The organism is Puniceibacterium sediminis (assembly GCF_900188035.1).
GTDB classification, from domain to species: Bacteria; Pseudomonadota; Alphaproteobacteria; order Rhodobacterales; family Rhodobacteraceae; genus Puniceibacterium; species Puniceibacterium sediminis.
The window spans coordinates 1-114843 of record NZ_FZNN01000009.1 but is presented as its reverse complement, the minus strand read 5'-3'; the positions used below and the strand labels follow the sequence as shown (position 1 = coordinate 114843).

114 protein-coding genes, 1 tRNA gene and 4 pseudogenes (1 of these 119 only partly in view) are annotated in these 114843 nt (G+C 60.5%); 37 read left to right on the top strand and 82 right to left on the bottom strand.

Annotated features, from left to right (window positions below; translation table 11 throughout):
- Nucleotides 1-267, top strand: the 3' portion of a protein-coding gene (locus CHB75_RS11550) for a hypothetical protein (RefSeq protein WP_089270702.1). The gene continues 273 nt to the left of window position 1, outside the view; 267 of the gene's 540 nt are visible here — the last part of the coding sequence; the start codon falls outside the window, past its left edge; its stop codon occupies nt 265-267.
- 183 nt (nt 268-450) lie between these two features.
- Here the strand turns inward: CHB75_RS11550 and CHB75_RS11545 are convergent, their stop codons facing one another.
- Together CHB75_RS11545 and CHB75_RS11540 are read right to left on the bottom strand one after the other, a co-directional pair.
- A complete protein-coding gene (locus tag CHB75_RS11545; protein WP_089270701.1) occupies nt 451-2226 on the bottom strand; it encodes an SLC13 family permease in 1776 nt (591 codons plus the stop codon).
- A 241-nt stretch (nt 2227-2467) separates the two neighbouring features.
- On the bottom strand, nt 2468-2998 hold the full coding sequence (locus CHB75_RS11540; protein ID WP_089270744.1) for a flavodoxin domain-containing protein: 531 nt from the start codon (nt 2996-2998) through the stop codon (nt 2468-2470).
- 517 nt (nt 2999-3515) lie between these two features.
- On the opposite strand from CHB75_RS11540, the gene CHB75_RS11535 reads away from it, so the two are divergent.
- Both CHB75_RS11535 and CHB75_RS11530 read left to right on the top strand, forming a co-directional pair.
- On the top strand, nt 3516-4769 hold the full coding sequence (locus CHB75_RS11535) for a PQQ-dependent sugar dehydrogenase (protein WP_089270700.1): 1254 nt from the start codon (nt 3516-3518) through the stop codon (nt 4767-4769).
- On the top strand, nt 4766-5341 hold the full coding sequence (locus tag CHB75_RS11530) for a c-type cytochrome (RefSeq protein WP_089270699.1): 576 nt from the start codon (nt 4766-4768) through the stop codon (nt 5339-5341). The genes CHB75_RS11535 and CHB75_RS11530 overlap by 4 nt, the downstream gene beginning before the upstream one ends.
- A gap of 63 nt (nt 5342-5404) precedes the next feature.
- Here the strand turns inward: CHB75_RS11530 and CHB75_RS21325 are convergent, their stop codons facing one another.
- Nucleotides 5405-5725: a hypothetical protein gene (locus tag CHB75_RS21325; RefSeq protein ID WP_141135102.1), complete on the bottom strand. Its 321-nt coding sequence runs from the start codon at nt 5723-5725 to the stop codon at nt 5405-5407.
- 174 nt (nt 5726-5899) lie between these two features.
- On the opposite strand from CHB75_RS21325, the gene CHB75_RS11525 reads away from it, so the two are divergent.
- The 3 genes from CHB75_RS11525 to CHB75_RS11515 are packed head-to-tail and all read left to right on the top strand — an operon-like array spanning nt 5900 to nt 9770.
- Nucleotides 5900-7642 (top strand): FAD-dependent oxidoreductase, encoded by a 1743-nt coding sequence (locus tag CHB75_RS11525; RefSeq protein WP_089270698.1) that lies wholly within the window; start codon nt 5900-5902, stop codon nt 7640-7642.
- Entirely contained in the window at nt 7615-9390 is a 1776-nt protein-coding gene (locus CHB75_RS11520; RefSeq protein ID WP_089270697.1) for a thiamine pyrophosphate-binding protein, read from the top strand. Before CHB75_RS11525 ends, CHB75_RS11520 begins: the two co-directional genes overlap by 28 nt.
- A 14-nt stretch (nt 9391-9404) precedes the next feature.
- The gene (locus CHB75_RS11515) at nt 9405-9770 is read left to right on the top strand and encodes a cupin domain-containing protein (RefSeq protein ID WP_089270743.1); all 366 of its coding nucleotides are present in this window, start codon (nt 9405-9407) and stop codon (nt 9768-9770) included.
- A gap of 12 nt (nt 9771-9782) precedes the next feature.
- Here CHB75_RS11515 and CHB75_RS11510 read toward each other — a convergent pair whose 3' ends face one another.
- Complete coding sequence (locus CHB75_RS11510; RefSeq protein WP_089270696.1) at nt 9783-10754, bottom strand: LysR substrate-binding domain-containing protein; 972 nt, start codon at nt 10752-10754, stop codon at nt 9783-9785.
- A 140-nt stretch (nt 10755-10894) separates the two neighbouring features.
- Between CHB75_RS11510 and CHB75_RS11505 the strand changes: the two genes are divergently transcribed.
- From CHB75_RS11505 to CHB75_RS11485, 5 genes are read left to right on the top strand one after another with little or no spacing between them, the layout of a single operon-like run.
- Complete coding sequence (locus tag CHB75_RS11505; RefSeq protein ID WP_089270695.1) at nt 10895-12169, top strand: ABC transporter substrate-binding protein; 1275 nt, start codon at nt 10895-10897, stop codon at nt 12167-12169.
- Nucleotides 12170-12227: 58 nt separating this feature from the next.
- The gene (locus CHB75_RS11500) at nt 12228-13106 is read left to right on the top strand and encodes a branched-chain amino acid ABC transporter permease (RefSeq protein ID WP_089270694.1); all 879 of its coding nucleotides are present in this window, start codon (nt 12228-12230) and stop codon (nt 13104-13106) included.
- A gap of 3 nt (nt 13107-13109) precedes the next feature.
- Nucleotides 13110-15632 (top strand): branched-chain amino acid ABC transporter ATP-binding protein/permease, encoded by a 2523-nt coding sequence (locus tag CHB75_RS11495; protein ID WP_089270693.1) that lies wholly within the window; start codon nt 13110-13112, stop codon nt 15630-15632.
- A gap of 13 nt (nt 15633-15645) precedes the next feature.
- Nucleotides 15646-17091, top strand: coding sequence for an aldehyde dehydrogenase family protein (locus CHB75_RS11490; protein ID WP_217898782.1), 1446 nt, complete (start codon nt 15646-15648; stop codon nt 17089-17091).
- A gap of 33 nt (nt 17092-17124) precedes the next feature.
- Entirely contained in the window at nt 17125-17835 is a 711-nt protein-coding gene (locus CHB75_RS11485) for an SDR family oxidoreductase (RefSeq protein ID WP_089270691.1), read from the top strand.
- Between the two features lie 16 nt (nt 17836-17851).
- Here CHB75_RS11485 and CHB75_RS11480 read toward each other — a convergent pair whose 3' ends face one another.
- The 7 genes from CHB75_RS11480 to dctP all read right to left on the bottom strand — a co-directional run bounded on the left by CHB75_RS11480 (nt 17852) and on the right by dctP (nt 27757).
- Nucleotides 17852-19237, bottom strand: coding sequence for a hypothetical protein (locus CHB75_RS11480; RefSeq protein WP_089270690.1), 1386 nt, complete (start codon nt 19235-19237; stop codon nt 17852-17854).
- A complete protein-coding gene (locus CHB75_RS11475) occupies nt 19234-21369 on the bottom strand; it encodes a TRAP transporter permease (protein WP_089270689.1) in 2136 nt (711 codons plus the stop codon). The genes CHB75_RS11480 and CHB75_RS11475 overlap by 4 nt, the downstream gene beginning before the upstream one ends.
- A gap of 19 nt (nt 21370-21388) precedes the next feature.
- Entirely contained in the window at nt 21389-22399 is a 1011-nt protein-coding gene (locus CHB75_RS11470) for a TAXI family TRAP transporter solute-binding subunit (RefSeq protein WP_089270688.1), read from the bottom strand.
- 48 nt (nt 22400-22447) lie between these two features.
- Nucleotides 22448-23341 (bottom strand): sugar ABC transporter substrate-binding protein, encoded by an 894-nt coding sequence (locus CHB75_RS11465; protein WP_176439120.1) that lies wholly within the window; start codon nt 23339-23341, stop codon nt 22448-22450.
- 525 nt (nt 23342-23866) lie between these two features.
- Nucleotides 23867-25222 (bottom strand): TRAP transporter large permease, encoded by a 1356-nt coding sequence (locus CHB75_RS11460; protein ID WP_089270686.1) that lies wholly within the window; start codon nt 25220-25222, stop codon nt 23867-23869.
- 3 nt (nt 25223-25225) lie between these two features.
- Complete coding sequence (locus CHB75_RS11455) at nt 25226-26560, bottom strand: TRAP transporter small permease subunit (protein WP_089270685.1); 1335 nt, start codon at nt 26558-26560, stop codon at nt 25226-25228.
- 96 nt (nt 26561-26656) lie between these two features.
- The gene (gene dctP / locus CHB75_RS11450; RefSeq protein WP_089270684.1) at nt 26657-27757 is read right to left on the bottom strand and encodes a TRAP transporter substrate-binding protein DctP; all 1101 of its coding nucleotides are present in this window, start codon (nt 27755-27757) and stop codon (nt 26657-26659) included.
- 351 nt (nt 27758-28108) lie between these two features.
- Here dctP and CHB75_RS21660 point away from each other — a divergent pair, with 351 nt between their 5' ends.
- Nucleotides 28109-28555 carry a hypothetical protein gene (locus CHB75_RS21660; protein WP_176439119.1) on the top strand — a complete coding sequence of 149 codons (447 nt, stop codon included), beginning with the start codon at nt 28109-28111 and terminating at the stop codon, nt 28553-28555.
- Between the two features lie 159 nt (nt 28556-28714).
- Here the strand turns inward: CHB75_RS21660 and CHB75_RS11445 are convergent, their stop codons facing one another.
- The 3 genes from CHB75_RS11445 to CHB75_RS11435 form a co-directional block, all read right to left on the bottom strand.
- The gene (locus CHB75_RS11445; RefSeq protein WP_089270683.1) at nt 28715-30730 is read right to left on the bottom strand and encodes a hypothetical protein; all 2016 of its coding nucleotides are present in this window, start codon (nt 30728-30730) and stop codon (nt 28715-28717) included.
- A gap of 272 nt (nt 30731-31002) precedes the next feature.
- Nucleotides 31003-31992: a carbon-nitrogen hydrolase family protein gene (locus tag CHB75_RS11440; protein WP_089270682.1), complete on the bottom strand. Its 990-nt coding sequence runs from the start codon at nt 31990-31992 to the stop codon at nt 31003-31005.
- Nucleotides 31993-32001: 9 nt separating this feature from the next.
- On the bottom strand, nt 32002-32424 hold the full coding sequence (locus CHB75_RS11435) for a VOC family protein (protein ID WP_089270681.1): 423 nt from the start codon (nt 32422-32424) through the stop codon (nt 32002-32004).
- Nucleotides 32425-32518: 94 nt separating this feature from the next.
- Here CHB75_RS11435 and CHB75_RS11430 point away from each other — a divergent pair, with 94 nt between their 5' ends.
- Nucleotides 32519-33397: a LysR family transcriptional regulator gene (locus CHB75_RS11430; protein WP_089270680.1), complete on the top strand. Its 879-nt coding sequence runs from the start codon at nt 32519-32521 to the stop codon at nt 33395-33397.
- 198 nt (nt 33398-33595) lie between these two features.
- Here CHB75_RS11430 and CHB75_RS11425 read toward each other — a convergent pair.
- The 4 genes from CHB75_RS11425 to CHB75_RS11410 form a co-directional block, all read right to left on the bottom strand.
- Nucleotides 33596-33672 (bottom strand) — tRNA-Arg (locus tag CHB75_RS11425).
- Nucleotides 33673-33737: 65 nt separating this feature from the next.
- A complete protein-coding gene (locus CHB75_RS11420; protein WP_089270679.1) occupies nt 33738-35120 on the bottom strand; it encodes a sensor histidine kinase in 1383 nt (460 codons plus the stop codon).
- 20 nt (nt 35121-35140) lie between these two features.
- Nucleotides 35141-36559 carry a dihydrolipoyl dehydrogenase family protein gene (locus CHB75_RS11415; RefSeq protein WP_089270678.1) on the bottom strand — a complete coding sequence of 473 codons (1419 nt, stop codon included), beginning with the start codon at nt 36557-36559 and terminating at the stop codon, nt 35141-35143.
- 3 nt (nt 36560-36562) lie between these two features.
- On the bottom strand, nt 36563-37297 hold the full coding sequence (locus CHB75_RS11410) for a TVP38/TMEM64 family protein (RefSeq protein WP_089270677.1): 735 nt from the start codon (nt 37295-37297) through the stop codon (nt 36563-36565).
- A 294-nt stretch (nt 37298-37591) separates the two neighbouring features.
- Between CHB75_RS11410 and rpmH the strand changes: the two genes are divergently transcribed.
- The 12 genes from rpmH to CHB75_RS11350 all read left to right on the top strand — a co-directional run bounded on the left by rpmH (nt 37592) and on the right by CHB75_RS11350 (nt 47359).
- A complete protein-coding gene (rpmH, locus tag CHB75_RS11405; protein WP_089270676.1) occupies nt 37592-37729 on the top strand; it encodes a 50S ribosomal protein L34 in 138 nt (45 codons plus the stop codon).
- Nucleotides 37730-37753: 24 nt separating this feature from the next.
- Nucleotides 37754-38170 (top strand): ribonuclease P protein component, encoded by a 417-nt coding sequence (rnpA, locus tag CHB75_RS11400; protein WP_089270675.1) that lies wholly within the window; start codon nt 37754-37756, stop codon nt 38168-38170.
- The gene (yidD, locus tag CHB75_RS11395) at nt 38167-38388 is read left to right on the top strand and encodes a membrane protein insertion efficiency factor YidD (RefSeq protein ID WP_089270674.1); all 222 of its coding nucleotides are present in this window, start codon (nt 38167-38169) and stop codon (nt 38386-38388) included. Before rnpA ends, yidD begins: the two co-directional genes overlap by 4 nt.
- 329 nt (nt 38389-38717) lie before the next feature.
- Nucleotides 38718-38975 carry a hypothetical protein gene (locus CHB75_RS11390; RefSeq protein ID WP_089270673.1) on the top strand — a complete coding sequence of 86 codons (258 nt, stop codon included), beginning with the start codon at nt 38718-38720 and terminating at the stop codon, nt 38973-38975.
- Between the two features lie 182 nt (nt 38976-39157).
- The gene (gene ttcA, locus CHB75_RS11385) at nt 39158-40012 is read left to right on the top strand and encodes a tRNA 2-thiocytidine(32) synthetase TtcA (protein ID WP_089270672.1); all 855 of its coding nucleotides are present in this window, start codon (nt 39158-39160) and stop codon (nt 40010-40012) included.
- A 397-nt stretch (nt 40013-40409) separates the two neighbouring features.
- On the top strand, nt 40410-41699 hold the full coding sequence (locus tag CHB75_RS11380) for a putative bifunctional diguanylate cyclase/phosphodiesterase (protein ID WP_245840913.1): 1290 nt from the start codon (nt 40410-40412) through the stop codon (nt 41697-41699).
- Between the two features lie 180 nt (nt 41700-41879).
- Nucleotides 41880-43697 (top strand): membrane protein insertase YidC, encoded by a 1818-nt coding sequence (gene yidC, locus CHB75_RS11375; RefSeq protein WP_089270670.1) that lies wholly within the window; start codon nt 41880-41882, stop codon nt 43695-43697.
- Entirely contained in the window at nt 43694-44437 is a 744-nt protein-coding gene (locus CHB75_RS11370; protein WP_089270669.1) for an MOSC domain-containing protein, read from the top strand. The genes yidC and CHB75_RS11370 overlap by 4 nt, the downstream gene beginning before the upstream one ends.
- Complete coding sequence (gene yihA / locus CHB75_RS11365) at nt 44437-45087, top strand: ribosome biogenesis GTP-binding protein YihA/YsxC (protein ID WP_089270668.1); 651 nt, start codon at nt 44437-44439, stop codon at nt 45085-45087. Before CHB75_RS11370 ends, yihA begins: the two co-directional genes overlap by 1 nt.
- Before the next feature lie 192 nt (nt 45088-45279).
- Complete coding sequence (gene argB / locus CHB75_RS11360; protein WP_089270667.1) at nt 45280-46170, top strand: acetylglutamate kinase; 891 nt, start codon at nt 45280-45282, stop codon at nt 46168-46170.
- 107 nt (nt 46171-46277) lie between these two features.
- On the top strand, nt 46278-46823 hold the full coding sequence (locus CHB75_RS11355) for a ferredoxin (protein ID WP_342745306.1): 546 nt from the start codon (nt 46278-46280) through the stop codon (nt 46821-46823).
- A gap of 47 nt (nt 46824-46870) precedes the next feature.
- Nucleotides 46871-47359: a SixA phosphatase family protein gene (locus tag CHB75_RS11350; RefSeq protein ID WP_245840910.1), complete on the top strand. Its 489-nt coding sequence runs from the start codon at nt 46871-46873 to the stop codon at nt 47357-47359.
- 21 nt (nt 47360-47380) lie between these two features.
- Here CHB75_RS11350 and CHB75_RS11345 read toward each other — a convergent pair whose 3' ends face one another.
- The 30 genes from CHB75_RS11345 to CHB75_RS11200 form a co-directional block, all read right to left on the bottom strand.
- Nucleotides 47381-48148: an amino acid ABC transporter ATP-binding protein gene (locus tag CHB75_RS11345; protein WP_089270665.1), complete on the bottom strand. Its 768-nt coding sequence runs from the start codon at nt 48146-48148 to the stop codon at nt 47381-47383.
- 11 nt (nt 48149-48159) lie between these two features.
- A complete protein-coding gene (locus tag CHB75_RS11340) occupies nt 48160-49452 on the bottom strand; it encodes an amino acid ABC transporter permease (RefSeq protein ID WP_089270664.1) in 1293 nt (430 codons plus the stop codon).
- Nucleotide 49453: 1 nt separating this feature from the next.
- A complete protein-coding gene (locus CHB75_RS11335) occupies nt 49454-50668 on the bottom strand; it encodes an amino acid ABC transporter permease (protein ID WP_089270663.1) in 1215 nt (404 codons plus the stop codon).
- A gap of 137 nt (nt 50669-50805) precedes the next feature.
- The gene (locus CHB75_RS11330; RefSeq protein WP_089270662.1) at nt 50806-51822 is read right to left on the bottom strand and encodes an amino acid ABC transporter substrate-binding protein; all 1017 of its coding nucleotides are present in this window, start codon (nt 51820-51822) and stop codon (nt 50806-50808) included.
- Nucleotides 51823-52020: 198 nt separating this feature from the next.
- Nucleotides 52021-52740, bottom strand: coding sequence for an ATP12 family chaperone protein (locus CHB75_RS11325; RefSeq protein ID WP_089270661.1), 720 nt, complete (start codon nt 52738-52740; stop codon nt 52021-52023).
- Nucleotides 52737-53420, bottom strand: a complete 684-nt coding sequence (locus tag CHB75_RS11320; protein ID WP_089270660.1) for an HAD-IA family hydrolase — start codon at nt 53418-53420, stop codon at nt 52737-52739. Before CHB75_RS11320 ends, CHB75_RS11325 begins: the two co-directional genes overlap by 4 nt.
- Nucleotides 53420-54460 (bottom strand): RluA family pseudouridine synthase, encoded by a 1041-nt coding sequence (locus CHB75_RS11315; RefSeq protein ID WP_089270659.1) that lies wholly within the window; start codon nt 54458-54460, stop codon nt 53420-53422. Before CHB75_RS11315 ends, CHB75_RS11320 begins: the two co-directional genes overlap by 1 nt.
- Nucleotides 54457-54834, bottom strand: a complete 378-nt coding sequence (gene crcB / locus CHB75_RS11310) for a fluoride efflux transporter CrcB (RefSeq protein WP_089270741.1) — start codon at nt 54832-54834, stop codon at nt 54457-54459. Before crcB ends, CHB75_RS11315 begins: the two co-directional genes overlap by 4 nt.
- Before the next feature lie 62 nt (nt 54835-54896).
- Complete coding sequence (locus CHB75_RS11305) at nt 54897-56195, bottom strand: replication-associated recombination protein A (RefSeq protein WP_089270658.1); 1299 nt, start codon at nt 56193-56195, stop codon at nt 54897-54899.
- 3 nt (nt 56196-56198) lie between these two features.
- Nucleotides 56199-57578, bottom strand: coding sequence for a trypsin-like peptidase domain-containing protein (locus CHB75_RS11300; protein WP_089270657.1), 1380 nt, complete (start codon nt 57576-57578; stop codon nt 56199-56201).
- Nucleotides 57579-57770: 192 nt separating this feature from the next.
- Entirely contained in the window at nt 57771-58193 is a 423-nt protein-coding gene (gene rplQ / locus CHB75_RS11295) for a 50S ribosomal protein L17 (RefSeq protein ID WP_089270656.1), read from the bottom strand.
- A gap of 191 nt (nt 58194-58384) precedes the next feature.
- Entirely contained in the window at nt 58385-59401 is a 1017-nt protein-coding gene (locus CHB75_RS11290) for a DNA-directed RNA polymerase subunit alpha (RefSeq protein ID WP_089270655.1), read from the bottom strand.
- 113 nt (nt 59402-59514) lie between these two features.
- A complete protein-coding gene (gene rpsK / locus CHB75_RS11285; RefSeq protein WP_089270654.1) occupies nt 59515-59907 on the bottom strand; it encodes a 30S ribosomal protein S11 in 393 nt (130 codons plus the stop codon).
- Nucleotides 59908-59922: 15 nt separating this feature from the next.
- A complete protein-coding gene (rpsM, locus tag CHB75_RS11280; RefSeq protein ID WP_089270653.1) occupies nt 59923-60291 on the bottom strand; it encodes a 30S ribosomal protein S13 in 369 nt (122 codons plus the stop codon).
- Between the two features lie 296 nt (nt 60292-60587).
- Complete coding sequence (locus CHB75_RS11275; RefSeq protein WP_089270652.1) at nt 60588-61232, bottom strand: adenylate kinase; 645 nt, start codon at nt 61230-61232, stop codon at nt 60588-60590.
- Nucleotides 61229-62593, bottom strand: coding sequence for a preprotein translocase subunit SecY (gene secY / locus CHB75_RS11270; RefSeq protein ID WP_089270651.1), 1365 nt, complete (start codon nt 62591-62593; stop codon nt 61229-61231). Before secY ends, CHB75_RS11275 begins: the two co-directional genes overlap by 4 nt.
- Nucleotides 62594-62702: 109 nt before the next feature.
- Complete coding sequence (rplO, locus tag CHB75_RS11265; protein WP_089270650.1) at nt 62703-63185, bottom strand: 50S ribosomal protein L15; 483 nt, start codon at nt 63183-63185, stop codon at nt 62703-62705.
- Nucleotides 63186-63472: 287 nt separating this feature from the next.
- On the bottom strand, nt 63473-63913 hold the full coding sequence (locus tag CHB75_RS11260) for a GFA family protein (RefSeq protein ID WP_089270649.1): 441 nt from the start codon (nt 63911-63913) through the stop codon (nt 63473-63475).
- 254 nt (nt 63914-64167) lie between these two features.
- On the bottom strand, nt 64168-64359 hold the full coding sequence (gene rpmD, locus CHB75_RS11255; RefSeq protein ID WP_089270648.1) for a 50S ribosomal protein L30: 192 nt from the start codon (nt 64357-64359) through the stop codon (nt 64168-64170).
- A gap of 12 nt (nt 64360-64371) precedes the next feature.
- Nucleotides 64372-64956: a 30S ribosomal protein S5 gene (rpsE, locus tag CHB75_RS11250; protein WP_089270647.1), complete on the bottom strand. Its 585-nt coding sequence runs from the start codon at nt 64954-64956 to the stop codon at nt 64372-64374.
- A gap of 126 nt (nt 64957-65082) precedes the next feature.
- The gene (rplR, locus tag CHB75_RS11245; RefSeq protein WP_089270646.1) at nt 65083-65442 is read right to left on the bottom strand and encodes a 50S ribosomal protein L18; all 360 of its coding nucleotides are present in this window, start codon (nt 65440-65442) and stop codon (nt 65083-65085) included.
- Between the two features lie 10 nt (nt 65443-65452).
- The gene (rplF, locus tag CHB75_RS11240) at nt 65453-65986 is read right to left on the bottom strand and encodes a 50S ribosomal protein L6 (protein ID WP_089270645.1); all 534 of its coding nucleotides are present in this window, start codon (nt 65984-65986) and stop codon (nt 65453-65455) included.
- 12 nt (nt 65987-65998) lie between these two features.
- Nucleotides 65999-66391, bottom strand: coding sequence for a 30S ribosomal protein S8 (rpsH, locus tag CHB75_RS11235; RefSeq protein WP_089270644.1), 393 nt, complete (start codon nt 66389-66391; stop codon nt 65999-66001).
- Nucleotides 66392-66403: 12 nt separating this feature from the next.
- Nucleotides 66404-66709, bottom strand: coding sequence for a 30S ribosomal protein S14 (gene rpsN / locus CHB75_RS11230; RefSeq protein WP_089270643.1), 306 nt, complete (start codon nt 66707-66709; stop codon nt 66404-66406).
- 14 nt (nt 66710-66723) lie between these two features.
- Nucleotides 66724-67287, bottom strand: a complete 564-nt coding sequence (gene rplE / locus CHB75_RS11225; protein WP_089270642.1) for a 50S ribosomal protein L5 — start codon at nt 67285-67287, stop codon at nt 66724-66726.
- Nucleotides 67280-67591, bottom strand: a complete 312-nt coding sequence (rplX, locus tag CHB75_RS11220; protein WP_089270641.1) for a 50S ribosomal protein L24 — start codon at nt 67589-67591, stop codon at nt 67280-67282. Before rplX ends, rplE begins: the two co-directional genes overlap by 8 nt.
- Complete coding sequence (gene rplN, locus CHB75_RS11215) at nt 67591-67959, bottom strand: 50S ribosomal protein L14 (protein WP_035248467.1); 369 nt, start codon at nt 67957-67959, stop codon at nt 67591-67593. The genes rplX and rplN overlap by 1 nt, the downstream gene beginning before the upstream one ends.
- 59 nt (nt 67960-68018) lie before the next feature.
- Nucleotides 68019-68264 (bottom strand): 30S ribosomal protein S17, encoded by a 246-nt coding sequence (gene rpsQ, locus CHB75_RS11210; protein WP_089270640.1) that lies wholly within the window; start codon nt 68262-68264, stop codon nt 68019-68021.
- A 13-nt stretch (nt 68265-68277) separates the two neighbouring features.
- Nucleotides 68278-68481, bottom strand: coding sequence for a 50S ribosomal protein L29 (gene rpmC, locus CHB75_RS11205; protein ID WP_089270639.1), 204 nt, complete (start codon nt 68479-68481; stop codon nt 68278-68280).
- 366 nt (nt 68482-68847) lie between these two features.
- Nucleotides 68848-69468: a TIGR02466 family protein gene (locus tag CHB75_RS11200; RefSeq protein WP_089270638.1), complete on the bottom strand. Its 621-nt coding sequence runs from the start codon at nt 69466-69468 to the stop codon at nt 68848-68850.
- Nucleotides 69469-69601: 133 nt separating this feature from the next.
- On the opposite strand from CHB75_RS11200, the gene CHB75_RS11195 reads away from it, so the two are divergent.
- Nucleotides 69602-70330, top strand: coding sequence for a SpoIIAA family protein (locus tag CHB75_RS11195; protein WP_089270637.1), 729 nt, complete (start codon nt 69602-69604; stop codon nt 70328-70330).
- 127 nt (nt 70331-70457) lie between these two features.
- Here the strand turns inward: CHB75_RS11195 and rplP are convergent, their stop codons facing one another.
- Genes rplP through rplB form a run of 5 tightly spaced genes read right to left on the bottom strand, consistent with a single transcriptional unit; the run spans nt 70458 to nt 73105 of the window.
- Complete coding sequence (gene rplP, locus CHB75_RS11190) at nt 70458-70871, bottom strand: 50S ribosomal protein L16 (RefSeq protein WP_089270636.1); 414 nt, start codon at nt 70869-70871, stop codon at nt 70458-70460.
- Nucleotides 70872-70874: 3 nt separating this feature from the next.
- The gene (gene rpsC, locus CHB75_RS11185) at nt 70875-71597 is read right to left on the bottom strand and encodes a 30S ribosomal protein S3 (protein WP_089270635.1); all 723 of its coding nucleotides are present in this window, start codon (nt 71595-71597) and stop codon (nt 70875-70877) included.
- On the bottom strand, nt 71597-71977 hold the full coding sequence (gene rplV / locus CHB75_RS11180) for a 50S ribosomal protein L22 (protein ID WP_089270634.1): 381 nt from the start codon (nt 71975-71977) through the stop codon (nt 71597-71599). The genes rpsC and rplV overlap by 1 nt, the downstream gene beginning before the upstream one ends.
- Nucleotides 71978-71980: 3 nt before the next feature.
- The gene (gene rpsS, locus CHB75_RS11175; RefSeq protein ID WP_089270633.1) at nt 71981-72259 is read right to left on the bottom strand and encodes a 30S ribosomal protein S19; all 279 of its coding nucleotides are present in this window, start codon (nt 72257-72259) and stop codon (nt 71981-71983) included.
- A 3-nt stretch (nt 72260-72262) separates the two neighbouring features.
- A complete protein-coding gene (rplB, locus tag CHB75_RS11170; protein WP_089270632.1) occupies nt 72263-73105 on the bottom strand; it encodes a 50S ribosomal protein L2 in 843 nt (280 codons plus the stop codon).
- 374 nt (nt 73106-73479) lie between these two features.
- On the opposite strand from rplB, the gene CHB75_RS11165 reads away from it, so the two are divergent.
- Together CHB75_RS11165 and CHB75_RS11160 are read left to right on the top strand one after the other, a co-directional pair.
- A complete protein-coding gene (locus CHB75_RS11165; protein ID WP_089270631.1) occupies nt 73480-73821 on the top strand; it encodes a hypothetical protein in 342 nt (113 codons plus the stop codon).
- On the top strand, nt 73818-74420 hold the full coding sequence (locus CHB75_RS11160) for a DedA family protein (protein ID WP_089270630.1): 603 nt from the start codon (nt 73818-73820) through the stop codon (nt 74418-74420). Before CHB75_RS11165 ends, CHB75_RS11160 begins: the two co-directional genes overlap by 4 nt.
- Nucleotides 74421-74898: 478 nt before the next feature.
- On the opposite strand, the gene CHB75_RS11150 is transcribed toward CHB75_RS11160, so the two are convergent.
- Complete coding sequence (locus CHB75_RS11150) at nt 74899-75660, bottom strand: SDR family NAD(P)-dependent oxidoreductase (protein WP_089270629.1); 762 nt, start codon at nt 75658-75660, stop codon at nt 74899-74901.
- The gene (gene hisD, locus CHB75_RS11145; RefSeq protein ID WP_089270628.1) at nt 75657-76967 is read right to left on the bottom strand and encodes a histidinol dehydrogenase; all 1311 of its coding nucleotides are present in this window, start codon (nt 76965-76967) and stop codon (nt 75657-75659) included. The genes CHB75_RS11150 and hisD overlap by 4 nt, the downstream gene beginning before the upstream one ends.
- Before the next feature lie 390 nt (nt 76968-77357).
- On the opposite strand from hisD, the gene CHB75_RS11140 reads away from it, so the two are divergent.
- The 6 genes from CHB75_RS11140 (at nt 77358) to CHB75_RS11115 (ending at nt 83845) form a co-directional block, all read left to right on the top strand.
- Nucleotides 77358-78479 (top strand): sugar ABC transporter substrate-binding protein, encoded by a 1122-nt coding sequence (locus CHB75_RS11140; RefSeq protein WP_089270627.1) that lies wholly within the window; start codon nt 77358-77360, stop codon nt 78477-78479.
- Nucleotides 78480-78504: 25 nt separating this feature from the next.
- A complete protein-coding gene (locus CHB75_RS11135) occupies nt 78505-80061 on the top strand; it encodes a sugar ABC transporter ATP-binding protein (protein ID WP_089270626.1) in 1557 nt (518 codons plus the stop codon).
- A complete protein-coding gene (locus CHB75_RS11130; protein WP_245840908.1) occupies nt 80033-81037 on the top strand; it encodes an ABC transporter permease in 1005 nt (334 codons plus the stop codon). Before CHB75_RS11135 ends, CHB75_RS11130 begins: the two co-directional genes overlap by 29 nt.
- A gap of 7 nt (nt 81038-81044) precedes the next feature.
- Nucleotides 81045-81968: an NAD-dependent epimerase/dehydratase family protein gene (locus CHB75_RS11125; RefSeq protein ID WP_089270624.1), complete on the top strand. Its 924-nt coding sequence runs from the start codon at nt 81045-81047 to the stop codon at nt 81966-81968.
- Nucleotides 81965-82690, top strand: a complete 726-nt coding sequence (locus CHB75_RS11120) for an SDR family NAD(P)-dependent oxidoreductase (protein WP_176439118.1) — start codon at nt 81965-81967, stop codon at nt 82688-82690. The genes CHB75_RS11125 and CHB75_RS11120 overlap by 4 nt, the downstream gene beginning before the upstream one ends.
- A gap of 99 nt (nt 82691-82789) precedes the next feature.
- Nucleotides 82790-83845: a LacI family DNA-binding transcriptional regulator gene (locus CHB75_RS11115; protein ID WP_089270622.1), complete on the top strand. Its 1056-nt coding sequence runs from the start codon at nt 82790-82792 to the stop codon at nt 83843-83845.
- Between the two features lie 73 nt (nt 83846-83918).
- Here CHB75_RS11115 and CHB75_RS11110 read toward each other — a convergent pair whose 3' ends face one another.
- The 14 genes from CHB75_RS11110 to CHB75_RS11045 form a co-directional block, all read right to left on the bottom strand.
- On the bottom strand, nt 83919-85679 hold the full coding sequence (locus CHB75_RS11110) for a hydantoinase B/oxoprolinase family protein (RefSeq protein WP_089270621.1): 1761 nt from the start codon (nt 85677-85679) through the stop codon (nt 83919-83921).
- 1 nt (nt 85680) lies between these two features.
- Complete coding sequence (locus CHB75_RS11105; protein WP_089270620.1) at nt 85681-87738, bottom strand: hydantoinase/oxoprolinase family protein; 2058 nt, start codon at nt 87736-87738, stop codon at nt 85681-85683.
- A gap of 198 nt (nt 87739-87936) precedes the next feature.
- Nucleotides 87937-88869 (bottom strand): 3-hydroxyacyl-CoA dehydrogenase NAD-binding domain-containing protein, encoded by a 933-nt coding sequence (locus tag CHB75_RS11100; protein ID WP_089270619.1) that lies wholly within the window; start codon nt 88867-88869, stop codon nt 87937-87939.
- On the bottom strand, nt 88866-89741 hold the full coding sequence (locus tag CHB75_RS11095) for an isocitrate lyase/PEP mutase family protein (protein WP_089270618.1): 876 nt from the start codon (nt 89739-89741) through the stop codon (nt 88866-88868). Before CHB75_RS11095 ends, CHB75_RS11100 begins: the two co-directional genes overlap by 4 nt.
- Nucleotides 89738-90406, bottom strand: a complete 669-nt coding sequence (locus tag CHB75_RS11090; protein ID WP_245840905.1) for an isochorismatase family protein — start codon at nt 90404-90406, stop codon at nt 89738-89740. Before CHB75_RS11090 ends, CHB75_RS11095 begins: the two co-directional genes overlap by 4 nt.
- Complete coding sequence (gene leuD / locus CHB75_RS11085) at nt 90372-91028, bottom strand: 3-isopropylmalate dehydratase small subunit (protein ID WP_089270616.1); 657 nt, start codon at nt 91026-91028, stop codon at nt 90372-90374. The genes CHB75_RS11090 and leuD overlap by 35 nt, the downstream gene beginning before the upstream one ends.
- On the bottom strand, nt 91025-92455 hold the full coding sequence (gene leuC / locus CHB75_RS11080; protein WP_217898783.1) for a 3-isopropylmalate dehydratase large subunit: 1431 nt from the start codon (nt 92453-92455) through the stop codon (nt 91025-91027). The genes leuD and leuC overlap by 4 nt, the downstream gene beginning before the upstream one ends.
- A gap of 276 nt (nt 92456-92731) precedes the next feature.
- Nucleotides 92732-93784, bottom strand: a complete 1053-nt coding sequence (locus tag CHB75_RS11075; RefSeq protein ID WP_089270614.1) for an LLM class flavin-dependent oxidoreductase — start codon at nt 93782-93784, stop codon at nt 92732-92734.
- Between the two features lie 517 nt (nt 93785-94301).
- On the bottom strand, nt 94302-95237 hold the full coding sequence (locus tag CHB75_RS11070; RefSeq protein WP_089270613.1) for a DUF6963 family protein: 936 nt from the start codon (nt 95235-95237) through the stop codon (nt 94302-94304).
- Entirely contained in the window at nt 95234-96928 is a 1695-nt protein-coding gene (locus tag CHB75_RS11065) for a dipeptide ABC transporter ATP-binding protein (RefSeq protein ID WP_089270612.1), read from the bottom strand. The genes CHB75_RS11070 and CHB75_RS11065 overlap by 4 nt, the downstream gene beginning before the upstream one ends.
- Entirely contained in the window at nt 96925-97791 is an 867-nt protein-coding gene (locus CHB75_RS11060; RefSeq protein ID WP_089270611.1) for an ABC transporter permease, read from the bottom strand. The genes CHB75_RS11065 and CHB75_RS11060 overlap by 4 nt, the downstream gene beginning before the upstream one ends.
- 2 nt (nt 97792-97793) lie before the next feature.
- On the bottom strand, nt 97794-98717 hold the full coding sequence (locus tag CHB75_RS11055; RefSeq protein WP_089270610.1) for an ABC transporter permease: 924 nt from the start codon (nt 98715-98717) through the stop codon (nt 97794-97796).
- Between the two features lie 55 nt (nt 98718-98772).
- Entirely contained in the window at nt 98773-100332 is a 1560-nt protein-coding gene (locus CHB75_RS11050; RefSeq protein ID WP_245840903.1) for an ABC transporter substrate-binding protein, read from the bottom strand.
- A gap of 264 nt (nt 100333-100596) precedes the next feature.
- Nucleotides 100597-101448, bottom strand: coding sequence for a MurR/RpiR family transcriptional regulator (locus CHB75_RS11045; protein WP_089270609.1), 852 nt, complete (start codon nt 101446-101448; stop codon nt 100597-100599).
- 79 nt (nt 101449-101527) lie between these two features.
- On the opposite strand from CHB75_RS11045, the pseudogene CHB75_RS22485 reads away from it, so the two are divergent.
- Nucleotides 101528-102032: pseudogene (locus CHB75_RS22485) on the top strand (DUF1028 domain-containing protein).
- A gap of 75 nt (nt 102033-102107) precedes the next feature.
- Nucleotides 102108-102514, top strand: a pseudogene (locus tag CHB75_RS22040) (transposase); the annotation flags it as partial.
- A 237-nt stretch (nt 102515-102751) separates the two neighbouring features.
- Here the strand turns inward: CHB75_RS22040 and CHB75_RS11030 are convergent.
- The 12 genes and pseudogenes from CHB75_RS11030 to CHB75_RS10975 all read right to left on the bottom strand — a co-directional run.
- Nucleotides 102752-102868 (bottom strand): annotated as a pseudogene (locus CHB75_RS11030) (transposase); the annotation flags it as partial.
- Nucleotides 102869-103078: 210 nt separating this feature from the next.
- On the bottom strand, nt 103079-103420 hold the full coding sequence (locus CHB75_RS11025) for a cupin domain-containing protein (RefSeq protein WP_089270607.1): 342 nt from the start codon (nt 103418-103420) through the stop codon (nt 103079-103081).
- A gap of 1 nt (nt 103421) precedes the next feature.
- Entirely contained in the window at nt 103422-104426 is a 1005-nt protein-coding gene (locus CHB75_RS11020; RefSeq protein ID WP_089270606.1) for a quinone oxidoreductase family protein, read from the bottom strand.
- A gap of 25 nt (nt 104427-104451) precedes the next feature.
- Nucleotides 104452-105330, bottom strand: coding sequence for a beta-keto acid cleavage family enzyme (locus CHB75_RS11015; RefSeq protein ID WP_089270605.1), 879 nt, complete (start codon nt 105328-105330; stop codon nt 104452-104454).
- Nucleotides 105330-106076 carry an SDR family NAD(P)-dependent oxidoreductase gene (locus CHB75_RS11010; RefSeq protein WP_089270604.1) on the bottom strand — a complete coding sequence of 249 codons (747 nt, stop codon included), beginning with the start codon at nt 106074-106076 and terminating at the stop codon, nt 105330-105332. Before CHB75_RS11010 ends, CHB75_RS11015 begins: the two co-directional genes overlap by 1 nt.
- The gene (locus tag CHB75_RS11005) at nt 106069-107025 is read right to left on the bottom strand and encodes a dioxygenase family protein (RefSeq protein ID WP_089270603.1); all 957 of its coding nucleotides are present in this window, start codon (nt 107023-107025) and stop codon (nt 106069-106071) included. The genes CHB75_RS11010 and CHB75_RS11005 overlap by 8 nt, the downstream gene beginning before the upstream one ends.
- Nucleotides 107026-107085: 60 nt before the next feature.
- Nucleotides 107086-107862 carry a glutathione S-transferase family protein gene (locus tag CHB75_RS11000; protein WP_089270602.1) on the bottom strand — a complete coding sequence of 259 codons (777 nt, stop codon included), beginning with the start codon at nt 107860-107862 and terminating at the stop codon, nt 107086-107088.
- A gap of 4 nt (nt 107863-107866) precedes the next feature.
- The gene (locus CHB75_RS10995; protein WP_089270739.1) at nt 107867-108919 is read right to left on the bottom strand and encodes a branched-chain amino acid ABC transporter permease; all 1053 of its coding nucleotides are present in this window, start codon (nt 108917-108919) and stop codon (nt 107867-107869) included.
- Nucleotides 108919-109797, bottom strand: coding sequence for a branched-chain amino acid ABC transporter permease (locus CHB75_RS10990; RefSeq protein ID WP_089270601.1), 879 nt, complete (start codon nt 109795-109797; stop codon nt 108919-108921). Before CHB75_RS10990 ends, CHB75_RS10995 begins: the two co-directional genes overlap by 1 nt.
- 14 nt (nt 109798-109811) lie before the next feature.
- Nucleotides 109812-110540 (bottom strand): ABC transporter ATP-binding protein, encoded by a 729-nt coding sequence (locus CHB75_RS10985; RefSeq protein ID WP_089270600.1) that lies wholly within the window; start codon nt 110538-110540, stop codon nt 109812-109814.
- Nucleotides 110540-111283, bottom strand: a complete 744-nt coding sequence (locus tag CHB75_RS10980; RefSeq protein ID WP_089270599.1) for an ABC transporter ATP-binding protein — start codon at nt 111281-111283, stop codon at nt 110540-110542. Before CHB75_RS10980 ends, CHB75_RS10985 begins: the two co-directional genes overlap by 1 nt.
- 69 nt (nt 111284-111352) lie before the next feature.
- Nucleotides 111353-112633 (bottom strand): amino acid ABC transporter substrate-binding protein, encoded by a 1281-nt coding sequence (locus CHB75_RS10975; RefSeq protein ID WP_089270598.1) that lies wholly within the window; start codon nt 112631-112633, stop codon nt 111353-111355.
- A gap of 322 nt (nt 112634-112955) precedes the next feature.
- Here CHB75_RS10975 and CHB75_RS10970 point away from each other — a divergent pair, with 322 nt between their 5' ends.
- A complete protein-coding gene (locus tag CHB75_RS10970; protein ID WP_089270597.1) occupies nt 112956-113984 on the top strand; it encodes a LacI family DNA-binding transcriptional regulator in 1029 nt (342 codons plus the stop codon).
- A 270-nt stretch (nt 113985-114254) separates the two neighbouring features.
- Here CHB75_RS10970 and CHB75_RS10965 read toward each other — a convergent pair.
- Nucleotides 114255-114843: pseudogene (locus tag CHB75_RS10965) on the bottom strand (DDE-type integrase/transposase/recombinase); the annotation flags it as partial.

Here is a 114843-nt window from a genome sequence, read left to right as displayed (position 1 = left end):
CAAGCCGCCTATATCCGTTTTGACAATGAGGAGTCCATGGACGGCGCCGTTTCGGGATTTTTCGATGAAGAAGGATTTGCCAATGCAGAGATCGCCTTTGACCATCCGCTTAGCCAATGGGTCCTGCGTGCCATGCGTTTAAATGGCCAGTTCGATGTTGTCGTCGAGGGAAATGTATTCATGTACGTATATTTGGACGGATTTACGGCCTCTTACTTGAAAATGGCCGAGGAATGCGGGTTCAGCGGTGCGGGCGTTATTGATTAACAACCTGCGGTCCCCGAAGAATTCCACGCTTTGTAGAAGCGCGCTGATTCTATTGGGGCAGTCGTCAACATCGCGTTCTTTATTGATGCCGGAAAAAATTCCGCGAATGCAAAGCCTGCACCACAGCGTCGGATCTACTGATAAACCGCGATTGCGTGCCAGCAGCCCTATTTTCGGAACGACTTACAGCGGCCACACTAAGAGGATTGTCGGAACTGCAACGCAGACGACGATGACTTCCAGTGGCAAACCCATACGCCAATAATCACCAAACCGGTATCCACCGGGCCCCAGAATGAGAGTGTTGTTCTTGTGTCCGATAGGGGTAAGAAAGGCGCATGAAGCAGCCACTGCAACCGCCATAAGGTAGGTGTCAGGATTGGTTCCGGTCGCGGATGCAATCGACATTGAGATCGGTGCCGCGATCAACGTCGTTGCCACATTGTTCAGGAAATCCGACAGCGTCATCGTCACGACCATCAGCGCGACCAGGGAAACCCACGCAGGGTAGCCTTGGCTCAGGTGGACAATCTGGTTGGCGATCAGGTCCGCCCCGCCAAAATGCTCAAACGCCTCAGCCAGAGGGATCAGGCTGGAAAGAAGGACAATGACTTTCCATTCCACCGAGGCATAGACCTCGCGCGCACTGACAAGGCCCAGCACGACATAGGCGATCACGGCCCCCCCGAGGGCGACAGACAGCGGAACAAACCCAAACACGGCCAAGGCAACGGCAAGCATGAACACCCCTATGGACAGGCCTGCTTTGCTACGCTGCACGACTTCGGTTTGTCGTCCTTCAAGCGAAAGCACCCCAAGCCATTCTGTGGCGGCCGCGACACGGTCCGGCGTTCCAAGAAGCAGCAGGACATCGCCAGCACGGATCGGCAGAAGGCGCACGCGGTTCTGGAAACTTTTCCCGCCCCGCGCGACCCCCAAGAGCGTTACCGAGTGGCGCTGCAGAAGGTTCAGGCTCCGGGAAGTTCGCCCCTCTATCCGTGCGCCTTCGGGCACAATGGCCTCGGACAGGGTCAGGCCCGGCGCCACCACGCCGCCTTCGTGTTTTTCTGACCCCACGAAGTCGAGCCCCGCCTGCCCCATGAAGGCTTCGATGGATTTGGGTTCGCCTTCGACGACCAGAAAGTCACCTGCACGCAGTTCTTCCCGATGCGCCAGACCGCGGATCCGTTTGCCGCGGCGGATCAGGCCCAGAATATGGACATCGACTTCGTTCGCTCTGACGTAAAGATCCTCGACCACCATACCCTCTTCCACGGTGTGTTCACCGATACGCAGTTCGGCGACGTAGCGGCCCTTGCTGACCTCTTTTTCCGTGTCCAGCAGCGAGGTTCTGGATGGCAGAAGCCGCCAGCCAAATAGCGAAACAAAAGCAATCCCGGCGACAGCAACGGCAAAGCCGACAGGCGCAAAATCGAACATTCCAAAAGGTTCGCCCAGGACGCCCTGACGATATTCCGAGATCACGATGTTGGGCGGCGTCCCGATCAGCGTGATCATTCCGCCGAGAATGGTCGCAAAAGAAAGCGGCATCAGGGTTTGACCGGCCGCGCGCTTTGCCTTCTTGGCGGCCTCAAGATCAAGCGGCATCAAAAGCGCCAGGGCCGCGACATTGTTGATGATCGCTGACAAACCGGCGGCCAAAGCCGCCACAACGGCAATATGCAGCGCAACTTGCCGATCCGGGTCGATGAGTCTGGAGGCAATAAGCTCGACGGCACCGGATGAAGACAACCCCCGGCTGACGATCAGGACCAGCGCAATGATGGCCACGGCTGAATGGCCGAAGCCGGAAAAGACTTCCTCGGTCGGCACCAGCCCAAGCGTGGCCGCGATGATCAAAGCGCCGAAGGCGACAAGATCGTAACGAATACGGCCCCAGACAAGCAGGGCGAACACAGTACCCAGTAGGGCAAAAATTTGCGTCAGTTCAGCCTGCATTGCAGAACCTTAGCCGAGTTTCATCCAAGCCGAAATGGGGACTTTTTCCACGAAGCTTTACAGTCTCCCCGCCAGCGCCGAGATGGATAAAAGCCAGAAACATCCGCCCTGTGACCTTGGGAACACCAAAATGCTGCGCCGGGCAAGGATGGCCGGTTGCGGGAAGCAGGATCGCAATGACAGAACGGGCGCGGGTTAACGCAATGGGCCGATGGCGAACTGCACGCATCTACACGATACGCTAAGGGGCAGCTTGCAAAAATGCGCCGATTTCATCGCCCAGCGCGTCCCAATCGGTGAACTCCCGCACGCCGTCTACCAACTCGACCTTTCGCCCGTCCAGCGCGACATTCTGTACGATCTGGCTCTCGTAATAGCCGTAGCTTCTGGCGCGAACGGCACCTGCAACCAACACCTCGTTGTTGGGCTCAAACCCTGTCCGCATTTCCAGTTCGGTCAGGTAGTCCCGCGCTTCTTCCATGCCTTCGGGAAACGCCGCCTTCAGGCTAACCGAAATGAGAAGCGTCTGACGGGCCTTCAAGTCAGCAAGACTGGCAGAAACAAGGACTTCGAAACCCTCTGGATGGCGTCGTTCATGCACAGGGGCCGCCAGCACAACCTTGCTGATGCCATCAAACGACAGAGGTCCCAATCTGTCTGCTGCGTTGAACATCTGAACCTCATGGCCAGCGGCCCGGATTTGCTGCTCAACGAACTCCGCGATCTTTCGTGTTTGCCCTTCAACGGTCTCAAAAATGACAAGTACTTTCACCAACCAATCCTCCTGTTTGTTAAGCCAAGGGGCCTGTTTTCAACTTCCGACTGGGCAGGCATGATCTGACTTTAGGATTTTTTGCGCGGCTTGACGTTGTCCTAAATCAACCTAGTGGCTGGGCGGCAACGAAGCGATCTGACTGAGATTGCAACAGGGCGCCTGCGTATTTCCACTGAACGCATGAGGACCTACCGGCACTACACATGGGCGGGGGCTAACCACCTTGCCAGGCTACCCCGGCAGGCCGCAAGCCGTGCAACTTTGACAGTGAGCTGCAGGTAGGAGAGTGGCGGATCAAGAAGCGCCCGGATCGATGCGCGGATCTGCTTGTTTTAAAAGTTTGTTTGACTCGCACGGGAAAAAACCGACACTTCCAATACCGTTTAAGTAATCGGTCAGACGATCAGCTCGCTTGGGAAAAAGCAGGGGAAACCTGCGGATCCACGCGATCATGAAACAGAGGTCGTTCCATTCGCTGCGACCTCTGCAAATTGGACTCTGGGAGGAGAATACCATGAAGAGATTGCTTTCATCTATCGCCGCACTTGCGCTGACAACCGGCTATGTCACGGCACAAAGCGCGGATCTGCCAGCCAACATCGAACGTCTGCAAAGCATGCAGTCGACCGGGGTCAAGGATTTCACTGTTATCGAGCAGACCGGTGCCTATGCCGACGGTATCAAAAAGACGCTTGACCGGATCAAGATGCCCGATGGATTCAAGATCGAGCTTTACGCCATCGTCCCCGACGCCCGCCACATCGCCGTGGGCCCACAGGGCGTTGTGACCTTTGTCGGCACTCGCAAGGACAAGGTCTGGGCCGTGACCGACCGCAACAAGGATCGCATCGCAGACGAAGTCAAGGATTTTGCGCCTTCGCTGACCTTCACCATACCCAACGGCGTCTGCTTCAGCCCCGATGGATTTCTGTATATCGCTGAACAGAACCGCGTTCTGGTCTTTCCGGCTGCTGAGTTCTTTTACGAATCCCCCGACGTCGCTGTCGGTCAGGTGGTCCCCCAGGGCGAGCTGATCCCGACAGACGAGGAAAGCTTCAACCACACTGCGCGGGTCTGCGACATCGGTCCGGACGGCAAGCTCTATGTCTCGCTTGGTCAGCCGCATAATGTGGCACCGCCGGACAAGCTGGCACTTTATGACGAGGTAGGCATCGGCGGGATCATTCGCATGAACACCGACGGCACGGGCCGCGAAGTCATTGCACGCGGGGTGCGCAATTCGGTCGGTCAGGACTTTGACCCGGCCACAGGTGATCTGTGGTTCACCGACAATCAGGTCGACGGCATGGGCGACGACATTCCCCCGGGCGAGATCAACCACATGAGATCGGTCGGTCTGCACTTTGGCCATCCGTGGTTTGGTGGCGGTGACACCCGCACCAACGAATATAAGAGCGAAGAAGTACCGGTCGAAGTGACCATGCCGGCCTCGGCGACCGTGGCCCATGCGGCCGATCTGGGCATGGTGTTCTACACCGGCAAGGCGTTCCCGGAAAAGTATCAGGGCGCGATCTTTTCAGCCCAGCATGGTTCCTGGAACCGTACCACGCCGGTCGGCGCACGGGTCATGGTGACCACTGTGGATGCTGAGGGCAATGCCACGACGGTGCCCTTTGCCGAAGGCTGGATCGACGAGAACGGCGAATATCTTGGCCGCCCTGTCGATGTCGCCAACCTGCGGGACGGGTCGATCCTCATCTCGGACGATCTGACCGGCGCGCTCTACCGGATCAGCTACGACAAATGATCCGCACAAAACTCTTCAGCCTCGGCGGGATTATTCTCGCCGGGGCCGTCACCGCCCAGACCGCCGGAGACCCGGCCGAAGGACGCAAGCTCGCCGGGCAATGCCGCACTTGTCACGGGATCGACGGCTATGCCAAAATCCCCATCGCGCCGCATATCGGCGGAGAACCTGCGCCCTACATTGCGTCCCAGCTGACCGCCTTTCGCGACGGCAGCCGCACACACGAGATGATGACCGTTGTCGCCAAGTCCCTCACCGATCAGCAGATCGCCGATCTGGCGGCCTGGTTTTCCAGTCATTCCGTCACCGCGACCCTGACCGCCGATGCTGCAGGCGCACCCGAGGTCTGTGTCGCGTGTCATGGCGAAAACGGCATCGGACTGGCCGAGGACGTGCCCAATCTTGCGGGCGAAACGAACATCTATATCGATGTTCAACTCAAGGCCTTTCGCGGCGGAAAACGCACGCACGAAGTGATGTCTGCCATTGCCGCTGACCTGACGGACGCGGAAATCCGGGCCGCCGCCGATTGGTATGCCTCTGTGCAGCTTGAGATATCTCCCGCCGACTGAACACATGCGCGGAACGGGTTCCATGATGCATTCAACGCCTTCGAATTTCGCCTTGCATGGTCTTCATGGTTCCCACTCCCGCCGCATATGTGCCCTGCTTTTCATTGCTTTTTTCGGAAGAAAGGCGACGAAACCCCATAACGGGCGCCGCCCCCCTACGACGACATGCTGAAATGCCTGCGGCCCGGTGCCTGCTCGTACCCCGAGTGCTTCCTCGTCGGTTTCAATGTGCGCCCTGCTCCACAGGCTGCGTTTTGGCCCGCCCATTGCCCGGCAGTGTGTTGCGCAGCAATGCCCCGAGAGGGCAGCCCATTCGCCATCGCGTTCGGTCAGGACCCCATTGATATCAACATGCAGGTCGACGGCCGGAACGATCTCCCGCATGACATAAGATCGCCTTATGGCGCCATCGGAATTTAGTGTTTCTTGCCGTGCCCGACTATCGCCTATCACTCGCTGACAGAACGATTTTCAGACTTGCAGGAACAGGCCCATGCCCACCAACCCAATGCGCCCGGACCATGTCGGCCACCTGCCCCGGCATCGGAGCCCTTTACGGTGACCGACCGGGCGTTTCCCTGTACGGTTGATCTTGTCGTTCTCGGAAGCGGCGTTGCCGGTTTGACGGCCGCCCTTACGGCGGCGCTGGACGGGCTGAGCTGCGTCGTTCTGGAACATCGGCCTGTCATTGGCGGCACTTCGGCCCGGTCGTCCGGCAGCGTCTGGGTACCCGACAACCGGTACATGCGCGACGCCGGGCGCATGGACGATCGCGCAGAGGCCGCGCGCTATCTTGATGCGCTGGTCGGCGATCTGGCTCCACAGGCCATGCGGGACCGCTTTCTTGACAGCGCTCCGCAGATGCAGGCCGATCTTGAAAACCGTGCTGGCATCGCCTTCCGCCCCCTGACCGGCGCGCCGGATTACCGGCAGGACATACCCGGCGCCGCGCCAGGATGGCGCCCGCTGGAACCGCTGCCGTTTGACGGTCGCCGCCTTTGGGCCTGGTTCGACCGTCTTGGGACGCCGCTGCCCGAACTGATGATCCTGGGCGGCATGATGGTCACCCGCGCCGAGGCCGCGCAACTGCTGCGCGCCGACCGTTCGCTGTCCGGCGCGTTGCTGGGGCTACGTCTGGTAGCCCGTCACGCAATGGACCGGGTGCGGCACCGGCGCGGCACGCGATTGGTAATGGGCAATGCGCTGGTCGCGCGGTTGCTGCGCGCCTGTCTTGATATTGGGGTGCGCATCGTAACCGATACCGAAACGACCGCGATAAACGTCGCGCAGGGACGCGCCGCCGGGGTCCATGTCCGCCGCGACGGTGCGGATCACACCATAACAGCATCACGAGGCGTGGTTCTGGCCGGTGGCGGGTTCCCGGCCAGCGCCGGTTGGCGGGCGCGGGAATTGCCGGTGCCGGTGGCCGAACACACGCCCGCCGCGCCCGGAGCCGTCGGGCGCACGCTGGAACTAGGCCTTGCGGCGGGGGCGGTGCTGGGACCTGCGGGGTTGGACAATGCGCTGTGGTTCCCCAGTTCGACCATGCGGCGCGCCGATGGAACGCTGGCGGTCTGGCCCCACATCCTGCTTGACCGGGCCAAGCCGGGGTCGCTGGTGGTGGATCGCACCGGCAAGCGTTTTGTTAACGAGGCGGTGTCCTACCACGAATTCGTCCGGGGCATGTATCGCACCAATCAGACCGGGACCTCTGTGCCCTGCTGGATGATCTGCGATCGGGACTTCATCCGCCGCTACGGGCTGGGCCTGATCCGCCCGCGCATCCCGTATCTGCGGCGCTATATCAAAAACGGATACCTGACCGAGGCACCCGACATCCGCGCGCTGGCCCGCGCGCTGGATATGGCCGAAGAGGCGCTGGCCGACACAATCACTCGGTTCACCGGGTTCGCACAACGCGGTCAGGACGAAGATTTCCATCGCGGCGAAACGCTCTACGAGCAGGCAAACGGTGATGCAGCGCACGGCCCGAACCCCTGTCTGGGCGTGATCGGGAACGGCCCACTGTATGCCGTGCGGCTGGAGCCGACGCCGTTGGGAACCAGCCGGGGTCTGCTTGCAGACACGGACGCGCGGGTGCTGGACGGGAACGACGCAGCAATCCCCGGGCTTTATGTCTGCGGCAACGACATGCAATCCGCCTTTGGCGGCGAATATCCCGGCGCGGGCGCGCAATTGGGTCAGGCGATGTGCTTTGCCTGGCTTGCCGCACGTCACGCAGCGCGGGACAATGAAAAGAAAGTGGAGGACACATGGCCAGTACCAAAGGCGGCGACCTGATTACCGAAACCCTGATCGACGAGGGGATCACCCATGTTTTCGGCATCTGTGGCCACGGCAACGTCGGCCTGCTGGACTGCATGTATCAGCGCCGGGACGAGCTGAAGCTGATCTCGCCCCGGCATGAACAGACGGCGGTCCACATGGCCGACGGGTTTTTCCGTGTGTCGCACAAACCGGCGGCGACGCTCACATCGACCGGACCGGGGTCTGCCAATCAGATCATGGCGCTGGCCGTGGCGCAAACCGACAGTTCGGCGGTGTTCTCGATGACGGCGAACATACCGACATCGCAGTTCAACCGGGGTCCGTTTCAGGAACTCAACATGCACCACCACGCTGATTTCAACTCTGTGATCAAGCCGGTGGTCAAGCGCAGCTTTCAGCCCAGCCGGGTCGAGATGCTGCCGCTGGCCATGCGTCAGGCGGCCGCCGCAATGACCACGGGCCGCCCCGGGCCGGTCAATGTCGACATCCCCTACAACCTGTTTCAGGAAGAGGCCGAAGTCACCCGCGAAGGCAGGGGCAGCGCCTTTGGCAAGCGGCGCAGCGGTGCCGACCCCGAAGATATCGCCAAAGTGGTCGACTGGCTGCTGACAGCGGAACGCCCGGTGATCTTTATCGGGCACGGTGTCACCCTGTCCGAAGCGTCGGAAGAACTCACCGCCTTTGCCCGGGGCATGGGCATTCCGGTGATCAGTTCGCCAAATGGCATGGGCTGCATGGACATGACCGACCCGCTGTCGCTGGGCTTTATCGGGCGAAACGGTGCTTATCAGGCCAATCAGGCCGGTCGGCATTCGGATCTGGTACTGGCCATCGGGGCGCGGTTCGACGACCGTTCGGCATCGTCCTGGAAACCGGGCTATTCCTGGAATTTCCCGCAGACGAAACTGGTGCATGTCGATCTTGATCACAGCGAATTGGGCCGTAACTATCCGCCCGACCTGGCCGTGCTCGCCGATGCCCGCGCCTTTCTGCGCCAGATGCTGGCCGCGGTCGAGTCGAAGGGCGCGCTTCAGCCCCGTTATGCCGGTTGGCTGGACGACATCGCCCGGTGGCGCGCCGAGTGGGAAAAGTTCCTTGCGCCCAACTGGGGTCAGCACGTCTCGCCCATCTCGCCCTTCCGCATCGTCGAGGACTGCCAGAGGGTTCTGCCCGAGGATACGATCCTGTCGCTGGATTCAGGTGTGCACCACAACTGGTACATGCAGTTCTGGAAGGCCCGCAGACCGCAGAGCATGCTGAACACCTGGGGCTATTCCGGCATGGGGTTCGGCCCGTCATCGATTCTGGGCGCGAAACTGGCCGCACCGCACCGGCCCTGCGTGTCGATCTGCGGCGATGGCGGGTTCACCATGGTGCCGCATGTGCTGTGCACCGCCGTCGAATACAATATCCCGGTGGTCTGGGTGGTCTGGAACAACTTTGCCTGGGGCGCGATCCGCGACCTGCAATACGGTTATTTCGAAGGCCGCGAATACGGCACGGCCTTCTATGCCGGTGATAACAAGACGCCCTACAACCCCGATTTCGCGGCATGGGCACGGGCGGCGGGTGTTGACGGTTATACCGTCACCGACAGCCGCGATTTTGCCGGGGTGCTGGAAACCGCCGTGGCGTCGAACCGCCCCGCGCTGATCGACGTGCATGTGGATGCGGACGTGCGCCCGCCGCCCACGGGCACATGGGAATTGCCGCCACTGCAATACAAGGAACCTGCTTTTGGCACGCCGTGGCGGCCATGAAGGGAGACACGGAAATGCCTGAACGCAAAAGCGTCATCCGCAATATCGCCGAAGAACCGTGGCAGCAGTACCCGGGCCATTTCCGCTCGGCTCTGTCCAAGGCGCTGGTTGCGCCCGAAACGACCGGATCGCAGCTGATCGACTATCGCATTTCGACCTATCAGCCGATGGGGTATGTCGAACGCCACGTCCACAAGGTGCAGGAACAGGTCTATCACATCCTCGCGGGCGAAGGCCTGATGGAGATCGGGGACGAAACCCGTGTGGTGCGGGCGAACGACGTGATTTTCATCGCGCCGGGCACATGGCACGCGATCCAGAACAGCGGGTTGGGGGATCTGACCTTTATCGTCGCGACGACACCGGTGAAGGACGAATAAACCGCCGGAATTTCAGACCAGCGCGTCGCTCCGTTCGCGCTGCGTCTGTTCCGGGCGGGGCAGGAAACCTTCCCAGGTGTTGCTCGCCACAAGGTCATCCACCACGATGCGCAGCTCATGCGCGACCGCCGTCGCGGCAAAGCTCAGTGCCTCGGGGGGCAGCGAATAGAGGTAGTTTGACCGGCGCAACTGCGCATCGCTGACCCGCAGGCAGCGATACTGCCGCCCCCGCTGGCATTCCTGAATGATCGCACCCATCGGCTTGATCGTCGCCCCGATGTGATCGTGCACGCAGTTCATCAGCAATGACAGTGAATCGATCTCGGCCACCACATGTGGGCTAAGCGCGCGGCTTTCGAATTCCGCCTCGATCCGCTTACGCAGACCGTGATCGGACGTCGGCAGGATCAGCGGAACACCCGACATTTCGGCCATCGTCAACTCTGTCCGACCGGGCAGAATTGCGCTGTCGGCGGGCAGGATCAGGAACAGTTCTTCGACCATCAGCGCCTCGACCGACAGGTCTGCGGGCAGATCTCGGGTGAAAAGCACAGCGAGATCCAGCCGGTTCTGACGGATCAGGTGGTCAATATGGCCGCTCATCGCCTCGACCACATTGATCGAAATACCGGGATACTTGGCGCGCACACGCTTGACCAGCGGCAGGCCCACCGCCGCCACGGTCGTCGCGGGTAGCCCGATCGAGGCGACACCGGTGATTTCGCCATTGTCCGAACGCGCAATGGTCATCGCCTGTTCGAATTGCCGCAAGATCAACCGCGCATGATGATAAAGCGCCTGCCCCGTCTCGTTGGCCGTCACCCCCTTGGAGGATCGTACCAGAAGCGGCTTGCCGACTTCATCCTCAAGCTTGGCCACCTGCTGGCTTAGCGCAGGTTGCGCAATATGCAGCGATCGCGAGGCTTTTGACAGGCTCCCGAGTTCAACGATGCGCACGAAATAGCGAAGCTGACGTATATCCATAGGCAAAAGGTTAACGCCGGCCAAAGGCATAAGTCCAGCTTATATGCTGTTCCGAATTCCCTATTATTTCAAGAATTTTCCGCCGGCTACACTGGTCCCTGCGTGGCCGGCAACGGCTTTGCCAATCTGGGAGGATTACCGTGACATATCAAAAGCGACCGGCGCCAAAACAGCCCGGCACAACACTTTCACGCAGACGCGCGCTGCTACTGGCCACCGGCACCCTTGCGGCTGCGACCCTTGGCGCACCGGCGCTGGTGCGCGCCCAAAGCGGGCCGATCCGGATCGGCCACCTGACGCCGATGACCGGATTTCTGGGCACGCTGGGTGGCTGGGCGGTCGAGGGCGCAAGCCTTGCCGCCGAAGAGATCAACGCAGCAGGCGGCATCAACGGCCGCATGATCGAGTTGATGAGCGAGGATTCGATCAACCCCGAAAACGGCGCGACCAAAGCACAGCGGATGCTGGAACGTGACGGTGCGGATTTCATCCTGGGCGAGATCAGTTCCGCCACCTCGCTGGCGATTTCCGAAGTGGCCGCGCGCAATGAAAAGCTGTTCATCGCGGTTGGTCCACGGTCGGACGTTCTGCGCGGTGATCGCTGTTCGAAATACATGTTCTGCACTGATATCCCGAACACGGTGATGGTCAACGCAGTAGGCACCGCCCTCAAGCAGGAAGAAGACATCGCAGGCAAGAAGTTCTTTACGCTGACGGCCGACTACGTCTTTGGCCATGACCTTCTGGTGGCGGCCAAGAACTTCTTTGACGTCAACAATGCCGAACTGATCGGGGACGAGCTGATCGCGACGGATGTGACCGACTTCAGCCCATTCATCCTGAAGATCCGTCAGGCAAACCCTGACATTGTCTGCCTCAACCTTGCCGGCAACCAGGTCACGAATTTCGTCAAGCAATATGCGGAATTCGGCCTGCCCTACCCGATGGTGGGCTTCAATCTCAACACTGCTGACGCCTGGGCGGCGGGTGCCGGGAACCTGACGGGGACATGGCCGACGGTCTGGCTGCACACGCTCGACACACCCGACAGCAAGTCCTTTGTCCAGCGGTTCCAGACCAAATACGACAAGATCCCCGAAAACCACGCATGGATTTCGTATATCGCCATGCAGATCGCGGCCAAGGGCATGTCCGAAACCGGCGGCGCGGCGACGCCCGACCTGATCGAGTATTTCGAATCCGGCGCCGAATTCGACATCATGAAGAACCGCCCGGCCTATTTCCGCGCCGAGGATCATCAGCTGGTGCAAGAGGCCTATGCCTTCAAGGTCAAGGACGAGGGCACATACGACGATGTGCACGATATGCTTGAACTGACAGGCCCGGTCCCTGCAAGCGACGAGCCGCTGGAATCGATCTACCCGTCAACCGAGGGCGGCGCCTGCAAGATCTGAACTTGACCATTGCGGCGCGCCCAACCGGGGCGCGCCGGACATCACCACAGGGATTCACATGCAAATCGTGTTTTTGCTGGAACAGGTCGTCAACGGCCTTGTTCTTGGCGGCTATTATCTACTGATCGCTTTGGGGCTGTCGCTGATCTTCAGCGTCGGCGGCATCGTGAACCTGTCGCATGGCGCGTTCTATGCGCTGGGGGCCTATGTCTTTGTGCAGGTCTCAGGCACGCTGGGGTTCACCGGCGCTGTAATCGTATCGCCCATACTCGTGGCGATACTGGGGATCGCGTTCGAACGTTTCATCCTGCGCCGGTTCTATGACGAAGATCCGATCCTGTCGCTGCTTGTCACCTTCGGGCTGGCGCTGGTCATGGAGCAAGCCATTCGCATGATCTGGGGTTCGGCTCCGCTGGCCGCGAGCCTGCCGTCCGAAGTGCGCGGCGCCCTGATCTTTGGCGGGATGCTGTTTTCCAAGTACCGCCTGCTGATGCTGGTTGTCATCATCTGCCTGCTGGTCGGGGTCTGGCTGCTGCTGAACAAGACGTCGTTCGGCCGCGTGGTGCGCGCGGGCATTCAGGACCCGGATATGGTTGCCGCCCTTGGCATCCGGTTACAGCCCTACATGACCACGGTCGTCATGCTGGGCGTCGGTCTGGCCGCCCTGGGCGGGGCGATGTTCGCGCCGATCACCACGGTGCACCCGGCAATGGGCTCCGAAATCCTGACCATCGCCTTTGTCGTCGTCATCATCGGCGGGCTGGGCAGTTTCTGGGGCGTCGTCCTTGCCGCGATGCTTGTAGGCGTGACCCGGGGCGTGACTGTGTTCTTTCTGCCCGCCGCCTCCGAAGCCTCAATGTATGTCCTGATGTTCCTTGTCCTGCTCCTGCGCCCGCGCGGCCTGCTAGGCGAATCCATCCAGAAATTCGAGTCCTGAACGATGCGCACACTCCCTACCCTTATCGGCGCGGCAGCCGTGCTCATACTGCTGCCCTTTGCCGTGCCGTTGGTCGGCCTGACCAGTTCGACCGCCACGCAGATCGTCGTGCTGATGATCGCGGCACTCGGGCTGAACATGATGATGGGCTACACGGGCCTTGTGTCCTTTGGGCACGGCGTCTGGTTCGGCATCGGCGCCTATGTAGCGGCCCTTGCACAAAAGCATCTGTTCGCTGGACAGATCCTTTTGCCAATCCTGACCGGGCTGATTTTCGTTGGCCTGTTGTCGCTGATTATCGGCGCGCTGATCCTGCGGCGGCGCGGGGTCTATTTCGCGCTGATGACGCTGGCCCTGTCGGCGCTGACCTTTTCCATCGCCTTCCGCTGGACAGCCGTGACCGGCGGCGAAGACGGGCTGGGCGGGTTCAACCGCGCCACGGCCTTGCCAATCGATCTGAGCGACAACCTCACCTACTACTACTTCACTGCCGCCCTCGGATTGGCGGTGCTTTATCTGCTGATCCGCGTCGTGCGTTCGCCTTTCGGCCACGTGCTGGTTGCGATCCGCGAAAACCAGACCCGTGCCGAGTTTCAGGGCTATCCCGTGCAGCGCTACAAGCTGGCAGTTTTCGTGCTGTCCGCCTTGGTCACGGGGCTTGGCGGCATCCTGTCGGGGTTCCAGCACTACATCGTCACCGCAGAAAGCACCTCGATCGAGTTTTCCGGCGAATTGCTGGCCATGGTGGTCATCGGCGGGATGCGCGGTTCAATCCTCGGACCTGCTGTTGGCGTGCTGTTCTTCGTGCTCTTCCGCGAGGTGCTGTCGATCTGGACTTCGGACTGGCTGTTCTGGTTCGGCCTCGTGTTCGTGGCCTTCGTGATGTACCTGCCCGGCGGCATCATCGGCATCGTCGAAAAGGTCCGGCACCGGCTGAACCCTCCGCCCGATACCAACGCCGCGATGAGCAATCGCAAGATTTACCAGGGCCTCGACCTGCCCGTGTCGCTGCGGCCAGAACCCTCGTCGCGCAGCAAAGTGCTGGTGGCGCGCGGCGTGTCCAAGAACTTTGGTGGCATCAAGGCGGTGCGCGAAGCGGATGTGGCGGTATCACCCGGACAGATCCACGCGCTGATCGGACCGAATGGAGCGGGCAAGACCACGCTGTTCAACCTGATCTCGGGCGGACATACGCCCACAGGCGGCAGCATCGAACTGATGGGCCAGCCTATTGCCGGGCTGTCGCCGGATGCGATCAGTCAGGCGGGCCTTGCACGTTCGTTCCAGATCACCAGCCTTTTCGAACAGATCTCGATCCGGGAAAACCTGCGCCTTTCGTTTCAGGCCAAACATCCGGGACGCTTCAACTTCTGGCGCGACATCGACAGCTTTGACGACATCAACGCCGAGACTGCCGAGCTGATCCGATTTCTGGGGCTTGAGGGGATCGAAGACACCAACGGCGCCGATCTGAGCTATGGCGGCCAGCGTCTGGTCGATCTGGGCATCGCGCTGGCGACCAAGCCACAGATGCTGCTGCTGGACGAACCGCTTGCCGGTCTTGCCGCAGCTGAACGCGAACGTGTGTCAAAGCTCGTCACCACAATGGCGCAGTATATTCCGGTGCTGATCGTCGAACATGACATCGACCGCATTCTTGGGTTTTCGGACGTGGTCACGGTGATGAACGACGGCGCGGTGCTGCTGTCGGGCACGCCCGAAACCATCCGCAGTGATCGCCGCGTGCAGGAAATCTATACCGGCACCGGCACCCCGACCGTCACCTCGGGCAAGGGCGCACAGGATGCCGTCGGCCCTGTCGTGCTGAGGGTCGAAGGTCTGCACAGCTATTACGGCAAAAGCCACATCCTGAACGGCGCCGCGCTTGAGGTCCGCGAGGGCGAGATCGTCGCCTTGCTCGGGCGCAATGGCGCGGGCAAATCCACCTTTCTCAAGTCCCTCTCGGGGTTGGTGAAACCGCGCGGCGGCAGCATCGACTTTGCCGGGCAGGATATCCTTGGCCTAGGCGCGCCCGACATTGCCCGCGCCGGTATCGGCTATGTGCCGCAGGGTCGCGGGCTGTTTTCGGGCATGACCGTGCGTGACAACCTTGCCCTTGGTCGGCTGGCCCGCCCACAGGGTCAGGGTGGCGTCTACTGGACCGAAGACCGGATCTTCGAATTCTTCCCGCGTCTGGCCGAACGCATCGATTCTCACGCCGATTTCCTGTCTGGCGGGGAACAACAGATGCTGGCCATCGCCCGCGCGCTATCGGCGGATGTGCGGCTTCTCCTTCTGGATGAACCGTTCGAAGGGCTGGCCCCTGCGGTGATCGAAGACCTGTTTCGCGTGCTCGACCAGCTGCGAGTCGAGGTGCCGGTGATCATCGTCGAACACAATCTCGACCTCGTACTCGCACTTGCGGACCGGGTTTATGCGATGGAGCAGGGAGCGGTCTTTCACGAAGGCCCTGCCGCAGCACTTTTGCATGATCTGGATTACCGCAAGAAAATCCTCTGGCTGTGACGAAGGAAATGCCATGAGTAGTGACCCCGATACCATGACGCTGCCCGATCTCATGCCGATGATCGCAGGCCAATCCGAACCCGGCCAGGGTCCGGCCTTCGAGGTGCTGGACAAATATCATCTGACCCCCGTCTCGACCGGGCAAGAGGCCGGCCCGGCACAGCTGGAACGGATGATCGACAGGGCCGATGCCGCCTTTCAGGCTGGTGCGCCCGGACCGCACGAACGGGGCGAAATCCTTGATCGCGCGGCACGGCTGATCGCCGAACGTGCCGCAGAAGTGGCACATGTGATCATGGCTGAATCCGGCTTTACCGCCGCCGACGCGCGCGGCGAGGTCAACCGCTGTCTGCAGACGCTGCGCTTGTCGGCCGAAGAGGCCCGCGGACTGCGCGGTGAAATCGTGCCGATCAGCGGCGCCCCCGGCCAGTCGCGGCGTATGGCCTTTACCCTGCGCGTGCCTTTGGGTGTGGTTCTGGCCGTGACACCGTTCAATTCGCCCCTCAACACCGTCACACACAAGATCGCCCCGGCCTTTGCCGCCGGAAACGCGGTGATCGTGAAACCGGCAAGTGCCACGCCGCTGACCACGCTCAAGCTGGCCGAACTGCTGACCGAGGCGGGAATGCCGCCGGGGTTCCTGTCCGTCCTGCTGGGCGGCAGCGCGATCACACAGGCGGCCATCGCCGATCCGCGCATCCGTTTCATCGCCTTTACCGGCTCGACCGGGGTGGGCCGCGCGATCCAATCCGCCGCCGGTTTGCGGCGCACGCAGATGGAACTGGGCTCTATCGCCTTTACCGTGCTTTGCGATGACGGCGATCTTGACCGAGCGCTGCCCCGTATCGTCGGCGCGTCCTACCGCAAAGCGGGGCAGGTCTGCACATCGGTCCAATGCGCGCTGGTGCACCGGTCGCGGCTGGCTGAAACACAGGCGCGGCTTGTCAAAGAGGTTCGCGCGGTCCGTTTCGGCGACCCCGCGCAGGACGGCGTTCTGACCGGTCCGCTGATCAGTGAAGAGTCGGCCCGCCGGGTCGAGACCTGGATCGACGAGGCTATGGACGCCGGTGCCACACGGCTTGTCGGCGGGGCGCGCAACGGCGCGGTGGTGCCACCCACACTGCTGAGCGATGTTACCCCCGACATGCGCGTCGTGAGGGAAGAGGTCTTTGGCCCGGTGCTCTGCCTCATCCCCTTCGACACCATCGACGAGGCGATCGGCATGATCAATGCCACGCCCTATGGTCTGGCGACGGGCGTCTTCACCAACCGGCTCGATCAGGCGTTCGACTTTGCCCGCAGGCTTGATGTGGGCGGGGTGCATATCAACGAAACATCCAGTTCGCGCGTCGATCTCATGCCTTATGGCGGCACCAAGGACAGCGGTTTTGGCCGCGAGGGTCCGAAATACGCGGTCGAAGAGATGACCGAACAGCGCATCATCACCATCACCACATGACCCGGCCCAACCGGCCGCAGGAAAGGACATTACATGACACGCAAGACAGCCATCGTATTCGGGGGATCGCGCGGCATCGGCGCGGCCATCGTTCAGGCGCTGACCCGCGACGGGTTCGACGTCGCGCTGACCTACACCAGCAAGGCGCCCGCAGCGCCCACTGCCCCCAACGGCGCAACCATCACCCTGCACAAGGCCGATATCCGCAACGCGGACGATGTCGCGGCGGTGTTTGCCGCGGTCGGCCGCGCCCCCGATTGCGTTGTCGCCAATGCCGGGATCAACGTCCCCCCCGGCCCCATCGCGCAGTTTCCCGACGACAGTTTCCGCGATCTGGTCGAGGTCAACATCGTTGGTGCCTTTCACGTGTTGCGCGCAGCTGCGGCGAACGTGGCGGATGGCGGGACGATCATCGGTCTGACAACCTCGCTCGTGCGGGTCGCGGTGCCGGGTGTCGGCCCCTATTCCGCAACCAAGGCGGCGGTGGAATGCCTGCTGCGGTCGATGTCCAAGGAACTCGCCGGACGTGGCGTGCGGGTAAACGGCGTGGCCCCCGGCCCGGTCGACACCGATCTGTTCCGCTCGGGCAAGGACGAAGCCGCGCTCCAGCGCTCGGCCTCCCTCAGCCCGTTCAACCGCGTGGGAAAACCCGAGGAAGTCGCCGAGGTTGTCAGCTTTCTGGCCTCGGATCGCGCGTCCTGGGTGCATGGGCAGATCGTCCAGCCGAACGGCGGGCTGGTGTAATCCGGCCTGGCCGCTGTCACGATGCCAGTGTCAGGACAGCGGCCAGCCAAAGCGCACCAAGAACATAGAACCACCCGTTCCAGCGCCACGCGATTTCAAAGGATGAGGCGCGCGACATCTGCGACATGAACAGCGTTGTTCCGGACAGCGGCGAAACCGAAGTGCCCATGCCCCAGAGCGCCATCATCACCGCCCCAAGCAGCGGCAGCGGGACATTCAGACGGGTCGGGTCAACGGCCGAGGTAAAGACCACCAGCAGCACGATGGGATGAATGCCAAGCGCGCAGATCGTAAGGTACCCCCAGATCATCAGGGTGGCATCGACGAAAAACACACCGCTCAGCCCCGGCAGGCTGTTGGCAAAGCCACCCCCGGCAGGCAGCGCCGCCGAAATCGCCGCGCCAAAGATATTGGCGCTGACGAACAGCGTGGTTTCCGTGCGCATGCTGGCATAGCCGCCCACGACTCCGGTCGCGATCCTGCGCATCCGTCCGCCGCCCGTGCCGCGATAGATCAACAATAACCACCCCAACGCATAGGTCGGCGCGGACAGCGCAATCGCCGTGGTCAGCCCAAGGTGCAATCCTTCGACCAGCCCCAGCGTCATTGTGAAAAGCACAGCGATGGCAACGATCAGCCGCCCCACGGGGCGCAAAAGGCCCAGAGGCGCGGTGTCGCGGGGCGGCTCGATCACGCCGCGTCGCCGCACAAAACGGTCATAGGCCAGCGCATAGATCAGGAATCCGACGGCAATCATCAACCCGTAGGGCACGACCTGCGACCAGCGCAGCACCGGCAGCGACGAAAGCACTGCCGCCGTGCCGACATAGAAGGGCGACCAGCAGGTCGCGGCGGCAAACCCCCACATGATCCCGCAGCGCAGGCGCATGTCTTCGCGGGGTTCATAGCGCGCGCCGTCCAACATTGGCACCAGCAACCCGATTCCGGCCAGATTGAAGGCAGCCCCCATACCATGCGCTGACAGGGTAAAGGCCGCAAAGCGCCGTCCCGATCCCATCCGCCCCAGCGCATCCCGCAACGCGATGACCGACGGGCTTTCCAATGCCGCCGCCCGCAACCAGCCGATGGCGGCAAACACCAACAGAAACGGCAGCGTCCGGACGACGCCATTGAACAGCACCTCTGGCACGCTGCCCCAGACCAGCGCCACGACGATGGCAATGCCCACAAGCACGGTCGCGGCAATCTGCTGGGCGCGGCGGATGCGTGCGAACTCCAGCACCACAAAGACGCTCAGCGCCAGCGCCGCCATAACGGTCAGCGGCACCCAGCCCGACAAGGCACCCAAAGTTGCCAGCACCGCCGCCACGGTGAAAAGCAGCGCGGACAGACCGATGGCAGGCGGTCGCGTGCTGTCGGCAGTGGCAGGTGTCACGTTCACAGGCTGGCGGCGCTTTCTTTCAGGGTCGGATCTTTGGCGGTGACCCGTCTCTGGCGCCAGTCAAACGCGACCCAGACGACATAGACCAGCAGCGCCGCCGCCTTGATGCCCGGAGCAATGGGCCAAAGCAATAGCGCGCCGAACCCCGCCGCTGCAAACCGTCCGATCACGCCCAGACGTGTTTCCAACATGCCCGACATTGCCGCGCTTAACGCGTGCAGTCCGAACATCGCCGGAACAAAGACCATCAGCATCTGTGCCCAGTCACCGCTGAGCAACGGGGTAAAGGCAAACAGCAGCGGGATGATGTACAGCGCCTTGCACAGCCGGAACGCGGCGAACCCCGTGGCCATCGGCGGGCTTTTGGCAATGGCGGCGGCGACAAAGGCCGGCAGGCAGACCGGCGGCGTCACGTTGCTGTCCTGCGAAACCCAGAAGATGATCATATGCGCCGCAAGAAGCGACGCCGTCATCACCTCGGTGCTCAGGATCTCGGGGCGCAGGGCCGCGCGCAGCTCCACCGGCATTTCGGCCAGCAGGCGGTAGGCTTCGACCTCGCTCAGGCCCGCGGCCAGACGCTCGGCAATACCGGGATCGACAAGGCTCAGCATCATCGTCACCGTTTCCGGGACTTGTCCCGAGGTCAGCGCCGTGACCATGTTCGACGTGGTGATAAGATCGGCCAGCGACGGTGCCGAAATCGTTGCCAGCACGATATAGGCCGCCGTCACCGGCAGCCCCATACCCAGCAACAGCGACACCAGCGTCACAAGCAGCAACATCACGATCAGACTGCCGCCGGACCACTGGATGATCATCAGCGAAAAGGTCGGACCAAAGCCGGTGGTGCCCAGCACACCGACCAGCAACCCGATGCTGATCAGCAGGATCGCCGTGGGCGTCGCGTTTTTCACCCCGTCGATCACGGCTTCGGCAATCGCAGCCGGGCCCATTTTGTTCGGCGTCAGCCAGGAAAAGACCACGGTGGCCAGGATCGCCCCCGCCGCCGCATAGGTCGCGGTATATCCCACAACCAGCAGGGCGATCAGGATGATCAACGGCGCCAACGTCAGCCCGCCTTCGCGCAGCACCTGCCCGATGGAACGTGCTTCTTCATCCACGAACGGGGTCTGGCCGTCCTTCAGCGCCTGCATCCGGATCAGGTAGATCACGGACAGGAAATAAAGCAGCGCAGGCAGCACCGCCATCGCCGTGATGGTCAGATAGGAAATCTGCGTATAGCTCGCCATCACAAAGGCCCCTGCCCCCATGATCGGCGGCAGCAATGGCCCGCCTGTCGAGGCCGCCGTTTCAACCGCCGCCGCAAAGGTCGCCTTGTAGCCAGAGCGTTTCATCAGCGGGATGGTCACAACACCGGTCGTCACGATATTGGCGACGGCAGACCCCGAGATCGAGCCCATCATCGCCGATCCCAGAACAGCGACAATCCCCGCACCGCCGATGGTCCGGCGCGCAAGGGCGCGGGACAGATCGATGATAAAGTCCGACGCCCCGGATTTCACCAGAAAGCTGCCGAACAGCACGAACATGAACACATAGGTCATTGATATCTGTGCAATATCGCCGAACAGACCCAGATTGACGAAATAGGCCCGGGCGATCAGCTCTTCGACCGAGATGCCAGGAAAGCGGAACACGCCGGATATATGCTGCCCCCAGAAGGCCGCATAGCTGAGCGCGAACAGGATCAGGATGGGAATGAATATGCCCATGGTCCGGCGCAGGAATTCCAGCGCCAGAAGGATTGATGCCAGCGCAACGGCCATATCGAGGCCCGACATATGCCCGCCCCGCGCCCAATAGGCATCTTCCGAGAACAGGAAATAGACCCCGCAGAACAGCGCAATCAGACCCAGCGCCGCGTCGATTGCCAGAGCCATGGCGCCACGGCTCCGGCCCTTGCGTGCAGGATAGATCAGCGCGCACATCAGCCCGAAAGAGCCGAAATGCAGCGCGGCAAAGCTCAGCTCGGATATCAGGCCGATCGAGTTGTAATAAAGATGTACGGCCGCTGTGACGATCGCGACCGCCCCGATGGCATAGGCGAGCGGGCGGGAAAAGGCGGCAGCGCCGCCTTGCCCGTCCGCGCCCGGCGACAGGTCGGTTGTCATGCTCTGTACCGGGCTCCGCTCAGGAAGGTTTCAGATGATCAGGCACGGTCATGCCGATCTCTTCGTAGTAGCGTATGGCGCCGGGATGCAGTGGCACCGTGACCCCCTTGATCGCGTTCTCGGGCGTCAGATCGTTTAGCGACCCGTGCACGCTGCGCAGAAACGGCAGGTTTTCATACATCGTCTTGACCACCTCATAGACCACATCTTCGGGTGTGTCGGCGGTGGCGACCAGCAGGTTGGGCTGCGCGACGGTTTCGACCGGGTTGTCCTGACCGGGATAGGTTCCCGCGGGGATGGTAAAGGGCCCCCAGACGGTGCCGTCGGTCACCGTGGCGACCTGTTCGGGCGTAAAACCAAGCAGTTGCACCTTGTCGCCCAGACTCGACAGCGCCAGCGTCACTGACGAATTGGGAACCCCCGAAGTCAGGTTGATGCCGTCGAGGTTGCCGTTGATCAGCGCCTCGGCGCGCTGGCGGAACCCCATATAGCTTTCGTCAAAGAAACCCTCGCCCTTGTCGGCGCCCAGCTTCTGGATGAACATGCGGTATTCCAGCAGCCCGCCGGAATTCTTGGCCCCAAGGACAACCTTGTCGCCCTCCATCGCCAGAATATCCGAAATCGTCCCGGTGGGCGCGTTTTCCTTGAAGGTGATGAACTGGTTGGTGTTGAACATCAGCGCGGTCACGGCGCGCAGGTTCGTCTTGGCCTTGCCTTCGAAATCGTTTGTTCCGTGATAGCCGAAATCGGTCATCAGCGACTGAATGATCCCGAAATCCGCACGCCCGTCGGACAGGATGTTGACGTTGTCGAAAGACCCCTGCGATGTCAGCGCCGACAGGTTGATCTTGTCCTCTGGCCGGGTGCCAAGCTTGAGCTTGACCAGCGTCGCGATCCCCACGCCGACCGGATAGAACGATCCGCCTGTCCCTGCGGTCGCGATCAGGAAATCGCGGGTATCCTGCGCCTGTGCACTGGTTGCCATGACAATCGCCACTGTGGCGGCCATGATCTTTTTGCTGAGTTTCATTGTCGTCTCCTCCCTTGTTTTTAATTTGTCGTCTTGCGGCTCTCCCCCTTAGCCGCCAGTGACCTCTGCCCAATCGGGCAGCGGTCGTTCCTCATAGCCCTTGTTCCAGGGCGCGCAGTTGGCCGCCGTCACGATGTCGACCGGCAGAGTGATGTCCCGCGGGACGGGCTGGCCTTCGAGCAGGCGGATGGTGGCCATTGTCGCGGCGCAGGCGATTTTCATCGCATCAAAGGCCGCCGTGGCCAGCAGGTCACCGGACAAGAGCGCCGCGATGGCCTGCGGCATGGCGTTGACGCTGACCACGGGCATCCTGCGTCCCGCCGCGTGCAATGCGTCGATAACGCCAAGGGCCATGAAATCATTTGCGACCAGTACGCCCTGCAGGTCATCTGTCCCCGACAGGATATCGGCCATCGCCTGCGCCGCCGGGTCGCGCTGGTAAAACCCTGTGGCCTGCGCGGCCAGCGTGATCCCGGGCGCGGCTGCGATGGCCGCCAGAAATCCGTCAGTGCGCGGCGCGCTGGTTTCGGACGCCGGGTTGCCCTCGATGATGGCCAGACGCCCGGTGCCGCCGATGTGGTCGATCAAATGCCCGGCGATTGTTTCCGCCAGCGCGCGGTTGTCCGAGGTCACGAAACAGTCGGGGGCAAGGGCAGCGGACCGGCTGACAAAGGACACCACCGGCAGGCCCGCCGCGCGCGCCTGCGCCAGAATTGGATCAAGTGCGGCCGGGTCCGCCGGGGCGATCATCACCGCATCGGGCCCCTGATCCAACGCCGCCTGCAAAAGCGCGGATTGCTCCTGCGGATCGTCGGGGGTTTCGGGGTAGACTGATGAGATGCGATAGCCTGCTGCCTCGGCAATCCGCCGCGCGCCGATCCGGGCACCTTCATAGGCCGGGTTCGTGCCGTTCTTGGTTATGCAAATGATATGTTTGGCCACAGATTGCTCTTTCGCTGTCGGTGTGTGGCAACGCGCGTCCACAGTGCCGTTGCCGACAACCTAGGCTGAAACCCAAAGGCTATGGAAAAACGAAAAACCAATGGGGCCATAAGCCAATGTGATGGTGACACCGCTGGGCGCGATTTGCACCGATTTGGCAATATGCCCGTAAATTCTGACATATCCCGCCAAGCGCACCATATGGCAGGTCAAAAACATCAATATGCATACGGTATAGCGGCATGGCCGCTCCCGAGCCTGAACACGTGAGCCGACATTCCCAGAAGCATGTCTCGCAAAGGTCCTGCGACGTCCAGCGGCATGGGAAAGCGTGAACCGATCGGCAGACAGGCAGGCAGCTCACACCACCAAAGTAACCAAGCCCGACAAACGCATTCGCGGCCCCGTCTTCAACAAAAACATCCGCCCTCTGGGAAAGAGAGCGGATGTTCCGGGACGTAGACGCGTTTCCCCGCCTGATTTCAAGGCCACCACTGGCCAGCAGAGTGCCCGTCTTTGTCGGGATCAGCCGTAAACCAGCCTTGGCAGCCAGGTGATGATCTGCGGGAAGAAGATGCAGAGCAGCAGTCCGACAACCTGCAAGAACAGGAAAGGCAGAGCGGATTTGAAGATATCCGACATCGGGATTTCAGCCGGGGCGACCCCGCGCAGATAGAACAGCGCATAGCCGAAGGGTGGCGAAAGAAAGCTCATCTGCATGTTCACAAGATAGAGCACGCCAAACCACAGAACCAGATCATCCGCCGTCTCAAGCCCGAAAGCCTCGGCGCCCAGGGATTTGATGATCGGAACGAAGATCGGCACGCAAAGCAGCAGGATGCCGACCCAGTCAAGGAACATGCCCAGGATCACCAGAACGATCATCATGATGATGAGGATACCCCAGGGCCCAAAGCCGGTGGATTCCAGCGCGCCCTGAACGAACTGCTGACCACCTTCCAGCACGTAGAGACCGACAAAGATTGTCGCGCCGAACATGATCCAGATCACCATGGCCGAGGCCTTGAGCGTGGTCACGGTTGCTTCGCGCACCGTATGCCAGTCGAGCTTGCGATGGATGGCGGCGACGATAAAGGCGCCAAAGGTGCCGATGCCTGCCGCCTCGACCGGGGTGGCCACGCCGGAAAAGATCACGCCCAGAACGATGGCGATCAGCGCGGTCGGAGCGGCCATATTCCCCATCAAAGCGATCTTTTCGCGGGTCGAGATGCGTTCTTCGATCGGGATCGGCGGGCCAAGGTCGGGGTTGATGTAGCTGCGGATCACCACATAGGCGATATACATGCCCGAAAGCATGAGGCCGGGGATGACCGCGCCGATGAACAATTCGCCCACCGACTGTTCCGCGACCACGGCATAGATGATGGCAAGGATCGAGGGTGGGATCAGAATGCCAAGCGTGCCGCCCGCCATGATCGAACCCATCGCAATCTTGGGATCGTAGCCACGCTTGAGCATGGCCGGAAGCGCGATGATGCCCATCGTCACAACGGCCGCACCGATGACGCCGACCATGGCGGCCAGCACCGTAGAGGCAATGATCGTCGCCGCTGCAAGACCGCCTTTGACGCCGCCGAGCAGTTTGTAGATGACGTCGAACATCTCGTTTATGATGCCGGCCCTTTCAAGCATCGAGGCCATGAATATGAACAACGGGATGGCAGAGAGCTGGTAGTTGGTCATCAACGGGAAAATGCGGCTTGGCACGATGTTGAGCGCGCGTTCATCGCCCAGAACAAACAGAAAGACGCAGGCAAGACCGCCGGTGACAAAGGCCAGCGGCAGGCCTGCCATGAGCAGGACCAGCAGCGAGCCGAACATGATGAGCGTGAGAAGCCCGATTCCGATTTCAATTCCCATGGATCAGGCCCCCCGCACCACGGCGCGCACGTCTTGCGCCAGTTTCGATATGCCTTGCAGCACCAGGAGCAGTCCACCGATGACCATCACCCATTTCATTGGCCACAGGGGCACCTCCCATTCGTTAAAGCTTATCTCGCCCCAGCGGATATTGGGGTCGGTCCATTGCGCCATGTTCCAGTTCGACACCATTTCGCCAAAGCTGACGTTGCCGCGCGCCCATTCCGAGGCGAGACCATTGCCGGTCGCGACGGCGTTGGCGTCGATGGCAAAGATCGCGCTGGTGCCCAGAAGCGTCCCGGCGAAAATGAAGAAAAAGACGGAGGTGGCCAGATCGACCCAGGCCTTTTTGGTGCGGGTCATCGGCGCATAGAAGATATCCACGCGCACATGGCTTTCCGTCAGCATCGCATAGGACCCGGCGATCAGGTATTGCATGCCGAACATCAGGTACATCGATTCATGCGCCCAATTGGTCGGAGAGTTGAAGACGTACCGGGTGATCACCTCGAAATAGTAGACGAAGACGGCGATCACGGCCCAGTAGCTGACGAATTCGCCGGCAAACAGCGACAGCCGGTCAATGCCGCCGGTCCAGCCCGAAGAGACCCATTCGTGATCTTCCTTGCGCTCTGATTCTTCGAGCTTTTTCAAGGCGATCTCGGCTTCGGACATCTCTTCGTGGGGCGGCAGATTGGCGTTTGCGCGCCTGATCAGGCCAGGCAGCAACACCACATCAACAGCCATCGCGGCGAGCAAGATCCAAAAGGCGTATTTGGCAACATTGCTCCAATAGGCCAGATCGCTTTGTGCGGTCGCGGCCAGTGGGCGGCCGGTTTCAAGCTCGGCCTGCGCCTCTGCGATGCGCTCGTTGCCTTCGCTCACCCGCTGCTGGGCGCGTTCGACATTGCGTTCAACCCGGCGCAGGGCAAACGAGCCCTCCTCTTCCGTCAGGCGGGCGGCCTCAAGCTCGGCAATCATCTTGGGCAGGTCGGCCTCGGCTCCGGCAACGCGTTCCTGTTCGCGGTCAAGAATGCGTTCGGCGACCCGCACCACGTTGTCGGCATCAGAGGCCGCAGAACGCGCGGTCTGACCGTTCGAGTTGGCAAAGAGGATGGCCAGAAAGACGGGGATGAACAACAGCCCCAGCAGGTTCTTCACGTAAAACCTGTGCAGACCCAGCATACCGCCGGTCAGCAGAATGAAATAGCCAAGGCCAAGGCCATAGGTGCGCCGCTGCGCGCGCGGTCTGCGCGACAAGGTCATGGCGATCAGCGGAAAGGCGATCAGCCCCAGCCAATACGCCCAATGCGGCAGCGAAATATCGAGACTGGGCATGTCACCCCCCCGCTCTCATGTGTTGATGATTGTTTGCAAGTGAGAGGCCCGCGCGTTCAGCGCGGGCCTTTGGGACCGGTTGCCCGGCGCGTGTGATCAAAGATCGAGTGTCAGACCTTCGATCTGCTCGGGCGTAACGTAACCAAGCGAGCCGGACATCATATAGTCGAGCTGGATCTTGAAGACCCGCGCCGCATCCTTGTCGCGGTTGGCATAGTCGAACCAGATCGGCACGGCCACTTCGGTCATCAGTTCCACATCGTCCTGCGTCAGGCGCGTGACTTCGGTGCCATCTGCCTCGAACTTGGCCCAGGCTTCCTGATCGGCCTTCTGGATTTCGGCATGGTGGTGCGCCGAATACCACTGGGTTTCCATTTCCACGAACTGCTTCATCTGCGGCGACAAAGCATCCCAGGACGGCTGGCCCACTGTGATGTCCATGATGTCGACCGGCTGGTACAGCGACATGAATCCCGGAGGCCCCATCGAGATGTACTTGGTCACCTGGCTGAAGCCGAGCGAGTAGTTCACCGCCGGACCCACATAGTCTGCCGCGTCGATGGTGCCTTTTTCCAGCGCCGGGAAGATTTCCGAACCGGGCAGAACAGTTGTTTCCGCGCCAATTTCGCTGAACACTTCGGCAACCATGCCTCCTGGCATACGCATCTTGAGACCGCGGAAATCGTCGATCGAGCGGATCGGCACCTTGGAGTGGATGATGTTCGGGCCGTGGTGGACCGGGCCGACAAAGACCATGCCCTGCGCCGCATATAGCTCGCGCGCGATGTCCAGCCCGCCGAGACCGAAGTAGAACACGTCGAATTCATGCGGGTTGCGCAGGCCAAGCGGGTAGGACGTCAGGAACGTCGCTGCCGGGATGATGCCCTGGGCGTAAATGGTGAATGGGTTCACCGCGTCCAGCACGCCGTTCTTCACAGCATCGTACAGCTGAAAATCACCCACGACGTCATTCGCGCCAAATGGGGTAAAGCTAAGTTCGCCGTCGGTCTTTTCGGTGATCGTGGCGCACCAGTTTTTGAATGTCTGAAGACCGATACCGCCGGTGTGCGATGTCTGGATCTTCCAGTTGGTGCCATGCGACGCGGCCGACGCAACATGAGGTGCGGCCAGGCCTGCCGCGCCAAGACCGGCAATGCCGGCAAGCGCTTTGCGACGCGAAACGTTCTGATTGGTCATCTTTTCCTCCCTTTAGACTGTCGCCTTAGCGGCGACTTCCCATCCTCTCCCGTGGATGGTTAACGAGAATTATCGCCTTCGGGGGGATTGGTAAAGGTTTCTCTCCAATTTACGCATGAGATAGATGCAGATTCTGAATTTCCCCTTGTAGTGTTGATCCTGCAGCCCCATCCCGCAACACCTCCAGGTGCCCTGCGCGGCGGCCTGACGCGAAAGCCTGGGCCTGATCCGGCCCCGGCGGGATATTCTCATTGTTTTCGCGGGTTACGCGCACGGCCACAATCCGCCCTCGGCGCCACAGCCAGCCCCCTTGGCACCACCGTCATTGTCGGGACCTACGGCAGTGACGTCATGGGCAACACCAGCGGATCGGACAATCCGCCTGATACCACAACCGGCAACCACATCGCCAAGGCTCACGGCAAGCAACCGGGACGGGGTGACAACTTCAGCTGCACCGTCGCCCCCGCGCGGTCCGACGCTGGATTGAGCCGGGTCGAAGAACCCGCTCTGCACCCGGCCTGCGCCGACTGGGTGCAAGATACCCCTGTCGTCAGGGGGCCTTCCGCAAGATCACTTCTTGTCGCGCGCGGACTTTTCTTCTTTGGTAAGCTTGTTGTTCCAGGCATTGTTGCTCAGTCCCAACTCGCTTGGAAGAGGCTTGGTTTTGCCGTGCCTGACCTCGCCTCCCTTCTTCAGGAATTCCTGAATAAGGGCATCATCGGTGGTTTCTTTGGGGACATGTTTCATAAAGGTATTCCTATCCGCTTGGCCGCATTATTGTCACGCACCATCTGAGGAACGCGCTGTCCGGTCGCGGACCATGGCGCAGAACCCAGCGGATTGTGCGCCATGTAGCAATGCCAGTGACCTGCCCTGCCGAAACGTCCCTCACTGTGATTCAGCGTGATCATCAGATGGTCCCTTTCCGGCAACGTCAGGTTTCAGAACCCTGCTCTATCGTGTCAGATATAGCGCGGTCGGCGCGACGCCCGAAAACAATGTGTAATTCGTCGCGGCCGTGTACCCATTGGCATAAATCTTGGATTCCATCCTTGCCCTCAGAGAGGGGCTCAAAACCTCTCCCGGGGCATAGGTCACTGTCACGACCCCCTCACCGTTATGTTCAACGGTCTCCCGAACGGGTTCCGTTATTGTCTTGCTGCTCGTCCAGGTTATCCCATTTTCGCCTCTGGAACGGGCAAGGTATACTCCGGCGTGCAGCGAAACAGACGAATAACTGCTAAGAATCGAGGGGCGGAAATTTACATGCATGTGCAGCGCCGCATCCCGGGGAATCTCGGAATTGCGATGAGAGCTTGTGCGCCCGGCGCGGATATCCTCGGCGTCGCCGAACCTTCCGTGAAGCGTGATTTTCCCGCCATCCACCAAAGTGATATTGCTCGCCCGACGCACGATCCAGCTGGCGTCGGAGCCACCGTAGGCGGCGCCTTCCTGCCCGATGCGACTAGGATTGAACCACACATTTCCCTCGGCAAAGGCCGCGACCGCCGGCTGGCTCCGCGTGCCATAGTTATTCATACCATCCCTCTCACCGAAAACGGCCCAGGCTTCGTACATCATGGCATACGATCCCCCGGCCCGCGCGATTGCCGTGAAGGTCCCAAAAGGCAGGATATCCTCCTGTGGCGTGTCAGCAGTGGCAAGCTCCCCGTTCCGGGTATCGAAATTAAGCAGCTGAAAGTCGCCACTATGCCAGGGCAAGGGTTCGGTGACCTGTAGCACCTGGTCAGGCTCGGCCTGCAAAACCACATCGTAAATCCGCCAGCTTGGTGCGAAATGCACCCTGTCATAAGGCTTGTTTGCAGCCGGACGGGTCCACCAATCGATATCCCGGCTCGATAGAATATCCCGCGGCACTTCGCTGGCCGCAGGTTCACCAGATACTTCCAGAGTACCCTGAAACGCCGATCCCGCCGAAATGACACGTCCCCGCAAACCACCGTGACTTTCAAGATTCAGCGCCAGAAAGAAATCCAGCTCGGCAAAGACCTGTCTCGCGTCATCATGCAGAAAGTTGCGGTTCGTGCTGCTCGGATCGCTGTACGCAAGAACCAGCCGCTCGACCATATCGCGGTAATGGAGCAGCATCACTGTGCGCTGCGCGTTGGATCGCGTTTCAAAGTTCGCAAGGCTCACCGGCAAGCTGACACATCCGGCACCGCCTTCGCTACAGACCGCCTCCAGCACTGACGCGGCCCAAGCATACATCATCTCGCCACGACCATACTGCACCAGAATGTTGCGCATGACGCCCTGATAGAATTGATGCGGCAGTTCCAGATCGTTGGACGTCGCACTGTCCATCCCGACCAGAAGCAGATTCATCTGCTGCTGTAGCAGCGAATCCTTCGTAAGAAGCGTCGGCTCGGACACCGCACCAGACAAAGCGCGAAGCTTGTCCGCGATCTTGTAGCTATTGACGATTCTGGTTGCCAAATCGATCATCTCATCTGGCGTTACCTGTTCCGTACCATTCATCACCGGCAGAAATGCAGCCCAGGCGTCGTTGATCCCGCTTGTCGCAAGTTCCGCCACGGTTTCAATCGGCACCACCTGAACCTCAGCTTCAATCCGGTCGAGCGCTGTCAGGATCTCGGCCTGCCCCTGACCAAGCTGAGTTACCTGGCTCTCGATCCGGGTCACGACCTCCTTGATTTCGGCCAGACCGTTGCGCAGCTCGTTCTTGAATTCATCTTCGGCCCGGCCTGCACCGGCACGCGCAATCGAGCAGCCCAAAGATGACATGGCATCCAGTTTCACCGGATTGTCAGGCGTGTTGCATCCCGCATCATAGATTTCGCCCAGACCAAACGCGACGGCCTGCTCAACACCTTTCTTTGCGACCTCAACATAAAAATTCGTCACCGGGTCTGATTTGGCAAAGCCCTCAGACGCGCACAGGCTGAACGCCAGTACGGACACCGCCCCAAGGGTGAGTGATCTTTTCATGAAATATCTCCTTCAAATACGTCTCAGGAAAAGCCCCGGCAAACAAACCTACAGGAACTTCAAGGAAAATTCGGGGAACCCTGCACTGAATAATCGCAAAGACTACACACGATCGAAAAGAAAATTGCCACAAAAAGATGCCGCATCCGCCAGACGTTGGTGCAAACGCCGCTGTCACGGGATCCATACAGCGAGGCCAGAAAACACCTCACCTCCATTCGAAACGCCTGAACCGGCTTTCAGTAAACCCAATCTGGGCACCCGGGAGTCACCTAATCCTTGAACTCAGCCTGCCCCTGACGCCGACGATCCACCTTCAGTCGCAGAACATCGGGTCGCGCATAATGGCCCGCCTGATCAAGGTTCTGTCGTTCGCCCCGCACAATCGCCGCATCGATTTCGGCCACGATCAAAGCCTCTTTGTCCAGCACGGGTTCAATCAGAAAGCTCCCGTCAGGCGCAACAATCGTAGAGCCACCGTTCGATATGACGTCCGCCCCATCGGACAGGATAAGATCAAGATCAGGGGTTTCGGGCGGGAAATCCTGCGCCCGCATCAACCCCGAACAAGCGATGACGTAGCTGCGGCTTTCCTTGGCTATAAAGGCCGGCAGATCCTGCGTGTTGTGTAAACCACCCGGCCAGACAGAGACATGCAGGCTCTCGCCCTGCACATAAAGAGCGGCACGCGCCATGGGCAGCCAGTTTTCATAACAGTTCAGCCCACCAACCCGGAACGGCCCAAGATCGTGCACGATCAGGCCGTGCCCGTCACCCTGCGCCCAAGCCAGACGTTCCTCGTATGTCGGATGCAGTTTGCGGTGAACCGAGCGGATCGTGCCCGTCGCATCAATATAGACAAGGCTGCAATACAGGCTGTGACCGCCACGGTCCGGCGCACGCTCCATCACGCCAAGGTAAACAGCGATCTGATGCTGGCGGGCAAGTGCGCTCACCCCATCCAGATCGCCGCGTTCGATCACCACGCCCTGATCAAGATACCGCGCATAGTGGCGCTTTTGGCGATCATCATTGAAACGCGCGCCGTCCGTCCGTTCGATCCAGAACGGATACCCGGGCACCAGCGCCTCGCCAAAGGTCACCAATTGGCAGCCCTCCGCGGCGGCCTGCTCGATCGCGGCCTCGACCTTTGACAGGGTCGCCGCGCGATTCAGCCAGACCGGGGCAAGCTGGGCAAGCCCTACAACCAACCGGTCCGCCTCGGCTGTGTCTCTCCCATGTGAAATATGCAGCGTCTGCATGATCAATCCTTAGCTTGCAAAGATAGAAGCACGGTCAGCGAATGACTTGAATTCCAGACCATTCCCCGACGGATCACGCACGAACATCGTTCCCTGTTCACCGGGTTGCCCGACCAGACGCCGCTTGGGCCGCAAGATCCAATCGGTGTCCGCATCTGCGGCCAGCCGCTCTGCCAGTGCATCAAAACTCGCCGGATCAAGGATGACGCCGAAATGCGGGATTGGAACGCTGTCGCCATCGACGGCGCCAGTCGACACCGCAGTGCCGGTACTGTCAGTGCGCAGATGTGCCGACATCTGATGGCCGAAAAGGCTGAAATCGAACCAATGGCCGACACTTTCACGCCCCGGCTCACAGCCCAGCTTTTCGACATAAAAATGGCGGGTTGCGTCCAGGTCGGTCACGGGAAAAGCCAGGTGAAACGGATGCATATAAGAAACCTCTTGGGGCTTGGGTGTTTGATTGTTACGCTCCATTTCACGCATGCAAAACGAAATCCAGCGCATCCATACATGAGTCAAACGCATGAAAAACGCCAACCGCGATCTCGCGATCTTTGCCGCTCTGCCCGTGCTCGAAGCAGCTGTGCGCCACAACAGCTTTACCCGCGCGGCCCGGGAATTCGGTCTGACGCAAAGCGCGTTGTCGCGGCGCATACAGGGGCTTGAACGGGATCTGGGGCTGGTTCTGTTCGCGCGGCGCGGGCGTTCCATCACAATCACCCACGAAGGCGCTAAGCTCGCAAAAGCCGCGCGCGCCTCGCTCGATCTGATCGAATCCGCGCGCCATGATCTGGGGAATGAGGCGACCGGCACCGTTCGGGTCGGCATCCTGCCCTCGCTGGGCGGTTTCTGGCTCGCTCCCCGCCTGCCGGACTTCTGCGCAAAGTTTCCGAATGTGTCCTTGCGTGTCGTCAACATCGACGCCGAATTTCAGGACGGACACAAGGATCCGATCACATGGGACCCGTCTTCGCTCGATATTGTGGTCACCCGTGGGCACGGCGGCTGGCAGTCATTGACTGCCAAAAGGCTGACCCAAGAATACATGATCGCCGTCAAACGGCCCGACACGCCCACGAACACAAAGCTTGGCCATTCGACCCGGTCCGGCGCGTGGAAAGCCTATATTGATGCATCCCCTCAAGAACTGCAATTCGCGCCACCGGCCGTCGTCTTCGAACATTTCTACATGATAATTGAGGCCGCACGCGCAGGTGCAGGCGTCGCACTTGTGCCGAATATTCTTGTGTCCCAGGATTTATCAAGCGGCCGACTAGAGGCATGCGGACCAGCACAAAGCACCGGCGCCAGCTATTACGCCGTCTTTTCTGATCGTAGTGCACACAGACCATCAAGTGCCGCGTTTATTGAATGGCTTCAGAAGGATGCACTTGAATTGTGATATCCGGACTGACCTTTGAACTACCTTCTGCCACTGACAGGAACTGCTTTGGGCGAAGGCGCTCGCTCGGGAAGGGGCGCACGACAGAAAGGCCCCGAACCGGCAAAGACAGCACGAGGGGTAGAGGGCACCACACCACTCAGACCAAAGCGCCAAACGGCCCTAGTCCCGTGTGTAATCAATACCGAATAGGTTAAATGGTGCACCCGAGAGGATTCGAACCTCTGACCCCTTGATTCGTAGTCAAGTACTCTATCCAGCTGAGCTACGGGTGCGTTGGAGCGGGATTTAGACGCTGCGCAAAACCTTTGCAAGGGCAAAACCGAAGGAATTTGCGGCTTTACCCTACATCCCCCATCGGCAGGCGGATCACGAAGCAGGATCCCGTTCCGTCCGTCTCGCGCAGGGTCAGGGTCCCGCCGTGGCCGCGCACCAGCTCTTGCACGATGGCCAGCCCCAGACCCGATCCCCCCTTGCGTACACCGCCCTGAAACGGCTGGAACAGGTGTTCGCGCGCCTTTGGGGGCAGGCCCGGGCCGGTGTCCAGCACCTCGATGATCCAGGCGCCGGGTTCCGTGCGCGCGGACACGCAGATTTCGCCCGGCTTGCCGGAACCGCTGATCGCCTGACGGGCATTGCGCACCAGATTGGAAATCGCACGGTAGATCTGTTCGGGATCGCCCCGCATCTTCAGGTTGGCCGGGACATCCTCGAACAGGCTCACATCCTCGTCGCCGATGGCCAGCCGCTCGGCCTCCATGACCTCGCTGACCACCGGGGCCAGCGAAAACAACGTCATCACCGGGGTGGGCTCTGCGGCGCGGCCAAAGGCCAGCGTGGTTTCACAAAGCGACACCGCCCGGGCGATGGAATTGACCAGCTTGGGCGCCATACGCATGACGGCGGGGTCCTCGGACATCTCGATCCGGTCGGTGAACAACTGGGCCGAGGTCAGGATATTGCGCAGATCGTGGCTCACCCGGGCCACGGCGCCCCCCAGCTGGGCCAGCCGCTCCTTCTGCCGCAGCGCCTGTGTCAGCTGTGTCTCCAGAGATTTCAGCGCCTCTTCGGCCTCGCGCAGCTCGCGGATACCGGCGGTGGGCATGATGATGCGGCGCGCATCCTCGGGGGCTTCGGCATAGCGTTGCATTTGCCCGACGACCGCCTTGATCGGCCGGACAAGCAGGCGGCGCACGGCCAAAAACAGCATGAACGCAGTGATCACCGAAATCACCGCCGACAGCAGCAGGATACGCAACCCATAGTCGATCATCGCCATGCGCAGGTCGCCGGTGTCCATGGTGATCTCGATCAGCAGCCCGGCATCGCGCAGCGGGTTGCCGATCACCCGAATCAACTGCGGCTCGGGGGTCAGAAGGGTGTTCAGCGCATCCCGGATCAGGGCAACCGCCGTGGCGTTGCGCAGATCAAAGGTCTGGCTTATCTCCCCCGGCATCGGCGAGGACAGAACCAGCTGGCGTGCCTCATCCCGCCGCAGGACGATGTTGAAGACGCCGGCGTTCAGCAACAGCTCTTCTTCAAGATCCCGGTCAATCACCTCGTCCGCCAGCAGCGCCAGCGATGCGATCTGCGACCGCTCCAGCCGTGCCAGCAGGTAATCCTCGCGATATCGCGCGACGGATGGCACAAAGATCAGGATCTCGGCCAGCATCACGAAAATCGTTGTCAGTATGAGGAACCGGCCGGAAAGCGTATTGAGCATGAGCGGTTACTTATGATCCTTCACGGAAGCCAACGCTGAACAAACCCCACGATACGCTTGACCGCATCGCTTTCGAACAGTCTTGGTGTAAAATAGGAACCAGCGGCACGTTTGTTAACCTCCCCTATTGTGGGATAGGGCGCGACCATGTTCGCAACATGCTTCATCTTCAGCTTGTTGGCCAGCACAAGCGCCCAGAGGCTGATGAGTTCCCCGGCCTGATACCCGGCAATCGACGCGCCAACCGGGCGGCCTTTGACCACCATCACCTTGATAAGGCCCGTGGTCTTGCGTTCGGCAATGGCGCGGTCGTTGTGGTCATAGTGAAAGCGGACGACCTCCAGGTTCATACCGTGCTTCTGTTTGGCCTGCTCTTCCGTCAGCCCCACCTGCGCCAGTTCCGGGTCGGTGTAGGTGACATGGGGGATATGCGACGTACCGGCCTTGGCCGGCAGCCCGAACAGCGCCGAGCGGATCACGATCCCCGCATGATATCCCGCCACATGGGTGAACTGCAGGCCACCCGCCACATCACCGATGGCGTAGACCTGTCTGTTGGTGGTCTTCAGGCTCGCATCCACCTCAATGCCGCTTTTCGTGGTCTTGATCCCGGCCTTACCAAGGTCCAGATCATCGGTATTCGCGCGTCGCCCCACGGCAACCAGCAGATGCGTGCCGCGAAACACCGCGCCATCCTCGACCTCAACCTCAATCGCGCCCTCGGTGCCGCGCACTTGCCTGGCCTTGGCATGTTCGGCGATCTCGATGCCCTCACCGCGCAGGTGTTTCAACACGATCCCGGTCATTTCCGGATCGTCCTTGCCCAGCGCGGTTGCGCCTTCGATCACCGTGACCCTGCTGCCCAGACGCCGATGCGCCTGCGCCATCTCCATGCCGATAGGGCCGCCTCCGATGATCAGCAGGTGTTCGGGCCGCTCGCGCAGCTGCCACAGCGTTTCGTTGGACAGATACGGCACCCCGTCCAGCCCGGGAATCGGCGGCACAAAGGGCGAAGACCCCGTCGCAATCACCACCCGGCGCGCGGTGATCACATGCTCGCCCGCCTGCACTTCGGTCGCAGAGATAAACCGCCCCCGCTCGCGGATGACCCGCACGCCCAGTGCCTCGAATCGCTCCTGCGAATCGACTGGGGCGATCTGGTCGATGACTCCCTGCACATGGTCCTTGGCGGCGGCGTAATTCACCTGCGGCACCACATCCGCGACGCCGAACTGGCTGGCGTGGGTCATCCCCCAGGCGGCCTTTCCGCTGGCGATCAGCGCCTTGCTGGGCACACAGCCATAGTTCAGGCAATCGCCGCCCATCTTGTGATCTTCCAGCAGCACCACAGACGCGCCCATCTGCACCGCCCCCGCCGCCACCGAAAGGCCCCCTGACCCGGCACCGATCACCAGAATATCCGTCTTGATGCGTTCCATGGGTCAGAGGCCTTTCTTGCCGCGCACGGCCTTGAGAAGTATGGGCAGCGCCGCCAGCGCGCACAGCCCGAGAATCGGCAACAGGATCTGCGGCTCGAAGATGATGCCAAGGTCGGGCGTCTCGCCCCGCGCGAACACCTCACCCAGCCCCGCGCCCACAGACGTGTAAACCACCGCCCCCGGAATGATCCCGACAAAGGTCGACACGGCAAAGCGCAGCAAAGGCACCCCCACAAGGGCCGGCACAAGGTTGGCCACAAAGAACGGCACAGCCGGCACCAGCCGGATCAGGAACAGCATCGACCACTGATTTTCGTCGATTCCATCCTTGATGCGCTTCACAACGCCCTCGCCCGTCTCCATCCGCGCGGCAAGCCGTTCGCCCAGACCCCAGCGCGCGGCAAGAAAGATCAGAACCGCCCCCAGCGTCGCCGCGGAAATGTTGAACAACGCCCCCGGAAAGGTCGCAAACAGGAACCCGCCGGTCAGCGTCGCGATCGTCGCCCCGGGAAGGGAAAAGGCGACGATTCCCACATAGGCCAGCATGAACACCGCGACAGTCGCGATGTAATGCGCGTCCCGCAACGCCAGCAGCGCCTCGCGGTTGTCGCGCAAAGTGTCAAAGGTCAGATGATCCCGCAGCGTGAAAAACCCCACGGCTGCGACCACCGCTATCGCAATCAGCGGCAGTTTCCGGCCAATGCCGGGCTTGCTTTCGGTCTGGGTCATATCTGACATCTCATGGGGCTTCCGTATGTCGTGTCGTTGCATTCACACCTAGAACATGCGCAGACCCCGCGCGGAACAACAGCCGCCTCACGGGCGATTGATGCACAGTGACCCCACAGCAGGCGAAATGGGGCGCCAAAGTCGGAACTGTAACATTCGACGCCCGGCCTCGCGCACTTTGTTGCAACATCGCGGCCCTAGCCGTTTGACATATCACCAACCCTTGCCTATAGCCCGGTCTTCGAATGTATCAGCCCCCGCGACTCCGATCGCCCGGGCCAGCCTAAAGACGGAGACGGAGCGATGACGAAACGCACCTTTCAGCCCTCGAACCTCGTGCGCAAGCACCGCCACGGGTTCCGTGCACGCATGGCCACCAAAGCCGGCCGCAAGATCCTGAACGCCCGCCGCGCCCGCGGCCGGAAATCGCTGAGCGCGTAAGCGCCAGACGAGACCGTTCCAGAGATGACACCGCCGGAGGCCCCCGAAACTGATCCGGGGATAAAGCCCCCGGCGGTTTCGCTTTGCCCAAAGACAGGCTCTGCCCCGCAAATCCAGCGGATGCAAAAGCGCGCCGAATTTCTGGCCGCTGCCCGTGCGGGTCGACAAGGCACGGCCAGCATGATGGTGCAGGCGCGCAACCGCGCCGATGACGTCACGCTGGTGCGTGTCGGCTTTACTTGTTCCAAAAAGGTCGGCAATGCCGTGGCGCGCAACCGCGCAAAACGCCGCCTGCGCGAAGCCGCGCGGCTGGTCCTGCCCGACGTTGCCCGCCCCGGCTGGGATTACGTGCTGATCGGCCGATTCGAGGCGACTGCCAAACGGCCTTTCCCCGACTTGCAGCAGGACCTGCGCGACGCTCTGCGCAAACTGCACAGATGACCCCCCTTGCTCATATCCTCGCCCTGCCCGTCCGGGCCTATCGCGCGACCTTCTCCCCTATTGTCGGCCATAGCTGCCGGTTCCAGCCGACCTGTTCGGCCTATGCGCTTGAGGCGCTGGAACGGCACGGCGCGTTTCGCGGCGGCTGGCTGACCCTGCGCCGACTGGCCCGCTGCCACCCCTTTGGCGGTTCGGGAATCGACAACGTCCCCGACTGAGCGCCCAAAATTTTTTGCAAAAATTTTTCTTGGCCGACTCGCCATGATTTGCTAAGGCTCACGCAACGTAACCCCGAACCAGCAGGAGGGATGACATGACTCTATCATATACATCGCTCCCGGGCGCGGCGGCTTCGTTTACCTGCGGCATGTCGCGAAGCTGACGCGCCCCGACTGATCCCGGCACGACGCCCCGGATCGTTTTTTTTCCAAAAAAACTGATACCTCCTGATCCGGTCCATCCTGCATGCCCGTCATGCCGGTTCACCCCGGATCTTTCATACCCCGATCGAAAGGTCCGGACCGCCCATGGTGGCCGGAAAATCCATATGATGAAACTTGTCCAGACACCCCCGGTCCCGCCCGGGCCTCCCCCTTTGCAGGACGTCATCGACCGGTTCGGTGCATGGCGCGTGCTGCTGGCCGCCCTTGCGGCCCTGCTCTGGCGCAGGCCCGTTGTGCCGCGTCCTGCGGCGCGCCGCGCCGTTCCGCTCAGCGCGCATATTAGTCGCGACATCGGCCTGCCGCCCCCCGGATCCGCGCCGCAACAGGACCCACGCACGATGCGGTTGCCACACCTCTTCTGACATCCTGCCCGGTGGCGCGGGCAGGACATCACCCGGCCCCTCTGGCCATATCCGAGCCATACGCTTTCCATACGGCAGCCATACGCAATCCATACGCCGTTTTCCGGCCAGGTGTTGCGCCGAATCCTTAGCGCGCCGCACGGCTCTTGCCCGGTGCACGCAACTGCATTAAGCCCGGGCTCATGCTTGATCAGGCCGACGATATTCACCCGCTTTTCTACGGTGCTCCAAAGAGCACCGAGTTCAAGAAGCTGCGCAAGCGGCTGGTCCAGAACGTGCGCGAGGCGGTGGAACAATACGGCATGGTCACCCCCACCGATGACGGGCCACCGCCGAAATGGCTGGTCTGTCTGTCGGGCGGCAAGGACAGCTACACCCTGCTCGCCATCCTGCATGAGCTGAAGTGGCGCGGGTTGCTGCCCGTGGATCTGCTGGCCTGCAATCTTGATCAGGGCCAGCCCGGTTTTCCTGCCACCGTCCTGCCCGAGTTTCTGAGCCGCATGGAAGTGCCGCACCGGATCGAATATCAGGACACCTATTCCATCGTCATGGACAAGGTGCCCGCCGGGCGCACATACTGTTCGCTATGTTCCCGCCTAAGACGTGGAAACCTATACAGAATTGCGCGGGAAGAGGGCTGTTCGGCAGTCGTTCTGGGGCATCACCGCGACGACATTCTGGAAACGTTTTTCATGAACCTTTTTCACGGCGGACGTCTGGCGACCATGCCCCCCAAGCTGGTCAACGAAGAGGGCGATCTGTTTCTGTATCGCCCGCTGGCGCATGTGGCCGAGGTCGATTGCGAGGCTTTTGCCAAGGCGATGAACTACCCGATCATTCCCTGTGATCTCTGCGGCTCGCAGGACGGCTTGCAACGTCAGCAGGTCAAGCAGATCCTCAATGGCTGGGAACGCAACAGCCCCGGTCGGCGTCAGGTGATGTTCCGCGCCCTGATGAACGCGCGGCCGTCACACCTGCTCGACCCCAAGCTGTTCGATTTTGCCGGTCTCGCGCTTGGATCCCCAACCACCGAGTGATCTCACTCCCAGGCCACTCCGCTTTGAGCAGATCAGCCGGGCAGAATGTGCAAAATTTTCCCGATTTTCGCCAGCTGCGTTAACCGTGCCCTCAACGCCTCCCGGTAGGCTGCCTTTGTAAGAATCAAGAGGCAATCCCGTGCCAGCTACAGCTTCGTCACGCATCACACGTCTTCGATTCCTGTTGCGGGCTTCTCTCAGGGGGCCGCATGTTCTGGCTTTTCTACCGGCCCTTGCCTTGGGAAGTTTCTGGATAGGCGGAGAGGGATTTCTACTAGCTGTGACACTGGCCGTGCCGGTTCTGCTCGCTGCGTCAGGTGGCATTGAATTGCCATCTTCGATGGGCGCTGTCTTGACGCGAAATCCCAATTTTATCGATACCCACGGGGCAATATCGATGTCCGATGACGCGCTTGGCCGCGCTCGCGCGTCGTCCATGTACACTGCATGCATCCTGATCGACATCGACGGGATCGAGATCCTGGAAGAACGGTTTGGCGACACCACAGTACAATCGGCTCGGGATCTCATGTTGGCCCGACTCCGCACCCCCCTGCGCAAGAAGGATCGGGCTGTGCGTATTGGTGACACAAGGTTCATGGTGCTGCTCGGCCCCGCGCTCCGTCTGGATCTGGAATCCCTCTTGCAGATTACCAGCCGCCTGCAGTCCGTTCTGGAAGAACCGGCATCGATCAGAGGCACCACCCAGTACATGACGGCGACCCTGGGCTTTTGTAGTAGCGTCCGCCTGCCGGACGCAGCTGCCGGGCGGGACATGTTCGAAGCGGCAGGGGCTGCTCTGAGTGACGCACTGGCGAACGGCCCTTCGGCGATCCGGGCCTGGACCGACAGTATCAAGGCCGCCCGAATCGCCAGACAGTCGCTGCGCATCGAAGCGGCTCGGGCACTTGAGAACGGCCAGATTCAGGCTTGGTACCAGCCGCAGATATGCACCTCGACGGGCCGTGTCAGCGGTGCCGAGGCGCTGGCCAGATGGATACACCCGGAACGAGGCGTTATTGCCCCGCACAACTTCCTCGAAATCCTTGAGGAAGATGGCCGCATGCCACGGCTTGGAGAGGTAGTCCTGAGTCAGGCCCTGAATGAATTGCACAGCTGGGACAAGGCGGGGATCGACGTCCCGCGGGTGAGCGTCAATTTTTCCATGTCGGAGCTGCGCAATCCAAAGCTGGTGGAACTACTTAAATGGGAAATCGACCGCTTTGAACTGACCCCGCAACGACTGGGCATCGAGGTGCTGGAGACCGTCATTGCCCAGACAAAGGATTGCATCGTCGTGCGGAATGTTGCCGCCTTGGCCAAGCTTGGCTGCTTCGTCGATCTTGATGACTTCGGGACCGGGCACGCTTCTATCACCTCACTTCGTCGCTTTGCCATCAGTCGCCTCAAGATTGACCGGAGTTTTATCACGCGCGTGGATCGGGACGAAGACCAGCGACGGATGATCGCCGCCATCCTCAGCATGGCCGATCGCCTCGGGCTGGAAACGCTGGCCGAGGGCGTTGAAAGTGTTGGCGAGCATGCGCTTCTGGCACAGCTCGGCTGTGATCATGTGCAGGGCTTCGGGATCGCCCGGCCCATGCCCGCAGATCAGTTGGTGACCTGGATCAAAGCGCACAACGCCCGCATCGCCGAAGCGCCCCGACTTGGCCGCCGCAGCAGCTGATCCTCTTGACCGGGCGGCCGCGGCCCTGCCCCCCGCAGCACAGGCCATACCGCAGGGACGAGTGCCTGACCCGACGCCATTGGACGCAGAGCAAAGCAAAACCCGGCGAAACCGCTTGACCTTTGGTGCCCTTGTCTGTTGAACCCAAGCCTGACTTACAAAGGACAGGTACAGTCCCACATGGACGATCAGAACAAGAACCTCATCCTGGCAACAGTGCTCAGTTTCGTCGTGATCCTGACTTGGTTTGTCCTCTTTCCTCCGCCCGAACCCGAGGAACTGGACCCCAACGCTCCTGCCGTGACAGAGACCGAAAGCCCCGTCAGCCCCGCGCTTGCGACCGCACCGACGGCCGCGCCCGGAACCGTGCCGGGAGCCGAGGCTGCCGCTGCAGTCAGCGCCGAGACGCGCCGCGTCGAAGTGGAGACTGCGCGGCTGTCCGGATCGATCTCGCTTATCGGTGGCCGGATCGACGACCTGAAGCTCAAGGATTACCGTGTCACGATCGACCCGGACTCTCCCATCGTCCAGATGCTGGGGCCGGTAAGTTCGCCGCAACCCTACTACGCCCTGTACGGATGGGCGCCGGGCGCAGGTCTCACCCTTGAAGATGTGCCGGGGGCCAATACCCCCTGGGCGGTTGAGAGCGGCGAGACCCTGACGGCCGAAACGCCCCTGACCCTGCGCTGGGAAAGCCCCGCTGGTCTGATCTTCCATCGCACCATCGCGGTGGACGAGAACTTCATGTTCAAGGTCACGCAGTCGGTGGAAAACACAAGCGGCACGCAGACTTCGCTGGCCCCCTACGGCATCATTGCGCGGCGCGGTGAACCTGCTGATCGCAAGAAATTCTTCATCCTGCATGAAGGCGTCGTGGCCATGGCCGACGGCACCCTGACCGAAACCGATTACTCCGACATGCCGGACCTTGACGTCATCCCCTCCGAAGGCGCACGCGCCGAGGTGTTGCAGGTCGAGGAAAACGGCTGGATCGGGTTCACGGATCATTTCTGGATGTCGACGCTGATCCCGCAAGCGGGATCCTCGTTCAAGGCCGTCGCCAAATACGATGACGCCCGCGACATCTATCAGACCGAAGCCGTGCTGCCGACCATGACGCTTGCCCCGGGTGAGACGAAAGAAGTCACCACACAGCTTTTCGCCGGTGCCAAGGAATGGGAAACCATCCGCGAATACCAGAAGGAAGGCGTGGACCGGTTCATCGACAGCATCGACTGGGGCTGGTTCTTTTTCCTGACCAAGCCGATATTCTGGGTGCTGCACCATCTCAATCAGCTGATCGGCAACATGGGTTGGTCCATCATCTGCCTGACCCTGCTGATCAAGGCACTGCTGTTCCCGCTGGCCTACAAATCCTACGTCTCGATGGCCAAGATGAAGGAACTTCAGCCCGAGATGGAGAAACTGAAGGAAAATGCCGGCGACGACCGTCAGAAACTTCAGCAGGGCATGATGGAGCTTTACAAGAAGAACAAGGTCAACCCGGCCTCGGGCTGTCTGCCGATCCTGATGCAGATCCCCATCTTCTTCTCGCTCTACAAGGTGATCTTTGTCACGCTGGAACTGCGCCACGCGCCTTGGCTCGGCTGGATCCGCGATCTGTCTGCGCCGGACCCCAGCTCGATCCTGAACCTGTTTGGCCTGCTGCCCTTTGCGGCGCCGGATCCGAGCTCGTTCCTTGCGATCATCAGCCTGGGCATCCTGCCGATCATCCTTGGCATTTCGATGTGGCTGCAGCAAAAACTGAACCCGGCGCCCACCGACGCGACGCAGGCGATGATCTTTGCCTGGATGCCATGGGTCTTCATGTTCATGCTGGGATCCTTTGCAAGCGGTCTGGTGCTTTACTGGATTGCCAACAACACGATCACCTTTACCCAGCAGTATCTGATCATGCGCACGCAGGGGTATAAACCGGACGTGTTCGGCAACATCACCCGTAGCTTCAAACGCAAGACGAAAACCGACAAGAAATGACCGGACGCGTGACCGACATCTGGCGCCACCCGATAAAGAGCCATGGCCGCGAGGCCATGGGGCGGGTGGCGCTGTCGGCCGGTCAGACCCTTCCCTGGGACAGGGTCTGGGCCGTTGCGCACGATGCGTCGAAGGCGGAGGGCAGCCATTGGGTTTCCTGCGCGAACTTCAGCCGGGTGTCCAAGGCGCCGCAGCTCATGGCGATGACCGCCGAACTGGACGAAGGTTCGGAAACCATCACACTGCGCCATCCGGAGCGCCCGGATCTGCCATTCTCTCCTGATCGCGACGGCGCGGCCTTTCTCGAATGGGTCAAGCCACTGATGCCCGCAGATCGCGCACAATCAGCCCGAATCGTCCGGGCGCGTGAACGTGGCATGACCGACAGCGATTTCGCCAGTGTCACGCTGTGCAACATGTCCTCGCACCGCGCTGTTGAACAAAAGATGGGGTGCCCCCTTTCGATCCATCGCTGGCGCGGCAACATCTGGATGGATGGCCTTTCCCCCTGGGAAGAGTTTGACTGGATGGATCACGAAGTACAGATTGGCACTGCCGTACTCAAGGTACGCGAACGCACGGACCGCTGTGCCGCCACAACCACAAACCCCGATACCGGGATTCGTGATGCCGATACATTGGCCGCACTCGACAGCTGGGGCCACCGGGATTTTTCCGTTCGGGCAGAGGTCGTCCGGTCGGGCGAAATCGCCTTGGGCGACACAGTGAGGGCCCTCTGATGCAACTCCCCTTCCCCATTGCCGAACAGCCTGACGAACAGGTGATCGAGGACGCCCGCCGCCTTTTTGCGGGCGAGACCGAATTCCTGAAGGGTGTCGTCGCCATGGACGGCATGCCGCCCGACGACCGGCTTGAGGTCTGCTTTGCCGGCCGCTCGAACGTGGGCAAGTCAAGCCTGATCAACGCGCTGACCGGTCGCAAGGGTCTGGCCCGTGCGTCCAACACGCCGGGGCGTACGCAAGAGATCAACTTTTTCACCCTGGCCGACAGCCACTATCTGGTTGACCTGCCGGGGTACGGCTATGCAAACGCCCCCGTCGCCGTGGTCGAAAAATGGCAGCGTCTGCTCAAGCAATACCTGTCAGGCCGCGCCACGCTGCGCCGGGCCTTTGTGCTGGTCGACACCCGCCACGGCATCAAACCCGTCGACGAAGAGATCATGACCCTGCTCGACAAGAGCGCGGTGACTTTTCAGGTGGTCATGACCAAGGCTGACAAGGTCAAGGAAGCCGAACAGGAGAAGATCCTGGATCAGGTGCGCGAAAAGCTGGCGAAACATCCCGCAGCCTACCCCGAGCTGGTGATGACCAGTTCGGAAAAGGGTGACGGCATTCCGCTGTTGCGCTCGATCATCGCGACGCTGACCTGAGCCACAAGGCACAGACTTGTATACGGTGCGCTGCCTGCGTCGATTGCGGGCGGTGCCCAGTTTTGCCAATTCGTTTTAACGCATATGGCCGGGGACTCATGACCAGTTGATCCCATACCGCCACTGACGCCGCTCTTGCACGTCCCCGCGACACGTCGGATAAAACGAAGAGTCGCAGAAGGACCCATAAGGATGAAGCAACGCGCAATGGATCAGGATTGGATCGCCACCGCCCGGACCCTCTCAGAGGCCCTCCCCTACATGCAGCGCTATTCCGGCGCCGTTGTGGTGGTAAAATTCGGCGGCAATGCCATGGGCGACGCCGATGCAATGGCCGAATTTGCCCGGGACATCGTGCTGATGCGCCAGGTCGGGGTGAACCCGGTTGTCGTGCACGGCGGTGGACCGATGATCAACGACCTGCTGAAACGGCTGGGCATCGAATCGAAATTCGTCCGGGGCAAGCGCGTGACCGATCAGGCCACTGTCGAAGTTGTCGAAATGGTTTTGACCGGCCTTGTGAACAAGCGGATCGTACAGGCGATCATGGACGAAGGCGGTCGTGCCGTGGGCCTTTCCGGCAAGGACGATGATCTCATGGTCTGCGAAATGGAGGATCCGGAACTTGGCTGGGTCGGGCGTCCGGTCGAAATGAACGTGCAGGTGCTGCGCGACCTGATGGCCGCCGGGATCATCCCGGTTGTCGCCCCGGTCGCCACCGGCATGGACCCTGTCGAGACCTTCAACGTCAATGGCGACACCGCCGCCGGCGCGATTGCAGGTGCCCTGAAGGCGGATCGCCTGCTGCTGCTCACCGATGTGTCGGGCGTCAAGAACGCGGCCGGAGAGGTCATGACCGCCATGACCCCCGAAGAGGTCCGCGCCATGATCGCCGATGGAACCATCGCTGGCGGCATGATCCCGAAAACCGAAACCGCCCTGAAGGCGATCGAGGACGGGGTGCGGGGCGTGGTCATCCTGGACGGCCGGGTGTCCAATGCCTGTCTGCTGGAAATCTTTACCGAACATGGCGCGGGTTCGCTGATTCGCTCTGCGGAACTGGCGCCACGCGAACAGAAGTGACGCTGGATGAGGTCGAGGCCACAGCGCAAGCGCAGGCCCTGACGATTCACGGCGCGTTTCATTGCTCTGCCGGGGACCAGACCCCGGCAGGCCACAAGACTTTGCTGATGTTCGGACCCGATGAGCCCCGATTCTGGCAGGTGTTTTCCCAAAGCCCGGAACATGGGGATGGCGATCTCGACCCGCTCGACCGTTGGTCAAAGCGGGTCATCGGCGCGCTGGCACGGCTCTGGCATGGCCAGGCCATCTTCCCCAGCGATGGCCCACCCTATCCGCCATTCCTGCGATGGGCACAGGCCACCGGGCGCTGCTGGCCGTCGCCTACGGGCCTTCTGGTTCACGACAAGACCGGCCTTATGGTCAGCTTTCGCGGCGCCATCGCCCTGCCCGACCAGCTGGAGCTCCCCTTTGCACCGCCCGCCCCCTGCCCCGATTGCACGGCACGCCCTTGCGAAACTGCCTGCCCTGTTGGTGCCCTCGCGGCGGACCGGCCCTATGACGTCAACGCCTGCCGTACACATGTCATGTCAGCGGCCGGGGTCGATTGCCGCCGGAACGGTTGCCTGACCCGCCGCGCCTGTCCGGTTTCCCGTCAACAGGACCGCAATCCGGCACAGGCCGCTTTTCACATGGCCGCCTTCGTGAAAGAGTGAAAGTCCGACTTGTTTGTGTTGCTCAGTGCCCCAAGGAAGAAAAGCCCATGCGTCTTATTCTCATGCGTCACACCAAATCCGACTGGTCCCTGGATGAGGAAGACCACGCGCGTGCGCTGAACCCGAGGGGCGAGGCAAGCGCGCGCATATTGGGTGAATGGCTGCGGGCAGAGAACTATTTGCCGGATCAGGTGCTTTGTTCAACATCCGCGCGGACGCGTCAGACACTGTCGCTTTTGCAGCTTTCGGCACCGGTGCAGTTCGAGCGGGAGCTATACCTAGCCAGTCCGGAACTGCTGCTGGAGATACTGCGCGGTGCCACCGGACGCGTGGTGCTGATGCTGGGCCACAATCCCGGGATCGCAGCGCTGGCTGCCATGTTGGCCAGCGTGTACCCATCGCATATCCGGTTCCGCGACTATCCGACCGGCGCCACGACGATCATGGATTTCGACATCCCCAAGTGGGCCGATCTTGTCCCCGGAACGGGAAACGCGCGGGATTTTGTGATCCCGCGCGAATTGATGTCTGTCTGAGCGAGAGCGCACCGGCGCGGTTCAGTGCCCCAGGATCTGGCTCAGGAACAATTTGGTCCGCTCGTGCTGCGGGTTGAGGAAGAATTCCTCGGGCTCATTCTGTTCCACGATCTGGCCCGCATCCATAAAGATCACCCGGTTCGCCACCTGACGGGCAAAGCCCATTTCATGCGTGACGCAAAGCATGGTCATGCCTTCTTCGGCCAGTTGGACCATTGTATCCAGCACTTCCTTGATCATCTCGGGGTCGAGTGCTGAGGTGGGTTCATCAAACAGCATGATGCGCGGCTGCATGCATAGCGAGCGGGCAATCGCCACCCGCTGCTGCTGACCGCCCGAAAGCTGGCCGGGATACTTGTTCGCCTGATCGGGGATCTTCACCTTGGTAAGGAAATGCATCGCAAGTTCTTCGGCTTCTTTCTTGGGTGTCTTGCGAACCCAGATTGGTGCCAGCGTGCAGTTTTCAAGGATCGTGAGATGCGGGAAAAGGTTGAAATGCTGGAACACCATCCCGACTTCGGAGCGGATCCGGTCGATGTTTTTCAGATCCGAGGACAGCACGGTGCCATCCACGGTGATCTTGCCCTTCTGATGCTCTTCCAGCGCGTTGATGCACCGGATCAGCGTGGATTTTCCGGACCCCGAAGGGCCCGCGATCACGATCCGTTCGCCGCGATGGACGGTCAGATCAATGTCGCGCAGCACGTGGAAGGTGCCGTACCATTTGTTCATGTTTTCGATCGAGACGGCAACCTCGTCGGAGACTTGCAATTTTGCAGCTTCAGCCATGTGTCAGCTCCTTACTTATGATCGGTCTGAAGCTGACGCTCCAACCACTGTGAGTATTGCGAGATGCCGTAGCAGACGACAAAGAACAGCAGCGCGGCAAAGCCCAGAAGCTCCCAATAGACGCCATTCCATTCGGTCGACGCCAGGATCGGTCCACGGATCATGCCGACAAGGTCGAACATCGAGATGACCGAGACCAGCGTGGTGTCCTTGAACAGGCCGACAGAGACGTTGACGATGCCCGGGATCGAGATCTTGAGGGCCTGCGGCAGGATGATCAGGCGCATCTTCTGCGCGTAATCCAGCCCCAGCGAATCGCCCGCCTCGTATTGACCGTTCGGCAGGGCAGCCAGACCACCGCGGATCACCTCGGCGATATAGGCCGATGCGAACATGGTGATCATGATGATCACCCGCAGGATCAGGTCAAAGTTGGTACCCGGCGGCAGGAAGTAGGCCAGAACCACGCTCGCGACGAACAGCAGCGTGATCAGCGGCACGCCGCGGATGAACTCGATGAAGAGGATGCAGATCCATTTGATGATCGGCATGTCCGACTGCCGCCCCAGTGCCAGCGCAATGCCGAAGGGAATCGAAAGTGACACGCAGACTGTACCCAGAAGCATGTTCAGCATGAAACCGCCCATGTCGCGGCTTGGCACTGCTTCGATCGCCAGAACCCCATCAACAGCGATGAAGCCGGTGATCCACCAGAAGGCCAACGCCGCCGCAATGCCGCCAAAGAAGCCGGCAGCAAAGCTTTGGGCCACGAAGCGGCTGTAAACCAGATACCCGACGATCAAACCGAGCAGCGCAAAGATCGGAATCAGGATCGAACCGCCCCAGATCAGGAAGTATGCGATGAACGGATAGAGGGCGGTAAAGATAAGTATCTGCTTGGGAAACACCTTGCTGAAGAGCACCGGTGCGATTGCGACGAACAGCAAGAGAAACGCCAGAGCGGGTCGCCAGTAGATATCGCTGGGGTACTTGAAGCCGAACAGCAACTGGTTCCAGCGTTCAGTGAGTACCGCAAAGCAGCCGCCCACTTTGCCATCCAGAATTTCGCGGCATTCGCGGATCGACGGTGCGTCCCACACACCGTTCACGATCCATGGCAAGAAGCCCGAGATCAGAAAGTAGAGCGCGGTCAGTGCCGCAAGCGTCAGAAAGCCGTTGGCGATGGATGAAAACAGGTTGGCGCGCATCCATTTGATGGCGCCCGCCTCGCCCAGTGGCGGCTCCGACTCAGGGATCATGGAATCCCGTACGTATCCGATGGACTGCTGGTGTGTGTCTGACATCTCAGCGCTCCTTCAGACTGATGGCTTTGTTATAGACGTTCATCAACCCCGAGATCGTCAGGCTGATCGCAAGATAGAAGGCCATCAGCAGCAGAACGCATTCAATCGCGCGCCCCGTCTGATTGAGCGTGATGCCCCCCAGCGTCCCGGCGATGTCCATGTAGCCGACCACGATGGCAAGCGATGAGTTTTTGGTGATGTTGAGGTAGTTAGAAATCAGCGGCGGAATGATGACCCGCAGCGCCTGAGGTAGGACCACAAGGTTCATGATCCGGTTGGGACGCATGCCCAGCGATGCGGCGGCCTCGGCCTGGCCCTTGCTGACCGACTGAATGCCGGCGCGTACGTTTTCAGCGATGAATGCGCCGGTATAGATGGCCAGCGCCCACCAGAGCGCGATCAGCGAGCCAAGGATCTGGATGCCGCCCTGAAAGTTGAAGCCTTTGAGTTCCGGGTAATCCAGACCGATGGGACGTCCGAGCAGGAAAAAGACCAACAGCGTCGGCACGAAAAGGATGACCAGCGACGGCCAGCCCATCGGCAGCAGCCTGCCGGTGTCGAACAGCAGTTTCTTGGCATAGCGGCGGTACATAAACACACCGATCACCGAGGCGACAAAGACCAGCGCGACGATCAGCGACCCCGGCCCCCAGACCGGCGCGGGCAGATAAACGCCGCGGTTGGTAAAGGCGAAGGCCCCAAACAGCATCGACGCCGTCGCATTGTCCCCCCGGAACGCATTTGGCGCGGGCAGGACAACGGTCATGATGGTGAAGATGATGATGATCCAGATCAGGACCGGCACATTGCGGAACGCCTCGACGTAGATCGACATCAACTTGCGTACGAGCCAGTTGGGCGACAGCCGCAGAATGCCGGCGATGACACCGATGATCGTGGCGGTGATGCAGGCGAGAAAGGCAACCAGCAGTGTGTTGAGGATACCGACCACCGCCGCCGTCCAATGCGTGGACCGGCTGGAGTATTCGATCAGCGTCTGGTTGATGTCGTAATTCGACGATTCACCCAGAAAATCAAAGCTGATGTTCAATCCCGCCGCGCGCAGGTTCGCAAAGAGGTTGGACCCGAGATAGCCAAAAATCGCGATCACGATCACAAGAGCGATGAACTGGAATGTGTAGGAACGATAGCGCGTGTCGTTGATCAGCATGGATAGCCGAAACGATCCGCTCGGCGGGTCGCTGAGTGTTGTCATGAATGACATCCCTGATATCCCCGATTTTTTTCCGCCGACAGGTTGATCCCATCTGACGATCCGCGGGGGTTATGTTGTCCTGGGTTACAGGAGAAAGGGCGCGAGGGTATCCCCCCGCGCCCTAAGGTTTTTCGGATTTACCGGAACGGCGGGCTGTACATCAGGCCACCATCGGTCCACTGCGCGTTCAGACCGCGCGACAGACCGATCGGCGTGTTCTCACCGATGTTCTTTTCAAACAGCTCACCGTAGTTGCCGCCTGCAGCAATGGCTGCTTTGGCCCAGGTCGGTTCCAGACCCAGCATCGCGCCAAGGTTGTCTTCGGTGCCAAGGATCCGGTTCACTTCGGGATTGTCGGTGCCAGCTGCCAGCTCTTCGATATTGGCAGACGTGATGCCGTACTCTTCGGCCGCGACCAGCGCGTAGAAGGTCCAGCGTACGATATCGCCCCAGTCGTTGTCGCCGTGGCGAACAAGCGGGCCAAGCGGCTCTTTCGAGATGATTTCGGGCAGAACGACGTGATCGCCCGGTGCTTCGAATGCCGCACGTGTCGCGGCCAGGCCGGAAGCGTCCGTTGTGTAGACGTCGCAGGCACCGTTCAGGTACTGCTGCTGCGCCTCGGCGTTGGTTTCGATCGGCACGGGCTGGTAGCTCATGTTGTTCTTGCGGAAATAGTCAGCAAGGTTGAGCTCGGTCGTGGTGCCGGTCTGGATGCAGACAGTCGCGCCGTCGAGTTCCTTGGCCGAGCTTACGCCCAGAGCCTTGGGAACCATGAAGCCCTGACCGTCATAGTAGTTCACGCCGACGAAATCGAACTTGAGGTCCGTGTCGCGCGAGAAGGTCCAGGTCGTGTTACGGGCCAGAACGTCGATTTCACCGGAAGACAGCGCCGTGAAGCGGGTCTTGCCAGTTGTGGGAACGAATTCGACTGCAGTCGGATCGCCCAGAACGGCAGCAGCAACGGCACGGCAGATACCGACGTCAAAACCATCCCATTTACCGTTTGCATCCGGGGCCGCGAACCCAACGAGACCAGTGGTCACGCCGCAGTTCAGTTTACCCCGTGCCTTGACATCGTCCAGCGTGGCAGCACCGGCAGCGCCAGCAGCAAGTGCTGCTACCGTCAATGTGCCAAGAATTACGGTTTTAGTCATGTTAACCTCTTCCTGTTTTCTCCGTTCCCTTATGAAACGGTTTTTTTGAACGGCCACAGGGACCGCAAAGACCAAAGCTGGGAGTTCCCCCCCCTTTGTGATCGCAAGTTTGGTCGGATTCATATTTGAACGTCAAGCGGGATGCCGCCGAAAATGGCCCGAGGGCTGTTTCTTTCCCTTTAGTCAGCCCTCAGACGGTCAATTTGGCCGGTTCTGCGAGATCAGAAAGAACCGCTGCGCCTGCAGGAACGCGGCTTGCTTGCGATCGGCGACCTCTTGCGCCTCTTCATCGGCACCCCAGAGTTCCTGCTGCCAGTCCTCGTCGATGCGCGAGAGGGCCCAGATCTCGGGGGCTGTGGCCTGTTCGAATGCAGCGGCGAATCCCAAAACCAGAGATCCGGTCAGTGACACAAGGTCGTGGAAAGCGGCCAGTTCAAAGGCATCCAAGTTGTGGACCTGTTGCCGTAGCGTTGTCACTGCTTGCGGTGTCTGGGGGGCGTGCATGATGCCTATGCGTGTTTCCAGGCGCGCACCCAGCCGCGCCTCGGCCCAGTCCAGCATCGGATCCCAGCCTGCGGCCTGACGGGCGGCCAGTTCGGCAGGGCTATCCGCGCGGTAGCATAGCAGATCGCTGTCGCCGTAATCGGCCAGCATATCGGCCACTTCGCCGTGCTGGATCCGGACCTTGTCGATGGCCGCATTCGCACCACGGGTATAGGGCATCGAGGCCGGGTCGATCTGTTCGATCTGCGCGTCCCATTCGGCCGCGATGGCCTGCGCCAACGCAGAGGTCGGCACCACAAGAGAGGCCTTGGCCGGTGTTTTGACGGTCCGCCCATCCAGTGTGACACCAAAACCGCCTTCGGCCTCGGCCACTTCGGCAGTTTTCCAGAACCGTTTCGGGGCCCATTCGCTCATGCCATCTGCTCCCATATCTGCTGCAAAAGACCGGGCAGCAGGCGGATGTCGTCCAGCAGGATATGCGCATCCTTCAGCCGGGCGCGATCATGGTATCCCCAGCCCACACCAATCGCGAGCATGCCCGCCGCCCGTGCCATTTCCATATCGTAACTCGTATCGCCCACCATTACCGCACGGTGCGCATCAATGCCGGTTTCCGACAGGGCGCTTCGCAGCATCGCGGGGTGCGGTTTCGACGGATGATTGTCCGCGACCTGCTGCGTCACGAACAGGTGGCGCAGGTCATGGCCGTCCAGCAGCTTGTCCAGCCCCTTGCGCGATTTGCCGGTGGCAACGCCCAGCAACAGTTCGGGCACGGCGTGCATCTCTTCCAGCACCTTGCGGACGTGGGGGTAGAGCGGTGACGACACTTCGACCCCGTTTTCGGCGCGCAGGTCCATATAGGCGGCCTTGTACCCCGCCACCAGATCGCGGCGCAGCGGCGTCGCAATACCGGGGACAAGGACCGACATCGCCTCGGGCAGGGACAGCCCGACGATGCCAAGGATGTCTTCGCGGGTCGGCGTGGGCAGCGCGACCGTGCCAAAGGCGGCAGTCATCGCGGCCAGAATATCGGCCTGGCTGTCGACCAGCGTACCGTCGACGTCGAACACCACAAGGCGCAGATCGGACCCCATCAGATCGCCTCGAAGGGGTCTTCTGACGCGAGGTCTTCGGTCCAGCCGAAGGTTTCCCAGCTGTGGGCCATGTGTTCAGGCAGCGGCGCGGTGACGGTGATGATCTTGTGCGTCACGGGATGTTCGAACCGCATCATGCGCGCGTGCAGGTGCAGTTTCTTTGAAATCATTCCGCCCAGCTGAGCGCCCCAGCCGTCGCCCTGATTTTCCTGACCTGATCCGCCGTATTTGCCATCGCCGATGATCGGATGACCGATTTCCGCCATATGCGCGCGCAGCTGGTGGGTGCGCCCTGTCAGCGGCTCCATCGCGACCCAGGCCGCGCGACCCGCAACCCGGTAAAGCGTTGCATAGATCGTATAGGCGCGCTTGGCCCCCGGCGTGCTGTTCATGTCGCGCGGATGCACGGCGATCATCTTTTCGCCCTCGCCGCCGGCGCCACGGCCCGCAGCCTTGACCAGACCATACTTGATCTCGCCCAGATAGGGCGTCGGCACCCCGGCGACGAGCGCCCAGTAAATCTTGCGCGTTTCCTTGTGCCGCATCGAGGCGGTCAGCGCCTGTGCCGCCGCGCGCGTGCGCGCCAGCAGCAGAACACCAGAGGTGTCCTTGTCCAGACGGTGTACCAGACGCGGCTTGTCCTCATAATCGTACTGCAAGGCCACGGACAGGCCGTCCACATGGCGGGTCTGTTTGCTGCCGCCCTGCGTCGGCAGGCCGGCCGGTTTGTTGATCGCGATGACGTGGTCGTCCTGATACAGAACAATGTCGCGCATCATGCGGGCATCGGCCGAAGTCACCTCGGTCTTGGGACCGGACTGGATCTGGCCGGGGTCGGGCAGCGGCGGGATGCGCACCTGCTGGCCGGCCTCAAGCCGCGTGTTGGCCTTGACCCGCCCGCCATCGACGCGCAATTCGCCCTTGCGGCACATCTTTTCGATGCGCGTCTGTGCGAGATGCGGAAAAATGCGCCGCAGCCAGCGGTCCAGCCGCTGATCGCCATCGTCTTGTGAAACCGTCAGTGTCTGTACCTGGCTCATGCCAATATCCCCCGCGCGACCAACAGGCCCGCCATCAGTGCCAGCAACGAAAGGATCACAGAGGCCAGCACATATCCCGCCGCAAGCCCAAGGGCCCCCCGTTCATATAGGGTGACCGCATCAAGCGAGAAGGCCGAGAATGTAGTAAAACCGCCCAGGAACCCCGTCATCAAAAGAGGCGCATAGCGGTTTCCGACGGTCTGCGCCAGCACCACGACCACGATGCCCATCAGAAACGACCCGACGACATTGACGGTAAGCGTCCCCCAGGGGAACCCCGGGCCGATCAGCCGGATCGTGGCCAGCCCCGTCAAATAGCGTGAAGAGGCCCCCAAAGCGCCGCCCAAAGCGACCTGTAACAGTGTAAATACCATGTAGCGGTGCATCGCGCCTGTGCTGTGAGATGTCAAGCGACGGCGCTTTGGGCGGCGCGGCGCTAGCGCTTGGCCCGTAGTTTGTTGAAATACTCAACGCGCTTCTTCAGATCCCGTTCGAACCCCCGCTCGACCGGTTCATAGAACACTGTCCGGCCCATGCTCTCGGGGAAATAATCCTGCCCGGAAAAGGCGTCCTCGGCGTCATGGTCGTAGGCATAGCCGTCGCCATAGCCGATGTCCTTCATCAGCGCCGTCGGGGCGTTCAGGATATGTTTGGGCGGGGACACCGATCCGGTCGCCTTGGCCGCGCGGCGAGCCGCCTTGTAGGCCGCATAGACCGCGTTGGATTTCGGCGCGAGCGCGAGGTAAACCACCGCCTGCGCCAGCGCCAATTCCCCTTCCGGTGAGCCAAGCCGCTGATATGTCTCCCACCCCTGCAGGCAGACGGCCTGCGCCTGTGGATCGGCCAGACCGATATCCTCAACTGCCATGCGGGTGATCCTGCGGGCAAGGAACCGGGGATCTTCGCCGCCCTCAAGCATCCGGGCAAACCAGTAGAGCGCCGCATCCGGGTCCGAGCCGCGCACGGATTTGTGCAAGGCTGAGATCAGATTGTAATGGCTTTCGCCCGACTTGTCGTGCTGCGCCGCGCGCCGCATCAGCCTTGTGGTCAGCTGATCGGTGCCCAGCTTGCCATCCACCTTCCAGGCCGCAACCTGTTCGATCAGATTGAGCAGCGCACGGCCGTCGCCATCCGCCATTTCCAGCAGCGCCTCACGCGCATGCCCGTCCAGTGGCAGCGCGCGGGACAGTTCCTTTTCGGCCCTCTGGGCGAGCAGCTCCAATTCGCCCAACGACAGGCGTTCCAGCACCAGAACCTGCGACCGGCTGAGCAGGGCGGCGTTCAACTCGAACGATGGGTTCTCGGTCGTGGCCCCGACCAGAAGGATGGTCCCGTCCTCCATATGCGGCAGAAACCCGTCCTGCTGCGCCTTGTTGAAACGGTGGATTTCATCCACGAACAAAAGCGTCCCCTGCCCGTTCTGCCGCCGATGCTTGGCCGCGTCGAACACTTTGCGCAGCTCGGGGACCCCGGTAAAGATCGCGCTGATCTGAACGAAATGCAGGTCTGTCTCATCCGCCAGCAGCCGTGCGATGGTGGTCTTGCCCACCCCCGGCGGGCCCCAGAACACCAGTGACCCCAATGAGTTCGAGGCCAGCATCACCCCCAGCGGCCCATCCGGCCCGATGACCTTTTGCTGACCGATCACCTCGGCCAGCGACCTTGGCCGCAACCGGTCGGCCAGCGGTCGCGGAGCAGTGTCGGGGATGAATTTATCCTGAAACAGATCTGCCATGGTTCAGACCCTGAAACGAAGGCGCGCGCGCTGACCGCCGCGCAGGATGTCCAGCGAAACCTTCGATCCGGCCCGGCGCAGGGCCCGGCCAACCTGATCCGCCGTTTCGATCACCTGGTCGTTGACACCCTTCACGATATCACCCGGCTTCAGCCCGACGCGTGTCCCGTAAGGGCCGGGATCGAGCACCACCACACCCTGCGCCGCCAGTGGCAGGCCGGTTTCAACGATGACTCCGGGGTTGATGTTGGACAATCGCACGCCAGGCAGTACGTCGCGCTTGCCCAGAACCTGTTCGTCGCGGGCCGGAGCCTCGGGCGCGGCGATCATGCGGACCTCCACCTCCTCGGCGACCTCCCCGCGCAGCCGTGTGACGCGCGCCGTCGCCCCCAGACCGCGGATGGACATGCGGTAGATCATTTCGGGGGGCGTGTTCACCGGCTGGCCATCCACGGCGGTGATCACATCCCCGACTTCGATCCCGGCGGTCCGGAACGGGCTGTCGGGGTGCAGTTCCGACACGACCACCCCACCCGGCAGCACGAGCCCAAGGCTTTCCGACAGATCCGCATCGACCGGCTGGCCGCCCATGCCCGCCCAGGGCCGCTCAAAGCTGTCCTTGCCGCCCCGCGCCTGATCCACGAACTGAGCGACAAGCGCCGAAGGGATGGCGAAACCAATGCCGTTGGACCCGCCCGAACTGCTGAGAATCGAGGTGTTTACCCCTACCAACCGCCCCTTCACATCAATCAGGGCGCCGCCGGAGTTGCCCGGGTTGATCGGCGCATCGGTCTGGATGAAATATCCCCGCGTGTTGCCCGTTGCCGTACCCGACCGGGCCAGCCCCGAAACGATGCCGCTGGTGACAGTCTGGCCGACCCCGAAGGGATTGCCGATCGCCAGAACCAGTTCGCCGACCTCGACCGTATCGCTGTCGCGCAGATCGAGATGGGGCATGTCTGCGGCGCCTTCGAGCTTGAGAATCGCGAGGTCGCTTTCCTCATCCCCCAACAGGACCGTTGCCACGAATTCGCGCCGGTCATTCAGCACCACGCGGATGTCCGTCGCCTGCCCAACCACATGATAATTCGACACAATAAATCCATCATCCGACAGGATGACCCCGGAGCCCAGAGAGTTCTGAACCCGTGGCCGCCCGAGCCCGAAATCCCGGAAGAAGTCCCCGAAAATCGGGTCATCCAGAAAAGGGGAGCGCGCCTGAACCACTCGGCTTGCATAGATATTGACCACCGCAGGCGCCGCCGCGCGCACCAAAGGTGCAAAGGTCAGCGAGATTTCCGCCTGCGATTCCGGGACCTTCTGGACTTGGGCCGACAGGCTTGTCGCCAGAACCATGAACGAAATCAAAAAGATACGGAACATGCGCGGTCTCCTTCTGCGCATCAGATATGCGCGCCGCACGGCGCGATTGCAAGGCTGGGATCGCAGGTTGTCGGCCTGCCAATTGCCCTTTCCGAGACGCTGAAAGCAACGCCGCAGCCCGCGCCGGGGCAATAAAAAAGGCCCCTGCCAGAAACTGGCAGAGGCCCCTAAATCTTTGATCCCTAACGAGATTTATGCGTCTTCGGACACTTCGTATGCGGCCAGACGTGCCTTGTCGGCAGCACCCTTGGCATCGACGTCACGCTCGACGAATTCGATGATCGCCATCGGCGCCATGTCACCATAACGGAAACCGGCCTTCAGAACGCGGACGTAACCACCCTGACGCTCGGCGTAGCGCGGGCCGAGGACTTCGAAGAGCTTGGCAACGTGCATGTCCTGCTTGAGCTGGGCATTGGCCTGACGACGGGCGTGAAGATCGCCGCGTTTTCCGAGGGTTACCAGCTTATCGATCACGCGCTTGAGTTCTTTTGCCTTGGGCAGCGTGGTCTTGATCTGTTCGTGCTCAATGAGCGAGCCGGCCATGTTTGCCCAGAGTGCCTTGCGGTGCTCGTGGGTACGGTTCAGGCGGCGGTAGCCTTTTTTGTGACGCATTTTCTATCTCCTTTAAGCTTTGTGAAGCTCTATGCTTTGTCCGGGGCGAGATGCGTGTCTCACCCGTCATTGGGGCGGATTGCCCGGGTCGGGGTCGTATGGAAACCGTATGGTTCGCGTATGGAAACCGTATGGCTCCGGTGTGGCAGATGCCCCGAAACGGGACATCCGCGCAATTTGTTAAGCCGATCTTAGAAGGTATCTTCCATCTTCTTGGCAAGGTCTTCGATATTGTCTGGCGGCCAGTCCTCGACATCCATGCCAAGGTGCAGACCCATGCCGGACAGAACCTCTTTGATCTCGTTCAGCGACTTGCGACCGAAGTTCGGCGTGCGCAGCATTTCTGCTTCGGTCTTCTGGATGAGATCGCCGATGTAGACGATATTGTCGTTCTTCAGGCAGTTCGCGGAACGGACGGAAAGTTCCAGCTCGTCCACCTTCTTGAGGAGGAGCGGGTTGAATTCCAGACCATCGTCGTCGTCCTGACGGTTGGCCGATTCCGGTTCGTCGAAGTTGACGAAGATCGACAGCTGGTCCTGAAGGATACGCGCAGCATAGGCCACGGCATCTTCGGGCGTCAGCGAGCCGTCGGTTTCGATCTTCATGGTCAGCTTGTCATAGTCCAGCACCTGGCCCTCGCGGGTGGGTTGAACATCATAAGCGACCTTTTTGACCGGCGAATAGATCGCATCGATCGGGATCATGCCGATGGGGGCATCTTCGGGCTTGTTCTTGTCAGCCGAAACGTAACCCTTGCCGGTGTTCACGGTCAGTTCCATGAACAGATCCGCACCATCGTCGAGGTGGCAGATCACGTGATCCTTGTTCAGGATCTCGATACCGTTGGATTCGGAAATGTCGCCAGCCTTGACGACACCGGGGCCCTTGGCATTGATCGACAGGCGCTTGGGCCCTTCGACTTCCATGCGCAGGGAAACACCCTTGAGGTTCAGAACGATGTCGGTCACGTCTTCGCGTACACCGGCAACGGACGAGAATTCGTGCAGTACGTTGTCGATCTGCACAGAGGTGATAGCGGCCCCCTGCAGCGACGACAGGAGCACACGCCGCAGCGCGTTGCCAAGGGTCAGACCAAAGCCGCGCTCAAGCGGTTCCGCGATGACGGTCGCGACGCGCGTCGGATCGTTGCCCGGCTTTACGTCAAGCTGCGTTGGCTTGATCAGTTCAGCCCAGTTCTTGTGGATCATACGTCCCTCCATTCCTGTTTTTGCCTCATGTCCTAAAGGCAAAAACGCCCGAGGTTAAAATGACGGATTGGGGCCGTGCACAAAGGCGCAGCCCCAACCAAAAATAATAGGAATCAGACCCGGCGGCGTTTCGGCGGGCGGCAGCCGTTGTGTGCCATCGGGGTCACATCACGGATCGAGGTGATGTTGAAGCCAACAGCAGCCAGCGCGCGAAGTGCTGATTCACGGCCCGAACCGGGGCCCTGAACTTCGACTTCGATCGTCTTCACGCCGTGTTCCTGTGCCTTTTTACCGGCATCTTCGGCAGCAAGCTGAGCAGCGTAAGGTGTCGATTTACGCGACCCCTTGAAGCCCATGGTGCCGGCCGAGGACCATGCAATGGCATTGCCCTGCACGTCCGAGATCAGGATCTTGGTGTTGTTGAAAGAAGAATTCACATGCGCCACACCAGCGGCGATGTTCTTGGAGACCTTCTTCTTGCCTGCGCGTTTTGTATCGCGTGCCATGTTGTCAGCCCTCCCTTATTTCTTCTTGCCGGCAATGGCCTTAGCGGGGCCTTTGCGGGTGCGAGCGTTGGTGTGAGTCCGCTGACCGCGAACGGGCAGGTTACGACGGTGACGCAGGCCACGATAGCAGCCGAGGTCCATCAGACGCTTGATGTTCATCTGGGTCTCGCGACGCAGGTCACCTTCGACGGTAAAGTTGGCGTCGATATGTTCGCGGATGGCGAGCACTTCGGCGTCAGACAGTTCGTTCACACGACGGGCGGCGTCGATGTTAACGGCTTCACAGATGGATTCGGCAGAAGCCTGGCCGATTCCGGTGATATAGGTGAGGGCGATCGGGACCCGTTTGTGGGTCGGGATGTTAACGCCGGCGATACGTGCCACGTGTATTTCCTTTTCGTTGCGGGTCCGTAGTTCCAGACCCTTTTTTCACAACATCAAACCCGGGCTATTCGCCGATGGATTTGCCGCTGATCAGGTGTTCTTGCAGGGTGTTGCGTATAACCCAACAATAGCGATTCTCTGGCAGAGATAGGGGTGGGTATGGGGAATCCGAACAGGCGTCAACCCCGTATCTTTCCGCCGCGCGACCGCGCCGCACAGCGGGTTGAACCCGGGCCGATAGATCCCTGCCCCCGGGCAACCCAGGCGCGGCGCCCTTGGGGCCGCAGCCCGTGGCGTCAACCGTCCAGCTTGTCCGCGATAGCGGCCTTGACGGCGGACATTTCACCCAGACCGTCGACGCGGCAGTGCGTGCCCTTGGCGTAGTAATAGCCAATCAGCGGCGAGGTCTGTTTGTAATATTCCATCAGACGTTTCTTGAGGCTCTGCTCATTGTCGTCTGCGCGGCGCTTGAATTCGGTACCGCCGCAGTTCGAGCATTTGCCATCGGCCGGGATCGGCTTGGTGATGTCGTTATAGACCTCACCGCAGGTGCCGCAGGTGGACCGCGCCGTGATGCGGCTGACCAGCGCGTCGTCGTTGACGCGCAGTTCGATCACCCGGTCAAGCGTCTGGCCCATGTCCGCCAGCAATTCGGCCAGCGCATCCGCCTGCTTGAGCGTGCGCGGGAAGCCGTCGAAAATCAGCCCCCCAGCGATGTCGCCCTGCAGCTTTTCGCGGATCAGGCCGATCACGATTTCATCCGTCACAAGATCGCCGCGCGCCATGACATCTGCCACGATCCGGCCCATCTCTGTGCCGCTGTCACGTGCTTCGCGCAACATGTCGCCGGTGGAAAGCTGGATCATGTTCCGCTCTTCCACGAGCATGCGTGCCTGAGTGCCTTTGCCGGCGCCCGGCGGTCCTAGAAGTATGATGTTCATCGACGCGACGGTCCCTTGCTCTTGCGTGCCTTACTCTTGCCGCGCAGCTGCGACTTTTGAATGAGACCTTCGTATTGATGGGCCAGCAGATGGCTTTGAACCTGCTGGATGGTGTCCATTGTGACGCTGACCACGATCAGCACCGATGTACCGCCAAAGTAGAAGGGGATCGCGAACTGGTTGCGCAGAATTTCCGGCAACAGGCAGACGGCGGCAAGATAGGCAGCACCCAGAACAAGCACGCGGTTGACCACGTATTCCAGATAGTCGGCGGTCTTTTTGCCGGGGCGAATACCGGGAACAAAGCCGTTCTGGTTCTTGAGGTTATCCGCAACTTCGTCGGGTTTGAACGACACGTTGAAGGTGTAGAAGTAGGCAAAGAACACGATCATCGCGGCAAAGAACAGCAGGTACAGCGGCTGGCCCGGGCCGAAGTAGGCCAGGATCGTGGACATGATCGGGCCGGTCTGGCCTGCCTGGCTGAAGGTGGCGATGGTGGTCGGCAGCAGCAGCAGCGAGCTGGCAAAGATCGCCGGGATGACGCCCGCCGGGTTCACCTTGATCGGGAGGTGCGAATTCTGCGCTTCGGACATCTTCATGCCCACCTGACGGCGGGGATACTGGATGGTGATCTTGCGCAGGGCGCGCTCCATGAAGACCACGAACATGATGACCGCGATGACCATGACGATCACACCGATGATCACGGCGGGGCTGATGGCGCCCGAACGACCCGATGCAAAGAACTGCGCCAGTGCGGCGGGAACCTCGGCGATGATGCCGACAAAGATGATCAGCGAGATACCGTTGCCGATGCCGCGTGCGGTGATCTGTTCACCCAGCCACATCAGGAACATCGTGCCACCGACCAGCGTGATCACGCAGGAGGCGCGGAAGAACATGCCGGGATCGGTGACGAGGCTGCCGGATTCAAGACCGACGGACAGGCCATAGGCCTGGAAGGTGGCCAGAAACACCGTGCCGTAGCGGGTGTACTGGTTGATCTTCTTGCGCCCCTGTTCGCCCTCTTTTTTGAGTTGCTCAAGAAACGGCACCATGGAGGTCAGAAGCTGAATGATGATCGAGGCCGAAATATACGGCATGATTCCCAGCGCAAAGATCCCCATCCGACCCAGCGCGCCGCCGGTGAACATGGTGAGAATGCCGCCGATACCCTGCTGTGCCTGCTGCATGAAGTCACGCAGCGCGCCACCGTCGATGCCGGGAACGGGGATGTAGGTGCCAAGGCGATAGACGACGAGCAAACCGAGGGTAAAGAAGATACGGTTGCGCAGATCCGTCGCCTTGCCCAGAGCAGCCCAGCTCGTGTTCGCGGCCATTTGTTCTACTGCGGATGCCATGAGGAATCTCTCTTGTCAGACAAACGCCGCCCGGAGCGGTTTAACGGCTCGGGCGGCGTCGGGAAAACCTGTTCGCTATGTAGGCGGCGTCAGCGCCGCCCACAACCGGTTATTCGGCGGCAGTCCGAGGGGCCAGAGCAGTGATCGTGACCGACCCGCCCGACTTTTCGACCGCTTCAACCGCGGATTTGGAAGCACCGGTGACGGCGAGGTCCAGCTTGGTGTCGAAAACACCCTTGGCCAGAACCCGGATACCGTCCAGCTTGCGACGCACCAGACCCGACGCGATCAGCACGTCTTCGGTGATCTGAGCCGAGCCGTCGATCTTGCCGGCTTCGATGAATTTCTGGATCAGGCCCAGGTTGACGACAGCATAGGCCTTGCGGTTCGGCTTGTTGAAGCCGCGCTTGGGCAGACGCTGGTAGAGCGGCATCTGGCCGCCTTCGTAGCCCTTGATCGCCACACCCGAACGGGACTTCTGACCCTTGATACCACGGCCACCGGTCTTACCCATGCCCGAACCAGCACCACGGCCGATACGCTTGCGACGCTTGGTTGCGCCGGGATTGTCGTGGAGTTCATGAAGTTTCATTGTCGCTTCTCCTTTGCCGGAAGTGCCCTCCAGCGACGGAGTGGGCAAACGCGGCGTTTTCAAAATATGAGTCGGGTCCCGTGAGGGACCACCGGGGGCGTATAGACGCAGACCCGCGCCGGTTCAAGCCTCTCCTGCCCCCTGCCCCTTCTCTTTCGAAATAGACCGAGGGGCGCGGGGCTGGCCGTTGGTTCAGGAACGGTGGCGGCACCCTGTGGGGCCGGAGGAAAACCGTGAAAACGTCCCCCGGGGGGTCCGGAGGACGCTTGGATTTCGGCAGAAAGAGATCAGGCCGAGGCAGGCCAGACGAAATCGGGGCGCAGGGCCTCATAGACCGGGCGGCCGTCGGACGGCTTGGCGTAGCCTTTGGTGTCGTCGTAGAAGGCGTGATAGCTTGCCGCCGGGAAGGCCGCGTCATCATAGCCCATGACGTTCGGGACCGCGACGCGGATCCGCTTTTCCTTGTCATCCAGCATCAGTGCCGCACCGCATTCGGCGCAGGTGCACAGTTCCAGCGGGCCATTGGGGTTTTCGGCGTTGAAGGGCTGACGCTTCATCTTTTCGGGGTGATCCACCGACACATCGCCATAGTTGAAAAAGGCAACGTGGGTGTGCTGCTGGCCTGTGACGCCCTTGCAGACGTTGCAATGGCATTCGTGGTTGTCGATCGGCTCGGCACTGGCCTTGATGTGGACGTGGTCGCAACCACCGGCATAGGGACTGGACATGATTTCTCCTCCTGTTGTGCGCGCCTTGCGGTACCGCGCGCCCGGGAAGGGGACAGCAAACCTGGACAAAAAGCGATACGGACTTTCGGATCGTCAGAGCCGGGCGGTGCGGCGGCACTGCGGCCTTGATCCCGGTCGGCTGCGGAATTTCTGCAAGCGATTTTCTTTTGCGGTCGCCAACGCAAAACGCCCCCCGGGTAGCCGGAGGGCGTTTCTAATTCATTGCAGCCTTCCCAAGGGAAGGTGGCGGGCGATTACTCGCCGCGCTCTTCGATGATCTTGACCATGTGCGGGATCTTGTTGACCATGCCGCGCACGGCGGGAGTGTCTTCAAGTTCGCGGGTCTTGTGCATCTTGTTCAGGCCCAGACCGATAAGGGTCTGGCGCTGCTTCGCGGGGCGGCGGATCGGCGAACCGATCTGCTGTACGACGATTGTTTTTGCCATGTTCTCAGCTCCTTACGCTTCTGCAGGCTCTGCAGCCGCTTCGGCAGCGGGGGCTTCGTCCTTGTGGCCAAGAATGTCACCGACCTTCTTGCCACGACGCTGTGCGACCATACGGGGCGAAGTTTCCTTGCCCAGACCGTCGAGCGTTGCACGGATCATGTTGTAGGGGTTCTGCGAACCGATCGACTTGGCGACCACGTCCTGAACACCCAGCATTTCGAACACGGCACGCATCGGACCACCGGCGATGATACCGGTACCCTGCGGTGCTGTGCGCATGACCACTTTACCGGCGCCATGACGGCCCTCGATGTCGTGGTGCAGCGTGCGGCCTTCGCGCAGCGGAACGCGCATCATCTTGCGCTTTGCCTGCTCGGTTGCCTTGCGGATCGCCTCGGGGACCTCTTTGGCCTTGCCCTTGCCGAAGCCGACGCGGCCCTTCTGGTCGCCCACAACCACGAGAGCGGCGAAGCCAAAGCGCTTACCACCCTTTACGGTCTTGGACACCCGGTTGATCGCGACCAGACGATCGGCGAATTCTGGGTTGGAGTCTTCGCGGCGATTGCCACCACCCCGACGGTTATCACGTTCTGCCATATTCAGGCATCCTTGTACTGTGGCGCCAGAAGCACCTCATTATCTCGATCCCTGGTGGGCCCCTGCCCTGCGGCACAGACCCCCGGATCATCGAGGGGGCCCTGAACAGGCCCCCTACGCCGTAGTTTAGATCTTCAGACCTGCTTCACGTGCGGCGTCGGCCAGAGCCTTCACCTTGCCGTGGAACAGGAAACCGCCGCGGTCGAAATATGCTTCTTCCACACCGGCCTTTTTGGCGCGTTCGGCAATCGCGGTGCCCACCTTTGCGGCGGCCTCCACGTTGTTCTTGCCGATGATGCCCAGATCCTTCTCGAGGGAAGAAGCCGAAGCAAGCGTCACGCCATTCACATCGTCGATCAGCTGAGCGCTGATGTTCTTGTTGGAGCGGTGAACCGAGAGGCGCAAGCGCCCTGCATTCACTGCCCGCAGTTTGTTCCGGACGCGCAGACGGCGCTTGAGGAACAGATCTCTTTTACTGTTTGCCATAGCTGCGTCCTTACTTCTTCTTGCCTTCCTTCTGGAATACATATTCGCCTTTGTACCGGATACCTTTGCCCTTGTAGGGCTCGGGGCGGCGCCAGTCGCGAATATTAGCGGCCACCTGGCCAACCAGCTGAAGATCGTGACCTTCCACGATAATCTCGGTCGGCTTCGGCGAGGTGACCGTCACTCCATCAGGGATTTCGAAATTGACATCATGGCTGAGGCCGAGGTTCAGTTTCAGGACCTTGCCCTGAAGCTGTGCCCGGTAACCCACGCCGCGGATCTCAAGCTCTTTCTTGAAGACGTCGGACACGCCGTGGACCATGTTCGCAATAACTGTGCGAGTCATGCCCCACTGCTGGCGCGCGCGCTTGGACTTGCCACGGGGGGTGACAGAAATTTCGTCCTCCCCGATGGTCAGAGTCACGTCGTCGGTTGCTGTGAAGCTCTGGGTTCCCTTGGAGCCCTTAACTTCGATGGTCTGACCGGAGAGCGTTGCAGACACGCCCGAAGGCATACCGACCGGTTTTTTCCCAATACGAGACATTACCAGTTCTCCTTAGAACACCGTGCAAAGCACTTCGCCGCCAACATTGGCCGCGCGTGCATGTGCATCCGACATCACGCCACGCGACGTGCTGACAATCGACACACCCAGACCCTGACGGACCGTGGGGATGTCTTCGACGCCCAGATAAACGCGGCGACCGGGCGTGGAAACACGCTTGATCTCGCGGATGACGGGGGCGCCGTCAAAGTACTTCAGGCTGATTTCGATGGCCGGGTGGCCGTCGGCACCAGTCATCTTTTCGTAGCCGCGGATGTAACCTTCGTCCGCAAGTACGTCCAGAACCCAGGCGCGCAGCTTGGATGCAGGCGTCATCACTGTGGATTTGCCGCGCATCTGAGAGTTGCGGATCCGGGTGAGCATATCGCCGATAGGATCGTTCATATCGTGCCCTCCTTACCAGCTAGACTTGACCATGCCGGGCAACTGGCCTTTGGAGCCAAGGTCGCGCAACATGATACGGCTGATTTTCAGCTTGCGGTAATAGGCGTGCGGACGCCCCGTCAGCTGGCAGCGGTTGTGAAGACGAGTTGCCGAGCTGTTGCGCGGCAGTTCCGCCAGTTTGAGACGCGCCTTGAAGCGCTCCTCGAACGGGATGGATTCGTCGGTGGCAAGCGCTTTGAGCTCAGCGCGCTTGGTAGCATACTTGGCCACCAGACGCTGGCGCTTCTTCTCGCGCTCGATCATGGATTTCTTTGCCATGTTCTAGTGTCCCCTCAGCTGTTGAACGGCATGTTGAAAGCTTTCAACAGCGCTTTGGCTTCTGCGTCGGTCTTGGCAGTCGTGCAGATCACGATGTCCATGCCCCAGTTTTCGTCAACTTTATCAAAGTTGATTTCCGGGAAGACAATGTGTTCCTTGAGACCGGTGGCATAGTTGCCGCGGCCGTCAAACGACTTGCCCGACACGCCGCGGAAGTCGCGGATGCGGGGCATTGCCACGGTGATCAGGCGGTCGAGGAATTCGTACATACGATCCCCGCGCAAGGTCACCTTGGTTCCGAGCGGCATTTCTTCACGCACGCGGAAGCCAGCAATGGATTTCTTGGCCTTGGTCACAACAGCCTTCTGGCCTGCGATTGTGGTCAGGTCATCCTGGGCGGATTTGGCTTTCTTGCTGTCACGAACAGCTTCAGCGCCACAGCCGATGTTCAGAACGATCTTGTCCAGACGCGGCACCATCATCATGTTGGAATAGCCGAACTCTTCTTTCAGAGCGGCCTTGACGGTGTCGTTGAACAGAGCCTTGAGGCGCGGGGTATAGTTTGCTGTATCAAGCATCGATCACGTCCCCCGTGGTCTTGGCAAAACGAACCTTCTTGTCGCCTTCGATCTTGAAGCCAACGCGGGTTGCTTTGCCGTTTGCGTCTACCAGAGACAGGTTGCTCAGCTGGATCGGCATCGCCTTGGGAACGCGGCCACCCTGCGAAGTCTGGCTTTGCTTGGTGTGACGAATCGCCATGTTCACGCCTTCGACGACAGCTTTGCCCGACTTGGGGTCAACGGTCGTGATGGTGCCTGTGGTGCCTTTGTCCTTGCCGGCAAGAACGACGACCTTGTCACCTTTGCGGAGTTTAGCAGCCATTACAGCACCTCCGGCGCGAGCGAGATGATCTTCATGAAGTTCTTGGCACGCAGTTCGCGAACAACCGGTCCGAAGATACGGGTACCGACCGGCTCACCTGCGTTGTTCAGGATCACGGCAGCATTACGGTCGAAACGGATTGCTGTGCCGTCTTCACGACGGACTTCTTTGGCGGTGCGCACGACGACGGCCTTACGGACGTCACCTTTCTTAACGCGACCACGCGGGATGGCTTCCTTGACCGAGACGACGATAACGTCGCCTACGGATGCGTACTTACGCTTGGAACCACCCAGAACCTTGATGCACTGCACCCGGCGAGCGCCGGAGTTGTCAGCTACATCCAGATTGGTCTGCATCTGGATCATGTGGTTTCTCCTGACCTTTGGGGGGCTTGGTTAGCCTTCTCCCCATGGTTTCGAACTAACTAGTTGGCCGCTGTCTCTTCGACGACGACTTCCCAGCGCTTTGTCTTCGACTTGGGCGCGCATTCGATGATGCGGACCATGTCGCCAACCTGAAACTTCTCAGCTTCATCGTGAGCCCGGTACTTCTTGGACTTACGGATTGTCTTCTGCAGAACCGGGTGCTTGAAGCGGCGTTCAACCGAAACCGTTACGGTCTGGGCGTTTGCAGTGCTTGTCACGGTGCCGGAAAGAATACGTTTGGGCATCTGTCAGGCTCCCTTATTCTGCAGCCGCGTTAGCGGCCTTTTGGTTCAGCACGGTCTTGATCCGCGCAACGTCACGACGCACAATTTTCATGCGCGATGTGTTTTCCATCTGGCCGGTGGCCTGCTGAAAACGCAGGTTGAAGGCCTCTTTTTTCAGTGAAACAAGTTCGTCCCGGAGCTGGTCCGGGGTCTTGTCATGCAGTTCCTTGGCGTTCATGTCGCCCTTCCTTTCAACATCACCGGTAGGCCCCAGGCCGATTTGCTTGGGTCACCCTGATTCCGGTGGAGTCCATGATGAGGGGGTCGCATACAGGGGGAAGTCGTGTGTGGCAAGGGTCTTTGGCGAATATGCACAGAGTCCGGGATGTTTTATGCGCCAAGCGTGGCGTCCAATACGCCGGGAGCCGGGCGCGCGCCTGGCCGTGGGGTGGCGCCGACAAACGCCGGAGCGGGGCGCTTTATGGTTCTGTGTCCTTCGTCGCTCATGACTTTGCGCTGACGTCACACAAGCGCCGGCCCGCCGGGACGGGCAGGCGCGCGCCCGGCGGCGCAAGCGCCTTGATTCCGGGCTGCGTTTCTTGGGTCAGCCCCAGCCGTAGTTGAAGCTGACCGAGATGCGTTCTTCTTCGGCCAGGTTCATCGGCACCTCGTGGCGCAGCCAGCTCTCCCACAGGAGCACCTCGCCTGCCTCGGGGGCGACGTAGATGAACTGGCGCAGCTCCTGGGGCGCTTTCTTCTTGCGGGTGGGCGCGGCCATCATCATGGCAAGGCGCGGGTCCTCGAACTTGATGGCGCTGGCACCCTGGGGCATGGTCACATAGGTCGTGCCGCTGATCACCGAATGCGGGTGGATGTGCGATGTGTGCACGCCACCCTGCGGCAGGATGTTGATCCAGAGGCTGTCGAGCTTGAGCTTCTTGTCGCCAAGGTCAAAGGCCAGATCCTTGGCAAAGACTGCGACGTGTTTGTCGAGCACCTTGACCAGATCCTTGAAGATCGGAAAGCGCCAGCCAAGGTCGGTCAGAGAGGCATAGGAGGTGTAACCGACATAGTCGTTTTCCTCGCACCACTCCTGCCCGGCCTCGTCATCCTGGGCAATGGAATAGCAGGACGCCTCCATCTCGGCCAGATCCACGGGCTTGCCGTACTCGGACAGATGGGAGCGGTAGAGGCGGGTCACGAAGAGGGAATCAATCTGTGTCATGCGAGCGGTTTAGCCCAGAGCCCCGCACAAGGCGAGAGGGACAGAGCCGGTTTGCGCTGGATCAACCGGCTTTGGCCGTAAGCGGGGATATTCATCGGGCAATGAATTGCTTCAATACCCTTGGAGGTTCGACATGATCGAGAAAATGGCCATATCGCATGAGGACATGCTGGCGTTCCGCGTCGCGGGTGCTGTTACCGAAGAAGATTATACCGGAACGCTGATCCCGGCGCTGGAAGAGGCGATTGCCGAACACGACCGGCTGCGCCTGCTGGTCCGGATCGAAAGCGACTTCAGCAACTTCACTCTTGGCGCATTGTTCGAGGACGCAAAGGTCGGGCTGAAACACTGGCGCGGCTTTGACCGTGTCGCGATCGTGGCCGACAAGGGCTGGATGACACGGGCCGTAAAGGCGTTCAGCGTCTTTTTCCCCTGCCCCGTCATGATCTTTGCCCTGTCCGAAGAGGAAGAGGCCCGCCGCTGGCTGTCGGAATCCCTGGGTGCCATCCATCAGACCGATCTGGGCGGCGGCGCACTGCACGTGCAGCTTTTGGGCAAGCTGGATGCGGCCGTCTATGCGGAAGAGGAACAGGACCTGAACGCCTTTGTCCGCGCCAATGAGCGGTTCCGGCTGCTGCTGGACCTGCGGGAATTCGACGGCTGGCAGGGCATGGGCGCGCTTGGCGAACACCTGTCGCTGGTACGTGATCACCGCGCGCTGGTGGACCGGTTCGCGCTGGTCGGATCGGGCAAATTCGCGAAGATGGGCGAGCGGTTCGGGTCAAAGTTCATCAATGCGGAATTCAAGCATTTCGAGGATGACGAGATCGAAGACGCAAAAGAGTGGATCACCCGGGCGTAAGCCCACGCCACCAAGATCAGTCAGAACGTAAAAGCCCCCGCCAGTTTCCCGGCGGGGGCTTTATTTTGTCACCCTGTGCGGTCCGCAGGTTTCCGGAGAAACCCGCTACACCGCACCGCGCGAAGATTTACCAGTCTTCGCGAACGACGACGCGGGTCTTGATCGGCAGTTTCATCGCGGCAAGGCGCAGGGCCTCACGTGCGATGTCTTCGCCAACACCGTCGAGTTCGAACATCACGCGACCCGGCTTGACCTTGCAGGCCCAGAAATCGACGGAACCTTTACCCTTACCCATCCGGACTTCGGTGGGCTTGGAGGTGACCGGCGTATCCGGGAAGATCCGGATCCAGACACGGCCCTGACGCTTCATGTGACGTGTCATCGCGCGGCGAGCCGCTTCGATCTGACGCGCTGTCACACGCTCGGGCTGAAGTGCCTTGAGACCGAAGGTCCCGAAGTTCAGGTCGCTGCCGCCTTTAGCAAGACCGGAGATCCGGCCCTTAAACTGTTTGCGGAATTTGGTACGCTTTGGCTGAAGCATCTCTTATCTCCGATCATCGCGACGACCGCCGCCAGCACCACGGGGTGCAGGGCCGTCCTGGAGTTCCTGTGCCTTACGGTCACGTGCCTGGGGGTCGTGCTCCATGATCTCGCCTTTGAAGATCCAGACCTTGATCCCGATGATGCCGTAGGCTGTCTGTGCCTCGACATGAGCGTGATCGATGTCCGCGCGGAGCGTGTGCAGCGGCACACGACCTTCACGATACCATTCGGTCCGGGCGATCTCGGCACCGCCAAGGCGGCCCGCGACGTTCACACGGATACCAAGGGCACCCATACGCATGGCGTTCTGCACGGCGCGCTTCATGGCGCGACGGAAGGACACCCGGCGTTCGAGCTGCTGCGAGATGCTCTCGCCCACAAGACGTGCGTCCAGTTCCGGCTTGCGGACCTCGACGATGTTGAGGTGCAGTTCGGACTTGGTCATCGCGGCCAGCTTCTTGCGCAGACCTTCGATGTCCGCGCCTTTCTTGCCGATGATGACGCCCGGACGGGCAGTGTGCACCGTCACGCGGCACTTCTTGTGCGGACGCTCGATGATGACGCGGGACACGCCGGCCTGCATGCATTCCTTGTGGATGAACGCGCGGATCGCGAGATCTTCCAGCAGGAGATTGCCGTAGTCCTTGGTGTCTGCGTACCAGCGGGAATCCCAGGTGCGGTTGATCTGGAGCCGCATCCCGATCGGATTGGTTTTATTACCCATTAGGCTTGCTCCTCGATCTGACGCACCAAGATGGTGAGTTCCGAGAACGGTTTCACGATCTTGCCGAAACGACCACGTGCACGCGGGCGACCGCGCTTGAGCGTCAGGTTCTTGCCGACATAGGCCTCGGCCACGATCAGCTCGTCCACGTCAAGATTGTGGTTGTTCTCGGCGTTGGCGATGGCCGACTGAAGACATTTCTTCACATCGTCCGAGATCCGCTTTTTCGAGAAGGTCAGGTCCGTGAGGGCCTTTTCAACCTTCTTGCCACGGATCATCGCGGCTACCAGGTTCAGTTTCTGCGGGCTGGTCCGAAGCATGCGCAGTTTTGCCATTGCTTCGTTGTCTGCCACGCGGCGGGGATTCTTATCCTTGCTCATGGCTTACTTCCGCTTCGCTTTTTTGTCAGCCGCATGGCCAAGATAGGTCCGGGTCGGCGAATATTCACCGAACTTCTGACCAATCATGTCCTCGGAGACGTTTACCGGGATATGTTTCCGACCGTTGTAGACGCCAAACGTCAGACCCACAAACTGGGGCAGGATCGTCGAGCGACGCGACCAGATCTTGATAACTTCGTTGCGACCGCTTTCGCGGGACGCTTCGGCCTTCTTGAGCACGTATGCGTCAACGAAGGGGCCTTTCCATACAGAGCGAGCCATAGGTTAGCGCCCTTTCTTCTTGGCGTGACGCGAGCGGATGATCAGCTTTTGCGACGCCTTGTTGGTATTGCGTGTCTTGGCACCCTTGGTCGGCTTGCCCCACGGAGTAACCGGGTGACGACCACCAGAGGTCCGACCTTCACCACCACCATGCGGGTGGTCGATCGGGTTCATGACGACACCACGGACGCTCGGACGCTTGCCATAGTGGCGCATACGACCGGCCTTGCCGAAGTTCTGGTTGGAGTTGTCGGGGTTGGACACGGCACCAACGGTGGCCATGCATTCCTGACGTACCAGACGCAGTTCACCCGACGACAGGCGGATCTGTGCGTAACCACCATCACGACCGACGAACTGGGCATAGGTGCCAGCGGCGCGTGCGATCTGACCGCCCTTGCCGGGCTTCAGTTCGATGTTGTGGATGATCGTACCGATCGGCATGCCCGAGAACGGCATTGCGTTGCCCGGCTTGATGTCGGCCTTTTTCGAGGCAACGATACGGTCGCCAATGGCCAGACGCTGGGGTGCCAGGATATAGGCCTGCTCGCCATCGTCATACTGAACCAGAGCGATGAACGCTGTCCGGTTGGGGTCATATTCGATGCGGGCCACGGTGGCCGATACGTCGAATTTGTTACGTTTGAAATCTACGATCCGGTAAAGGCGTTTCGCCCCACCACCGCGGCGCCGCGATGTGATCCGTCCGGTATTGTTCCGGCCGCCCGATTTCGTCAAACCCTCGGTGAGAGCTTTGACGGGGCGTCCTTTCCACAGTTCCGAACGGTCGATCAGCACCAGCCCGCGCTGGCCCGGCGTCGTCGGCTTATACGACTTGAGTGCCATGCTTTCTGTCTTCCGTTAGCAGATGGCAGGGACATGTCCCCGCCTATGTTAAAGCCCCCCGCCCGCTGGTCTGTTCAACCGGCTACTAGGGTGGCCTGGGTATAGGCCCCCGAAGGTGCCCGATTTTCGCAGTCCCGATGCGCAGGCAAACCCGCGCGGGACAAAAGGCAAACCCCGGACGAATCCGGGGCTGTGCCGATGGGGTCGTTTATGGGAGGATGGGCAGAGGGTCAAGTGGGCGTGGCGGGAAAGCCGGATGTAGTTGATAAAGCGGATAGGGCAAAGCATTCCCGGTTTCCGATAGCCATGGATTCCGAACGGGATTTCGGCAATGTAGCCTCATGGTAAGTTTGATTGGCAAAAGAAAGAACCAAGTGGTCCAGTTTCTGAAAAAGCATGCGGTCCTTGGCCTGCTCTTTCTGGGCGCGCTGACCATTGCGCTGTTCTTTCTGGTCAGGCTGACTGTCTCAACGCACAAATGGTCGGACACACGATTGACCGACCCGTCGATAGCGGGCTGGATGACCCCGCGCTACGTCTCCAGATCCTGGCAAGTGCCGCCCGAGGTCGTGGCCCAAGCCCTGGGTCTGGAAATGGACGGATCGGGCCGCCGCGTGACGCTTGCCGAGCTGGCGGCACAACAGGGGCGTGACCTCGACACACTGATAGCTGAGGTGGAGGCCGTGATCGAAGCCGCGCGATTTCACCCCCCATGACTGAGGTTCTTTTCGGCTTTTTGGCCAGCTACGGCCTGCCGATCATCGCGTTGGCTGCGTACTTCTCATGTCTGGCCGTGCCGATCCCGACCTTCGCGGTGATGCTTGCGGGCGGCGCCTTCGCGGCATCGTCCGACCTTGTGTTGTGGCAGGTGTTTTGCACGGCATACGTCGCGGCCATCCTGGGCGATCAGACCGGTTTCCATATCGGCCGCTGGGCCGGGCCGCCGGTCATTGCTGCCATCGAAAGAAATCCCAAACGCGCCGTCCATATTGCCCGCGCGCAATCGGCTGTCGCACAATGGGGCGGCATCGGCGTCTTCTTCTCGACCTGGCTTTTCGCCGCACTCGGTCCCTGGGTGAACCTGATGGCCGGGGCCGCGCGGATGTCCTGGCTGCGTTTCACCGCCTGGGACGCCGCCGGAGAGGCGGTCTGGGTGACGGTCTATGTCTCTCTCGGCTATCTGTTTGGCAGCAGACTTGGGGAACTCACCGATCTGGTCTCCGATTGGTCCGGTTTCATTACATTTTCGGCCATCTCTGCGGGACTTGGCGTCTTCCTCCTGCGAAAAGTATTCAACCGCATGAAGAGCGCCTAGAAACTAGGTCTATTCGCGGGGCTGTACCTGCGAGGGTATGCCTGTTTTGATGATCGCGTTGGCTATTGCGACCAGCCTTCGTGCGATTGCGATGATGACGAGTTTGTGTGGTTTTCCGCGCTCTTTGAGACGCTTGGCAACCGGCTTGAGAACTGGATTGTGGCAGGCGGCAGCGAGTGCAGCGTGGAAAAAAACATCTCGCAGAATCCGTCATCTGCCTGCAATCATTCTGCGACCTCGCATCACCCCGCTGTCATGTGGAACTGGTGCCAGGCCGGTCATGGCAGCGGCAGCGCGGACAAGAGGACGGACAATCACCCAGTGACTAAAGCCTTTCACCCGAAACAAAACTAAAGGCGGCTCACTTATCGATAGATATACCGGCACACGTCTGCGTGGAAATCTACAGCCAGACCGCCATCTGCCCCAAAGCCCTTGACGACGGGAAGTCGTCAGTTCCAACTTCTTTCCGGTTGCCTCAATCTGCCGTCCATCCTCCATCAAGCATCAGCGCACTGCCGGTCATGAGCGAGGACGCATCAGATGCAAGGTAGAGCGCCCCTTGCGCGACCTCCTCGGTCGTTCCGAGGCGCCCCAGCTTGATGCGGCCCAGCACGTCATTCCGGAAGGACTCGTCCTTAAAGAACGGCCGGGTCAGCGGCGTGTCGATAAAGGTGGGGCAGATTGTGTTGACGCGGATGCGATGCTGTCCGAGTTCGACGGCCAGCGCCTTGGTGAACCCTTCCAGCGCCCATTTCGATGCACAATAGATCGTCCGCTTGGCGGCCCCGACATGCCCCATCTGCGAAGACATGTTAATGATAGATCCGCCCTTGCCGACGCGGATCATGCCACGGGCAACCGCCTGCGCGGCAAAGACCGCGGCCCGGACATTCAAGGACATGACCGCGTCGTAATCGGCTTCCGTCACCTCCAGAAGCGGGCCTGGGCGGTTCGTACCTGCATTGTTTACGAAAACATCGAAGGGGCAGAGCGTGTCCAGCGACGCGGCGAAGGCGCCCACGTCGGTGACATCCGCGACCAAGGTACCGGCCTGCAGCCCCCTCTCTCTCAAGTCGCCTGCAACAGTGGCGATTTCGTCCCTGCTCCGGGCGACGAGCGTGACATCCGCCCCCGCCTCAGCCAGCGTTTCCGCGATGGCGCGGCCCAGTCCGCGCCCTGCCCCGGTGACAAGCGCCCGCTTGCCTTGGACCCGAAATGCGTCAGTCGGGCCGCTCATTCTGCGGCCTCGCCATAGGGGACATTGCGTTTGCCGTAGCGCCTGACACGCACATTGCATTGCTCGGCATGACCGACAAAGCCTTCCAACATGCACAGCCGGGAGCCATAAGCCCCGATAGACGCCGCCGCCTCGTCAGTGACAATCCGCTGATAGCTGTGGGTTTTCAGGAACTTGCCAACCCACAAACCCCCGGTATATCGACCCGCCTTCTTGGTCGGAAGGGTGTGGTTCGTGCCGATCACCTTGTCGCCATTGGCCACGTTGGTCCGCGGCCCGAGAAAGAGCGCGCCATAGGAATGCATGTTTTCCAGGAACCAGTCATCACGATCGGTCATGACCTGAACATGTTCCGACGCGATGTCGTTGGCAACTTGCAGCATCTCGTCATAGGTGTCGCACAGAATGACTTCGCCGTAGTCTTCCCAGCTTTTGCCTGCAGTGTCCGCCGTCGGGAGGATCCCGAGGATCCGGTCAATTTCCTTCAGCGTCTCTTCCGCCAGTGCCCGGCTGTTCGTAACCAGGATCGCCGGCGAATTGTATCCGTGCTCGGCCTGCCCAAGCAGGTCGGTTGCACAGAGTTCAGCGTCCACCGTGGTATCGGCGATGACCATGGTTTCGGTCGGACCTGCGAAGAGATCGATCCCGACCCGACCGTAAAGCTGACGCTTCGCCTCGGCGACGAAGGCATTGCCGGGGCCGACCAGCATGTGAACCGGGTCGATCGACTCGGTTCCGATTGCCATCGCGCCGATCGCCTGGATGCCGCCGAGGACATAGATCTCGTGCGCGCCGCCCAGATGCATGGCCGCTATCACTGCCGGATTGGGTTCTCCCTTGAAGGGCGGCGTCGCGGCGGCGATCCTGGGCACGCCGGCAACAGTCGCCGTAAGAACCGACATGTGGGCAGAGGCGACCATCGGGAATTTGCCGCCCGGAATATAGCAGCCAACTGACTGTACCGGCAGGTTCCGATGCCCCAGAATTACGCCGGGTTCGGTCTCGATCTCGATATCGCGCATCGAGTCCCTTTGTGCCTCGGCGAAACGCCGGACTTGTGCCTGTGCGAACCGGATGTCTTCCAGATCGCGGGCCGGGACGCGAGAAATCAGCGCTTCGATGTCGGACTCGCTCAGACGGAAGCTCTCAGGCGAATAGCCGTCGAACTTCGACGACAGATCGCGGACGGCAGCATCGCCGCGCTCTTCGATGTCTGCCAGTGTCGCCTCTACGGTCGAGCGCACCTTGGCATCGTCTGCGTTCCGGTCTGTCGCGGACCTGCCGCTCTTTAGGTATTCAATCGGCATCTCGGCGCCCTTCCTTCCGCGCCCGTCAACGGGCGTCCCTCAGTTTCCTGACCGCAAAGAGCGGCCCGACGATTCATTTCGCTTTACGCATACGCATGCAGAGTCGCCAGCATTCGCTTCAGGTGTCAAGTCGCAGATTGAGGCAAAGGTCAGTCCCAAAGCCCACATTCACGGCGGCCTACCCTAAAGGGCGGCATTTTGTTATAAAACAAGAGGAAATTTAACCCAGTAGATTCAGGCGAATGTCTATTTTTGTGGCCGGGAGGCGCCGCATGGACGCAGAGTCATCAGAAGAAGATTGACAAATGATCACTTCCTTTCAATCGTGCTTGCATACGCATGCGATGCGTTGCCAAAAAAATAGAGAAACAAAATCAACAGGGGAATGTCATGAAAATTCGACGCTACTTCAACCGCGCTTCGGTTGCCGCGCTCATCACCGCCATGGGGGCCGTGCCGACGCTTGCCGATGAAGCTGCAGACGGTCTTGCACGGGCGACGGAAATCATCGAAAGCCACCGCGCTGTGCCGGTTTATGAACCCGCCGGAGAGGCCTTCGATATCCGCAAGGTGGCCGAAGGCAAAAAGATGCTCTCGATCCCGAACACCTCCGCCAACCAGTTCCTAAAGGGAATCATCCAGCGCGAGATTGCTGTCGGCAAGGAGATCGGCCTCGAAGTCCGCGAATGGGAAAACCAGGGTAACCCGAACCAGTGGGTGCAAGGCATCGAATACGCCATCGCCAACGACTTCGACATCGTGGACTTGATCTCGGGCGTCAACCCGGCCGTGGTCGAACCGCAGATCGAGGCTGCCAGGGAGGCCGGCGTAAAGGTCTTTACTTCGCATTTTTACGATCCGTCGCAGCCCGCAAACGAACTTCTTGCCGGTGACCTGCCCGTCAGCTTCTACGGTCAGGGCTATATCCTGGGCAACTGGATGATCTACAAGACCGGCGGCGATGCCCGTGCGATCGTGGTGAAATCCGACGAGGTTCCGCCGACCGCGCCGCTGGTTCAGGGCATCCACGACGCGCTGACGGAAAACTGTGCAAAATGCGAGATCCTGCAGGAGATCAACGTCGGAATCACCGAATGGGGCACCAAGATTCAGCCCTCCCTGCAGTCTGCGCTCCTGGCCAACCCGACTGCCAACTATGTCATTCCGATCTATGACTCCATGAGCCAATTCGTCGTGCCTGCGGTCGAACTGACTGGCAAGTCCGAGACGGTCAAGATCGCGACATCCAACGGCACTCCCTTTGTCCTGGACTTCATCCGGGAAGGACAGGTCGAGATGGACATCGGAGAAAGCCTGGACTGGATCGCGCGTGCGACAATCGACGGATACATGCGCGGCCTCGCCGGCCTGCCGATGCCCAAGGACATTGGCGTACCTTACTACCTGTTTGACGAGTCCAACATCGAAACGGCAGGCGTTCCGGCCGTTCCCAACAAGGGGTATGGTGACGACTACGTCAAAGGGTTCCACAAATCCTGGATGATGGAGTGAGTTTGGACACGGAAGGAGCGCTAGCATGATGGATGAGAAGGCCAAGGTGCCCGCTCTGAAGGTGTCCGCGATCGCAAAGACCTTTGGGGGCTCAAAAGCCCTCAAAGGCATCGACTTCAGCGTTCTGCCCGGAGAGGTCCACGGCCTTCTTGGGCAGAACGGATCAGGCAAATCCACCTTTGTCAAAGTCCTGGCGGGTTATCATCCGCCAGACCCCGGCGGGTCCATTTCGGTTTTCGGGCGGCCACTGCCGCTGCCGATGAAGGCCGGGGCTTTCCGGGATTTCCAGATGGCCTTCGTGCATCAGCACCTCGGCCTGATACCCAGCCTTACAGTGCTGGAAAACATGCGCGTCGCCTCTGTCGTTGCGCGCAAGGCGCGGATTGACTGGCGGGCTGAAAGCCGCGCGGCGCAGGCAACCTTTGACCGTTTTGGCATTCATTTCGACGTCAAGGCCATGACCGGCACTCTCAGCCAGACCGATCAGGCGCTGCTTGCCATCATGCGGGCTGCGGAGGATCTGAGGCGCGAAGACTCCCGCACCGGCGGGCAGGGTCTGTTGATCCTGGACGAGCCGACACCCTTCCTGCCCAAGGAAGGAGTGGACCGGCTTTTCGACCTGGTCCGTCAAGTGGTCGCACATGGCGACAGCGTGATCTTCATTTCCCATGACATCGACGAGGTGCGGGAAATCACCGACCGGGCCACCATTCTGCGTGACGGCGCGGTGAGCGGCACGCTCGTCACCAAAGACGCCTCGCATGACAATTTCGTCGAAGGCATCATCGGCCGCAGGGTCCAGCGCAGCGTCACCAAGGCGCAGCCGGACAGGACGCGAAAGATCAAGGTCTCTGTCCGCGGCATCGAGGAACCGGGGCTTTCCGTTCCCGCACTCGACGTGGCCGAGGGCGAGATCCTCGGCATGACCGGATTGCTCGGGTCAGGATACGAAAAGGTGCCCTACCTGATGTTTGGCGCGACGCCCACAACCACGGGCTCGTTGACGATGTCTGGCCAGACCTATGATCTGCGCAGCATGCAGCCAAAGATCGCGGTGGCGCAGAAGATGGCCCTGCTGCCTTCGGATCGCCCCAAGGCAAGCGGCGTCGCGTCGCTTTCGATCCGAGAGAACATGCTGCTGCTTGATCTTGAACGTTTCATCGGAAAGTTCGGCCTGAACCGCCGCGCCATGCGTCAACGCGCGACAGAAATCGCGGAGGAATACGAGGTCAGGCCGAATGACCCGAGCCTCGATCTGGGGCAGCTTTCCGGCGGCAACGCACAAAAGGTTCTTTTGGCAAAATGGCTGATCCGCGAACCGGAGCTTCTGATGCTGGACGAACCGACGCAGGGTGTGGATGTCGGCACCCGCCAGCAGGTCTATGGCGTTATCCGCGATGCCGCGGACCGCGGATCGGCGGTGATTTGTGCCAGCTCCGACAGCGAGCAACTGGCGGATCTCTGTACCAGAGTCCTCATCTTTGCCCGCGGTCGCATCGTCGACGAACTGACGGGCGACCAAATCTCAAAAGACAATATTGCCGAGGCATGCTATGCAAACACAACTCTCGATGTCGCGTGATGCGGCCGGTCGAAAGGCCGTGAACATCAAAAGTCTGATCGAGCGTTTTGCTCTGATCGTCGTCTGGTTGCTGATCATCGGCATCTTCGGGCTGGTCCTTCCGGGCATCTTCCTGAGCTGGACCAACTTCTCGGTCCTCTTTGCGACGCAGGCGCCGGGCGCGGTGCTGGCGCTGGCGCTGGTGATTCCACTGACGGCGGGCGACTACGATCTTTCGGTCGGTGCCATGCTGACGCTATCAGCCGTGACCGTAGGCGTGCTGAATGCGGTGCATGGCGTGCCGATCGTGTTTGCCGTGATGGTCGCTTTGTGCTTTGGCATCATCCTAGGGCTGATCAACGCCTTCTTCATCGTCTATGTGCGCATCCATTCGCTTGTTGTGACAATGGGCACCACGTCGATCGTCACCGGGCTGGTGCAGTGGATGACCAACTCCTCGACCATTGGCGGCATCTCCCGCGATCTGATCGACCTGGTGGCCCGCGGCCGACTTTTCGGCATTTCCTATGCCTTCTACTACGTGATCGTGATCGCTTTCGTGATCTGGCTGGTCTTCGAATTCACCCCGATGGGCCGCCGTATTCTTTTCGTCGGGCGCGGCCGCGAAGTAGCGCGACTGTCGGGCATCGACGTGGGCCGGGTCCGGGTTGGCTGCCTTGTCGCCTCTGCCTTCTTGTCGGCGATCGCGGGCGTGATCTATGCCGGCTTGCTTGGGGCTGCCGATCCATTCTCCGGGCTTAACTTCCTGCTGCCGGCCTTCGCCGCCGCGTTCCTTGGGGCAACGGCCATCCAGCCGGGCCGTTTCAATCCATGGGGGGCTGTTGTTTCGGTCTATTTTCTCGCCACCGGGATCACCGGGCTTACGATGCTGGGCATTCCGCTATGGGTCACGTCGGCATTCAATGGCGGTGCGCTGATCCTGGCGGTCACGGTATCGCAGTTCGCCCGGGGCCGTGCCGAGTCCGAGATAGGGTAAGGCCGAAATGGCAAAGGAAAACAACCGCGTCTTGGTGACCGGCGCTGGCGGCTTTATCGGCCGCCATCTCGTCCGGGCGCTGATGGATCGTGGCACTCCGGTCATCGCAACCGATGTCGGGGTGCTTCCACCAGCCGCCGGGGTCGAGAGCTACAGCGCCGATATCCGCGACACCCTGCGCCATGCACCCGCCATGGCCAGATGTGGCGCGGTGATCCACTGCGGCGGCATCTCGGGCCCGATGCTTCTGGCCGACAATCCGGCCGAGGTCATCGACATAAACGTCAGGGGCACGACCGGATTGCTGTCACTGGCAAGGGACTTTGGCCTGCGCCGTTTCGTCGGCCTGTCGTCGGTCTCGACCTACGGCTTCACGCCAGACGGCGGCAGGCCCCCGGTAACCGAGGAAGCCCCGCTTTCTGCCAGCAATGCCTATGGCACCAGCAAAGCCGCTGCGGACCTTATCCTGCAAAGCTTTGCCACGCAGCATGGGTTGTCGGCGACGGCGCTTCGGGCAGGGTGGGTCTATGGGCCGGGGCGGGTGACCGATGCCCTGATCCAGCCGGTCGTGCGCAGCGCGCATGGCGAGCGCTACGAACTGAGCGAAGGCGGCGATCACCTGCTGCAATTCGTGCATGTTGCGGACGTCGTGCAGGCGATCCTTCTGGCGCTTGACGCAAAGACGCTCCCCTCCCCCGCTTATAACATCGACGGGGATGAAGTCCTGACGGTTCGCGAGATCGTCAGATTGATTGCGGCCCTTGCGCCGGGCACCTCGGCCAGCGTCGGCCCCGGCCTTTTGCCTGGCACCGAAGTGCAGGGCAGGATCGAAACAGACAAGGCCCGGCGCGAGCTGGGCTGGGCGCCCGCAATTCCCTTTGGGTCCGGTCTTGCGGACTATGTCGAATGGTTGAAGGAGCACCCTTATTGACCGGCGAAACATTGAACGGCCGCAGGTTCGTGGTCACGGGCGCCGGTAGCGGAATTGGTCATGCCCTGACGCAGGTGCTTTGCATCAGGGGGGCTCAGGTGGTCGCAATGGACCAGAGGTTTCCGGACGCAATGCCAAAGCGGGCCGAATGCCATACGATCGACATCTGCGACGAGCCGGCCGTAAAGCAGCTGGCCAAGCGCCATGAGGATGGTCTTGATGGCCTGGCCACCTTCGCCGGGATCGAGATGCCCGGTCGCCTTGATCTGCTCGACATCGCGGCCTGGCGCCGCGTGCTGGAGGTCAACCTGATCGGAACCGTCCTGTGCGCGCGGGCGTTTCTGCCTAGCCTGATCGCGCGACAAGGCGCCATGCTGTTCTGTTCGTCGCAATTGTCGATCAGCGGTGCCCGCGACTGCCCGGCATACGCGGCATCAAAAGGCGCGATCAACGCCTTGGCCAAAAGCCTGGCCGTGGATTACGCGAAGGATGGATTGCGCGTGAACGCGATCGCCCCGGGTGCAACGGCGACGCCAATGATGACGCGGTCGTTCCTCGGTCGGGACGACAAGGCCGTGGCCGACGCCCGCGCCCGTCACCCCGTCAATCGGTTTGGCACGCCCGAGGAAGTCGCGAATGTCGCCGCCTTCCTGCTGGGGCCGGACGCCAGTTTCGTGACCGGGACAGTCCTGCCAGTCGATGGTGGCTGGACGGCTGCATAATGTGCTTTTTTTCGCCTTGTTGCGGGAAGATGATGTAGTCCAATAGGATTTCCTCGCAATTAGAGCAAAATGATGTGATGTCGCGTAAACGGGGGACAGATGACGAAACGGAAAAAGTATCGCGAGGGCTCGATCCGGACCACGTCATTTGACGTGGCCGCACTGGCCGGGGTGTCCCAATCGGCGGTGTCGCGGGCGTTCAAACCGGGCGCCAGCATTGCCCCTGAAACCCGTGACAAGATTTTGGACGCGGCGCGCAAGCTCAACTACGTGCCCAATTCCATCGCCAGCAGTCTGACCACGCACAGGTCGAACATTGTCGCGCTGATCCTCGGTGATCTGCACAATCCGTTCTACACACATGTGCTGGAGGCATTCGGCCGCGAAATGCAGGACCGGGATCGTCAATTGCTGGTCTTTACCGTGAACGAAGATCTGGCCACCGACGACGCCATCATGCGGCTGCTACGATACCAGATTGACGGCGTGATCCTGACCTCGGCCCAACTGTCCACCCAGATGGTCGGCATGTGTCATAACCGGGGCATACCGGTCGTGCTTTTCAATCGCTATATTCCGCAGTCCGGCGCCTTTGGCGTCCGCTGCGACAATTCCTGGGGCGGTCGCCAGATCGCCGAGGCTTTCCTGCGGGCCGGGGCGAAAACCTTTGGCATGATCACGGGGGATCCCAATGGCACCACCAGCAAGGACCGTGTGTCAGGCTTTGTCGAACGTCTGATCGAGAATGGCGTACCGCGCACCGCGATCCGCAGCTTTGAGGGCAATTCGACCTATGAGGGGGCCTGCGATGCCGTGCGGCGGATGCATGCCGATGCGGACGGCCTGCCGGATGCGATCTTTGGCATCAACGATACGATGGCCATGGGCGCAATGGATACTCTGCGCCACCACCTCGGGCTGAGCGTCCCCGGCGATGTCATGATCGCTGGCTTTGACGATATTCCCGAAGGCGCCCGCCTGCCCTACCAACTCACCACAGTGCGGCAACCGATCAAGAGAATGGTGCGGGCCACCATCGAACATCTGAACCTGGACAATCCCGGCCAGCCGATCGACCTGACCCATGATCAACCGATCCGCGGCCACATGGTCTGGCGCAAGACAGTGCCGGGCGATGCACCACCCGAGGTCTGAGCCGCCCTTCAGCCCCCTCAAAATTCAGGAATTAGAGCGCGGCCGACATCATTGCGTCGGCCGCGCCGCATCTTCATGCGGCAGGTTCGAACCCGAAGTTGAACGGCTGCGGCTCACCCCGGTCGGCCTTCAGCCTGGACCGGAGAGAGTTGGTCGCCGCTTCATCGACTTCGCCTTTGGCGGTCACGACCACGCCATAACCGTCGTGCGCCTGTTCGGTTGACACCAGGTCATAGCGCACGTCGCGCGCCACGCTATCCGCCGGTCTTTCGAACGGATCGCCCCATCCGCCGGACCCGGCAGTGCGGAAGATCACCTTGTCGCCCGCTTCGACCACGAGGTTGTCGATCTTGGAGGGAATACGCTCGGTCTTGCCGGTGTCGGCGCGCACAACCCATTTGCTGGAGGTTCCGCCAAACTGCCCGCCGTTGATGCCCCAAGGCGGCACGACCTCGCGGTCGTCATGGATCGAGATGCGGCCGGGTTCGAGCACCCGGTAGATCTTTTCGATCCCGGCACCGCCACGATGCAGGCCGGGCCCGCCCGAGTCGCGGATCGGGCGATAGCTTTCGACGATCACCGGGTAATAGTTCTCGATGTATTCGATCGGGGTGGCAGAAAACAGAGGCCACCATGCATGGCCGTCCAGACCGTCGCCACGGGGCCGGCCGGGAACACCGCCGAACAGAAGCTCCATCAGCTGGAAGTACTTCCCGTCCTTGTCATGCCCGGTGAAAATGAAATGCGGGCTGGTGCCATAGCCCGCCGCCATCGACAGGTGCGGCGCCCGTTGACCAAGGGCCCCGGCCTGGCAATCGAAGAACCGCGTATGCGTGTTCAGACGGTTGGACAGGGCGGCGGGGAACCTCGGGTTCAGAAGGCTGCCTTCGGGCAGAACGACTTCGAACAGGTCATAGAAGCCTTCGTTGAACAGGATGTCCGGGTCGAAGGCCATGATCATGTAGACGCCGAAGAAGAGTTTGCAGAGCCCTTCGTGGATGTGGAAGTTGATCGGCCCTTCGGCCTGATCGTCCGTCCCCGTCCAGTCAAAGACCGCCTTGCCATCCTTCTTGTAGATCGACAGATGCATCTTGAACGGGCCGTTGCCGACGCCGTCATCATCGACATAATCGGTAAAGCTGACGGGCTCTTCCGAGATATACTTGTCGATCAGAACAGACATGGCCGACCGGGTCCGGTCCAGCAGCATATCGCAGGCGGACATATAGGTCTCGCGGCCGAAACGGTCGCAAAGCTCCCGGATACGGGTCGAGGCGGTCTTGCACCCGGCAATCAGCGCCATCAGGTCGGCACGGTTCATGTCGGGCGTACGAGTGTTGTTCAGCATGATTGCCAGAACACCCTCGTTCAGCACACCCTTGTCATAGATGCGGACCGGCGGGATGCGCAGCCCCTCCTCCCAGATCGAGCGGGCATCGAACGGCATGGAGCCGGGCACCTTGCCCCCCACGTCCACCATATGACCGAAGATCGAGGAGAAGCCGACCAGCACGCCGTCATGGAAGATCGGCATCATCACGCACCAGTCGTTATTGTGCGAGATCGAGCCCTTGCAGGCATATGGATCGTTCCAGACGAAGATGTCGCCTTCGTTCACGTCGCCGTCAAACTGTTCAACGATGGCCGGAATATAGGAGCCGAACTGGCCCACGATCATCTGCCCGCGTTCGTTGCAGATCATCGGGAATTCGTCGTGCTGTTCCCGGATCACCGGAGACAGCGAGATCCGCACCACGACGCCGTCCATTTCAAATCGGGCGTTCTTGAGTGCGTTCTCGATGATATCAAGGGTAATAGGATCGACGTTCGCCATCTCAGGACTCCTTCGCATTCGGCCAGATTAGCAGGTTGCCGTGCTCTTCCAGCTCGGCGTAATGATCGGACAGCAGCACGATCGTGGTGTCGTACTGACGTATGATCGCCGGACCAGGGACCTTGATGCCCGGCGGCAACTTGGCACGGTCATAGTTCGGCGTGTCCACCCATTTGCCCTTGAAATAGGCTGGGCGGGTTTCCATCAGCGCGTCTTGCAGGCTGGCGCCCGCCGTGGCGGCGACGTCTTCCTCGACGGGCATCGTGGCACCTGTTGCAACCACGCGCAGGGCGACCAGTTCCACCGGCACCGTGAAGCGCACACCATAGAGCTGTTCGTGCTGCTCGTTGAACTTTTCGATCACCGCATCCAGCGTGCCCTTGGCTTCGACCGTGGCGCGGTCGATGTCCACCGACACTTCGAAGCCCTGCTGTTCGTAACGCAGGTCCAGCGAATAGCGGATCGTCCGGTCGCCTTCCGGCACCTCTTCACTGTCCAGCCATTCCAAGGCCTTGCCTTCCAGCTCTCCGAAGCGGGACCAGACCAGATCGGCATCCATCCCGGTCGTCGACCGGATGAAGGTCTGCACGAATTCGTTCTTGAATTCACTTTCCAGAAAGCCCAGCGCGGACAGCACCCCCGGGTTGGTCGGCACGACCACCGGATAGCAGCCAAGCAGTTCGGCCATGGCATTGGCATGCAGCGGGCCAGCGCCACCGAAGGCGACGATACCGAATTCGCGCGGGTCGAGGCCGCGCTGAACGGTGATCACACGAAGCGCCCCCAGCATCACCTCGTTTGCGATGTCCAGAATGCCTTGCGCAGCGTCCTCCGGGCTGAGCCCCAGGGTTTCCCCGATGCGGCCCACGGCGGCGCGGGCGCCCTCCACGTCCAGCTTCATGTCGCCCCCGAGGAGAACGGGAGGCAGGTAGCCCAAGACCACATTCGCGTCACTGACCGCGGGCTCAGTGCCGCCACGGCCGTAGGAGACCGGACCGGGACGGGCACCCGCGCTGCGCGGCCCGACGCGCAGGGATTTCGTCAGTTCGGACACATCCGCGATAGAGCCACCCCCTGCGCCTACCGACCGCACGTCAAGCGTGGGAACCTTGGCCGGGAAGCTGCCCACCTCGGTCGAGCGCGAAATTGTCGGTTCACCGTTCAGGATCACCGAAACGTCGGTCGAGGTGCCGCCCATATCGAAGGCCAGCAGGTTCTTGTAGGCAGTGCGCCTTGCGATCATCACGGTGGAGGTCACGCCGCCGGCCGGGCCGGACAGTACGGTATGCACCGGACGTTCAGCCGCCGCCTGGGCGCTCATCAGACCGCCGTCGGAGCGCACGATATGCAGACGGGAATCGATACCCTCGGCCTGCAGCCGGTCCTCGATCCGCGACAGGTAGCGCGTCATGATCGGACGGACATAATCGTTCATCACTGTGGTGATGGCGCGGTCGTATTCGCGGAACTCGGGCAGAATGTCCGAGGAGAGCGACACCGGGATATCGGGGAAACGCTCTGCCACGATGGCGGCCAACGCGCGCTCATGCGCCGGGTTGGCGTAGGAGTGCATCAGCGAGATCGTCAACGCCTCGATTCCCGATCCGCAGAGATCATCAATCAGTTTTGTTGCCGCTTCGGCGTCAAAAGGCGCAACCTCTTCGCCCCGGGCATTCATCCTGCCTGGAATGCCCCGCGTGTCAGCCAGCGACGCCAGCGGATCAGGCTTGTCCATGACGATCCAGCCGAACAGCGGCCCCGGTGTCCAGGACTTGGCCAGGTGCAGGGTGTATTCGAACCCTTCGGACACCAGCAGGCCGACGCGGGCGCCTTTGCCTTCCAGCACGGCATTGGTCGCCACCGTGGTTCCGTGCAGGATCAACGAGATGTCTTTCGCGTCAATTCCCGCCTTCTCGCAGATCAGCTTGACGCCTGCGGCCACCCCGATCGACTGGTCTTCGGGCGTCGACGGTGTCTTGGCCTGATATGTTCGTTTCGAGGTCTCATCGTGCAACACGAGGTCGGTGAACGTTCCCCCGACATCAACTCCTAGTCTCATTCGTTTCGCCTATCTGCTAATTCGCCGTTCCAGACGCAGCCCGCGCCGATGCATTGCATACGCATGCATAACATGCGTATTTGTCCACCCATTTTCTTTCTAAGATCGCATGATTCACCCATTTTTTAGGGACCAAATTCAATTCAGTCCAAATTTTCAGCCATCGCATAGCAATGCGCGGTGGCCGAAATTATCACGTCATCCGTTGCCGGGGGCCCGATCGTCGCACTCGCTCTGGACTCGGCGGACGGCGTGGATATTCTCATCTCGCCAAGCCTGCCACAGACCTGCATCGCGTACCGGCATTACGGCGTCCATCTCCTTGTGGATGTCCGCGACCAGCCCCTCGGGCCAATCATAGTCGGTGCGTGCAGAGCGACCAACGGTGCGCATCATCCCGCCCAGATGGTCGACAAAGTCCTGAAACCCCTTGGCGGCGTTCAGATGAGCAACCCCGAATGGTCCGATGGTTGCCCATCTCAGCGCCAGCCCATCGGTAAGCACCCGGTCGATATCTCTTGCCGTGCAATAGCCCTCGCCAATCAGGTGCATGGCTTCGGCCACCAGCGTGTATTGCAGCCGATTCAACAAAAACCCCTCTATCTCGCGCGTCAGAGAGACCGGCTTCATGCCCATCCGCTCCATAAAGGCACGGGTCCGCTCGACCGTCTCCGGTGCGGTCGCGGGCGTCGGGCAAAGTTCGACCAACGGTATCAACGCGGGCGGGTTCACCGGGTGAGCTACCATGGCGCGTGCGGCACCTGGTATATCCAGAAACGTCGACCCGAGCAGCGCCGAGGTTGAGGAGGCAAGGATTGCCTCGGCGGGGGAAAGGGCGTCAATCTCGGCAAAGACGGCGCGTTTCACGGCCACATCCTCCTTGATCGATTCCTGGACATGCTCGACGCCGGACAGCGCCTCTGCCAGCGTCGGCGCAAATCGAATTCGCTCCAGCACCGCATCGGCCCCGGTGCCAAGCACCTCTGCCGTCCGGCCGATCAGACCGCGCGTCTGGTCCCAGGCATCACCGCCGCGCTGGTCAAAGACCGTGACATCACAACCCGCCTTCGCAAACACATAAGCCCAGGATGACCCGACAAGCCCCGCACCGATACAGGCTACACGGGTCACGCCTTATCTTCCGGACGGGCCCACTTTCGTTCGAACTCCCAGACCTCTTCGAACCCGATGAGCGAGTTGAATTCCGAGAAGGAAAACAGATCGACACGATCGCTTTGCGATGTACCCTCTTCGCGCAGGGCGTCGAACACCTTGCGGGCGGCCTCGGCGGCGGCGAGGCCGGTGGCGGCGGGGTAGATCGCCATGGAATAGCCAAGCGCCTTCAACTCCGACGCGCTCTTGATCGGGGTCAGCCCGCCGTCGGCCATATTCGCCATGGTCGGCTTGCTAAGGCTGCGGCAGGCCTCGCGCATTTCTTCCTCCGAGGTCAGCGCTTCGACGAACAAGACATCCGCCCCGGCTGCGCCATAGGCCTTGATCCGCTTCATCGCGCCTTCGAAACCTTCGGACTGCCGCGCATCGGTGCGCGCGATGACGGCCATCGAGGGGTCGCTACGCGCGTCGCAGGCAACCTTGATCTTCTCGACCATATCCTCGATCGGGACGATGCGCTTAAAGGGCGTATGCCCGCATTTCTTGGGGAATTCCTGGTCTTCGATCTGGATCGCGGTGACGCCGACCTCCTCATAGCCGCGCACCGTGTGATGCACGTTCAATAGACCGCCGTAACCGGTGTCCGCATCCGCGATCACCCCGCCGTTCACGGTCTGGCACAGGGTACGGACACGGTCGACCATCTGCGTATAGGTCACAATGCCCGCATCGGGCATCCCGTAGGCGGATGCGCTCATCCAATAGCCCGACGCATAGGCAAAATCGAAGCCGCTGGTATTGAAGACGGAGGCAGCGATCATGTCATGGATACCCGGCGCGACGACGAACTGATCGCCCGATAGCGCCTCAAGGAGATTGGGTTTCGTCATGCTTGCTGCTTTCTGGTTTCGAGATAACGAAGAACGTCGGCCTCGCTTTCGACATCACCGTATTTGGCGTCCATGTCGAAGAGATTAGCCTCGTGCGGGCCGGGATGGCGATCGCCCACGGCCTCGCGTGCAATGATCGGAATGAAGCCATGCGAACAGCAATCCACACAGGTCGCGCGGACACAGCCGCTGGTCGACAGGCCCGTGTGGATCAAGGTATCGACGCCCATTGACGCAAGCGTGGAGGCCAGAGAGGTTCCGAAAAAGGCGCTCGGGTATTGTTTGGTGATCACCAGTTCACCTTGGTCGACCGTCAAACCATCGGGCCATCTGCCCATCGGGCTTCCTGCCTCGAAATTCTGCAAAGTCATGGACTTTTGCCAGAACCTGCCGCCGTCGGCGCCGCCGGGTGTGTAGACGACATTGGTGTAGATCACCGGCACCCCAGCCGCCCGCGCGGCCTTTTGCAGCCGCAATGCAGAGGCAAGCGCGCTGTCCACGCCAGCATAGAGGGCACAATCAGGATCGAAATAGGCCTGGACGAAATCAATAAGGATCAGCGCAGGCCGTTCGCCGTAACCAATCCGTTTGCCAAAGGCGCGCTGGTAGTTTGCGGCCAGATCTTCCTGCTCACTCAATGAACTGCTCCTTCTCCAGGTCGTCAAAGACCTTCCATTTGTCCGGACCCAGCCGAAGCCAGGGGGCCCGGCGCGACTGTCCTTCTTCGAATGCCTTGATGTCCTTGCCGCTATCTCTCAGGATCACTGCAATTTCGTCCAGCCCCAGAAGAAGCGCCTCCTTGCGGTAGGCATCGACATCATAGCTGATCGTTTCATCGCCCGTCAGGACGATGGTCTGGGACGGAAGATCAACAACAATCTCCTCCTCCCGCCCTGCGGCTTGGCGGACGCGCGCCAAAGTGTCTGCATCAAGGCGGATCGGCAGCACGCCGTTCTTGAAACAGTTGGCGTAAAAGATTTCACCGAAGGTCTCGGCGATGATGCACCTCAGCCCGAGATCGGCCAGCGCCCAGACGGCTTGCTCACGGCTTGACCCGGTGCCGAAATCCTTGCCCGCGACCAGTATCTCGGCCGTGTCGAAAGGCGGCCGGTCTAGGATGAACGGGGTCTCGCCCTTCTTGACCCTGCGCCTTTCGTGAAAGGCATGTCCGCCCAGACCCTTCTTGTCCATCAAGAGCAGGAATCGTGCGGGAAAGATGATGTCGGTATCGACCGCATCCTCGTCAAGATAGGCGGCAATGCTTTGGATCTTGTCCAGCGGCTTCATTTTGTGCCCTCCGGCCAAAGGTCACGCACATCCGCCAGATGCCCCGACACGGCAGCAGCCGCAGCCATGGCGGGGCTCATCAAATGCGTGCGCCCTCCCCTGCCCTGCCGCCCTTCGAAATTACGGTTTGAGGTCGAGGCGCAGCGCTCGCCTTCGAGAAGGCGATCATCGTTCATCCCGACACACATCGAACAACCGGAATGTCGCCAGTCGAAACCCGCCTCCGAGAATATACGGTCAAGGCCCTCGGCCTCGGCCTGAAGCCGGACCGAAGCCGATCCCGGCACAACCATCGCTTGAACGCGCGGATGCACCTTGCGCCCGGCAACCACGGCCGCGGCGGATCGCAGATCCTCGATACGACCGTTGGTACAGGACCCGATGAACACCCGATCAATGGCGATCCCGCTCAGGGGCGTATTCGGCTCCAGCGCCATGTAGCGAAGGCTGCGTTCGACCCTCCGCCGTACCCTTGGGTCGTCGATTGCTGCCGGATCAGGCACACGGCCCGAAATCGGCGCGGATTCTTCCGGCGTGGTGCCCCAGGTGATGAAGGGCGACAGAGAGGAGACGTCAATCTCGAATTCCTGATCAAAGACGGCATCGGAATCGCTCGCCAACTCACGCCAGTTTGCCACTGCCGCGTCCCATTCCGTGTCGGTCGGTGCCAATGGCCGCCCCTTCAGATAGGCAAAGGTAGTCTCATCTGGCGCGACCAGCCCGATCCGGCTGCCCGCCTCGACTGCCATGTTGCACAGGGTCATCCGCTGCTCCATCGTCATTGCCCGGACAGCCGAGCCGGCGAATTCCATCGCATGACCGACGCCACCGCCGACACCGATCCGGGCGATCACGGCCAGGATCACATCCTTGACCTGCACCCCTTCCGGGCATACGCCTTCCAGCCGGATCCGCATGGATTTCTGGCGCGACTGACGCAGCACCTGCGTGGCGAAAACACATTCGCATTCGCTGGCACCAATCCCGAAGGCAACGGCACCGAAGGCTCCGTGCGTGCAGGTGTGGCTGTCGCCGCATACCAGAACGGCACCGGGCAAGGTGAACCCCAGCTCCGGGCCGATGACATGCACGATGCCGTGGCGCCGGTCGGTCATGGGAACATAGGGAATGTGATGACGCGCCGCATTCGTGCTGAGACGGGCCACCTGAGACGCCGCCAGCCCCTCGCGCAGGGTCGCGGTCCGTTCGGTCGTCGGGACAGCGTGGTCGGCGACGGCCATATGGGCCTCCGGCCTGTGCAGGTCGCGGCCGGCGGCATCCAGACCGACGAAGGCTTGTGGACTTGACACCTCCTGAACGAGGTGTCGGTCGACATAAATCAGCTGGGTGCCGTCTTGGTAGGTCGAAACGACATGATCGTCCCACACCTTTTGATACAATGTTCGAGGCCTGTCATGCGCATGCATTGGCGGTTCTATCATTCCTGTTACTTGCTGTTTTGCGACACGCCAAGGCGCGGCTTACTCGAGTCTTGGCAGGTTATGCATGCGTATGCAAACAGTTTGTATCCTTGTCACGCAGGCGATTGTAAAATGCTGACCGCCTGCTCTCGAAGGCGGTCAAATTCTGAAACGGATACCTTATTTTAAAGACAATACAGACATTTTCGGGAGATTTCCAAAGATGACCGAAATTGCCGTCCGATTTAAAACCACCGCCATGCATTCCCATGCACAAATGCGTCAACGCGACGTCATCAGCGGCATGACGTTTTCGCAGAACTTCGGCACATCGGCAGCGAAATCCGGGAAGGCCAGGCAGGCGCCCGAGACACCCTGCTCGGCCAGCTTGTCCAGATGCTCCGCGACCTGCTGGTAGGATCCGACCACATGAGGGATCGACATGAAGGTCGAGACCTCGGGCGGTAGTTCCTTGTAGTCGGCGCGATTGCGGTCCATGCCAGATGCGCGCTGCCATTCCTCAATTGCAACGGAATCGCGATTGTTGATGTAGCGCTGCTTTTCGGCCATCGCCTCTTCTTCCGTCTCGGCGGCGATGACGGTCAGAAGGGTCAACGATTTGACCTCGCGACCATGCTCCGCTGCCATGCCGGAAATTTTCCGAACCGTTTCGCCCAGCTGTTCGGGCGTGTCGTTGAGCCGCCCGATAAAGGAATAATCCGACTGGCGGGCAACAAAGGCCAGCGCCGCGTCGGATTGCCCTGCGCAGACGATTTCCGGCATCTTCGCTGGCTTGGGATTGGACACGCAGTCCTCGATCTCGAAATGCTCCCCCTTGAAGGTGACGTGGTCTTCGGTCCACAGCCTCTTCAGGATCGTGAGGTATTCGTCGGCATATTCGTACCGGTTCAGATAATAGTCGTCGTCGCTCCACAGGCCCATCTGGGCATATTCGAACTTGTTCCAGCCGGCGACGACATTGACGACAAAGCGCCCACCGCAGATGTCATGGGCCGTCGCCGCCATCTTGGCGACCACTGCGGGGTTGAGAGTCCGCACCGCGACCGAGGCCACCAGCTTGATGTTCTTTGTCACCGCCCCGAGGCCTGACATCAGGGTGAAGGCTTCCAGTGCGGAATCCCAATGCCCCGTCTCACCGCCGTACCCGCGCCATTTCACCTGCGCGATCAGAAAATCCATCCCGGCCTCGTCAGCGTATTGCGCCACCTTCTTGTTCAGCTCCCAGGTCGGCACGCTTTGCGGCGGCTTCCCCTTCGCGATGATAAGGCTCCCGGAGGTGGACGGGATGAAAAGGCCAAGGTCGAGACGGCTCATAGCTAGCTCCTGAAAGACTACGTATGCATAACGCTCCTGATTTACAGACCGAGTGTCAAGGCCCAGTGACCATTCACAGTTGGCTCAACTGTATAACTACGGGCTTAAATACACCGAAACTGCTTCAATCATGGGAGAGAAGGTTCTATTGACGATCAGATTTCTTTTGTGACTGCGTATTCTTTATGCGCATGAACCCCCGCGAAAGCTACTGCTTCTGAAAATTCGTAAAGACAGAGAAGCGCTACGCTACGGGAATCGGGCCCTTTCCTCTCCTTGGTGGTTGCACCGCTTTTCCAGACGGTTCGACAGCCACTAGGCGCGGTGTCACAGTGCCTCCAGAAGGCGTGTCTCGCCCCCGGAGCGCCGCGCCTGCATCAATCATGTACGCAGCTACTTGCAAGGGTCTGAGCGTCGAGTTTGCCGCATGTTGGGATGGCACCGATCCACTCAAAGGCATATGCCGGTTGGTGGTGCGGACGAAGAACGCTTGGTACCGACACCACCTGGCAGCTGTTCAGTAGGGTACCCGGTCAAGCAAGGGCAGATGCATGTGATCCTTGCCATCGATACTTTGAAGCTTGCCATTGACCACCTTCATGAAGGGTTCGTAGCCCAGCCATCCAATCTGTTTCCCCTGCGCGAAAACGGCCACACGATCCCCCAATCCCACGGACCATTCACCCGAAAGGTAGATATTCGCCGGATGACAAAGCTGTTCAACGACCCCATTTTCATCGACGACAACCCGGGCCTGCTCGGACACGCAAAGTGGCGCACCAGCCGAGATTTCGATCCAGCGCGAGGGCGGATCCGGACGAAGCATCGCGTCCAGCGCGGTTTCGGTCGCGGCGGCAGCAACCAGCCGATGTGGATGAATGGCATTGTGAATGCTTGCGACACGCGCTTTGGTTTCGGGTGCGTTGAGAATGGCGGATCCGTGATCGCCGCGCGTCATCACGGTCGGCATGTTTCCCATTCCGATGCTGCCATCCATAGAAAAGGCAACAAAGCCTGCATCCATGTCTGGGTACCTTGCGATCACCGCGTCAATGGCAGCCTGCGGGTCGGCGCCGTCTTTCATCCTTTGCAGGACATGCAGGTTTAGCGGTACACCGTCGGGCGCAGGCGTCTGCGGCATCCTGTGACCGGTCACGATGCCCACCCCCGGCTCGGCCGCGACGAATTCCGACAAGGGTTCGGGCCGGTTCGGGCCGCTCGAGATCAGGCCGGCCAGAGGCGACAGGGCAATCTCCTCTGGCACCGCGCCGTCAAAGAGCGATCCTGCACCGCCCGTCTGTGTCGAGGCGCGCAAGAGCCTGCCGTCGTTGGTGAGCGCGGCAAAACTGACGAAGCCGCCGATGGCGCCGCGCCCGACCAGTTCAACAGCGCGCAGCCCCGCGACCACGCCGGCGCCCGATTTCGGACCAAAGGCGGCAATCCCGATGGTCATGTCGCGACCCAGTGGCCCAGGGCGGCCTCGCGCAGCGCGCCGATGGCGAAATCGCCGGACACAGGTCGGCGCACACCCCGGGGGCGTGTGGGGTCGGGCACCGGGGCCGCGTCGATCAAGGCGCGGGTGTAGGGGTGGCGGGCGGCGGTCCAGACAGCCTCGGTCGGGCCAAGTTCCAGAATGCGGCCCTGCCGCATCACCGCGACCCGGTCGGCGATTTGCCGGACAACGGCCAGATCATGCGAAATGAACAGCATGGTCAGCCCCTCCTCCCGTTTCAAATCCGCAAGCAGGTCCAGGATTTGCGCCTGGATCGAGACGTCCAGTGCGGATGTCGGCTCGTCCGCGACGATCAGGACCGGCCCGGCTGCAAGAGCGCGGGCAATCGCGATGCGCTGCCTCTGTCCGCCAGAGAATTCGTGCGGATAGCGCGCGGCCATCTCTGGTGTCAGACCGACCCGCGCCAACAAGCCGCCGACGCGATCCTGCCGTTCCGCCCGTGACAGCGTCGTATGGATCGCGATCGGCTCGGCAATGCTTGTGCCGATCCGCTGTCTTGGATCAAGCGAGGCATAGGGATCCTGAAAGATCATCTGTATCTTGCGCCGCGCGGCGCGCAGAGACTTGCCCCTCAGGGTCAGCAGGTTTTCCTCGCCCAGCGTCACCGCGCCGTGATCGGCATCGGTCAACCGGGTGATCACCCGCCCGAGGGTCGACTTCCCAGAGCCGCTTTCGCCGACCAGCGCCAGCGTCTCGCCCTGACGGATGTCCAGCGACACGTCGTCCAGCGCCCGGGTCGCGAGTCCGCTGGCAAAAAGACCTGCGCGGGCATGGAATGTCTTTGACACATGGCCTGCCGAAAGAAGCGTTTTTCCGGCGGCGGCTCCCGCAACCATCCCTGCGGAACTGCCCGGCCTGTCAAGACGCGGAACCGCATCCAGCAACGCACGGGTATAGGGGGCGGACGGCGCGGTAAAGATCCGGGCAACCGGACCGGCCTCAATGGTTCGGCCTGCCTTCATCACCAGCACATCCTGCGCCGTCTCGGCCACGACGCCCATGTCGTGGGTGATCAGGATCAGGCCGATCCGGGTGTCGCGCACGATGTCGCGCAGCAGGTCGAGGATCTGCGCCTGCACTGTCACATCCAGTGCCGTTGTCGGTTCATCTGCGATCAGGATCTCTGGTTCCAGCAGCATCATCATCGCAATCATGACCCGTTGGCGCATCCCGCCCGACAATTCATGCGGATATTGCCGCATTCGCCGATCGGGGGCCGGTATTCCGACCCGGTCCAGCATCGCGATGGCACGCCGACGCGCCTCGGCGGGATCGGCAAGACCCAGGACAACCATTGCTTCGGTCAGTTGAGTCCCGATGGTCAGCACCGGGGTCAACGCAGTCATCGGCTCCTGAAAGATCAGCCCGATCCCAGTGCCACGACACGGCGCGCTGCCTTTGGCCAGCAGGTTCGCTCCACGAAACCACGCCTCGCCGCTGACCGTGGCGTTGGGCGGCAGCAGCCCCATCAAAGCCTTGGCGGTCATGCTCTTGCCCGATCCGCTTTCCCCGACGATGGACAGGATCTGCCCCCGGGCCACATCGAAACTGACGTCCTGCGCCAGCATCCGCGCCTCACCGCCCGAGCGCAGCGTGACCGACAGATCCCTGACAGCAAGCAGCGCGCTCATCGGCGTTCCACCGGATCAAGGCTGGTCCGCAATCCGTCCCCCAGAAGGTTGAAACCCAGAACGGTGATGGCGATGGCCAGCCCCGGGATGGTCATCAGCCAGGGCGCCCGGTTGATGTAGTCGCGCGATCCGGCCAGCATATAGCCCCATTCCGAAGTCGGCGGTTGCGCCCCAAGGCCCAGAAAACTCAGCCCTGCAGCCGCAAGGATGGCGGTAGATACGCCAAGGGTCGCCACAACAATCATGGTCGGCAAGACGTTGGGCAGAAGATGCAGAAACACCAGACGGCCCGGCGCGGCCCCGGCGGCAATGCTTGCCTCGAAATAGGGCTTCGAGGTTTCGACCAGCGCCGCCGAATAACAGGTGCGCGCATAAAAGGGGACAGCCGCGACGCCCACAGCAATCACCGCGTTCTGCAGGCTGGGGCCGAGGACCGCGACGAAACTCAGCGCAATCAGCGTTTCAGTAAAGGAGAACAGAACATCGGTGCTGCGCATCAGGAGTGTCTCGACCCAGCCGCGACGGAAGGCGGCGACCATTCCGACCAGCATCCCCGCCGTCAGCGATATCCCCACGGCCACGGCCCCGATCAGCAGGGTCAGGCGGCTGCCGTAAAGAATGCGCGACAGCATATCCCGCCCGAATTCGTCGGTGCCAAGCAGGAATTTCCCGCCGGGGGGCAGAAACCGCCCGCCGGTGCCCATCCTGGCCGGATTGTAGGGGGCCAGCAGATCGGCAAAGGCGGCGCAAAAGATCAGGCCAAGCACGATGATCAGACCGACCACGCCGTTGGACGAACGCACCATCCTGCGCCAGAACCCCGGCGGTGCGGACCCGTTCGGAATATCCGTGAGCGACGTCATCCTCAGGCCCTCCGGATGCGCGGGTCGAGCACGGCGTACAGGGCGTCGATCCCGATGGCGACGACCACCACCACAACAGAAAATGTCAGGATGAACCCCTGAATGACCGGATAGTCACGCTGAAAGATCGCCTCGACCGCCATCCGCCCGACACCGTTCCACGAGAAGATGTTTTCAACGACAATGGCCCCGCCCATCATGAAGGCAAATTGCAGACCCATCATGGTGACCACAGGCAGAAACCCCGCCCGCAGCACGTGACGGCGCAAGACCAGCGACTTGGGCAGCCCCTTGGCATAGGCGGTCTGGACGAAATCCTGGTGCATCACGTCGATCATCGACGACCGGGTGAGGCGCGCAAAGATCGCCGCGTTCGACAGCCCCAAGGTCAGCGCCGGCAGGATCAGGTTCAGGGGCCCATTGCCGCTGACCGGCAGCCAGCCCAGTTCAAGCGCAAAGAAAAACAACAGCATCAGCCCCAGCCAGAAATGGGGCATCGAGATCCCGGCGATGGCCAGGATCATCAGGCCTGTATCGACAAGACTACCTTCGCGGTAGGCCGCCAGAAAGCCGATCGGGATGCCGATCACGATTGCAATGAACATCGCACTGCAGGCCAGTACCAGCGTGTTCGGAAGCCGTTGCAGGATCACATCCAGCACCGGTTGGCCGCCCCGGATGGTAGTGCCCAGATCGCCCTGCAGCAGGCGTTCCATGAACATCGCGTATTGCACCGGGATCGACCGGTCGAGACCAAGAGAACGGCGGACCTCTTCGATTTGTTCGGGGGTCGTGCCCTGGCTTTGGGCATACATGATCTGGACCGGATCGCCGGGCACCGCATGGATAAGCAAGGTGACAAGCACGGTGGTCGCCAAGATGGTCAGCGCGCCCATCGCGATCCGTGTGCTCAGAAAACGCCACATGTCCTGTCCTTTGCAGTCGAAGTAGCGCCGCCCTGCCCGGGCGGCGCCGACAGTGTCAGCCGCCGATTTTCACATCGCTGAAGATCGGATAGACGAAGGGCGCAACCTTGAAGCCCTCGACCTCGGGCCGGACGGCAAAGACCCATTCCCAGCCGGGTGTATAGAGCGGCACGTGGATCGCATTCTCAAGCAGGTATCTGAATGCTTCCTGCACCTTGGCCTTGCGGGCGTCGGGATCCGTCAGCACGCGGGTTTCATCCAGAATCGCATCCAGTTCCGGTGAGGTATAGCCGCGATAGGCGCCCGGTGTGTGCCACAGGGCATACAGGATGTCCGGATCGTACCAGGACCAGGTCATCATATCCATGCTGCCCGTGGTGCCTTCGGTGTTTTCATTCTCTTGCCGGACGCGGGCGTTGAGCGATCCGATATCCATGATCTCGATCGACGCCTTGATGCCGACCTCGGCCAGTTGCGCCTGGAACACCTCGCCCAGTTTCTGACGGTTGCCGCCGGTCCAGACCAAAAGCGCCGTTTCCAGCGGGTTGTCGTCGCTGTAGCCAAGTTCAGCCAGCAAGGCCCGCGATTTGTCCGGATCGTATTCCGGACGGTACTGGGCGCAGAAATCCTGATCGTTGCCAAAGACACCGCGAGAGACCGGGCACATTTCCGGGATCGACAGATCGCCGTAGATCAGGTTGATCGCCGTCGCCGCGTCGGTTGCGTGGGCCACCGCCAGACGTGCCCGCTTGTCGTTGAACGGGGGGCGATGTGCGGCGAATTCCCAGAACACGTTCTGTCCGGTGTTCTCGGCCACGATGATATTCAGATCGCCGCTATCCTTGATCGCGGGCACATCGTCAAAGGGCGGTTCGGCGATGTGTACCTCTCCTGTGGTCAGCGCGGCATAGCGGGCCTGCGGTTCCGGCACGACGGCAATGATCAACCCATCCTCATAGGGCGCGCCGGGGTTGTCTGCCAGCTTGCCGAAGTTGGTGTAATCGGCGTTCTTTTCCAGAACGATCCGATCGCCCTTGGTCCAGGATATCAGCTTCCACGGGCCGGATCCGATGGCGGTTGTGGTCCCGAACCCTTCGGCATCGGCGTTGCTGTCGCAAATGATCGAGGAAAAGCTGTCGGCCAGAAACGGGATCATCGCGACAAAAGGCGTGTCGAGCGTCAGTTTGATCGTCAGGGGATCAACAACTTCTGCGCCGGTGATTGGCCCCCAACTGCCTTTGGTGACGCTGGGCGTTGTTTCGCTGAACGCCTGATCGATGGTGTATTTCACGTCACTGGCGTCCAGCGGGGTGCCATCATGGCACATCACACCCTCTTGCAGGCTGAAGGTGTATTCAGTTCCGGCCTCGTTCGAGGTCCAGGATTTGGCCACATGCGGCACCGGATTTCCGTCGGCATCGACGGCAAGAAGGGTGTCGTAGATCAGGCTCCAGACCTGAAGCGACAGCGTGCTGGTCGCGCGGTGCGGATCAAGCGTGTCAATATCGCCGTAGCGCGCCCAGACAATGTCTGCGGCCTGCGCTGGCACTGCGAGACCGGCGGCAAGTCCAATGGCTGCGGCTGTCCGCCATGATTTTGTTCGCATTTCAGTCATGTCCGTTCTCCCTGTCTGTGGGACTGTTGGTGCGTGAGACCGAAAGCACATTTCAGGCGGGCAACACCCACTGTTGCACCAGGGTTCGACCCCCGGCGCCCGGCTTCGGTACGGTTGTTCGGTGTGATGGGTCACCCCACGACAAAGGCTATGCACCCGCAGCAGATGCGTCAAAAAGAAAGCAGAGTTGTCGAGTTTAATTTCAGTTTTGACGATTTCTTTGCATTTCTGGGGTTCGGGATCAGCGGCTTGGACTCGTTGATCTTACCCGGCATCATCCCATTCCGTGTGAATGCTGTCGATGTAGCGCAACCGTTCGACCGCCGTCTGCCCGATCCGTTGCGCGACGGCCATGCACAGGTAGGTAATCACCGACACGGGGGCCGCCACCGAATCGAAATAGGATAGACCGTTGGTGCGGCAGCGCAGGGTGACATGGGCCAGTTCCGGATTACCGGCGCTGACGTGGTCGGTCAGGGTGATCGTCTGCGCACCCGCGAGCATGGCAGACTGAAGGATCGACCGAAAGGTCCGCGACCGCCTGCCAATCGCCAGCGCGAGGACCGTATCGGCCGTCCGGATGGAGGCGAATTCCTCGGGCACCGAGAAACCGCCGATAGGAATCATCCGGATGTCAGGCTTGATCTTGATCAGTTGCGCTCTTGCGAAATGGGCCAGAGGGTAGTTGTCGCCAAAACCGACCACCCAGATCTTTTCGGCGCGTGCGAGATTTAGCACAGCCATGTTCAGATCGTCGCTACGGATTCCTTCGATCGTTCGGATCAGGTTCTGCACGTCGGATGCAAGGTGGTCGGCAAGGTCGCCGCGCCCTGTTCGTCGCTGGATCGGCTCCGAGAACACCCGTTTGCCTTGGCCGGTGTCCGTGTCACCGGCGCGCGCCATCCGCTGAGCGGTTTTGAAACTCGGGAAGCCAAGTCGCTTGAAGAACCGTGCCGTGGTGGCCTTGGACACGCCCGCCATCTCGGACAGCTGCTCTGCCGTATGCATGGCCAAACTGTCCGGGCTTTCCAGAAAATGATCGGCCAGCAGGCGCTCAGCGCGAGTCAGATCATCGAAAACCTCTAAAATGCGCTCTGACAGCCTCGCCGGTTCCATATCCTCGGCCTTTCAGAATTGACAACTTTGACCCCCATATGAAACAAATTTTTCAGGCTTATGTAAACAGGGGTGTTGCATGACCTTCCCTATTCTGGTCCGCGACCCGGTAAGCGGTATCTTCGGCGGGGCGGCGGCCACGGGCAATCTTTGCGTCGGTGGCTGGGTCTTGCGCGGTGACGCCCTGGTGGGCCTGCCCGCCTCGCAAGGCAAGACGCCCCGCGCCTGTTGCGGCCGAGGGCCAGCAACTGTCGCGACGCGCGGCATTTACCGGGGATGGCAATGTTCCGATTACATCGCAGATCATCACAACGGACTGTGTCGTCGGTGACAATATGCTGACAGACGAAAGTGTCATTGAGGCCTGCCCCGCAGGGTTCCTTGGCAGCCAGAGGTCGATGTCCAGTCGTTTGGTGAGTGCGCTCGAAGCCGGTGTATTCGCTGGCAGCGACAAGCGCGGGGTGATATCGGCAGCCATTCTGATGCTCTCACCAAGCCAGCCGCCGATCAATCTCAGGATCGATTACAGCGCTACGCGACTCTGTTGCACAAAGCTTGTGATACCCGCAGACAAGCTGAGGTAGCGATCATCGAATACATCAATGGCCTCTATAATCCGCAACGCCGACACTTAGCACCGGGATAGCATTGTTGCTGTAACCGCCGTTGTTGCCGCAGTGGGCGACGGTCGGGAGTTCAAGAACGGTCGGCATCTGGCGGCGTCACGCTGGAGGCGTGCCTTTGGCACGACGATGGGGCTGGTCCCGCGACAGCATTCCAGCGGCGACAAAAGGCTGCTCATGGGGATCAGCAAGCGCGGGGACAGGCATCTGCGAACCCTGCTTATCCACGGTGGCCGGTCCGTGGTCCGTGGTCCGTGGTCCGTGTCGCGCAACGAAAGACAGACCCCTTCAGTCAATGGGTCAACAACCTCCGCGAACGACGTGGCATGAACCGCGCCATCGTCGTGACGAAGGCACGCTTGCAGCGTGACGTGGCCAACAAGAACGCCCGGATCATCTGGGTTATGTTCAACAGAAACGAGGAGTCCCGCGCCCGAGCCTGAGCGCGCAACAAGGATTGCAAGACGACCAAAGAAATGGACCGACCGGCAACCTCCGGTGTGTGAGGAATCTGACTTTTATAATGGCCCGATGAGGCCGACCATTCGTTGAGGCTCACCACGCGGAATTCCCATTTGGGCGCACCATCAACCGGTGACGCCGGATAGATGTTTGCAACCTGGGGCTTGGCGGCGGAACAGATCAGCGAAAATCTTGCAATGGGAGAGACATCCATAGATGTAGAAGCACGCAGGGCTCAGGCCGTGCTCGCGGCACAGCTCAGCCACCGGCACACCGCCCTCTGGCTGGCGTAGGATCGCAAGGATCTGCGCGTCGCTAAATCGTCCGTTCTTCATCGTAAATCTCCTCAGACATCTTGCCGAGAAAATTCTACTTTTGAACACCACTAATTTTAGGGGGGATTACCCTCCCTCCTGCGGGCGGTGAACTTGGTGCGCCTCAGTGCAGAAAACGGGAAGCCCCGCGCGCTGGACATCGAGCCGGAGCCAGCACGACAGAGCGCCAGTTTCAAAGCCACGTCTATTTGATGTTCACATCCGTGTCCCTCAAGTTGGAGTTTCCTGCATAACCAAGAGGATCGTCGCGGGAAGGTTGGTCTCGTTTCTCAGGGCACGGCCTTCGCCCGCTGCAAAAAAACATGAATCCAAGGGGCCCAGAATGACATCCTTTTCACCATTGCTAAGCGTCACGTGACCGCTGACCACAACGTAAAGTTTCTCTTGCGGTGACGCTTTGAGTGATGTGTGACCGCCTGGCAGCAAATGGGACATCCCCATCCACATTGATTTTGCCGCGCTCGCGTCTTTGCCTTGAAGACGCAGGCAGGCCATGTCGAAATGCTCCGGGGCCTGATAGCTGCGGGCATCGGTTACGCGTGTGATCTGCATCTTAAGGCTTCAAGATGACGCGGTCGGGGGTAGAGCGCAGGACGGACGCATAGGCCTTTGCCGCATCCGCAAGGCCATACACAGTGGCCGGGTTGATCGGGAACGGCTTCAGCAATCCGCTCTCAAACTTGGGCTTGAGCTTGTCGAAAATCCTGGCACCGTAAACGCTGTCCAGAGCAAGTGTGTCGACACCCAGATATTTGTGTCTTCCCCGGAAGAAATTGAAGATATCGAAGTCAACAGCCCGATCAAAGGTAGAGATAAAGATCTGCCGCGCCTGTTTTGCCATGGCATTGTTGGCAATCTCGAAATAGGGGCTGCCGACGGTGTTGAACACGATGTCCACGCCATGGCCGCCCGTCTTTTCACGCACAAGCGCCGCGACGTCCTGCGAGGAACTGTCGAACATCTCGATCTCCCCATTTGAATGGCCAAGATAGTCCATCGGTTGGTATTCGACGCCAAAAACCCGGGCGCCCGCCATAGATGCCAATTGGATGGCCGCCTGTCCCACCTTGCCGTTCGCGCCGCAAACCAACACGTTGTCCCAAGGTTGAACGCCGCCCGCCTCACGCAGGCCCTCAAATGCCGTGATAAAGGGCACACCGATTGATCCGGCTTCTTCGAAGCTGAAATTCTCGGGTTTGGCCCGAACGGCTGCCTGTGGCAGGGCCATCCACTTGGCATGACTGCCATTCTGCGTGATACCGAGTTCGCCGCCGCCGCCCCAGACTTCGATGCCTATCAAATGCGCAGGACCTTCGCGGACGATGCCGCCAAAGTCACGGCCCGGCGTCCGGGGCCAGACTGCATGCGGCATATGACCGAGCGACGCTTTCACGTCGGACGGATTCACCCCCGCTGCAATTATTTCGACCAGGACCTGACCCGGTCCCGGGGTCGGGACAATAGCTTCGTCAAGAATGATCCTGAGATCATCAAGGTCGGTAGATTTTTCGTCGACCCGCAATGCCGGCCCTGTTTTCGGTTTGGTTCGAATGTTCATTGGAGACGTCTCCTTTCTGGATTCACTATGAGGGGAGCCCCAAAAGGGCGCGTGCTTCGTCGGGCGTCGCGATTTCGCCGCCCAGTTTTTCGATCAGGTCGCGAGCGCGGTCTGTCAGTTCACCATTGCCCGCTGTCAATTGGCCGCGCCCTATATAGCTGGTGTCCTCCATGCCGATGCGAACATGACCGCCGAGCAGCCAGGATTGCACCAGCATTGGAAAGGCCATTCGCCCGATCCCGAACCCGGTCCAGGTGCTGCCGGATGGAAGCATCCGAGCCGCTGTCGCAAGCGCGTCAGGGGTAGAGGGCAAACCATATTTGACGCCCGTTACGATGGAACACAGCATAGGCCCGTTGATGGAGCCATCTTTCAGCATGTCCTTGGCCAAGCCGATATCGCCTGTGTCAAACAATTCGATTTCGGGTTTCACCCCGGCATCTTTGATGATTTCTGCCATGATCCGGGCGTTGCGCGGCGTGTTGATCACCACCTGACCGCCGGAGTTCATGGTGTTGAGGTCCAGCGTGCAGATCTCGGGCTTGAGCGCAGCAATATGTTCGACACGCTTTTCAGGTGGCAAAAGTGTTGTGCCAGGCCCTGCGACGGCGGGGTTGTCGTCAGATGGCACATAACGTCCGCCGGGGCCGGTTGTCAGGTTCAGGATAAGCCCGGTGTTCCGGGCTCGGATCAGCTCTACCACCCTGGTATAGAGGGCAAGATCCATTGAAGGTGCGGCGGTCTTGGGGTCACGGACATGGATATGCGCAATGGCCGCACCGGCGTCCGCCGCCTCAAGACAGGCGGTGGCGATTTCTTCGGGTGTGGCGGGCAGGCCCGGATGGTTCTCACGCGTGGCAAGGTTTCCCGTCACTGCGCAGGTCATGATGACCTTGGGCTGCATCACAGACCCCGCCCTGCATCGACTGCGATCCGAATGCCGGTCGAAAGCGGCATATGCGCAATTGCAGCGTATATCGTATCAGCGACATGCGAGGGCTGCGCCACAAGGCCGAGCGGTGTTGCCGCGCCAGCCTTTGCGATCTCCGCCTCGGTCCGCCCGGGTACGAAGTTCGTGGCAACCATACCGGGCGACACGGACAGGACCCGAATTTCAGGTGCCAATGCCAGGGCAAGCGTATGTGTCATGGAGTCGAGCGCTGCCTTTGCGCCGCAATAGGCGATAGACGAGCCGAACCCTTTGTAGGCCGCGATCGAAGAGACGTTGATGATGACACCCTGCCCCGAGGTCTTCAGCAAAGGCGCGAAGGCGCGGATCGTTGCAAAGACCCCGCGCCAATTGGAGGCAAAGACCTCATCAATGATCTCATCTGTCAGACCGTCCAGATCTTTGTGCCCAACCGGCGTTGTTGTTCCGGCAGCGTTCACCAGAATATCCGTGCGACCGAAACGCGAAACCGCCGCGGCATGAAATGCAGTGATGCTGGCCGTGTCGGTGACGCAGATCGGCAATGCCGTGTGGCCAGTCCCTGACAAGCTCTTGACCAGCGCTTCGGCCGTTTCGCGCCGCGAGCGGTAGCCAACAACGACGGTTGCACCCGCTTGGGCCAGTTTTTCGCAGGTCGCAGCGCCGATGCCACCCGAGCCGCCAACGACAACCGCAATCTTGCCCCTCAAGGTGTCAGACATGTGCCACCGCCTTTGCCTTGCCGCTGATTGGCGGGATCGGAAAAGACGGCTCGCCTGGCTTCAAGATGAAGTCATATTCGCAGGTGAAAAACGGCACCTTGGCGTTCGGGTATTCGGGAAGCGGTTCCGTGTGCTCTACCAGATCACCGCAGATCTGCGTCTTTGCACCAAAAACAACGTCCATAGCCATTGCTTCGTCGTCGTCTGTAAATATCTGCGTGATCAGGGTCTTGTGGCCGGGGGCCGCGACGATGAAATGCACATGCGCCGGCCGCATGGGTGTCCGGTTTTGCGCCTTGAGCAGATCCCCGGCCGGGCCGAAGGTCGGGACGGGGTAGCCTGCGGGACGCACGGAATGAAACTCGTAACACCCGTCCGCGCCTGTCATCTGGACCCCGCGCAGATTATAGTCGGCCTGATCAGGATCCTGATTTTCATAAAGCCCCGCCGGCGAGGCCTGCCAGATATCCAACGTTGCCCCCTCGACAGGCGAGCCATCGAGTTCGAGGACGCGGCCCTTGATGTACAATTCCGCACCCGGCGTATCTGATCGCGCAATGGTTTCGCCAAACGCGCAGGTCGGGCTTTCGCCACGGTAGAATGGCCCAAGCAAAGCCGACATCGTCTCGCCCTGCATACCGTCGTTGTTGATCAGGTCGATCAGCGTTGAAATTCCGAAAACATCAGCGGCCAGCACGGTTTCGTTGTGGCTTTCATCGGTCAGCTGACCCAAACGGGTGATCCAGCGCAGTCCTGCTTCAAACTCTTCCTCTGTCGGGCGGGCTTCGCGAATGAAAGCGTGCATATGACGGACCAGAGACGTCATAAGCTCCTTCAACCGCGCATCATCGGTGTTCGCCATCGCGTTCAGGACTTTTGGCGTCACCTGATCCTCGCGAGAGATGATCAGATTGGTGAGCGCGGGATCTTGTTGTTCATGATTGTCCATAGTGGCCTCATTTTTCGTGTTTCTAGCGGCTGCGCGTTTTCTGGATTGGTCGTGAAACCTTCAGGTCGGCGCGGCCTCTTTGTCGGCTTTGGCGAGGTGCGGATATTTCTCGGTCAGTAGCGACCCGTGGTAGTATGTCGGCCTGAAGGGCGACGTGGCGCGGATAGCCTCCAACCATGCCGCCACGAGCGGTTTGTCAGTCCACATGTGATCAAGATTGATATCGGCCATGCGGACGATCACCGGCATTACGGCGATGTCGGCAAAGGTCATGTTTGCCCCCATCACCCATGGACCGCCACTTTCTCCTATCCATTGGTTCATCCGGTCCAGCCCGCGCTGAAGCCTTCCCAGCGCCTCGTCCATGTCAGCCTTGGGAAAACCCGTCTGTCCCATTTTCATCAGGAATTCCCGGCGCAGCGGCTTGCTGTCCGCAAGCGCCTGAAATTCAGACTCAGTCATCGCCTGAAAGTGCGGTAGGAACGCGAGGTTGTAGGACGGCACCCGGATCGCAGACGATGGCACCTCGTCGATAAAGCGGATCATCGCCCGCATCCGCGCCGCCTCGATCGGATCTTTCGGTCGTAGCGGCGCCGTATCCGGCAGGATATCTTCCAGGTATTCCATGATCACCGTGCTATCGATCACCGTTGCCCTATCGTGGACCAGCGCAGGCACCACGCCGTTGGGATTGATCGTCAGATACTCTGGCTTCAACTGATCACCCGCAAAGAGATCAAGCTTTTTCTCAACAAAAGCCGTCCCTTTGGCGTGCAGCGTGTAGCGCACACGCTGCGAGCAGGTCGATTGGGGCGCACTGTATAGGGTGAATGCCATGGCTTCAGTCCCAGTTCAGGATTCGCGGCAACCGGTGATGGCGTGCGAGCGTTCCGACAATCCCGAGCGGGAAAAACAACAGCACCACAACCATCAGAACGCCGGTCGCGAGGATGTTGAGCTCTGACGCGCCCAGGGTTGCGACGAACAATTCATTGAAGGCAATGATCAGGATCGCCCCGATGACCGGACCAGCAATCGTCCCCTTTCCGCCAAGAATGCACATCAGAACCATATTTACGCTGACCAGAATGATCAGGAAGATATTCGGGCGGATGTAGGTCAGGTATTCACCCCAAATTGCGCCTGCCATGCCAACAAAGGCACCAGAAACCGCAAAAGCGAGAACTTTGTAAGTGCGGGTGTCAATCCCGGCGCTTTCGGCCTTGATCTCGTCTTTGGAGATTGCACGCAAGCCGAGACCCAACTTTGAATGTTTGATCTTGTAGGACGCCCACACAGAAAAAGCCGCAAGGATAACAAAGGCATAATAGTAAGGTAACTTGGCCCATTCGACCGAAAGATCATTGGACTTGAGTGCGACCCCGTTCGCGCCGCCAACGAATTGCCAGTGGTCAAACAGGATGCGGGCGATCATCACAAGGGCCAGCGACGAAATGATAAAACTTGGACCGCGGGTTTTGAGCGTCACGCTTCCGATCAAATAGCCCACGAAGGCACAAAGAAGCCCGGCAAATGGAGCCAGGATAATCGTCGAAATTCCGTACCGTGCAAAGATCATCCCGGCGAAATAGCCGCCAATGGCAAAGAACACATTGTGGCCAAGGCTGATGTATCCGGTAAAGCCACCCAGAATGTTCCACCCCGACGCCATAGTGACGTAGCACGCAGTGAACAGAACCAGATGCAGGACATAATTGTAGTTGCCGGTAAACTGCAACGCCGGCAGCACCAACAACGCGGCCAGGAACGCAATCGGGAACCAGACCGCGCGTTTCTTGTCTGCGTTTGCGGATAGCTTGGCGTTGTGCGCCTTTCTTGCCGCAAGCACCGAAGAGGTCGCGTCTGCGGCCGCGGTTTCTGTCAGGATGGTCATCATGCAAGCTCCGGTTTTTCGCCGAACAATCCCTGAGGTCGCACGAGCAGGATGAGAAAAAGGGCAAGGAAGAAGGTCATCGATGACCAGGTCGAACCGAAGTATGCCCCAACAAATGCAGCAACGATGCTAAGCATGAACGACGCCAGTACCGTCCCTAGGATCGACCCCATTCCGCCAAGAACGACCAGGGACATCAGGACCGCGATCCATTCCCAATGCTTGGCTGGGAAGAAAGAGAAGACGAAGGACACCAGCGATCCGGCGGCGCCGGCAAGGCCGATCCCGATTGCAAAACTCATGATCCCGACAAAGTTCACGTTCACCCCCAGCAGCTCGGCCGCGTCACGGTTTTGCGTTGTTGCCCGTATGGCATTGCCAAAGCGGGAATGTTTCAGGAACAGCGCCAAAGCCCCGATAATCACAAGCGAGGCCAGCCCGGCATAGAGCTGTCCTGTCGGAATGAAGACATTGCCGAAAAAGATCGCGTCAGTCGCATAGTCCGGCGAGGTGACCCGCTGCGTATTGGTAAACATTCCGCCCAAGGCCCCCTCGACGATCATTGCGGTTGCAAAGGTCAAAAGGACTGTCATTTCCGAGTATTTGGCCGATTTCGCCTCTTTCTCAAAGACCAGCTTGTAGAGGATCACCCCAATTGCCGCCAAAATGATCGCCGCAATGGGCAGCATAACGAGAGGGTCGATACCCCAGAGTTTGAAGCCCCAATAGGTCACGTAGGCCCCCGCGATAATCAGGGACGGATGGGCAAGGTTCACGATCCGCATGACCCCGAATACAAGGCTCAGGCCGGATCCCATCAAGGCAAAGACGCCGCCAAGCGCAATTCCGAGAATGAGTGTTTGGACAATCTGTTCCATCGGCTTTCTCCGGGTCAGGCGGCTTTTTTGCCGCCGAGATAAAGTTCCTGGATGCGCGGATCTGCAAGAACCTCGGGGGCGGGCCCCTCAAACAGGGTCTTGCCAAGGTCCAGCACGACGCCCCAGTCCGAATTCTTCAATCCCATCAGCGCATTCTGCTCTACCAGCAGGATCGTGATGCCCTCGGATGCCATCATCTTCATGATGCCGAACATCTCGTGGACGATCTTGGGGGCCAGACCCAGAGACGGCTCGTCAAGCATGACGATTTCGGGCCTGATGATCAGCGTGCGGGCCATGGCCAGTGTTTGCTGCTGCCCCCCGGACATGGTACCGGCGTGCTGGTCGCGGCGTTCCCTCAGGATCGGGAAACGTTCTTCGATCTCGTCGATCGCGCGTTCCAGACCACTTTTGTCCGCCAGAGAATACCCGCCCATTCGCAGGTTTTCGCGGACAGTCATCTTGGGGAACAAGGCCCGTTCCTGCGGTACAAAGCAGATGCCCTTGCGCAATATCTGATCGGGTCGAAGACCCTTCAGGCTTTCACCTTTGAATTTCACGTCGCCCTGGCGGATCTTCAACATTCCGCAAATGGCCTTGAGCAGGGTGGATTTACCGGCCCCGTTAGGCCCGATGATGCAATGCACTTTGCCGGGTTCGATTGTGAGATGCGCGCCGTCCAGAATAGCTGGGCCGTCGTCGTACCCAGCGGTAAGGCTTGTGACTTCAAGAAGTTGCGACATCAGGCTGCATCCTCCAGAACGCCGCCCAGATAGGCATCCAGGACGAGGGGGTCTTCACGGATTTCGGCAGGTTCGCCTTCGGCAATCACTTTACCCTGTGCCATGACAACAATCCTGTGGCTCAGGCGCATGATAAGATCCATGTTATGTTCGACGATCAGGACAGTCATTCCCTGATCATTCAGTTTGCGGATATGGCCCACGATCTCTTCCAACAGCGTCGGGTTCACGCCGCCGGCGGGTTCGTCCAAAAGGATGATCTTTGGGTCACTCATAAGAAGCGCTGCCAGATCCATAAGTTTCTTCTGGCCATAAGACAGGTTCGATCCGTCCTCGTAGGCGATGCGCGTGATACCCAGGAAATCGAGTATTCCCATTGCCTTGTCGATCTCTTGGGTCGACATTGCGGGCTTCATAAGATCGCGCCAGCCGCCAATCTTGGACTGACAGATTACATTCTCAAGCACGGTCATATCAGCCAAGTTGCGGCTGATCTGGAACGTTCGGCTTAACCCCCTTTGGGTGATCTTGTGCGGGCGCAGGTGATCGATCCGTTCGCCATCGAGCCAGACTTCGCCCTTTGTCGGGGCAGCCGTTCGGCTAATACAGTTGAAGGCGGTTGTCTTGCCGGCGCCGTTGGGTCCAATCAAAGCTGTAATTGAGCCGCGATCAACGTTGAACGTACAGCCATCGACCGCCTTGATTCCGCCAAAATACTTGCAAAGGCCGTTTACCTTCAGCATTGGCTGTCCTTTCACATTGTATGGAAAACCCGGGTCTGGCCTGACCAAACCCGGGAGTTCAGGGAAAAATCAGAAGCTTCCCTTTGGATATGTCATAGGATTCACGCCTTCGAATTCATCGGTCGGATAGACAAACTGCAGCTCTCCGCCGTTCCACTGTGTCATCAGGAAGGGCTTGTCTGCGGGCAGGCCGGTGTCGTCCCAATTGAACCGCCCCAAAATGCTACGAACCGGATCGTCTTTGCTCCGGCCGCTCAGCCAGGTACCCATGGCGGCATTGTCGGTGCTACCTGCACCGATCATCGCCTGTTCAATGCCCTGACAAACGGCAAAGGGAATTGCACTGTCCTCGTCTGGTACTGCGCCATAGGCAGCTTGGTGGGCCGCCACATAATCAGCGTTCGAAAAGGGCTCGCCTCCCAGCAAACCTTCGAACGGCGCGTCCTTATGCCAAGAGGTGTGGATAAGAATGCCATTGCTGCTTTCGCCGGTACCTTCAGCGAACTCGGCCTGCGTGCCCTGGCTCAGATAGACCAGATCAGCCTCTGCACGCACGGTCTTGAAGGCGCGGGTCAACTGTACGGCTTCTTCGGCAGATGCCGTCAGGCCAATGATCATGTCTGGGCCGGATTGCTTGACCCGATTTGCAAGGTTAAGCCAGTCGCTGAAGCCCTCTTCCGGCCATTTTTCAGAGAAGACCACCTCAATACCGTTGTCGGCCAGATAACCCGGTGCCAAATCAGCCACTTCGCTGCCATCGGCGGGATCCATGACCTTTTCCCCCATCAGACCGGACCAGACACCATTTGCAAAGAAGTCGTCGGCCGAGATAATCGCTGCGGACTTGGGCGCGGCGTCGGCTGGGACAAGGTCTTTGAGGACACCGGCAAGGGACGCGCCGACATATTCAGCGGCGTTCGGTTGGAAATAGAAAATGTTCTTGTGTCCCTGGGTGTAAATGCGCAGCGCCCCGCCGGCCGGAACCGGATGCACAAATCCGTTTTTGGCCAGAATGCTGGCGACTGGGAAAGTCAGCCGCGATGAAAAGGTGCCATAGACTGCTTCAACACCATCCACGTTGATGAACCGTTCGTACTGGTTGATCGCGGTGGCCGGGTCTGAACGGTTGTCGGATACGATCAGTTCAACCTGGCGGCCCAAAATCCCCCCGCGCTCGTTGATCAGGCCCACGCAAAGCTCATAGCCTTGCTGGTGCTTTGATCCGGCGACCGAGAAGTTCCCGGTCAAGGGCAACGATGCGCCTATCTTGATCGGCCCTTCTTGTGCCGCAACCGGCGCAGCCATGAGGGCCGCCAATGCAGTCGCATTGAGCAGGTGTTTGATAATCATATCTTTCCTCCCTTGATGTATTATTACGCAATCGATTGCGTGCTCGCTTAGAAAGTGCCTCCGGATGCCTTCTGACGCCATGCAAGTTGATCGCTTGCCGCCATCAATGAAAAAATCATAGAATGGGCGCCTTGCCTGGCCGTGATGTCTCTTATTCTCTCTCCCCTTTTCGATCCCGGATCACGGCCCGCGAAGCCGCAATCGCGCAATCGATTGCACAAACGTTAACGGCCACCTGAACTTGCGTCAACGTAAAATACGCAATCGTTTGCGCCTCCCCGCCAGAGCCGCTATACTGACAAACGGAAGTACAGGCGGACCGATGAACAAGCGCATTACTCTCAAAGACATAGCAGTTGCTACCGGTGTTCATGTCTCGACGGTTTCGCGCGCCCTGGACCCCAAGCGCGAAACTCCTCTGACCGATGATGTTGTCCTGCGTATCAGGGAAACAGCTGACAGGCTTGGCTATCGCCCGAATCGAATTGCTTCCAGCCTGCGAACCCAAAAGACCATGACCATTGGCGTCATGATCCCCGACATTACGAACATGATTTTTCCGCCCATCGTGCGCGGTATTGAAAGCGTGTTGGAGCCACTGGGATATGCCTCGATCATCGTGAACACTGACAGTCAGAGAGGTCGTGAACAACGGCTGGTGGAGATCCTTCAAGACCGCGGTGTGGACGGCATTATCCATACCGCGGTCCTTCTGGACGATCCGACAATCGTCAAGGCGGCAGAGGCCGGCCTGCCTGTTGTCACGCTCAACCGCAAGATCGAAGGCACCCGCGTTCCCTATATCATCAACGACGAGGCGGCGGGCATCGAAGCTGCATTTTCCTTGCTTCATGACAAAGGACACCGGCACATCGCGCATCTTGCCGGCCCGCGAAATCTTTCAACAGGTCAACTCCGACTGGACGCTTTCCGTGCCTCCGCCGCAATCCGGGGTATGAATGTCGAAAATCTGACAATCGTGGAAGCGGCCCAGTTTGACGAAGTGGACGGACGCCGTGCCGCTGAAGAGATATTGATCAGAGATCCGGGCACGACAGCGATCCTCTGCGCGAACGACCGTCTCGCTCTAGGGGCAATTGATCATTTTCGGACCGTCGGGCTGAGATGCCCGGAAGACATATCGGTGACTGGCTTTAACGATATGCCCTTCCTCAACATGATCCCTCCGCGCCTGACAACCGTGAGGATTCAGCAGTTTGAAGCAGGAGCCGTTGCGGCCAGACACATGGCCTCGATCCTATCGGGCCATGGCGAAGATGTACCCATTGAAACCATCCTCCCGGTGCTCTTGATCGAACGGGACAGTGTTGCCGTGCCAAGGCAGGCTTGAACTGAGGTGCGGCCAGGATGTTTGATCCCAAGGTTTCTTGGTATGATCGGTGCAAAGGTATTGACGTTGCCTCCAACTTCTATCCAGCCCGAGTGTGGCTCTGTGTTTGAGTTTGCCCATTTGGGCGGGTTGGGCAACGGGGGCTGGGGCAGAGCTTTGCGGATTGCGCAGCGTCGGGCCCCGTTGCTGGACCAAGGTCTGTGCGAAGGCGGCGGGCGTCTGCCAGGCGAGGCGGGAGTGGGTGTCAATAGGCACTGAAAATTGACCCCTGTTCAGTCCCGGCATCTGGTGGATCGGATTTGTGATGAATCGATCTGGCTCTGAAGTCCAGATCTTGCAGATGTATTCGTAAGGCGTGAGCCCGTTGAGAGTCTTGAGTCTGCGGGCGCAGTTGTAAGCTGCCGGGAAGTCGGTGAGGTGCGTGCGCAGCTGATCATGGCTGTCGTAATGGTATCGTTTCACCGTCGCTTCCTTGATCGTTCGGTTCACCCGCTCGACCTGGCCATTCGTCCACGGATGGTTTGGCTTTGTCAGTCGGTGCTCGATCCCATTTGCCTCGCAGATCATGTCGAAGCGCATCTGGCGCGAATATGCTGTGTTTCGGTTGCGAGGTTGCTCGGCGAACTGGATGCCGTTATCGGTCAGGATCGTGTGGATGCGATATGGGACGGCCTTGAGCAGATGTTCGAGGAACTCCCACGCGGTCTTGCGATCCGCCTTTTCCACGAGTTGCGTGACTGCAAATTTGCTGGTCCGGTCAATGGCCACAAAGAGATAGAGCTTGCCCTCCACCGTCTGAACCTCGGCGATGTCGATGTGGAAGAAGCCCCCTCTCGGCAGACTTGCCTTGCAAATCGCC

Coding starts and splice junctions, on each gene's coding strand:
- CHB75_RS11545 (WP_089270701.1), bottom strand. CDS start 2,226: ATGCAGGCTGAACTGACGCAAATTTTTGCCCTACTGGGTACTGTGTTC.
- CHB75_RS11535 (WP_089270700.1), top strand. CDS start 3,516: ATGAAGAGATTGCTTTCATCTATCGCCGCACTTGCGCTGACAACCGGC.
- CHB75_RS11530 (WP_089270699.1), top strand. CDS start 4,766: ATGATCCGCACAAAACTCTTCAGCCTCGGCGGGATTATTCTCGCCGGG.
- CHB75_RS21325 (WP_141135102.1), bottom strand. CDS start 5,725: ATGCGGGAGATCGTTCCGGCCGTCGACCTGCATGTTGATATCAATGGG.
- CHB75_RS11520 (WP_089270697.1), top strand. CDS start 7,615: ATGGCCAGTACCAAAGGCGGCGACCTGATTACCGAAACCCTGATCGAC.
- CHB75_RS11515 (WP_089270743.1), top strand. CDS start 9,405: ATGCCTGAACGCAAAAGCGTCATCCGCAATATCGCCGAAGAACCGTGG.
- CHB75_RS11510 (WP_089270696.1), bottom strand. CDS start 10,754: ATGGATATACGTCAGCTTCGCTATTTCGTGCGCATCGTTGAACTCGGG.
- CHB75_RS11500 (WP_089270694.1), top strand. CDS start 12,228: ATGCAAATCGTGTTTTTGCTGGAACAGGTCGTCAACGGCCTTGTTCTT.
- CHB75_RS11495 (WP_089270693.1), top strand. CDS start 13,110: ATGCGCACACTCCCTACCCTTATCGGCGCGGCAGCCGTGCTCATACTG.
- CHB75_RS11490 (WP_217898782.1), top strand. CDS start 15,646: ATGAGTAGTGACCCCGATACCATGACGCTGCCCGATCTCATGCCGATG.
- CHB75_RS11485 (WP_089270691.1), top strand. CDS start 17,125: ATGACACGCAAGACAGCCATCGTATTCGGGGGATCGCGCGGCATCGGC.
- CHB75_RS11475 (WP_089270689.1), bottom strand. CDS start 21,369: ATGACAACCGACCTGTCGCCGGGCGCGGACGGGCAAGGCGGCGCTGCC.
- CHB75_RS11470 (WP_089270688.1), bottom strand. CDS start 22,399: ATGAAACTCAGCAAAAAGATCATGGCCGCCACAGTGGCGATTGTCATG.
- CHB75_RS11460 (WP_089270686.1), bottom strand. CDS start 25,222: ATGGGAATTGAAATCGGAATCGGGCTTCTCACGCTCATCATGTTCGGC.
- CHB75_RS11455 (WP_089270685.1), bottom strand. CDS start 26,560: ATGCCCAGTCTCGATATTTCGCTGCCGCATTGGGCGTATTGGCTGGGG.
- dctP (WP_089270684.1), bottom strand. CDS start 27,757: ATGACCAATCAGAACGTTTCGCGTCGCAAAGCGCTTGCCGGCATTGCC.
- CHB75_RS21660 (WP_176439119.1), top strand. CDS start 28,109: ATGGGCAACACCAGCGGATCGGACAATCCGCCTGATACCACAACCGGC.
- CHB75_RS11445 (WP_089270683.1), bottom strand. CDS start 30,730: ATGAAAAGATCACTCACCCTTGGGGCGGTGTCCGTACTGGCGTTCAGC.
- CHB75_RS11440 (WP_089270682.1), bottom strand. CDS start 31,992: ATGCAGACGCTGCATATTTCACATGGGAGAGACACAGCCGAGGCGGAC.
- CHB75_RS11435 (WP_089270681.1), bottom strand. CDS start 32,424: ATGCATCCGTTTCACCTGGCTTTTCCCGTGACCGACCTGGACGCAACC.
- CHB75_RS11430 (WP_089270680.1), top strand. CDS start 32,519: ATGAAAAACGCCAACCGCGATCTCGCGATCTTTGCCGCTCTGCCCGTG.
- CHB75_RS11420 (WP_089270679.1), bottom strand. CDS start 35,120: ATGCTCAATACGCTTTCCGGCCGGTTCCTCATACTGACAACGATTTTC.
- CHB75_RS11415 (WP_089270678.1), bottom strand. CDS start 36,559: ATGGAACGCATCAAGACGGATATTCTGGTGATCGGTGCCGGGTCAGGG.
- CHB75_RS11410 (WP_089270677.1), bottom strand. CDS start 37,297: ATGTCAGATATGACCCAGACCGAAAGCAAGCCCGGCATTGGCCGGAAA.
- rpmH (WP_089270676.1), top strand. CDS start 37,592: ATGACGAAACGCACCTTTCAGCCCTCGAACCTCGTGCGCAAGCACCGC.
- rnpA (WP_089270675.1), top strand. CDS start 37,754: ATGACACCGCCGGAGGCCCCCGAAACTGATCCGGGGATAAAGCCCCCG.
- yidD (WP_089270674.1), top strand. CDS start 38,167: ATGACCCCCCTTGCTCATATCCTCGCCCTGCCCGTCCGGGCCTATCGC.
- CHB75_RS11390 (WP_089270673.1), top strand. CDS start 38,718: ATGATGAAACTTGTCCAGACACCCCCGGTCCCGCCCGGGCCTCCCCCT.
- ttcA (WP_089270672.1), top strand. CDS start 39,158: ATGCTTGATCAGGCCGACGATATTCACCCGCTTTTCTACGGTGCTCCA.
- CHB75_RS11380 (WP_245840913.1), top strand. CDS start 40,410: ATGTCCGATGACGCGCTTGGCCGCGCTCGCGCGTCGTCCATGTACACT.
- yidC (WP_089270670.1), top strand. CDS start 41,880: ATGGACGATCAGAACAAGAACCTCATCCTGGCAACAGTGCTCAGTTTC.
- CHB75_RS11370 (WP_089270669.1), top strand. CDS start 43,694: ATGACCGGACGCGTGACCGACATCTGGCGCCACCCGATAAAGAGCCAT.
- yihA (WP_089270668.1), top strand. CDS start 44,437: ATGCAACTCCCCTTCCCCATTGCCGAACAGCCTGACGAACAGGTGATC.
- argB (WP_089270667.1), top strand. CDS start 45,280: ATGAAGCAACGCGCAATGGATCAGGATTGGATCGCCACCGCCCGGACC.
- CHB75_RS11355 (WP_342745306.1), top strand. CDS start 46,278: ATGTTCGGACCCGATGAGCCCCGATTCTGGCAGGTGTTTTCCCAAAGC.
- CHB75_RS11350 (WP_245840910.1), top strand. CDS start 46,871: ATGCGTCTTATTCTCATGCGTCACACCAAATCCGACTGGTCCCTGGAT.
- CHB75_RS11345 (WP_089270665.1), bottom strand. CDS start 48,148: ATGGCTGAAGCTGCAAAATTGCAAGTCTCCGACGAGGTTGCCGTCTCG.
- CHB75_RS11340 (WP_089270664.1), bottom strand. CDS start 49,452: ATGTCAGACACACACCAGCAGTCCATCGGATACGTACGGGATTCCATG.
- CHB75_RS11335 (WP_089270663.1), bottom strand. CDS start 50,668: ATGACAACACTCAGCGACCCGCCGAGCGGATCGTTTCGGCTATCCATG.
- CHB75_RS11330 (WP_089270662.1), bottom strand. CDS start 51,822: ATGACTAAAACCGTAATTCTTGGCACATTGACGGTAGCAGCACTTGCT.
- CHB75_RS11325 (WP_089270661.1), bottom strand. CDS start 52,740: ATGAGCGAATGGGCCCCGAAACGGTTCTGGAAAACTGCCGAAGTGGCC.
- CHB75_RS11320 (WP_089270660.1), bottom strand. CDS start 53,420: ATGGGGTCCGATCTGCGCCTTGTGGTGTTCGACGTCGACGGTACGCTG.
- CHB75_RS11315 (WP_089270659.1), bottom strand. CDS start 54,460: ATGAGCCAGGTACAGACACTGACGGTTTCACAAGACGATGGCGATCAG.
- crcB (WP_089270741.1), bottom strand. CDS start 54,834: ATGGTATTTACACTGTTACAGGTCGCTTTGGGCGGCGCTTTGGGGGCC.
- CHB75_RS11305 (WP_089270658.1), bottom strand. CDS start 56,195: ATGGCAGATCTGTTTCAGGATAAATTCATCCCCGACACTGCTCCGCGA.
- CHB75_RS11300 (WP_089270657.1), bottom strand. CDS start 57,578: ATGTTCCGTATCTTTTTGATTTCGTTCATGGTTCTGGCGACAAGCCTG.
- rplQ (WP_089270656.1), bottom strand. CDS start 58,193: ATGCGTCACAAAAAAGGCTACCGCCGCCTGAACCGTACCCACGAGCAC.
- CHB75_RS11290 (WP_089270655.1), bottom strand. CDS start 59,401: ATGATCCACAAGAACTGGGCTGAACTGATCAAGCCAACGCAGCTTGAC.
- rpsK (WP_089270654.1), bottom strand. CDS start 59,907: ATGGCACGCGATACAAAACGCGCAGGCAAGAAGAAGGTCTCCAAGAAC.
- CHB75_RS11275 (WP_089270652.1), bottom strand. CDS start 61,232: ATGAACATCATACTTCTAGGACCGCCGGGCGCCGGCAAAGGCACTCAG.
- secY (WP_089270651.1), bottom strand. CDS start 62,593: ATGGCATCCGCAGTAGAACAAATGGCCGCGAACACGAGCTGGGCTGCT.
- rplO (WP_089270650.1), bottom strand. CDS start 63,185: ATGAAACTTCATGAACTCCACGACAATCCCGGCGCAACCAAGCGTCGC.
- CHB75_RS11260 (WP_089270649.1), bottom strand. CDS start 63,913: ATGTCCAGTCCCTATGCCGGTGGTTGCGACCACGTCCACATCAAGGCC.
- rpmD (WP_089270648.1), bottom strand. CDS start 64,359: ATGGCAAAAACAATCGTCGTACAGCAGATCGGTTCGCCGATCCGCCGC.
- rpsE (WP_089270647.1), bottom strand. CDS start 64,956: ATGGCAGAACGTGATAACCGTCGGGGTGGTGGCAATCGCCGCGAAGAC.
- rplR (WP_089270646.1), bottom strand. CDS start 65,442: ATGGCAAACAGTAAAAGAGATCTGTTCCTCAAGCGCCGTCTGCGCGTC.
- rplF (WP_089270645.1), bottom strand. CDS start 65,986: ATGTCTCGTATTGGGAAAAAACCGGTCGGTATGCCTTCGGGCGTGTCT.
- rpsH (WP_089270644.1), bottom strand. CDS start 66,391: ATGAACGATCCTATCGGCGATATGCTCACCCGGATCCGCAACTCTCAG.
- rpsN (WP_089270643.1), bottom strand. CDS start 66,709: ATGGCAAAGAAATCCATGATCGAGCGCGAGAAGAAGCGCCAGCGTCTG.
- rplE (WP_089270642.1), bottom strand. CDS start 67,287: ATGCTTGATACAGCAAACTATACCCCGCGCCTCAAGGCTCTGTTCAAC.
- rplX (WP_089270641.1), bottom strand. CDS start 67,591: ATGGCTGCTAAACTCCGCAAAGGTGACAAGGTCGTCGTTCTTGCCGGC.
- rplN (WP_035248467.1), bottom strand. CDS start 67,959: ATGATCCAGATGCAGACCAATCTGGATGTAGCTGACAACTCCGGCGCT.
- rpsQ (WP_089270640.1), bottom strand. CDS start 68,264: ATGCCCAAACGTATTCTTTCCGGCACCGTGACAAGCACTGCAAACGCC.
- rpmC (WP_089270639.1), bottom strand. CDS start 68,481: ATGAACGCCAAGGAACTGCATGACAAGACCCCGGACCAGCTCCGGGAC.
- CHB75_RS11200 (WP_089270638.1), bottom strand. CDS start 69,468: ATGACACAGATTGATTCCCTCTTCGTGACCCGCCTCTACCGCTCCCAT.
- CHB75_RS11195 (WP_089270637.1), top strand. CDS start 69,602: ATGATCGAGAAAATGGCCATATCGCATGAGGACATGCTGGCGTTCCGC.
- rplP (WP_089270636.1), bottom strand. CDS start 70,871: ATGCTTCAGCCAAAGCGTACCAAATTCCGCAAACAGTTTAAGGGCCGG.
- rpsC (WP_089270635.1), bottom strand. CDS start 71,597: ATGGGTAATAAAACCAATCCGATCGGGATGCGGCTCCAGATCAACCGC.
- rplV (WP_089270634.1), bottom strand. CDS start 71,977: ATGAGCAAGGATAAGAATCCCCGCCGCGTGGCAGACAACGAAGCAATG.
- rpsS (WP_089270633.1), bottom strand. CDS start 72,259: ATGGCTCGCTCTGTATGGAAAGGCCCCTTCGTTGACGCATACGTGCTC.
- rplB (WP_089270632.1), bottom strand. CDS start 73,105: ATGGCACTCAAGTCGTATAAGCCGACGACGCCGGGCCAGCGCGGGCTG.
- CHB75_RS11160 (WP_089270630.1), top strand. CDS start 73,818: ATGACTGAGGTTCTTTTCGGCTTTTTGGCCAGCTACGGCCTGCCGATC.
- CHB75_RS11150 (WP_089270629.1), bottom strand. CDS start 75,660: ATGAGCGGCCCGACTGACGCATTTCGGGTCCAAGGCAAGCGGGCGCTT.
- hisD (WP_089270628.1), bottom strand. CDS start 76,967: ATGCCGATTGAATACCTAAAGAGCGGCAGGTCCGCGACAGACCGGAAC.
- CHB75_RS11140 (WP_089270627.1), top strand. CDS start 77,358: ATGAAAATTCGACGCTACTTCAACCGCGCTTCGGTTGCCGCGCTCATC.
- CHB75_RS11135 (WP_089270626.1), top strand. CDS start 78,505: ATGATGGATGAGAAGGCCAAGGTGCCCGCTCTGAAGGTGTCCGCGATC.
- CHB75_RS11130 (WP_245840908.1), top strand. CDS start 80,033: ATGCAAACACAACTCTCGATGTCGCGTGATGCGGCCGGTCGAAAGGCC.
- CHB75_RS11125 (WP_089270624.1), top strand. CDS start 81,045: ATGGCAAAGGAAAACAACCGCGTCTTGGTGACCGGCGCTGGCGGCTTT.
- CHB75_RS11115 (WP_089270622.1), top strand. CDS start 82,790: ATGACGAAACGGAAAAAGTATCGCGAGGGCTCGATCCGGACCACGTCA.
- CHB75_RS11110 (WP_089270621.1), bottom strand. CDS start 85,679: ATGGCGAACGTCGATCCTATTACCCTTGATATCATCGAGAACGCACTC.
- CHB75_RS11105 (WP_089270620.1), bottom strand. CDS start 87,738: ATGAGACTAGGAGTTGATGTCGGGGGAACGTTCACCGACCTCGTGTTG.
- CHB75_RS11095 (WP_089270618.1), bottom strand. CDS start 89,741: ATGACGAAACCCAATCTCCTTGAGGCGCTATCGGGCGATCAGTTCGTC.
- leuD (WP_089270616.1), bottom strand. CDS start 91,028: ATGAAGCCGCTGGACAAGATCCAAAGCATTGCCGCCTATCTTGACGAG.
- leuC (WP_217898783.1), bottom strand. CDS start 92,455: ATGCATGCGCATGACAGGCCTCGAACATTGTATCAAAAGGTGTGGGAC.
- CHB75_RS11075 (WP_089270614.1), bottom strand. CDS start 93,784: ATGAGCCGTCTCGACCTTGGCCTTTTCATCCCGTCCACCTCCGGGAGC.
- CHB75_RS11070 (WP_089270613.1), bottom strand. CDS start 95,237: ATGACCATCGGGATTGCCGCCTTTGGTCCGAAATCGGGCGCCGGCGTG.
- CHB75_RS11065 (WP_089270612.1), bottom strand. CDS start 96,928: ATGAGCGCGCTGCTTGCTGTCAGGGATCTGTCGGTCACGCTGCGCTCG.
- CHB75_RS11060 (WP_089270611.1), bottom strand. CDS start 97,791: ATGACGTCGCTCACGGATATTCCGAACGGGTCCGCACCGCCGGGGTTC.
- CHB75_RS11055 (WP_089270610.1), bottom strand. CDS start 98,717: ATGTGGCGTTTTCTGAGCACACGGATCGCGATGGGCGCGCTGACCATC.
- CHB75_RS11050 (WP_245840903.1), bottom strand. CDS start 100,332: ATGACTGAAATGCGAACAAAATCATGGCGGACAGCCGCAGCCATTGGA.
- CHB75_RS11045 (WP_089270609.1), bottom strand. CDS start 101,448: ATGGAACCGGCGAGGCTGTCAGAGCGCATTTTAGAGGTTTTCGATGAT.
- CHB75_RS11025 (WP_089270607.1), bottom strand. CDS start 103,420: ATGCAGATCACACGCGTAACCGATGCCCGCAGCTATCAGGCCCCGGAG.
- CHB75_RS11020 (WP_089270606.1), bottom strand. CDS start 104,426: ATGAACATTCGAACCAAACCGAAAACAGGGCCGGCATTGCGGGTCGAC.
- CHB75_RS11015 (WP_089270605.1), bottom strand. CDS start 105,330: ATGCAGCCCAAGGTCATCATGACCTGCGCAGTGACGGGAAACCTTGCC.
- CHB75_RS11010 (WP_089270604.1), bottom strand. CDS start 106,076: ATGTCTGACACCTTGAGGGGCAAGATTGCGGTTGTCGTTGGCGGCTCG.
- CHB75_RS11005 (WP_089270603.1), bottom strand. CDS start 107,025: ATGGACAATCATGAACAACAAGATCCCGCGCTCACCAATCTGATCATC.
- CHB75_RS11000 (WP_089270602.1), bottom strand. CDS start 107,862: ATGGCATTCACCCTATACAGTGCGCCCCAATCGACCTGCTCGCAGCGT.
- CHB75_RS10995 (WP_089270739.1), bottom strand. CDS start 108,919: ATGACCATCCTGACAGAAACCGCGGCCGCAGACGCGACCTCTTCGGTG.
- CHB75_RS10990 (WP_089270601.1), bottom strand. CDS start 109,797: ATGGAACAGATTGTCCAAACACTCATTCTCGGAATTGCGCTTGGCGGC.
- CHB75_RS10985 (WP_089270600.1), bottom strand. CDS start 110,540: ATGTCGCAACTTCTTGAAGTCACAAGCCTTACCGCTGGGTACGACGAC.
- CHB75_RS10980 (WP_089270599.1), bottom strand. CDS start 111,283: ATGCTGAAGGTAAACGGCCTTTGCAAGTATTTTGGCGGAATCAAGGCG.
- CHB75_RS10975 (WP_089270598.1), bottom strand. CDS start 112,633: ATGATTATCAAACACCTGCTCAATGCGACTGCATTGGCGGCCCTCATG.
- CHB75_RS10970 (WP_089270597.1), top strand. CDS start 112,956: ATGAACAAGCGCATTACTCTCAAAGACATAGCAGTTGCTACCGGTGTT.